At 68.0% G+C, this 111,838-nt stretch carries 115 protein-coding genes and 1 pseudogene (2 of these 116 cut by a window edge); 85 read left to right on the top strand and 31 right to left on the bottom strand.

What is annotated here, in order from left to right:
- Positions 1-1,243 carry the 5' portion of a malate synthase G gene (locus LKO27_RS08065; protein ID WP_227736820.1) on the bottom strand. 998 nt of this gene lie to the left of the window's left edge, so only the first 1,243 of its 2,241 coding nucleotides appear in the window; the start codon lies at positions 1,241-1,243; its stop codon lies beyond the left edge, outside the window.
- On the bottom strand, positions 1,240-2,550 hold the full coding sequence (aceA, locus tag LKO27_RS08060; RefSeq protein ID WP_370629988.1) for an isocitrate lyase: 1,311 nt from the start codon (positions 2,548-2,550) through the stop codon (positions 1,240-1,242). The genes LKO27_RS08065 and aceA overlap by 4 nt, the downstream gene beginning before the upstream one ends.
- A 131-nt stretch (positions 2,551-2,681) precedes the next feature.
- Between aceA and LKO27_RS08055 the strand changes: the two genes are divergently transcribed.
- The 12 genes from LKO27_RS08055 to LKO27_RS08000 all read left to right on the top strand — a co-directional run bounded on the left by LKO27_RS08055 (position 2,682) and on the right by LKO27_RS08000 (position 12,982).
- Positions 2,682-4,148, top strand: a complete 1,467-nt coding sequence (locus tag LKO27_RS08055) for a helix-turn-helix transcriptional regulator (RefSeq protein WP_227736818.1) — start codon at positions 2,682-2,684, stop codon at positions 4,146-4,148.
- Between the two features lie 69 nt (positions 4,149-4,217).
- Complete coding sequence (locus LKO27_RS08050; protein WP_227736816.1) at positions 4,218-4,814, top strand: biotin transporter BioY; 597 nt, start codon at positions 4,218-4,220, stop codon at positions 4,812-4,814.
- Entirely contained in the window at positions 4,811-5,515 is a 705-nt protein-coding gene (locus tag LKO27_RS08045) for an energy-coupling factor ABC transporter ATP-binding protein (protein ID WP_227736814.1), read from the top strand. The genes LKO27_RS08050 and LKO27_RS08045 overlap by 4 nt, the downstream gene beginning before the upstream one ends.
- Positions 5,512-6,135 carry an energy-coupling factor transporter transmembrane protein EcfT gene (locus tag LKO27_RS08040; RefSeq protein WP_227736812.1) on the top strand — a complete coding sequence of 208 codons (624 nt, stop codon included), beginning with the start codon at positions 5,512-5,514 and terminating at the stop codon, positions 6,133-6,135. Before LKO27_RS08045 ends, LKO27_RS08040 begins: the two co-directional genes overlap by 4 nt.
- A 20-nt stretch (positions 6,136-6,155) precedes the next feature.
- On the top strand, positions 6,156-7,031 hold the full coding sequence (gene rapZ / locus LKO27_RS08035) for an RNase adapter RapZ (RefSeq protein ID WP_227736810.1): 876 nt from the start codon (positions 6,156-6,158) through the stop codon (positions 7,029-7,031).
- Positions 7,028-8,035 (top strand): uridine diphosphate-N-acetylglucosamine-binding protein YvcK, encoded by a 1,008-nt coding sequence (yvcK, locus tag LKO27_RS08030; protein ID WP_227736807.1) that lies wholly within the window; start codon positions 7,028-7,030, stop codon positions 8,033-8,035. Before rapZ ends, yvcK begins: the two co-directional genes overlap by 4 nt.
- Position 8,036: 1 nt before the next feature.
- Positions 8,037-9,020: a DNA-binding protein WhiA gene (whiA, locus tag LKO27_RS08025; RefSeq protein WP_227736805.1), complete on the top strand. Its 984-nt coding sequence runs from the start codon at positions 8,037-8,039 to the stop codon at positions 9,018-9,020.
- A gap of 150 nt (positions 9,021-9,170) precedes the next feature.
- Entirely contained in the window at positions 9,171-10,166 is a 996-nt protein-coding gene (gene gap / locus LKO27_RS08020) for a type I glyceraldehyde-3-phosphate dehydrogenase (RefSeq protein WP_227736804.1), read from the top strand.
- 33 nt (positions 10,167-10,199) lie between these two features.
- Positions 10,200-11,417, top strand: a complete 1,218-nt coding sequence (pgk, locus tag LKO27_RS08015; RefSeq protein ID WP_227737251.1) for a phosphoglycerate kinase — start codon at positions 10,200-10,202, stop codon at positions 11,415-11,417.
- The gene (tpiA, locus tag LKO27_RS08010) at positions 11,414-12,199 is read left to right on the top strand and encodes a triose-phosphate isomerase (RefSeq protein WP_227736803.1); all 786 of its coding nucleotides are present in this window, start codon (positions 11,414-11,416) and stop codon (positions 12,197-12,199) included. Before pgk ends, tpiA begins: the two co-directional genes overlap by 4 nt.
- Before the next feature lie 115 nt (positions 12,200-12,314).
- Complete coding sequence (gene secG / locus LKO27_RS08005) at positions 12,315-12,575, top strand: preprotein translocase subunit SecG (RefSeq protein WP_370629960.1); 261 nt, start codon at positions 12,315-12,317, stop codon at positions 12,573-12,575.
- A 50-nt stretch (positions 12,576-12,625) separates the two neighbouring features.
- Positions 12,626-12,982 carry an RNA polymerase-binding protein RbpA gene (locus LKO27_RS08000; RefSeq protein ID WP_227736801.1) on the top strand — a complete coding sequence of 119 codons (357 nt, stop codon included), beginning with the start codon at positions 12,626-12,628 and terminating at the stop codon, positions 12,980-12,982.
- Positions 12,983-13,046: 64 nt separating this feature from the next.
- Here the strand turns inward: LKO27_RS08000 and pgl are convergent, their stop codons facing one another.
- Genes pgl through zwf form a run of 3 tightly spaced genes read right to left on the bottom strand, consistent with a single transcriptional unit; the run spans position 13,047 to position 16,232 of the window.
- Complete coding sequence (gene pgl, locus LKO27_RS07995) at positions 13,047-13,781, bottom strand: 6-phosphogluconolactonase (protein ID WP_227736800.1); 735 nt, start codon at positions 13,779-13,781, stop codon at positions 13,047-13,049.
- Positions 13,778-14,686: a glucose-6-phosphate dehydrogenase assembly protein OpcA gene (locus LKO27_RS07990; protein WP_227736799.1), complete on the bottom strand. Its 909-nt coding sequence runs from the start codon at positions 14,684-14,686 to the stop codon at positions 13,778-13,780. The genes pgl and LKO27_RS07990 overlap by 4 nt, the downstream gene beginning before the upstream one ends.
- 13 nt (positions 14,687-14,699) lie before the next feature.
- Positions 14,700-16,232 (bottom strand): glucose-6-phosphate dehydrogenase, encoded by a 1,533-nt coding sequence (zwf, locus tag LKO27_RS07985; protein ID WP_255621880.1) that lies wholly within the window; start codon positions 16,230-16,232, stop codon positions 14,700-14,702.
- A 139-nt stretch (positions 16,233-16,371) separates the two neighbouring features.
- Here zwf and LKO27_RS07980 point away from each other — a divergent pair, with 139 nt between their 5' ends.
- Positions 16,372-17,295, top strand: a complete 924-nt coding sequence (locus LKO27_RS07980; protein ID WP_370629987.1) for a heme o synthase — start codon at positions 16,372-16,374, stop codon at positions 17,293-17,295.
- On the opposite strand, the gene LKO27_RS07975 is transcribed toward LKO27_RS07980, so the two are convergent.
- Genes LKO27_RS07975 through LKO27_RS07965 form a run of 3 tightly spaced genes read right to left on the bottom strand, consistent with a single transcriptional unit; the run spans position 17,244 to position 19,629 of the window.
- On the bottom strand, positions 17,244-18,191 hold the full coding sequence (locus LKO27_RS07975) for a heme A synthase (RefSeq protein ID WP_227736796.1): 948 nt from the start codon (positions 18,189-18,191) through the stop codon (positions 17,244-17,246). The two genes, LKO27_RS07980 and LKO27_RS07975, sit on opposite strands and share 52 nt — an antisense overlap.
- Entirely contained in the window at positions 18,179-18,922 is a 744-nt protein-coding gene (locus tag LKO27_RS07970; RefSeq protein ID WP_227736793.1) for an ABC transporter permease, read from the bottom strand. Before LKO27_RS07970 ends, LKO27_RS07975 begins: the two co-directional genes overlap by 13 nt.
- Positions 18,919-19,629 carry an ABC transporter ATP-binding protein gene (locus LKO27_RS07965; protein WP_227736792.1) on the bottom strand — a complete coding sequence of 237 codons (711 nt, stop codon included), beginning with the start codon at positions 19,627-19,629 and terminating at the stop codon, positions 18,919-18,921. The genes LKO27_RS07970 and LKO27_RS07965 overlap by 4 nt, the downstream gene beginning before the upstream one ends.
- Before the next feature lie 137 nt (positions 19,630-19,766).
- On the opposite strand from LKO27_RS07965, the gene LKO27_RS07960 reads away from it, so the two are divergent.
- The 12 genes from LKO27_RS07960 (at position 19,767) to LKO27_RS07905 (ending at position 31,010) form a co-directional block, all read left to right on the top strand.
- Positions 19,767-20,456: an ArsR family transcriptional regulator gene (locus tag LKO27_RS07960; protein ID WP_227736791.1), complete on the top strand. Its 690-nt coding sequence runs from the start codon at positions 19,767-19,769 to the stop codon at positions 20,454-20,456.
- 5 nt (positions 20,457-20,461) lie between these two features.
- On the top strand, positions 20,462-21,907 hold the full coding sequence (gene sufB, locus LKO27_RS07955; protein WP_227736789.1) for a Fe-S cluster assembly protein SufB: 1,446 nt from the start codon (positions 20,462-20,464) through the stop codon (positions 21,905-21,907).
- 41 nt (positions 21,908-21,948) lie between these two features.
- Positions 21,949-23,145, top strand: a complete 1,197-nt coding sequence (gene sufD / locus LKO27_RS07950) for a Fe-S cluster assembly protein SufD (protein WP_227736786.1) — start codon at positions 21,949-21,951, stop codon at positions 23,143-23,145.
- Positions 23,146-23,156: 11 nt separating this feature from the next.
- Positions 23,157-23,507, top strand: a complete 351-nt coding sequence (locus LKO27_RS07945; RefSeq protein WP_370629959.1) for a non-heme iron oxygenase ferredoxin subunit — start codon at positions 23,157-23,159, stop codon at positions 23,505-23,507.
- Between the two features lie 4 nt (positions 23,508-23,511).
- Positions 23,512-24,276, top strand: a complete 765-nt coding sequence (gene sufC, locus LKO27_RS07940; protein WP_227736783.1) for a Fe-S cluster assembly ATPase SufC — start codon at positions 23,512-23,514, stop codon at positions 24,274-24,276.
- 31 nt (positions 24,277-24,307) lie between these two features.
- Complete coding sequence (locus tag LKO27_RS07935; RefSeq protein ID WP_227736781.1) at positions 24,308-25,558, top strand: cysteine desulfurase; 1,251 nt, start codon at positions 24,308-24,310, stop codon at positions 25,556-25,558.
- Positions 25,555-26,001: a Fe-S cluster assembly sulfur transfer protein SufU gene (sufU, locus tag LKO27_RS07930; protein WP_227736779.1), complete on the top strand. Its 447-nt coding sequence runs from the start codon at positions 25,555-25,557 to the stop codon at positions 25,999-26,001. Before LKO27_RS07935 ends, sufU begins: the two co-directional genes overlap by 4 nt.
- The gene (locus tag LKO27_RS07925) at positions 26,001-26,381 is read left to right on the top strand and encodes a metal-sulfur cluster assembly factor (protein ID WP_227736777.1); all 381 of its coding nucleotides are present in this window, start codon (positions 26,001-26,003) and stop codon (positions 26,379-26,381) included. Before sufU ends, LKO27_RS07925 begins: the two co-directional genes overlap by 1 nt.
- 106 nt (positions 26,382-26,487) lie before the next feature.
- The gene (locus LKO27_RS07920; RefSeq protein ID WP_227736775.1) at positions 26,488-27,318 is read left to right on the top strand and encodes an alpha/beta fold hydrolase; all 831 of its coding nucleotides are present in this window, start codon (positions 26,488-26,490) and stop codon (positions 27,316-27,318) included.
- Positions 27,319-27,338: 20 nt separating this feature from the next.
- The gene (locus tag LKO27_RS07915) at positions 27,339-27,830 is read left to right on the top strand and encodes a DUF456 domain-containing protein (protein WP_227736774.1); all 492 of its coding nucleotides are present in this window, start codon (positions 27,339-27,341) and stop codon (positions 27,828-27,830) included.
- A 53-nt stretch (positions 27,831-27,883) separates the two neighbouring features.
- Positions 27,884-29,482, top strand: coding sequence for an ABC-F family ATP-binding cassette domain-containing protein (locus LKO27_RS07910; RefSeq protein WP_227736772.1), 1,599 nt, complete (start codon positions 27,884-27,886; stop codon positions 29,480-29,482).
- A gap of 100 nt (positions 29,483-29,582) precedes the next feature.
- A complete protein-coding gene (locus LKO27_RS07905) occupies positions 29,583-31,010 on the top strand; it encodes a phosphoglucomutase/phosphomannomutase family protein (RefSeq protein ID WP_227736770.1) in 1,428 nt (475 codons plus the stop codon).
- Between the two features lie 11 nt (positions 31,011-31,021).
- On the opposite strand, the gene LKO27_RS07900 is transcribed toward LKO27_RS07905, so the two are convergent.
- From LKO27_RS07900 to LKO27_RS07885, 4 genes are all read right to left on the bottom strand, one after another.
- Complete coding sequence (locus LKO27_RS07900) at positions 31,022-32,944, bottom strand: acyltransferase family protein (RefSeq protein ID WP_227736767.1); 1,923 nt, start codon at positions 32,942-32,944, stop codon at positions 31,022-31,024.
- 152 nt (positions 32,945-33,096) lie between these two features.
- A complete protein-coding gene (locus tag LKO27_RS07895) occupies positions 33,097-33,915 on the bottom strand; it encodes a putative RNA methyltransferase (protein WP_227736766.1) in 819 nt (272 codons plus the stop codon).
- The gene (locus LKO27_RS07890; protein ID WP_227736765.1) at positions 33,902-34,699 is read right to left on the bottom strand and encodes an SURF1 family protein; all 798 of its coding nucleotides are present in this window, start codon (positions 34,697-34,699) and stop codon (positions 33,902-33,904) included. The genes LKO27_RS07895 and LKO27_RS07890 overlap by 14 nt, the downstream gene beginning before the upstream one ends.
- Entirely contained in the window at positions 34,696-35,016 is a 321-nt protein-coding gene (locus tag LKO27_RS07885; protein ID WP_227736764.1) for a DUF3099 domain-containing protein, read from the bottom strand. Before LKO27_RS07885 ends, LKO27_RS07890 begins: the two co-directional genes overlap by 4 nt.
- Before the next feature lie 39 nt (positions 35,017-35,055).
- Between LKO27_RS07885 and LKO27_RS07880 the strand changes: the two genes are divergently transcribed.
- The 5 genes from LKO27_RS07880 to LKO27_RS07860 are packed head-to-tail and all read left to right on the top strand — an operon-like array spanning position 35,056 to position 39,085.
- Positions 35,056-35,766 (top strand): beta-ketoacyl-ACP reductase, encoded by a 711-nt coding sequence (locus tag LKO27_RS07880; protein ID WP_227736763.1) that lies wholly within the window; start codon positions 35,056-35,058, stop codon positions 35,764-35,766.
- 28 nt (positions 35,767-35,794) lie between these two features.
- Complete coding sequence (fabI, locus tag LKO27_RS07875; protein ID WP_227736761.1) at positions 35,795-36,568, top strand: enoyl-ACP reductase FabI; 774 nt, start codon at positions 35,795-35,797, stop codon at positions 36,566-36,568.
- A 35-nt stretch (positions 36,569-36,603) separates the two neighbouring features.
- On the top strand, positions 36,604-37,398 hold the full coding sequence (locus LKO27_RS07870; RefSeq protein ID WP_227736759.1) for an ABC transporter ATP-binding protein: 795 nt from the start codon (positions 36,604-36,606) through the stop codon (positions 37,396-37,398).
- Positions 37,391-37,876, top strand: coding sequence for an NfeD family protein (locus LKO27_RS07865; protein ID WP_227736757.1), 486 nt, complete (start codon positions 37,391-37,393; stop codon positions 37,874-37,876). The genes LKO27_RS07870 and LKO27_RS07865 overlap by 8 nt, the downstream gene beginning before the upstream one ends.
- A gap of 15 nt (positions 37,877-37,891) precedes the next feature.
- Complete coding sequence (locus LKO27_RS07860; protein ID WP_227736756.1) at positions 37,892-39,085, top strand: SPFH domain-containing protein; 1,194 nt, start codon at positions 37,892-37,894, stop codon at positions 39,083-39,085.
- 19 nt (positions 39,086-39,104) lie between these two features.
- Here the strand turns inward: LKO27_RS07860 and LKO27_RS07855 are convergent, their stop codons facing one another.
- The 3 genes from LKO27_RS07855 to LKO27_RS07845 form a co-directional block, all read right to left on the bottom strand.
- Positions 39,105-40,718: a cation acetate symporter gene (locus tag LKO27_RS07855; RefSeq protein ID WP_227737248.1), complete on the bottom strand. Its 1,614-nt coding sequence runs from the start codon at positions 40,716-40,718 to the stop codon at positions 39,105-39,107.
- A complete protein-coding gene (locus tag LKO27_RS07850; RefSeq protein WP_227736755.1) occupies positions 40,718-41,155 on the bottom strand; it encodes a DUF485 domain-containing protein in 438 nt (145 codons plus the stop codon). Before LKO27_RS07850 ends, LKO27_RS07855 begins: the two co-directional genes overlap by 1 nt.
- 112 nt (positions 41,156-41,267) lie before the next feature.
- Complete coding sequence (locus LKO27_RS07845) at positions 41,268-42,263, bottom strand: bile acid:sodium symporter family protein (protein ID WP_227736754.1); 996 nt, start codon at positions 42,261-42,263, stop codon at positions 41,268-41,270.
- Between the two features lie 73 nt (positions 42,264-42,336).
- Between LKO27_RS07845 and LKO27_RS07840 the strand changes: the two genes are divergently transcribed.
- Positions 42,337-43,128, top strand: coding sequence for an RNA methyltransferase (locus LKO27_RS07840; RefSeq protein ID WP_227736753.1), 792 nt, complete (start codon positions 42,337-42,339; stop codon positions 43,126-43,128).
- A 66-nt stretch (positions 43,129-43,194) separates the two neighbouring features.
- Here the strand turns inward: LKO27_RS07840 and LKO27_RS07835 are convergent, their stop codons facing one another.
- Together LKO27_RS07835 and def are read right to left on the bottom strand one after the other, a co-directional pair.
- On the bottom strand, positions 43,195-45,906 hold the full coding sequence (locus LKO27_RS07835) for an ExeM/NucH family extracellular endonuclease (protein ID WP_304650889.1): 2,712 nt from the start codon (positions 45,904-45,906) through the stop codon (positions 43,195-43,197).
- A gap of 101 nt (positions 45,907-46,007) precedes the next feature.
- On the bottom strand, positions 46,008-46,616 hold the full coding sequence (gene def, locus LKO27_RS07820; protein WP_227736752.1) for a peptide deformylase: 609 nt from the start codon (positions 46,614-46,616) through the stop codon (positions 46,008-46,010).
- A gap of 68 nt (positions 46,617-46,684) precedes the next feature.
- On the opposite strand from def, the gene LKO27_RS07815 reads away from it, so the two are divergent.
- Entirely contained in the window at positions 46,685-47,590 is a 906-nt protein-coding gene (locus LKO27_RS07815) for a tyrosine recombinase XerC (protein WP_227736751.1), read from the top strand.
- On the opposite strand, the gene LKO27_RS07810 is transcribed toward LKO27_RS07815, so the two are convergent.
- A complete protein-coding gene (locus tag LKO27_RS07810; protein WP_227736749.1) occupies positions 47,591-48,493 on the bottom strand; it encodes a peptidoglycan DD-metalloendopeptidase family protein in 903 nt (300 codons plus the stop codon).
- A gap of 69 nt (positions 48,494-48,562) precedes the next feature.
- Here LKO27_RS07810 and LKO27_RS07805 point away from each other — a divergent pair, with 69 nt between their 5' ends.
- From LKO27_RS07805 to rlmN, 7 genes are all read left to right on the top strand, one after another.
- Positions 48,563-49,180, top strand: a complete 618-nt coding sequence (locus tag LKO27_RS07805) for an alpha/beta family hydrolase (RefSeq protein ID WP_227736748.1) — start codon at positions 48,563-48,565, stop codon at positions 49,178-49,180.
- Between the two features lie 235 nt (positions 49,181-49,415).
- Complete coding sequence (gene rpsB / locus LKO27_RS07800; RefSeq protein WP_227736747.1) at positions 49,416-50,375, top strand: 30S ribosomal protein S2; 960 nt, start codon at positions 49,416-49,418, stop codon at positions 50,373-50,375.
- Positions 50,376-50,404: 29 nt separating this feature from the next.
- Positions 50,405-51,217 carry a translation elongation factor Ts gene (gene tsf, locus LKO27_RS07795; RefSeq protein ID WP_227736746.1) on the top strand — a complete coding sequence of 271 codons (813 nt, stop codon included), beginning with the start codon at positions 50,405-50,407 and terminating at the stop codon, positions 51,215-51,217.
- Positions 51,218-51,343: 126 nt separating this feature from the next.
- Positions 51,344-52,057 (top strand): UMP kinase, encoded by a 714-nt coding sequence (gene pyrH, locus LKO27_RS07790; RefSeq protein WP_227736745.1) that lies wholly within the window; start codon positions 51,344-51,346, stop codon positions 52,055-52,057.
- Between the two features lie 23 nt (positions 52,058-52,080).
- Positions 52,081-52,638: a ribosome recycling factor gene (frr, locus tag LKO27_RS07785; protein WP_227736743.1), complete on the top strand. Its 558-nt coding sequence runs from the start codon at positions 52,081-52,083 to the stop codon at positions 52,636-52,638.
- A complete protein-coding gene (locus LKO27_RS07780) occupies positions 52,638-53,501 on the top strand; it encodes a phosphatidate cytidylyltransferase (RefSeq protein WP_227736742.1) in 864 nt (287 codons plus the stop codon). Before frr ends, LKO27_RS07780 begins: the two co-directional genes overlap by 1 nt.
- Entirely contained in the window at positions 53,501-54,631 is a 1,131-nt protein-coding gene (gene rlmN, locus LKO27_RS07775) for a 23S rRNA (adenine(2503)-C(2))-methyltransferase RlmN (protein ID WP_227737246.1), read from the top strand. The genes LKO27_RS07780 and rlmN overlap by 1 nt, the downstream gene beginning before the upstream one ends.
- Before the next feature lie 281 nt (positions 54,632-54,912).
- Here the strand turns inward: rlmN and LKO27_RS07770 are convergent, their stop codons facing one another.
- On the bottom strand, positions 54,913-55,095 hold the full coding sequence (locus LKO27_RS07770) for a hypothetical protein (RefSeq protein WP_227736741.1): 183 nt from the start codon (positions 55,093-55,095) through the stop codon (positions 54,913-54,915).
- Complete coding sequence (locus LKO27_RS07765) at positions 55,092-55,394, bottom strand: hypothetical protein (protein ID WP_227736740.1); 303 nt, start codon at positions 55,392-55,394, stop codon at positions 55,092-55,094. Before LKO27_RS07765 ends, LKO27_RS07770 begins: the two co-directional genes overlap by 4 nt.
- 120 nt (positions 55,395-55,514) lie before the next feature.
- Here LKO27_RS07765 and gdhA point away from each other — a divergent pair, with 120 nt between their 5' ends.
- From gdhA to LKO27_RS07715, 10 genes are all read left to right on the top strand, one after another.
- Positions 55,515-56,852 carry an NADP-specific glutamate dehydrogenase gene (gene gdhA / locus LKO27_RS07760; protein WP_227736739.1) on the top strand — a complete coding sequence of 446 codons (1,338 nt, stop codon included), beginning with the start codon at positions 55,515-55,517 and terminating at the stop codon, positions 56,850-56,852.
- A gap of 382 nt (positions 56,853-57,234) precedes the next feature.
- Positions 57,235-57,798 carry a hypothetical protein gene (locus LKO27_RS07755; RefSeq protein WP_227736738.1) on the top strand — a complete coding sequence of 188 codons (564 nt, stop codon included), beginning with the start codon at positions 57,235-57,237 and terminating at the stop codon, positions 57,796-57,798.
- 20 nt (positions 57,799-57,818) lie between these two features.
- Positions 57,819-58,460 carry a response regulator transcription factor gene (locus LKO27_RS07750; protein ID WP_227736737.1) on the top strand — a complete coding sequence of 214 codons (642 nt, stop codon included), beginning with the start codon at positions 57,819-57,821 and terminating at the stop codon, positions 58,458-58,460.
- Positions 58,461-58,617: 157 nt separating this feature from the next.
- Positions 58,618-59,055 carry a hypothetical protein gene (locus LKO27_RS07745; RefSeq protein WP_227736736.1) on the top strand — a complete coding sequence of 146 codons (438 nt, stop codon included), beginning with the start codon at positions 58,618-58,620 and terminating at the stop codon, positions 59,053-59,055.
- A gap of 181 nt (positions 59,056-59,236) precedes the next feature.
- Entirely contained in the window at positions 59,237-60,106 is an 870-nt protein-coding gene (locus LKO27_RS07740; RefSeq protein WP_227736735.1) for a hypothetical protein, read from the top strand.
- A gap of 60 nt (positions 60,107-60,166) precedes the next feature.
- On the top strand, positions 60,167-61,369 hold the full coding sequence (dxr, locus tag LKO27_RS07735) for a 1-deoxy-D-xylulose-5-phosphate reductoisomerase (RefSeq protein ID WP_227736734.1): 1,203 nt from the start codon (positions 60,167-60,169) through the stop codon (positions 61,367-61,369).
- Positions 61,366-62,652: an RIP metalloprotease gene (locus LKO27_RS07730; protein ID WP_227736733.1), complete on the top strand. Its 1,287-nt coding sequence runs from the start codon at positions 61,366-61,368 to the stop codon at positions 62,650-62,652. Before dxr ends, LKO27_RS07730 begins: the two co-directional genes overlap by 4 nt.
- 36 nt (positions 62,653-62,688) lie before the next feature.
- Complete coding sequence (gene ispG, locus LKO27_RS07725) at positions 62,689-63,831, top strand: flavodoxin-dependent (E)-4-hydroxy-3-methylbut-2-enyl-diphosphate synthase (RefSeq protein ID WP_227736732.1); 1,143 nt, start codon at positions 62,689-62,691, stop codon at positions 63,829-63,831.
- Between the two features lies 1 nt (position 63,832).
- Positions 63,833-64,666 carry a GNAT family N-acetyltransferase gene (locus LKO27_RS07720; RefSeq protein WP_227736731.1) on the top strand — a complete coding sequence of 278 codons (834 nt, stop codon included), beginning with the start codon at positions 63,833-63,835 and terminating at the stop codon, positions 64,664-64,666.
- A 37-nt stretch (positions 64,667-64,703) separates the two neighbouring features.
- A complete protein-coding gene (locus LKO27_RS07715; protein ID WP_227736730.1) occupies positions 64,704-66,482 on the top strand; it encodes a proline--tRNA ligase in 1,779 nt (592 codons plus the stop codon).
- 7 nt (positions 66,483-66,489) lie between these two features.
- Here LKO27_RS07715 and LKO27_RS07710 read toward each other — a convergent pair whose 3' ends face one another.
- Entirely contained in the window at positions 66,490-67,422 is a 933-nt protein-coding gene (locus LKO27_RS07710) for a ferritin-like domain-containing protein (protein WP_227736729.1), read from the bottom strand.
- Between the two features lie 75 nt (positions 67,423-67,497).
- On the opposite strand from LKO27_RS07710, the gene rimP reads away from it, so the two are divergent.
- From rimP to LKO27_RS15565, 3 genes and pseudogenes are all read left to right on the top strand, one after another.
- Positions 67,498-67,998 carry a ribosome maturation factor RimP gene (gene rimP, locus LKO27_RS07705; RefSeq protein WP_227736728.1) on the top strand — a complete coding sequence of 167 codons (501 nt, stop codon included), beginning with the start codon at positions 67,498-67,500 and terminating at the stop codon, positions 67,996-67,998.
- 3 nt (positions 67,999-68,001) lie between these two features.
- Positions 68,002-68,976 carry a transcription termination factor NusA gene (gene nusA / locus LKO27_RS07700; RefSeq protein WP_227736726.1) on the top strand — a complete coding sequence of 325 codons (975 nt, stop codon included), beginning with the start codon at positions 68,002-68,004 and terminating at the stop codon, positions 68,974-68,976.
- Positions 68,977-69,019: 43 nt separating this feature from the next.
- A pseudogene (locus LKO27_RS15565) lies at positions 69,020-69,352 on the top strand (Gfo/Idh/MocA family oxidoreductase); the annotation flags it as partial.
- Here the strand turns inward: LKO27_RS15565 and LKO27_RS15215 are convergent.
- Positions 69,301-69,426, bottom strand: coding sequence for a hypothetical protein (locus LKO27_RS15215; RefSeq protein ID WP_255621866.1), 126 nt, complete (start codon positions 69,424-69,426; stop codon positions 69,301-69,303). The pseudogene LKO27_RS15565 and the gene LKO27_RS15215 sit on opposite strands and share 52 nt — an antisense overlap.
- Positions 69,427-69,474: 48 nt before the next feature.
- On the opposite strand from LKO27_RS15215, the gene LKO27_RS07690 reads away from it, so the two are divergent.
- Entirely contained in the window at positions 69,475-69,897 is a 423-nt protein-coding gene (locus tag LKO27_RS07690) for a hypothetical protein (RefSeq protein WP_227737281.1), read from the top strand.
- 33 nt (positions 69,898-69,930) lie between these two features.
- Complete coding sequence (locus tag LKO27_RS07685) at positions 69,931-70,611, top strand: NAD(P)-dependent oxidoreductase (RefSeq protein ID WP_227736725.1); 681 nt, start codon at positions 69,931-69,933, stop codon at positions 70,609-70,611.
- Between the two features lie 7 nt (positions 70,612-70,618).
- On the opposite strand, the gene LKO27_RS07680 is transcribed toward LKO27_RS07685, so the two are convergent.
- From LKO27_RS07680 to LKO27_RS07670, 3 genes are read right to left on the bottom strand one after another with little or no spacing between them, the layout of a single operon-like run.
- Entirely contained in the window at positions 70,619-71,404 is a 786-nt protein-coding gene (locus tag LKO27_RS07680) for an amidohydrolase family protein (RefSeq protein ID WP_227736723.1), read from the bottom strand.
- Positions 71,405-71,407: 3 nt separating this feature from the next.
- Positions 71,408-72,616, bottom strand: a complete 1,209-nt coding sequence (locus LKO27_RS07675; protein ID WP_227736722.1) for a DegT/DnrJ/EryC1/StrS aminotransferase family protein — start codon at positions 72,614-72,616, stop codon at positions 71,408-71,410.
- A gap of 1 nt (position 72,617) precedes the next feature.
- Complete coding sequence (locus tag LKO27_RS07670) at positions 72,618-73,364, bottom strand: hypothetical protein (protein ID WP_227736720.1); 747 nt, start codon at positions 73,362-73,364, stop codon at positions 72,618-72,620.
- A gap of 130 nt (positions 73,365-73,494) precedes the next feature.
- Here LKO27_RS07670 and LKO27_RS07665 point away from each other — a divergent pair, with 130 nt between their 5' ends.
- The 9 genes from LKO27_RS07665 to LKO27_RS07625 all read left to right on the top strand — a co-directional run bounded on the left by LKO27_RS07665 (position 73,495) and on the right by LKO27_RS07625 (position 82,231).
- Positions 73,495-74,247, top strand: coding sequence for an amino acid ABC transporter ATP-binding protein (locus LKO27_RS07665; RefSeq protein WP_227736719.1), 753 nt, complete (start codon positions 73,495-73,497; stop codon positions 74,245-74,247).
- A gap of 33 nt (positions 74,248-74,280) precedes the next feature.
- Complete coding sequence (locus LKO27_RS07660; protein WP_227736716.1) at positions 74,281-75,117, top strand: glutamate ABC transporter substrate-binding protein; 837 nt, start codon at positions 74,281-74,283, stop codon at positions 75,115-75,117.
- A gap of 18 nt (positions 75,118-75,135) precedes the next feature.
- Entirely contained in the window at positions 75,136-75,783 is a 648-nt protein-coding gene (locus tag LKO27_RS07655; RefSeq protein WP_227736714.1) for an amino acid ABC transporter permease, read from the top strand.
- A complete protein-coding gene (locus LKO27_RS07650) occupies positions 75,780-76,634 on the top strand; it encodes an amino acid ABC transporter permease (RefSeq protein WP_227736712.1) in 855 nt (284 codons plus the stop codon). The genes LKO27_RS07655 and LKO27_RS07650 overlap by 4 nt, the downstream gene beginning before the upstream one ends.
- Positions 76,627-76,908 (top strand): YlxR family protein, encoded by a 282-nt coding sequence (locus LKO27_RS15560; protein ID WP_227736710.1) that lies wholly within the window; start codon positions 76,627-76,629, stop codon positions 76,906-76,908. Before LKO27_RS07650 ends, LKO27_RS15560 begins: the two co-directional genes overlap by 8 nt.
- 176 nt (positions 76,909-77,084) lie before the next feature.
- Entirely contained in the window at positions 77,085-80,003 is a 2,919-nt protein-coding gene (infB, locus tag LKO27_RS07640; protein WP_227736707.1) for a translation initiation factor IF-2, read from the top strand.
- A 31-nt stretch (positions 80,004-80,034) separates the two neighbouring features.
- Positions 80,035-80,472 (top strand): 30S ribosome-binding factor RbfA, encoded by a 438-nt coding sequence (rbfA, locus tag LKO27_RS07635; RefSeq protein WP_227736705.1) that lies wholly within the window; start codon positions 80,035-80,037, stop codon positions 80,470-80,472.
- On the top strand, positions 80,469-81,332 hold the full coding sequence (gene truB / locus LKO27_RS07630) for a tRNA pseudouridine(55) synthase TruB (RefSeq protein ID WP_227736704.1): 864 nt from the start codon (positions 80,469-80,471) through the stop codon (positions 81,330-81,332). The genes rbfA and truB overlap by 4 nt, the downstream gene beginning before the upstream one ends.
- Before the next feature lie 14 nt (positions 81,333-81,346).
- Positions 81,347-82,231, top strand: coding sequence for a bifunctional riboflavin kinase/FAD synthetase (locus LKO27_RS07625; RefSeq protein ID WP_227736702.1), 885 nt, complete (start codon positions 81,347-81,349; stop codon positions 82,229-82,231).
- Positions 82,232-82,241: 10 nt separating this feature from the next.
- Here the strand turns inward: LKO27_RS07625 and LKO27_RS07620 are convergent, their stop codons facing one another.
- A complete protein-coding gene (locus tag LKO27_RS07620; protein ID WP_227736700.1) occupies positions 82,242-82,721 on the bottom strand; it encodes a GNAT family N-acetyltransferase in 480 nt (159 codons plus the stop codon).
- 204 nt (positions 82,722-82,925) lie between these two features.
- Here LKO27_RS07620 and rpsO point away from each other — a divergent pair, with 204 nt between their 5' ends.
- Both rpsO and LKO27_RS07610 read left to right on the top strand, forming a co-directional pair.
- The gene (gene rpsO, locus LKO27_RS07615) at positions 82,926-83,189 is read left to right on the top strand and encodes a 30S ribosomal protein S15 (RefSeq protein WP_227736698.1); all 264 of its coding nucleotides are present in this window, start codon (positions 82,926-82,928) and stop codon (positions 83,187-83,189) included.
- Positions 83,190-83,451: 262 nt separating this feature from the next.
- Entirely contained in the window at positions 83,452-85,662 is a 2,211-nt protein-coding gene (locus tag LKO27_RS07610; protein WP_227736697.1) for a polyribonucleotide nucleotidyltransferase, read from the top strand.
- 68 nt (positions 85,663-85,730) lie between these two features.
- Here the strand turns inward: LKO27_RS07610 and LKO27_RS07605 are convergent, their stop codons facing one another.
- The 4 genes from LKO27_RS07605 to LKO27_RS07590 are packed head-to-tail and all read right to left on the bottom strand — an operon-like array spanning position 85,731 to position 89,856.
- The gene (locus tag LKO27_RS07605; protein WP_227736695.1) at positions 85,731-86,888 is read right to left on the bottom strand and encodes a hypothetical protein; all 1,158 of its coding nucleotides are present in this window, start codon (positions 86,886-86,888) and stop codon (positions 85,731-85,733) included.
- On the bottom strand, positions 86,885-87,883 hold the full coding sequence (locus LKO27_RS07600; protein WP_227736693.1) for a class I mannose-6-phosphate isomerase: 999 nt from the start codon (positions 87,881-87,883) through the stop codon (positions 86,885-86,887). The genes LKO27_RS07605 and LKO27_RS07600 overlap by 4 nt, the downstream gene beginning before the upstream one ends.
- Before the next feature lie 12 nt (positions 87,884-87,895).
- Entirely contained in the window at positions 87,896-88,882 is a 987-nt protein-coding gene (locus LKO27_RS07595) for a LacI family DNA-binding transcriptional regulator (protein ID WP_227736691.1), read from the bottom strand.
- On the bottom strand, positions 88,879-89,856 hold the full coding sequence (locus LKO27_RS07590) for a carbohydrate kinase family protein (protein ID WP_227736688.1): 978 nt from the start codon (positions 89,854-89,856) through the stop codon (positions 88,879-88,881). The genes LKO27_RS07595 and LKO27_RS07590 overlap by 4 nt, the downstream gene beginning before the upstream one ends.
- A gap of 171 nt (positions 89,857-90,027) precedes the next feature.
- Here LKO27_RS07590 and LKO27_RS07585 point away from each other — a divergent pair, with 171 nt between their 5' ends.
- Genes LKO27_RS07585 through dapB form a run of 5 tightly spaced genes read left to right on the top strand, consistent with a single transcriptional unit; the run spans position 90,028 to position 95,750 of the window.
- A complete protein-coding gene (locus tag LKO27_RS07585; protein ID WP_227736686.1) occupies positions 90,028-90,993 on the top strand; it encodes a substrate-binding domain-containing protein in 966 nt (321 codons plus the stop codon).
- A 27-nt stretch (positions 90,994-91,020) separates the two neighbouring features.
- Positions 91,021-92,568: a sugar ABC transporter ATP-binding protein gene (locus LKO27_RS07580; protein ID WP_227736684.1), complete on the top strand. Its 1,548-nt coding sequence runs from the start codon at positions 91,021-91,023 to the stop codon at positions 92,566-92,568.
- Positions 92,565-93,557, top strand: a complete 993-nt coding sequence (locus tag LKO27_RS07575) for an ABC transporter permease (RefSeq protein ID WP_227736682.1) — start codon at positions 92,565-92,567, stop codon at positions 93,555-93,557. The genes LKO27_RS07580 and LKO27_RS07575 overlap by 4 nt, the downstream gene beginning before the upstream one ends.
- A gap of 9 nt (positions 93,558-93,566) precedes the next feature.
- Complete coding sequence (gene xylB, locus LKO27_RS07570; protein WP_227736681.1) at positions 93,567-94,985, top strand: xylulokinase; 1,419 nt, start codon at positions 93,567-93,569, stop codon at positions 94,983-94,985.
- A 24-nt stretch (positions 94,986-95,009) separates the two neighbouring features.
- Positions 95,010-95,750: a 4-hydroxy-tetrahydrodipicolinate reductase gene (gene dapB, locus LKO27_RS07565; RefSeq protein WP_227736679.1), complete on the top strand. Its 741-nt coding sequence runs from the start codon at positions 95,010-95,012 to the stop codon at positions 95,748-95,750.
- On the opposite strand, the gene LKO27_RS07560 is transcribed toward dapB, so the two are convergent.
- On the bottom strand, positions 95,747-96,277 hold the full coding sequence (locus LKO27_RS07560) for a GNAT family N-acetyltransferase (protein WP_227736676.1): 531 nt from the start codon (positions 96,275-96,277) through the stop codon (positions 95,747-95,749). The two genes, dapB and LKO27_RS07560, sit on opposite strands and share 4 nt — an antisense overlap.
- Before the next feature lie 52 nt (positions 96,278-96,329).
- Between LKO27_RS07560 and LKO27_RS07555 the strand changes: the two genes are divergently transcribed.
- The 15 genes from LKO27_RS07555 to LKO27_RS07485 form a co-directional block, all read left to right on the top strand.
- The gene (locus tag LKO27_RS07555) at positions 96,330-98,006 is read left to right on the top strand and encodes a ribonuclease J (protein ID WP_227736675.1); all 1,677 of its coding nucleotides are present in this window, start codon (positions 96,330-96,332) and stop codon (positions 98,004-98,006) included.
- 132 nt (positions 98,007-98,138) lie between these two features.
- Positions 98,139-98,324, top strand: coding sequence for a 50S ribosomal protein L28 (gene rpmB / locus LKO27_RS07550; RefSeq protein WP_227737245.1), 186 nt, complete (start codon positions 98,139-98,141; stop codon positions 98,322-98,324).
- 145 nt (positions 98,325-98,469) lie between these two features.
- Positions 98,470-100,674, top strand: a complete 2,205-nt coding sequence (locus LKO27_RS07545; RefSeq protein ID WP_227736673.1) for an ATP-dependent DNA helicase RecG — start codon at positions 98,470-98,472, stop codon at positions 100,672-100,674.
- Positions 100,674-101,264, top strand: a complete 591-nt coding sequence (locus tag LKO27_RS07540) for an RsmD family RNA methyltransferase (protein ID WP_227736671.1) — start codon at positions 100,674-100,676, stop codon at positions 101,262-101,264. Before LKO27_RS07545 ends, LKO27_RS07540 begins: the two co-directional genes overlap by 1 nt.
- Complete coding sequence (gene coaD, locus LKO27_RS07535; RefSeq protein WP_227736669.1) at positions 101,261-101,740, top strand: pantetheine-phosphate adenylyltransferase; 480 nt, start codon at positions 101,261-101,263, stop codon at positions 101,738-101,740. Before LKO27_RS07540 ends, coaD begins: the two co-directional genes overlap by 4 nt.
- A gap of 91 nt (positions 101,741-101,831) precedes the next feature.
- Positions 101,832-102,380, top strand: a complete 549-nt coding sequence (locus tag LKO27_RS07530) for a DUF177 domain-containing protein (RefSeq protein WP_227736667.1) — start codon at positions 101,832-101,834, stop codon at positions 102,378-102,380.
- A gap of 32 nt (positions 102,381-102,412) precedes the next feature.
- Entirely contained in the window at positions 102,413-102,604 is a 192-nt protein-coding gene (rpmF, locus tag LKO27_RS07525; RefSeq protein ID WP_227736666.1) for a 50S ribosomal protein L32, read from the top strand.
- Positions 102,605-102,630: 26 nt separating this feature from the next.
- Entirely contained in the window at positions 102,631-103,317 is a 687-nt protein-coding gene (gene rnc, locus LKO27_RS07520) for a ribonuclease III (protein ID WP_227736663.1), read from the top strand.
- Positions 103,310-104,152: a bifunctional DNA-formamidopyrimidine glycosylase/DNA-(apurinic or apyrimidinic site) lyase gene (mutM, locus tag LKO27_RS07515; RefSeq protein ID WP_227736661.1), complete on the top strand. Its 843-nt coding sequence runs from the start codon at positions 103,310-103,312 to the stop codon at positions 104,150-104,152. The genes rnc and mutM overlap by 8 nt, the downstream gene beginning before the upstream one ends.
- A complete protein-coding gene (locus LKO27_RS07510; protein WP_227736658.1) occupies positions 104,152-104,751 on the top strand; it encodes a GtrA family protein in 600 nt (199 codons plus the stop codon). Before mutM ends, LKO27_RS07510 begins: the two co-directional genes overlap by 1 nt.
- 1 nt (position 104,752) lies before the next feature.
- Complete coding sequence (gene smc / locus LKO27_RS07505) at positions 104,753-108,277, top strand: chromosome segregation protein SMC (protein ID WP_227736656.1); 3,525 nt, start codon at positions 104,753-104,755, stop codon at positions 108,275-108,277.
- Positions 108,278-108,313: 36 nt separating this feature from the next.
- On the top strand, positions 108,314-108,517 hold the full coding sequence (locus LKO27_RS07500; protein WP_227736654.1) for a hypothetical protein: 204 nt from the start codon (positions 108,314-108,316) through the stop codon (positions 108,515-108,517).
- A gap of 30 nt (positions 108,518-108,547) precedes the next feature.
- Positions 108,548-109,684 (top strand): signal recognition particle-docking protein FtsY, encoded by a 1,137-nt coding sequence (gene ftsY, locus LKO27_RS07495; RefSeq protein WP_227736652.1) that lies wholly within the window; start codon positions 108,548-108,550, stop codon positions 109,682-109,684.
- Between the two features lie 84 nt (positions 109,685-109,768).
- Positions 109,769-111,325, top strand: a complete 1,557-nt coding sequence (gene ffh, locus LKO27_RS07490) for a signal recognition particle protein (protein ID WP_227736650.1) — start codon at positions 109,769-109,771, stop codon at positions 111,323-111,325.
- Positions 111,326-111,347: 22 nt separating this feature from the next.
- A protein-coding gene (locus LKO27_RS07485; protein WP_227736648.1) for an amidohydrolase family protein crosses the window boundary here: on the top strand, positions 111,348-111,838 show its beginning. Its footprint extends 619 nt past the window's final position; 491 of the gene's 1,110 nt are visible here — the first part of the coding sequence; it begins with the start codon at positions 111,348-111,350; its stop codon lies beyond the right edge, outside the window.

The raw sequence follows: 111,838 nt of genomic DNA, 5'->3' as shown, positions 1-111,838 counted from the left end.
CCTCCGCCGGGCCGTGCTGCTTGGGCTTGACGATGTAGATGGACCCGGCCCGGGAGTTGCGCCGCTGGTTGGCCGAGAAGAGGCCCGGCATCGCGCACAGGCTCGTGACCAGTGCGTCCAGGATCCCCTCGGGCAGCTCGTTCCCGTCGGCGTCCTGGACCGCCGGTGTGGTCATCAGGTGGCCGACGTTGCGGCACAGCATCAGGGCCCGCCCCGGCAGGCGAACCTCGCCCCCGTCGGGAGCGGTGAAGAACCGGTCGTGGGCCAGCGTGCGGGTGTGGGCGCGGCGGCTACCGGTCCTCATCACCTGCGCGGCTGTGCCGTCGTTGAGTCGCAGCCAGTTTCGGTAGCCGACGACCTTGTCAGGACCGTCGACGGCCGCCACAGAGTCCTCGAAGTCCATGATCGCCGTGACCGCTGACTCGATGACGACGTCCTGGATGCCGGCCTCGTCGCCGGATCCGATCACACCCTGCGGGTCGATGCGGAGCTCGATGTGGAGTCCGTTGTGGCGCAGCAGGATGCACTCCGGTGAACCCGGTTCGCCCCGGAAGCCGACGTAGCAGTTCTCGTCCGCCAGGGCGACGACCTCCCCGGTGGTGAGCTTGGCGCGCAGCCGGGGGCCCGCCTCGTAGAGCAGGACGTCGGAGTGCGATCCCGTCGCCAGGGGCACCGCGGCGTCCAGGAACTCCCTGACCCAGGCGATCACCCGCTCGCCACGAACCGGGTTGTAGCCATCGCCCCGGGCGGCCCCGTCCTCCTCGCCGACGGCGTCGGTGCCGTAGAGCGCGTCATAGAGGGACCCCCAGCGCGCGTTGGCGGCGTTGATGGCGAAGCGCCGGTTGGTGACCGGAACGACGAGTTGCGGGCCGGCGACCTGCGCGATCTCGGCATCGACGTTGCGGGTCCGGGCCACGACGTGTGCCGGCTCGTCGGCCAGGTAGCCGATGCCGCGCAGGAACCGCTGGTATTCCGCCGGGTCCGGGACGCCCGGGTTCGCCCGGTGGTACTCGTCGATTGTGAGCTGCAGGCGGTCGCGCTCCTGGAGGAGCTCGCGGTTGCGAGGGGTGAACTCGTTGAAGACACGCACGAAACCGGACCAGAACTGGTCGTGGTCGACGCCGGCCCTCACGAGCGCGTCGTGGTCGAGGAACTCGACGAGGGCGCGGTCCACCTGCAGGCCGCCGATGGTGGTGTGGGTGGCTTCGCTCTCGCGCTCGGGCGCATCAAGTGTGATGGTCATGCCGGTGTCCCTCCCGGGTGGAGGCTCTGGAACTGCTCCGCTTCGGTGGAATCGTCGAGGGCAGTGGTGGAGCTCTCCGGGTTGATGATGGTGCTGATCTGGTCGAAGTAGCCGGTACCGACCTCGCGCTGGTGCCGGGTGGCGGTGTAGCCGCGGTCCTGCGAGGCGAACTCCCTCTCCTGCAACTCGACGTAGGCCGTCATGTGGTTGCGGGCGTAGCCGTGGGCCAGGTCGAACATGGAGTGGTTGAGAGCGTGGAAGCCGGCCAGCGTGATGAACTGGAACTTGTAGCCCATCGCCCCAAGTTCCCGCTGGAACCTTGCGATCGTGGCGTCGTCGAGGTGCGCGCGCCAGTTGAACGACGGCGAGCAGTTGTAGGCCAGCAGCTGGTCCGGGTGCTCGGCCTTGATGCCTTCGGCGAACTTCCGCGCCAGTTCCAGGTCGGGGGTGCCGGTCTCCATCCAGAGCAGGTCGGCGTAGCGGGCGTAGGCGTTGCCCCGCGTGATGCAGGACTCCACGCCACCGCGCACCTTGTAGAAGCCCTCGCCGGTCCGTTCGCCGGTGAGGAAGCGCTGGTCGCGTTCGTCGACGTCAGAGGTGATCATCGTGGCGGACTCGGCGTCGGTCCGGGCGATGATGACCGTGGGGACGCCGGCGACGTCGGCGGCCAACCGGGCAGCGTTCAGGGTGCGTTCGTGCTGCTTGGTGGGGATCAGGACCTTTCCGCCCAGGTGGCCGCACTTCTTCTCGGAGGCCAACTGGTCCTCCCAGTGGACGCCGGCCGCTCCGGCGGTGATCATCGACTTCATCAGTTCGTAGGCGTTGAGCGGGCCCCCGAAACCGGCCTCCGCGTCCGCGACGATCGGGACCAGCCAGTCCTCGACGGTGTGGATGCCCTCGGCGTGCTCGATCTGGTCGGCGCGGAGCAGGGCGTTGTTGATGCGCCGCACCACCTGGGGGACCGAGTTGGCCGGGTACAGGGACTGGTCCGGGTAGGTGTGGCCGGACAGGTTGGCGTCGGCGGCGACCTGCCAGCCGGAGAGGTAGATCGCCTGCAGGCCGGCCTTGACCTGCTGCACGGCCTGGTTGCCGGTGAGCGCGCCGAGGGCATTGATGAAGTCCTCGCTGTGGAGCTTGCCCCAGAGCCGCTCGGCGCCGCGCCGGGCGAGGGTGTGCTCCTCCTGCACCCTGCCGCGCAGGCGGACGACGTCGTCCGCGCTGTAGTCACGCTTCACGTGCGCCCAACGGGGGTTGGTCCGCCAGTCGTGCTGGATCAGTTCTGCCGAGATGGGTCCCAACATCGCAATCACTTCTCTCTTCTCGTGAGCCAGCTTCACTGCTGGCTGCTCGTCCGTGGAACCAACTCTCCGGTCAGCCGCTGGAAATTCGCATCCTTTTCCCGGGAAAAAAGCGCAGAAATTCCGATATCCTCAATTTCATGGCCGTCAACGAAGACCGCACCCCGACATCCGCACCCGAGCCAAGCGCTTTCGACCCGTTTTCACTCGGTCGCCGGTTGCGCCACCTCCGCAAGGAACGGGGGCTCACCCTCGCGCAGGTCGCGGCGAGTTCAGGCATGGCCGCCTCCCAGCTGTCGCTCCTGGAGAACGGCAAGCGGGACGCCAAGCTCTCCAGTCTGCAGGCACTCGCGCAGTTGTACGGAGCGAGTCTCGATGACCTGACCGCACCGGTGCCGACGCGCCGGGCGCAACTCGAGATCGAACTCGAGCGGCTGATGCACTCCGGGCTCGCCCGGTCCAAGGGCCTGCCGGCCGTTCGCATCTCCCCGCGGATGCCGATGGACGTGCTGGAAGCCTTGGTCGCCCTGCACCGGGAACTGGCGCACGACGCCGCCGAGCGGATCGCCACGCCGGAGGAAGCCCGCCGGGCCAACGCCAAGCTCCGCGAGGAGATGCGCGCCCAGGACAACTACTTCCCGGATCTGGAGGCCGAGGCGGCCAAGCTGCTGAAGCGAGTGGGGTATGACTCGGGACCGCTCTCCCAGCACTTCATCGGCGAGATCGCCGAGCACCTCGGCTTCACGCTGCACCACGTGGGGGACCTGCCGCACTCCACCCGGTCGGTCACGGACCTCAAGAGCAGGCGGATCTACCTGCCCGCCGCCAGTTCCACGGACCACGAGCCCCGCTCCGTGCTGTTGCAGGCCCTTGGCCACTTCGTGCTCGAGCACTCACCGCCCACCAGCTATGGAGACTTCCTCCGACAACGGATCGAGACCAACTACTTCGCGGCCGCACTGCTCCTCCCTGAGACCCCCGCCGTCGGTTTCCTGCAGCAGGCCAAGCAGCGGCGGGCGCTGGCCGTGGAGGACCTGCGCGACGCGTTCGCCGTCAGCTACGAGGCCGCCTCCCACCGCTTCACCAACCTGGCGACGCGGCACCTGGACATCCCGGTCCATTTCCAGCGCGTCCACGAGTCGGGGATCATCTACAAGGCCTATGAGAACGACGGCGTCACGTTCCCCAAGGACAACCTCGGTGCCATCGAGGGCCAGCCGGTGTGCCGGTTCTGGACTTCGCGCCAGGTCTTCGAGGTCCCGGACAAGTTCAACGCGTTCAACCAGTTCACCGACACCCCCGGCGGGACCTACTGGTGCACCGCCAGGGTCGAGCGCGCCTCGGCCGGGTACTTCTCCACGTGCATCGGGGTGCGCTACCGGGACTCCAAGTGGTTCCGCGGCCGCGACACCAGGGAGCGATCGGTCTCCAGGTGCCCGGACTTCACCTGCTGCCGGAGGGCCCCGGAGGATCTGACGGAGCGCTGGGCCGGCTACGCCTGGCCCAGCGCCCGTGCCCATGCCCACCTGCTCGCGGCGCTCCCGCCGGGCACCTTTCCCGGGGTGGATGACACCGAGGTGTTCCAGTTCCTTGATTCGCATGCCTGACAGGCGGCTGGCGCCCGCGAAGGCAGCCCGACTTGAACACTGTTCAAGGACTGGTGTTCAATGTCTCCCATGACCTCCAGCACTGCCACCGCCCCACGCGTCCGATCCTTCAGCGCATCGGACCTCGCCTACGTCGCAGTCTTCGCCGCACTGCTCGCGGCCCTGTCCCTGGCGCCAGCGATCCCCGTCGGGGCCATCGGTGTGCCGATCACCCTCCAGACGCTCGGGGTGGCCCTGTGCGGCCTTTGCCTCGGCCCGTGGCGCGGCTTCGCCGCCGCCGGGCTCTACGTGGTCGCCGGGCTCGCGGGCCTGCCGATCTTCGCCGGCGGCAAGGCGGGCCTCGGCGTGCTGGCGGGACCCAGCCTCGGCTACCTGATCGCCTTCCCCTTGGCCGCCCTCTTCTGCGGATTCGTTGCCCGGTGGGCCGTGCGGCGGGGTCTGAGCTCGGTGACCCCGCTGCTCCTGCTCGCGGCCGTGCTGGCCTCCCGTTACCTGGTCACCCTCCCGCTGGCCGTCGTCGGGTTCATGCTGACCCTGGGTCTGGACCTCCGGGCCGCCGTCGTAGCGGACATGCCGTTCTGGATCGGGGACTTCGTGAAGGCCGTGGTTGCGGCGCTGCTCGCCTTTGCCGTCCACAAGGCGTTCCCGAGGCTGCTCGGCCGATGATCGAACTCCGGTCGGTGAGCGTGGTGGTGCCCGGGAGCCGGCGCGGCCTGCCCGATCGCACCCTGCTCGACGACATCTCGCTGGACCTCCCGGAGCACCGGATCTGCGTCATCGGGGCGAATGGATCGGGCAAGTCCACGTTGCTGCGGTTGCTCAACGGACTGCGGGCTCCCACCTCCGGCACAGTGCTGGTGGACGGGCTCGACGTCGCCAGCCAGGCCCGGAAGGTCCGCGCGCACGTCGGTTTCATCTTCACCGACCCGCTCGCGCAACTGCTGATGTCAACCCCTGCCGAGGACATTGAGCTCAGCCTGAAGTCCACGGTTCGAAAGCGGGCCGAACGCAGCGCCCGAGCCCGGGAACTGCTCGACGGCAGGGGGATCGGTCACCTGGCCCACCAGAGCGTCTACGACCTCTCCGGCGGTGAGCGCCAGTTGGTGGCCCTCATCAGCGTGCTGGCCGTTGAACCGCGGATCATCGTCGCCGATGAACCGACCACACTGCTCGACCTGCGCAACAAGCACCTGCTGCGCGAGACCTTCGCGACCCTGCCCCAGCAATTGGTCTACTCCACCCACGACATGGAGGTCGCCGCCGACGCCGACCGGGTGATCGTCGTCGACGAAAGCCGGGTGGTGGCCGACGGCCCACCGGCCGAGTCCATCGCGCACTACACGCGCGCCATGGGTGCCCTGCAATGAATGCGCACGCCAGCCTGCTGGGGGTCTTCGAGCCGGGCGACGCCTGGCTGTTCAGGCTGCCCGTCGGCTGGAAGTACCTCCTGGTCCTGACGCTCAGCATTCCGCCACTGGTCATCGGCCAGTGGTGGGCCACCTGCGGATTCCTCGTCGCCGTGTTGGTCATTTCGGCCTCGACCGGGATCGAGCCGCGCAGGATGCTGGGCCTGGGTTGGCTGCTGTGGGTGTTGCTGGCGGTGCTCGCGGGTTACCAACTCCTGACCCTGAACCCCGCTGCCGCCATCGTGCGTCCGGGAAACATCCTGGTGGCCGTGCTGGCGGCGCGCCTCCTGACGCTGACGACGTCGACCCCGGTTCTCATGGACGCCCTCGCCACGGCGCTCGTCCCGTTGCGGCTGGTGCGCGTCGACCCGGAACAGGCGGCCCTGGCGGTCGCTCTCATGATCAGGTCGATCCCGTTCCTCATCGGGTCCGTCGACGACGCCCGCGACTCCGCCCGCGCGCGGGGGCTGGAGCGCAACCCGGCACGGCTGCTTACCCCGGTGATCCTGGGGGCGGTCAGCTACGCCGAGCGCACCGGGGAGGCCCTCCACGCCCGAGGGATCGGGGATGCCGACCGCTGAGCCCCACTAGGCTGGGGGGCATGCCAGCAGACCCCGTCGAAGACGTGCAGCGATTCGTCATCATCACCGGCATGTCCGGTGCCGGGCGACGCACCGCGGCGCACACGATGGAGGACCTCGGCTGGTACGTCGTGGACAACCTGCCACCCCTGATGCTGCCCGCCCTTGGGGACCAGCTGCGCACGGTGGGGGAACTCCGCGTCGCGGTCGTCGTCGACGTGCGTTCCCGCGTCCAGTTCGAGCAGGTTCCGGTGGCCCTGGGCGAACTGAGGGCACGGGGCGCGGAGGTTACGGTCCTCTACCTGGAGGCCACCGACGACATCATCGTCCAGCGCCAGGAGTCCAGCCGGCGGCCCCTCCCGCTGCAGGGCGACGACCGGCTCGTGGACGGCATCGTGCGCGAGCGCCGGCTGATGGCCGACCTGCGGGCCAACGCCGACATCGTCGTCGACACCTCCCGCCTCAGCGCTCGCCAGCTCGCCCAGCGGATCTCCAACCACTTCGGCAGCGAGGAGACCGACAGGCTCAAGATCTCGCTGATCTCCTTCGGGTTCAAGAACGGCTCGCCCGTGGACGCCGACATCGTGTTCGACGTGCGCTTCCTGCCCAATCCCTACTGGGTCCCGGAACTGCGGCCCAAGACCGGACTGTCCCCGGAGGTGGCGGACTACGTGCTGGGGCAGGAAGCCGCGCAGGAGTTCCAGAAGGACATGGTCAAACTCATTGAGACCATCGCGCCCGGCTACATGGTGGAGGGCAAGCGCCAGGTCACGGTGGCCATCGGCTGCACCGGCGGCAAGCACCGGTCGACCAGCATGAGCGAGTCCCTGGCAGACAAGCTCCGGGAACGGGGGTTCGCCGTGAGCGTGCTCCACAGGGATCTGGGGAAGGAATGACCCACCACGGGCCCCGCGCCGGGGACGGGTTGGTCCGGGCTCCGAAGGTCGTCGCCTTCGGGGGAGGGCACGGTCTGTCGGTCTCCCTCACCGCGCTCCGCCGGGTGACGGACCACCTGACGGCGGTGGTCACCGTCGCCGACGACGGCGGTTCGTCCGGACGGCTCCGTCAGGAACTCGGATGCCTGCCACCCGGTGACCTGCGGATGGCGCTGGCCGCTCTCTGCAGCGACGACCACGTCGGGCGAACCTGGGCGAGGGTCCTGCAGTCCCGCTTCGGGGGCGACGGCGTCCTCGCGGGCCATGCGATCGGAAACCTCCTGATCGCTGGCCTGTGGCAGCAGCTCGATGACCCGGTGGCCGGGCTGGACATGGTGGGAGACCTGTTGCGGACCCGCGGTCGGGTCCTGCCGATGTCCGGGGTGCCGCTCGACATCGAGGCCGATGTCATCGGACTCGACCCGGTCGCGCCCGACGAGGTGGCCACCCTCCGCGGCCAGGCCACGGTGGCAAAGACCCGTTCCACCGTGCAGTCGGTGCGCCTCATCCCGGAGTCACCGCCCGCGCGCCCGGAGGCGGTGCAGGCAGTCATGGAGGCCGACAGCCTGGTGCTGGGCCCCGGATCCTGGTTCACCTCGGTGATTCCCCACCTGCTCGTGCCGGACCTGGCCGAGGCGATCGTGTCGACGAGGGCACAGCGCGTCCTGGTCCTGAACGTCGCGCCCGCCGACGAGACCGACGGGTTCTCGGCGTCCCGGCACATCGAACTGCTCTCCGAGCATGCGCCCCGGCTGCGGTTGGACGTGGTGATCGCCGACGCCGGCTTCGCCGGCTCGGACCCGCATCTGGAGTCCTGGGTGGCCTCGCTCGGTGCCAGACTGCTGAGCGCAGACGTCGCCATGAGGGACGGGACGCCCCGACATGACCCCAACCGGTTGGCCGCCGTCTTCTCCGAGATCCTCGAGCCGATCGATCCCCCAACGACTCAATGGCAGGATGAGTGAAATGGCCCTGACGCAGAAGGTGAAATCAGAACTTGCCGCCGTGGTGACGCCGCATCCCAATGCGAGGCGCGCCGAGGTGGCCACGATGCTGCGCTTCGGCGGAGGGCTGCACCTGGTGGGTGGGCGCATCGTCGTCGAAGCCGAACTCGACACCAGCGCGGCGGCCAGGAGGTTGCGCTCCTTCATCGCGGAGCTGTACTCGCTGGAGAGTGAACTGCTGGTCATCAACTCCTCCGGCCTGCGTCGCACCACGCGCTACACCGTCCGGGTGGTGCGCGACGGCGAGGCGCTGGCCCGGTTGAGCGGCCTGGTCGACCAGCAGCGCAGGCCGGTGCGCGGATTGCCCCCCTCGGTCGTCGGGGGCTCGATGGCGGACGCGGTAGCGGTCTGGCGGGGCGCCTTCCTGGCGCGCGGCTCGCTCACCGAGCCCGGGCGGTCCATGTCGCTGGAGATCACCTGCCCCGGTTCCGAAGCGGCGCTGGCGCTCATCGGCGCCGCACGCCGCCTCGGGATCCACGTGAAGTCCCGCGAGGTCCGGGGCGTCGAACGCGTCGTGCTGCGCGACGGCGAGGCCATCGCCGACCTCCTCACCCGCATGGGCGCCCAGGAGGCACGCCTGGTCTGGGAGGAGCGCCGGATGCGGCGCGAAGTCAGGGCCCAGGCCAACCGCCTGGCGAACTTCGACGACGCCAACCTGCGCCGGTCCGCCAGGGCTGCAGTGGCCGCCAGCGCCAGGGTGGAGCGGGCGCTGGAGATCCTCGGGCCCGACGTGCCGGAACACCTGCGCGCGGCGGGCACCTTGCGCCTGGAACACAAGCAGGCGAGCCTTGAGGAGTTGGGCCGGCTTCACGAGCCGCCGCTGACCAAGGACGCCATCGCAGGGCGCATCCGGAGGCTGTTGTCCACCGCTGACAAGGCCGCGGAGGCAGCCGGGATCCCGGGCACCGAGGCCAGCCTGCCTGCCGACCTGCGCGACGAGGTCTGAGCGGCGCCCGCGTGGTGGCCATGTTTGCCCCCCGACTCGTTGCTTGATTCCCGAGTAGATAGGATGGTCCACGTCCGATTGGCGCGCGTGTCTCGCTGGATCAAGCCGTGGGGCGTCGCGCCAGGTATCTGTTGAAGGGGATCTATCCATATGACCGTCAAGGTTGGAATCAACGGCTTCGGCCGCATTGGCCGCAACTACTTCCGCGCCCTGGTCGCCTCGGGTGCTGACCTCGAGGTGGTTGCCGTCAACGACCTCACCGAGAACAAGACGCTCGCACACCTGCTCAAGTACGACTCGATCCTCGGCCGTTTCGACCAGGAGGTCTCCTACAACGACGACGCGATCATCGTCGGCGGGCAGGAGATCAAGGCGTTCGCGGAGAAGGATCCCGCAAACCTCCCCTGGGGTGACCTGGGCGTCGACATCGTGATCGAGTCCACCGGCTTCTTCACCGACGCCAGCAAGGCCAAGGCCCACATCGACGCCGGCGCGAAGAAGGTCCTGATCTCGGCTCCCGCCAAGAACGAGGACATCACCATCGTCATGGGCGTCAACGACGACCTGTACGACCCTGCGCAGCACCACATCATCTCCAACGCCTCGTGCACCACCAACTGCCTCGCCCCGATGGCGAAGGCGTTGAACGACGGCATCGGCATCGTCAAGGGCCTGATGACCACCATCCACGCCTACACCGCTGACCAGAACCTGCAGGACGGCCCGCACAAGGACCTGCGTCGCGCCCGCGCGGCCAACCTGAGCATCGTCCCCACCACCACCGGTGCCGCCAAGGCCGTCTCCCTGGTCCTGCCCGAGCTCAAGGGCAAGCTGGACGGCTACGCCATGCGCGTGCCCGTTCCCACCGGCTCCGCGACGGACCTGACCTTCGAGACCCCGCGGGAGACCACGGTCGAGGAGATCAACGAGATCATGAAGAAGGCCGCCGACGGCAAGGTGCTGGTCTACACCGAGGACGAGATCGTGTCCAAGGACATCGAGACCGACCCGGCCTCCTGCATCTTCGATGCCAAGCTCACCAAGGTGATCGGCAACCAGGTCAAGGTGCTCGGCTGGTACGACAACGAGTGGGGCTACTCCAACCGCCTGGTGGACATCACCGCGCTCGTCGCCAGCAAGCTCTGACAACCAACTGAACAAGGAAAGGGGAGGCCCATGGTGCAGTCCATTGACGATCTCGGCGATCTGTCGGGCAAGCGGGTACTGATCCGCTGCGACTTCAACGTCCCGCTCGACGGGGACACCATCACCGACGACGGGCGCATCCGTGCCGCGTTGCCGACGCTGTCCAAACTGCGTGAGCAGGGCGCCAGGATCATCATCATGGCTCACCTGGGCCGACCCAAGGGTTCGGTGAACCCGAAGTACTCGCTGTCCCCGGTGGCCGTGCGGCTCTCCGAGCTGCTCGGCACCGAGGTCAAGCTCGCCGGCGACGTGGTGGGGGAGTCCGCCACCGCCACCGTCGAAGCCCTCGCCGACGGCGAAGTCGCCCTTCTCGAGAACGTGCGCTACGAGCCGGCCGAGGAGTCCAAGGACGAGGCCGAGCGGGTCGAGCTTGCCAAGAAGTACGCCGCTTTCGGTGACCTGTTCGTCTCCGACGGCTTCGGCGTGGTCCACCGCAAGCAGGCTTCCGTCTACGACGTGGCGCGGCTCCTGCCGAACGCCGCCGGCTACCTCGTGGCGAAGGAGGTCGAGGTCCTGAACCGGTTGGTGAAGGATCCCGAGCGCCCCTTCGTCGTGGTGCTGGGCGGCGCCAAGGTCGCCGACAAGCTGTCGGTCATCGACAACCTGCTGAAGATCGCCGACACCCTGGTGATCGGTGGCGGGATGCTGTTCACCTTCCTTAAGGCACAGGGGCACGACATCGGCAGCTCGCTGGTGGACGAGGCCAACATCGAGACCTGCAAGTCCTACCTCGAGCAGGCGGCGGCGGAGGGCAAGCAGATCATCCTGCCCACCGACATCCGCGTGGCCGACGGCGCCAACTTCGACGAGCGCACGGTCATCGGCGAGGTGGAGGTGGTTCCGGCCGACGCCATCCCGGAAGGCAAGCAGGGCCTGGACATCGGACCCGAATCGGAGAAGCTGTTCGCCGACGCCATTCGTGGCGCCCGCACCGTGTTCTGGAACGGGCCGATGGGCGTGTTCGAGATCGAGGAACTGGCCAAGGGCACCGCCGCGGTGGCCAAGGCCCTCACCGAGGTCGACGGGCTGTCGGTCGTCGGCGGTGGCGACTCCGCCGCCGCGGTTCGCGTGCTGGGCCACGCCGACGATGAGTTCGGTCACATCTCCACCGGCGGCGGCGCCTCGCTGGAGTTCCTCGAGGGCAAGGAACTGCCCGGCATCGCAGTACTGGAAGAAGGAGTCAACCGATGACCCGCAAGCCGATCATGGCCGGCAACTGGAAGATGAACCTCAACCACGTCGAGGCCACCGGCATGGTCCAGAAGCTCGCGTGGACGCTGGCCGACAAGGAGTACGACGGCACCAAGTCCGAGTGCGTCGTGGTGCCCCCGTTCACGGACCTGCGCACCGTCCAGACGCTGATCGACGGCGAACGGATGCCCATCGTCCTGGGTGCCCAGAACGTCTCCGAGCATGACGCCGGTGCCTACACCGGCGAGATCTCGGCGGACATGCTGGCCAAGCTGCAGGTCTCCTACGTCGTCATCGGCCACTCGGAGCGTCGCCAGTACTTCGGTGAGACCGACGAGGTGATCAACGCCAAGGCGAAGAAGACACTGGCTGCCGGCATGACCCCGATCATCTGCGTCGGGGAGGGCCTGGACATCCGCAAGGAGGGCACCCACGTCGAGTTCACCCTGAACCAGCTCCGGGGCACACTGGCCGACCTCACCGCGGAGCAGGTGGCGGGTCTGGTCGTCGCGTACGAACCCGTTTGGGCGATCGGCACCGGCGAGGTGGCCACCCCGCAGGACGCGCAGGAGGTCTGCGGCGCCATCCGCGCGGAGATCGCGGCCCTGTACGACCAGGGCACCGCAGATGCCGTTCGGATCCAGTACGGCGGCTCGGTGAAGTCCAGCAACGTTGCCCAGATCATGGCGCAGCCCGACGTGGACGGTGCGCTGGTCGGTGGAGCGAGCCTCCAGCCCGACGAGTTCGCCGCCATCGTGCGGTTCTACGACCTGCCCGCCTGAGGCAACTCCACGCGTTGCGGCGCCCCGACGACACCGTCGGGGCGCCGCTTCTTTCGTGCCCGGGCAAGGGCGGGCCGATGTGGAGAAAATGAATCACTCGGGTAGACTCGAAAACGTGATTGTCCCCCTCCTGAGCTGGCCCATTACGACGCTTTCGATCATCCTGGTGATCCTCAGTGCCCTGCTGGCCGCCTCCGTTCTGCTTCACAAGGGCAGTGGCGGCGGAATGTCGGATCTCTTCGGTGGTGGCATGTCCACATCGATGGGTGGCGCCTCCACCGCTGAGCGCAGGCTTGACCGGTTGACGGTCATCCTGACGAGCGTGTGGGTGCTCACGATTGTCGCGTTGCTGGTGCTCTACCGCATCACCGCGTAGCAGGCCAGAGTACAAAGCCAAGTTGAACACGAAGTAGTGGAGGAGTAGCTGTGGCAGGTGGTAGCGCCATCCGCGGTAGCCGTGTGGGCGCCGGTCCAATGGGTGAGGCTGAACGCGGGGACTCCGCGCCGAGGCTACATGTTTCATATTTCTGCGCGAGTGGGCACGAGACCCGCCCCGCCTTCGCCGTGGACGCGGCCATCCCGGAATCCTGGGATTGCCCCCGGTGTGGACTCCCGGCGAACACCGACGCTGAGAACCCGCCGCCGCCGCCGAAGATCGTCCCCTACAAGACGCACCTTGCCTATGTGAAGGAGCGTCGCACGGAGGCCGAGGCCAAGGAGATCCTGGAGGAGGCCATCTCCGCGCTGCGGGCTCGCCGCGCCGCAGGAGAAGTCATCTACTGAGATTCCAACAACGCAAAGGCCGGACCCCTGCGGGTCCGGCCTTTTGCGTGCCTTTCCAGCTGGGTCAGAACTCGCAGCGGTAGGGTTCCGGCAGGTCTGCGGCCGCCTCCTCGTCGATGAACCAGAAAGTGGACTGGCGGCCCTTGGGGTGGGCAGCGGGCAGGCTTCGGTCGTCGCGCACGGCCCGCGCCACGGCGTCGGCCTTCCCCGTGCCGTTGACGATGAACCAGAGTTGATCGGTGCGGTTGAGTGCGGGGATGGTCAGTGTGATGCGCTCGGCTGGCGCCTTCGGGGCCTCCGTGACGCCGATCACCGTCTTCGTGGTGGCCTCGAAGCTCTGGTGGTTGGGGAAGATGGAACCGATGTGGCCGTCGGCCCCGACGCCCAGCAGGGCGATGTCGAAGTGGGTGTCGCCCAGTTCCGCCGCATACTCCGCCGCGCACTGGTGCGCGTCGAGGCGCCCGTCCGCCGCGGGCATCATGTGCGTGGAAGCGGACTTGATGTCCACGGTCCGGGCCAGCCGCGTCAGGGCCTGCAATGAGTTGCGGTCCGGGTCGGTGGCGGGGATGAACCGCTCGTCGCTCCACCACAGCTGCAGCAGGCCGGAGTCGAGGCCCGACTCGGGCGCCAGTTCGGCGAAGCGCTCGTACATGAGGTTGGCGGTGTTGCCCCCGGTCAGGCAGACGTGGACCATGCCCTGGGCGCGCTGCAGCGCGACGATGCTGTCCAGGAAACGGCGGGCGACGACGTCGGCGACCTCGTCGGCGTCGGTGAGGCGGACGACTCGGGTGTAGGTCACGGACCCACCTTCTCGAGCAGCCGCCCGACCGCAGCCTCGAAGATGTCGTCGGCGTCCATCCGCTGCAACTCCTCGGTTATCAGGTCCGTCAGCGGGCGACGCTTGAGCGCCACCTTGCGCTCCGGCTCCCCGGGAACGTTGTAGAGGGCGATCGAGTCCGACCCGCCGCGGTTGATGACGACGTCGCCGTCGGCCGTCTCCAGCCGGACCTCGCTGACACCGGGGCGTTCGTGGTCCTCCATCCGGACCTCGATCCCCAGCCGGTTCTCCAGCCAGGCGGCGAGCAGCATGGCCGGCGCATTGTCCGGCGCGGCCTTCACAACGGCCCCGGTCACTGGACGCGGGTACTGGTCGAGGGCGGCGGCGAGCAGCGCCCGCCAGCGGGTGAGCCTGGTCCAGGTGAGGTCGGTGTCGCCAGGGGTGTGGTTGCGGGCACGCGTGGTCAGCGCGTTCTTGGGGTCCTCGCTGCCGGCGGCGTCGGTGATCCTGCGGTTCGCGAGCGCCCCGACGGGGTCCGCGGCGGGATTTTCGGGGGCCTCGTTGGGCCACCACACTATGGTGGGGGAGTCCGGCAGGAGCAGCGGGAGCAGGACCGAGCCGGCGTGCTCGCGGATCTCGTCCCCATGGATGCGCAGCGCCAGCAGGTCGCCGGGGCTGTCCTCTCCGACCTGGATCTCGGCGTCCAGCCTTGGCTGGTCGCCGTCGGCGTAGACCACCACGATCACGCGCGAGGGATGGGCCCTCGCGGACGCCTGCGCCGCCGCGAACACCTCGTCGCGGCGCTTGTCCTCGGCCACCACCACCAGGGTGAGGACCATCCCGCCGGTCCCGCCGACGGCCTGGCGGGCGCGCAGCAACTCGGCCGCGATCTCCTTGGTGGAGGTGTCGTTGAGTTCGATGATCATGTCCAGGTCTCCTTTACGGCCGTCGCCAGATGAAACCGTCGGCGGCGAGCATGTCCCGTCCGCACTGCGGACCCCAACTGCCGGCGACGTAGGGTTGGGGCTGGTCGGGCCGGTTGTGCCAGTGCTCGATCACCGGGTCCAGGATCTTCCAGCTCAACTCGACCTCCTCCTGCTGCGGGAACAGCGGCGGGTCGCCGAGGAGCACGTCGAGGATGAGCCGTTCGTAGGCCTCGGGCGAGGTGGAGGTGAAGGATCCGCCGTAGCCGAAGTCCATCGAGACCTCACGGATCTCCATCTGGGTTCCGGGTACTTTCGCACCGAAGCGCAACGTCACGCCCTCGTCCGGCTGGATCCGCATCACCAGGGCGTTGGTCCCTAGTTCCTCGGTGTCGGTCGTGGTGAACGGCAGGTGCGGGGCGCGTTTGAAGCTGAGCGCAACCTCGGTGACCCTGCGTGGCATCCGCTTGGCGGCCCGCAGGTAGAACGGCACACCCGCCCAGCGACGGTTGTCGACGTCGACCCGCAGCGCAGCGTAGGTCTCGGTCTTGGATCGCGGGTCCACCCCGTCCTCCTCCAGGTAACCCTTCACGTGCCGGCCGCCCTGCCAGCCGGCGGCGTACTGGCCGCGGGCGGTGTGGAGGTCCAGGTTGTCTGGCACCCTGGCCGCGGCGAGCACCTTCTGCTTCTCGGTGCGCAGCTGGGAGGCCTCGAACGAGGTGGGTTCCTCCATCGCCGTCAGCGCTAGCAGCTGCAGGAGGTGGTTCTGGATGACGTCCCGGGCGGCGCCGATGCCGTCGTAGTAGCCCGCGCGGCCACCGATGCCGATGTCCTCGGCCATCGTGATCTGGACGTGGCTGACGTAGTGGTTGTTCCAGATGGGCTCGAACATCTGGTTGGCGAACCGCAGGGCCATCATGTTCTGGACCGTTTCCTTGCCCAGGTAGTGGTCGATCCGGAACACCTCGTGCGGCTCGAACAGCGCGGAGACGACGTCGTTGAGTTCGCGGGCCGACTGCAGGTCCTGCCCGAAGGGCTTCTCGATGACCACCCGGTTCCAGTTCCCCTCGGAGCGATCCGTGAGGCCGTGCCGCTTCAACTGGCTGACGACGATCTCGAAGCTGGAGGGTGGGATGGACAGGTAGAAGGCGTGGTTCCCGCCGGTGCCGCGTGCGGTGTCCAGCTCTCGGATGGTGTCCCGCAGGCTAAGGAAGGCCTCGTCGGAGTCGAAGGTGCCGGAGACGAACCGGATGCCTTCCAGCAACTGCTCCCACACCTCCTCCCGGAACTCGGTACGGGCGTTCTCCTTGACGGCGTCATGGACCACCTGGGCGAAGTCCTGGTCGGCCCAGTCCCGGCGGGCGAACCCGACGAGTCCGAAGCCGGGAGGCAGCATTCCGCGGTTGGCCAGGTCGTAGACCGCGGGCATGAGCTTCTTGCGCGACAGGTCGCCCGTCACGCCGAAGATGACCAGGACGCAGGGACCGGCGATCCGGGGCAGGCGGCGGTCCTGCGGGTCGCGCAGCGGGTTGGTGATCTCGGTCGTCATCGTGCTCCTTGACCAGTTCGAGGGGACAGCGGAATCAACACTAGTGCGCAAAAGAGGCTGTGGCTTCCCATATCTGCCTACCGGGCGGCGCGGGGTAGACTCACCGCGACGGTTACCGGTTGGAGGGACTTAGAACGTGGTGGCAGGAACTGTGGACCAGACGGTGGACGTCCCGGCGAGACTTCTGGACGTGGTGAAGGCCTACGTCGCGCTCACAAAGCCGCGGATCATCGAACTCCTGCTCGTCACCACCCTCCCCGCGATGTTCCTGGCGGCCGGGGGACTGCCGCCGTGGGACCTTGTGCTGTGGACGCTCCTGGGCGGCCTGTTCGCCGCCGCCAGCGCCAACACGTTCAACTGCATCCTGGACCGTGACATCGATGAGGTGATGCGCCGCACGCGGCGTCGACCGATGCCACGCCACCAGGTCGGCACGGTATCGGCGACGGTCTTCGGCGCCGTGCTCGCGGTGCTTGCCACCGTCGTCCTGGGCTTCGGGGCCAACTGGCTCTCGGCCGCTCTCGCGCTGGCCGCGAATGCCTTCTACATCTTCGTCTACACCATGTGGCTCAAGCGCCGGACCTCCCAGAACATTGTCTGGGGCGGGATCGCAGGCTGCTTCCCACCCCTCATCGGCTGGACCGCCGTGACCGGGGAACTGGCCTGGGCGCCGTTCGTCCTGTTCGCGATCGTTTTCCTGTGGACGCCGCCCCACACCTGGGCGCTGGCGTTCCGCTACAAGGACGACTACGCCGCGGCTGGCGTGCCGATGCTGCCGGTCGTCCGGACCGCTCCGCAGGTGGCCACCCAGATGCTCGCCTACACCGTGGCGACGGTGGCGGTGTCGCTGCTGCTGTGGCCGGTCGCTCCCACCGGCTTGCTCTACCCGGTCGTGGCAGCGGTGCTCGGTGCCGTGTTCATCGTCGAGGCCGTCCGGCTGTGGTTGCGGGCCCGCGCCGGTGCCGAGGGTCCCCAATTGAAGGCGATGCGCCTGTTCCACTGGTCCAACAGCTACCTGGCGCTGCTCTTCCTCGCGATGGCGGTCGATCCGTTGCTGTTCTGAGGCTCGCCTCCCCTGGTGACGAACAACAGCCAGGCAGCCGCAGCGGTGACGAGGGTGAGCCCCACCAGGTGCGCGATCACCACACCGATCGGAAGCCCGAGGAAGTACTGGACGTAGCCGATCACTCCCTGTACCAGCACGCTCGCCAGGAGCGCCCACGCCGCGCGGGTCGCTCGGGGATGGTGGCCCCGCCGCACCCAGACCAGCGACAGCACGATGCCGCCGGTCAGCGCCCAGGCCGACAGGCTGTGGACGCGGGCCACTGACGTGATGTCCAGACCGTTGCGAACCGCGTCGATGTCCCCGGCGTGGGGGCCGGCGCCCGTGACGATCGTGCCCAGCCAGATGCACAGCATCGCGACGGCGAACGTCGCCACCACGAGCGCCCGCCCACGGCCACCGATGGCCTCGGGCGGAGTGCCTCTGGCCATCAGGAGAGCCCACACGCACAACACGATCAGCGCGACTGACAGCAGCAGGTGCAACGCGACCACCCACGGGTTCAGCTGGGTGAGGACGGTGATGCCTCCGATGACACCCTGGAACGGGATGCCGATCCCGATCCCGAGCGTGAGCCACCACAGCCGACTGCGAGCCCCACGGTTTCGCCAGGCTGCGATGAACGCGCCGAGCGCCGCGATGATGAGCACGAAGGTCAGCAGCCGGTTCCCGAACTCGATTGCGCCGTGGATGCCGGCCTCGGCGTGCGGGACGTAGGTGCCCTCGAAGCACTGCGGCCACGTGGGGCAGCCGAGCCCCGAGCCAGTGAGCCGCACCACGGCTCCGGTGACGATGATGCCCATGTTGCAGATGAGTGAGGCGATCAGCCAGCTGCGCAGGGCGCGTTCGCCGTCGAAGAGCCACGCGAGGCCTTTGCGGCTGGTCACGAGGTCCATGAGAACACCTTCCGGGAGACCAGCAGGCCAACGACGCACCAGGCGAGCAGGATGGGGATGGACAGCACCGAGCCGGAGCGCATCGCCTCGCCGAGGGCCCCGGTCGGCAGCCCGGCGACGATTGGCTGCAGCCATCCCGGGTAGCGGGCCACCGGCAGCAGCAGGCCCGCGGCCATGCCGATCAGGTAGACGAGGTTCGCGACGGCGAGCGTCACCTCGGGGCGAGCCGTGCCCGACAGGGACAGGGCGAGTCCGGCGAAGGCGGCCATGGCGAGGACGGCGCTCAGGAGCGCGACCAGGAGGTGCGCCGGTGCCAGTCCGGGCCGCCACCCCAGGGCCAGCGCGATCGCGGCGAGCACCGCCACCTGGCCAGCGGTGATCATGGCGATGCCCAGGGACTTGCCCAGCAGGATCCCGGTCTTGCCGAGGGGAGTGGCCGCGAGCCGCTCGAGCACGTTGTAGCGCCGCTCGAACCCCGTCGAGATCGCCAGTGACGTGAAGCAGGACGACCAGATGGCCAGCGCCAGGACTGACGGGACCGTGGCCGCGAACTCGAGGCCGAGTGCACCCGCGAACCAGCGGCCCGCGATGAGGATGGCCACCGGGATCACCAGGGCCAGGATCGCCTGCTCGCCGTTGCGCATGATCAGGCTCGCCTCGGTCCGCGCGTGGGCCAGCACCTGGTCCTTCCTGGGCGCGGCGAAGCCGGTGGGGCTGAAGTCGAGTGTCATTCCCGATCTCCTGTGGTGTTGGCGAGGAACACGTCCTCGAGGGTTGCGCTGCGGGTGAGGTCGCCGACGGTGCCCTGCGCGGTGACCGCGCCGCGGTCGATTATGCTCACTTCATCCGCCAGCTCGGCCGCCTCCCGCATGTCATGGGTGGTCAGGATGACTGCCACGCCGGCGTCCCGAACCTGCCGCACCAGTTCCCAGGTGTCGCGCTTGGCGCGGACGTCCAGGCCGGCGGTCGGCTCGTCGAGGAACACCAGGCCAGGCCGTCCCACGAGGGCCCCGGCGAGGTTCACGGCCTGCTGCTGACCGCCTGAGAGGTGCCGGTACGGAGTGTTTTCGAAACCCCGGATCCCGAGCCTGTCCATCAGCGTGTCAACCGGCTGCGGGGATCCGTAGAGGCTGGCGAGGTAGCGCAGCAGCTGCCCCGGTGCGATCGCTGACCAGGCGCCGGTGGTCTGGGGCATGAGGCCGACGCGTGCCCTCGCCGTCGCGGAGCCGGGCGGGGCGCCGAACACCTCCAGCGTCCCGGAATCCGGCACCACCAGACCCGTGCAGCAGCGGATGAAGGTGGTCTTGCCGGCCCCGTTGGGACCCAGCAGGGCGGTGACCGCCCCGGGGGTGGCGGTCAGGTCGAGTCCCGAGAGCGCGGGACGTCCGGCGAACGCGACGTGGATGTCACGCGCCACGAGGGCGGGGGAGTGCTGCACCCAGACAGCCTAACCACCGTGGGCGTGGGAGTGCGGGTCAGGCCGCGTCCAAGGCGTGGGACGCGGGTCTGGAATTTGAAAACAGAACTTGTTTAGGAAACACTGGAGTAGCAAATTTCGGAAAGGAGGGGAGCTGTGTGACTGACGAGGTTCAGCTCGAGCACGAGACCGAGATCTCAACCAGGCAGCGGGTGGTCCGGAGCATCCTGGACGAAGGCCCCTCCACGGCACGACAACTCGCCGAGCGGCTGCGACTCACACCGGCGGCGATCCGCCGCCACCTCGGAGCGCTCCTGGCAGACGGCACCGTCGACTCCCACGAGCAGCGCGTCTACGGCCATCGCGGTCGGGGCCGTCCCTCCAAGGTCTATGCGCTCACCGACACCGGTCGCTCCGAGTTCAGGCAGGCCTACGACGACATGGCGATCGCGGCGATGCGCAAGCTGGCAGCCATCGCAGGTCCAGAGGCGGTGCAGGAACTCGCCACGGAGCGGGTGGCCGGCTTCGAGTCGCGATTCCGCGAGTTGAGGCAGTTGCACCCCGAACGGCGCGCCATGGAGTTGCTCGTGGAAGCGCTGGGCGAGGACGGCTACGCGCCGTCGATCCGCCCGGTGCGCTCCGGTGACCAACTCCTGCAGCACCACTGCCCGGTGGCCCACGTGGCCGCTGAGTTCCCGGTGCTGTGCGAGGTGGAGACCCGCCTGTTCGGCACTCTCCTGAACAGTCACGTCCAGCGACTGGCCACCATCGCCCACGGCGACGGCGTCTGCACCACGCACGTACCCAAGCCCATTCCCACCCCGATCACGCTCTCAACCAGGAAGTGACTGATATGACCCAGACAGCACCGCAGCAGGCCCCCGGCCTCGGCGCGACGCAGGATGAGCACCTCGAGGCCCTCGGCAGCTACCGGTTCGGCTGGCACGACTCCGACGTGGCCGGCGCCAGCGCCCGCCGTGGCCTCAGCGAGGACACCGTCCACTACATCTCGGACATGAAGGACGAATCCCAGTGGATGCGTGACCTGCGGCTGAAGGGCCTGAAGCTCTTCGAGCGCAAGCCCATGCCGCAGTGGGGCGCAGACCTGAGCGGGATCGACTTCGACCAGATCAAGTACTTCGTGCGCTCCACGGAGAAGCAGGCGCAAACCTGGGACGACCTGCCCGACGACATCAAGAACACCTACGACCGGCTGGGCATCCCCGAGGCGGAGAAGGCCCGTCTGGTCTCCGGTGTCGCCGCCCAGTACGAGTCCGAGGTGGTCTACCACAAGATCAACGAGGAACTGGAGCGCCAGGGCGTCATCTTCCTGGACACCGACACCGCGCTGAAGGAGCACCCCGAGCTCTTCCAGGAGTACTACGGAACGGTGATCCCGCCCGGCGACAACAAGTTCGCCGCTCTGAACACGGCGGTGTGGTCCGGCGGATCGTTCATCTACGTCCCCAAGGGCGTCCACGTCGAGATCCCGCTGCAGGCCTACTTCCGCATCAACACGGAGAACATGGGCCAGTTCGAGCGCACGCTGATCATCGTCGACGAGGGTGCCTACGTGCACTACGTCGAGGGCTGCACGGCCCCGATCTACTCCTCGGACTCGCTGCACTCCGCCGTCGTGGAGATCATCGTGAAGAAGGGCGCCCGCTGCCGCTACACGACCATCCAGAACTGGTCCAACAACGTCTACAACCTCGTCACCAAGCGCGCCACCTGCGAGGAGGGCGCGACGATGGAGTGGATCGACGGCAACATCGGCTCCAAGGTCACCATGAAGTACCCGGCCGTCTACCTGATGGGCGAGCACGCCCGCGGAGAGACGCTGTCGATCGCGTTCGCCGGCGAGGGCCAGCACCAGGACGCCGGCTCCAAGATGGTTCACTGCGCACCGCACACCTCCAGCTCGATCGTGAGCAAGTCCGTCGCCCGTGGTGGCGGTCGCTCCTCCTACCGCGGCCTGGTCCAGGTGGACCCGGGGGCGCACCACTCGGCTTCGTCGGTGATGTGCGACGCACTGCTGGTGGACCAGATCTCGCGCTCGGACACCTACCCCTACGTCGACGTCCGCGAGGACGACGTGGCGATGCAGCACGAGGCGACGGTCTCCAAGGTCTCGGCTGACCAGCTGTTCTACCTCATGAGCCGTGGCATGGGTGAGATGGAGGCCATGGCCATGATCGTGCGCGGCTTCGTGGAGCCCATCGCGCGGGAGCTGCCGATGGAGTACGCCCTGGAGCTCAACCGCCTGATCGAACTGCAGATGGAGGGTGCGGTCGGCTGACCCGCCACCCACCCGACATCCCTACACGAGAAAGCAAGAGATTGACCACCACCACTGAAGCACCCAACGTGGCCTCTGCCATCGAGAGCCGGACTGCGCCCGCAGCAGGATCGGTCGAGTCCCACCTCCACCCCGTTCCGTCCTGGGACCTCGCGGACCACCCGGTCCCGAGCGGTCGCGAGGAGATCTGGCGGTTCACCCCCGTGAAGCGGCTGGCGACGCTGTTCAAGTCCGAGGCCTCCGGTGCCCACCTCGAATGGGACGCCCGGCTGCCGGACGGCGTCACTTCCCGCGCCATCAGCCAGGCGGAGGCGCGCGAGTTGTCCGTGGAGGCGCCCGTGGACCGAATCTCCGCGCTCGCCCACACCAACAGCCCCGAGGGGGCCGTCCTCGTCGAGATCCCCGACGAGTTCATCGGCGCCGAACCGATCATCATCACCCTGAAGGGCAACGGCCACACCGTCTTCGGACACGTCATCTTCTCGATCGGCAAGTTCGCCGAACTCACGCTCGTGGTCCGCTTCGAGGGCGAGGGCACATTCGCCGAGAAGACCGACGTCATCGTCGGCGACGGCGCGAAGCTGAACTTGGTCACGGTTCAGGACTGGGCCGACGGCGCGGTGCACGGTGGCCAGCGCTCGGTCCGCGTCGGGCGGGACGCCCACGTCAAGACCGTGACCGCATCGCTGGGCGGCGAGGTCGTGCGGCTGCAGGAGAACTCGCACTTCCAGGGACCCGGTGGCCAGATCGAGTCCTACGGCCTCTACTTCGTGGACGCCGGGCAGCACATCGAGCACAGGCTCTTCGTGGACCACAACGAGCCGCACACCAAGTCCGACGTGGACTACCGCGGCGCGCTGCAGGGTGAGGGTGCGCACTCGGTCTGGATCGGCGACGTGCTGATCCGCAAGGTGGCCGAGGGCATCGAGACCTATGAGGCGAACAAGAACCTCGTCCTCACTGACGGCTGCCGGGCGGATTCAGTGCCCAACCTGGAGATCGAGACCGGTGAGATCGCCGGCGCCGGACACTCCTCCACGACTGGACGCTTCGACGACCTGCAGCTGTTCTACCTGCGCAGCCGCGGCATCACCGAGGACGAGGCCCGTCGCCTCGTCGTCCACGGCTTCTTCTGGGACATCATCCGTCGCATCGACGTCCCCTTCATCGAGGAGCGGATGATGGCGCAGGTCGAGAAGGAACTCGAGGTTTTCAAGGCCGTCGAGGCCGAGAAGTGAGCTTCAGGCCGGTGGCGGATGTCTCTGAGGTGGCGGCGGACCGGCCGCTGGCCGTGGACATCCCCGCGACAGACCCGGGGCAGGACGACCTGCGCGTCGCCGTCGTCCTGCACCAGGGCGAGTACTTCGCGATCGAGGACGAGTGCTCCCACGGGGCCGTGCCCCTCAGCGACGGCGACGTGGTGAACGGGACGGTGGAGTGCTACCTCCACGGCTCCGTGTTCGACCTCCGCACCGGCCGCGCACTGAACCTCCCAGCCACCGAACCCGTTCGAGTGTTCCCCTGCCGCGTCGACGGCACGTCCATCGCGGTGGACGTCGAAAACCCCATCACAGCCCAAACAGCAAATCAGGAGTCCTGAAAAAATGTCCAAGCTCGTCATCACCGACCTGCACGCGAACGTCCTCACCGAGGAGGGTCCCAAGCAGATCCTCAAGGGCGTCAACCTCACCGCCAACCCCGGCGAGATCCACGCCATCATGGGCCCCAACGGCTCCGGCAAGTCCACGCTGGCCTACGCGATCGCCGGGCACCCGAAGTATGAGATCACCAGTGGATCCGTGACGCTGGACGGCGTCGAGCTCACCGAGCTGACCGTCGACGAGCGCGCCCGGCAGGGCCTGTTCCTCGCCATGCAGTACCCGGTCGAGGTGCCTGGCGTCTCGGTCTCCAACTTCCTGCGCACGGCCAAGACCGCCATCGACGGCCAGGCGCCCAAGGTGCGTACCTGGGTCAAGGACGTCGAGGCCGCGCTCGGCCGGATGCAGATGGACAAGTCCTTCTCCGCGCGTTCGGTGAACGAGGGCTTCTCCGGTGGTGAGAAGAAGCGCCACGAGATCGCCCAGCTGGAACTGCTGAACCCGAAGGCTGCCATCCTCGACGAGACCGACTCCGGTCTCGACATCGACGCGCTGCGGATCGTCGCCGACGGCGTGAACGCCTACACCGCCCAAGGTGACCGTGCGCTCCTGCTGATCACCCACTACACCCGCATCCTGCGCTACATCGAGCCGACGTTCGTGCACGTGTTCGTCGACGGCCGCATCGTCGACGAGGGTGGCAGGGAACTGGCCGACAAGCTCGAGGTCTCCGGTTACGAGGCCTACGTGCGCGCGGCCGCGAACGCCTGATCGAGCTCTACCGAACCAGAAGGTGACCCCCTTGAACCTCGACGTCGACGCGATCCGCGCGGACTTCCCGATCCTCGGGCGTACCCAGGGGGAGCACCCCTTGGTGTACCTCGACTCGGGCAACACGTCGCAGAAACCCCAGGTGGTCATCGACGCGATCGCCGAGCACTACTCGCAGCACAACGCCAACGTGGCACGCGCCATGCACCTGCTTGGCGCCGAGGCGACGGAGGCCTACGAGGACTCCCGGGCCGCGGTGGCGCGCTTCATCAACGCCCCGCGGGCGGAGGAAGTGGTGTTCACCAAGAACGCCTCCGAGGCCCTCAACCTCGCCGCGCACTCGCTGGGTGCGGCCCTGGGGCCCGGGGACGAGGTGGTGATCTCCGTCATGGAGCACCACTCCAACATCGTTCCCTGGCAGTTGATGTGCGAGCGGACCGGCGCCACGTTGCGCTGGTTCGACATCACCGAGGACGGCCGACTGGACCTGGACGCCGCTGAACGGGACAACCTGATCAACGAGCGCACGAAGATCGTCTCGCTGGTCTGGGTCTCCAACGTGGTGGGCACCCGCAACCCGATCAGCGAGATCGCGGCGCGGGCGCACGCCGTCGGCGCCACCATGGTGGTCGACGGTTCCCAGGCCGTGCCACACCAGCCGACGGACGTCTCCACCCTCGGTGCGGACCTGCTGGCCTTCACGGGCCACAAGATGTGTGGTCCGACGGGGATCGGCGTGCTGTGGGGACGCTACGACCTGCTCGCCTCCATGCCACCGTTCCTGGGTGGCGGCGAGATGATCGAGATCGTCGAGATGGAACGCTCGACCTTCGCCCAGCCGCCCTACCGGTTCGAGGCCGGTACCCCGCCGATCGCGCAGGCCGTCGGCCTCGGGGCTGCCGTCAGGTACCTCGAAGGCATCGGGATGGAGGCCATCGAGGCGCACGACCACGAGGTCACCGCCTACGCGCTGGACAAGCTGACGGCCATCGAGGGCCTGACCATCCTCGGGCCGAGCGAGGCGGTGGAGCGGGGGAGCGCCATCTCGTTCAACCTGGAGGGCGTGCACCCGCACGACGTGATGCAGGTACTCGACTCGCGTGGCGTGGCGATCCGGGGCGGTCACCACTGTGCGCGTCCACTTCACAAGCGGCTCGGCCACCAGTCGTCGACCCGGGCATCCTCTTACCTCTACACCACCACCGGTGAGATCGACGCCCTCGCCGACGCCCTCGTGCACACCCGCAACTACTTCGCACCGCGATTCGGGGGAGGCTCATGAACATCGACGAGCTCTACCAGACCATCATCCTCGACCACTACCGCGAGAAGCACCACAGCGGACTGCGGGACCCCCATGACGCCGAGGTGCACCACGTGAACCCATCCTGCGGCGATGAGCTCACCCTTCGGGTGAAGCTCGACGGCGAGGAGATCGTCGACGTCTCCTACGACGGGGTGGGCTGCTCCATCTCGCAGGCCTCAACCTCTGTGATGACCGACCTGGTCATCGGCACCGATTTCGAACATGCCATGGCCCTGTATGATGAATTCCTCGAGATGATGCAGTCCAAGGGCCAGATCGAACCGGACGAGGACCGCTTCGGTGACGCCATCGCGTTCGCCGGGGTCTCCAAGTTCCCCGCTCGCGTCAAGTGCGCGCTGCTCGCCTGGGCCGCGCTGCGGGACGCGGTAGGCCAAGCCACTTCCAAGGAGGCATCCTGATGTATGAGACCAACACCCGTCCCAGCGACCTCGTGAAGGACGAGCTGCCGGACACCAACGCAGCCCCGTCCGTGCCCACCGAGGACGAGATCCTCGAGGCAATGAAGGACGTCGTCGACCCCGAACTCATGGTCAACGTGGTGGACCTGGGCCTCGTCTACGGGGCCGCGGTCGACGACCAGGGCAACGTCACGCTGGACATGACGCTGACGTCGCCCACTTGCCCCCTCACGGACAAGATCGAGTACGACACCAAGTACGTCCTCGAAGGACTGGTCAACTCGGTGACGATCAACTGGGTCTGGCTGCCGCCGTGGAGCCTGGAGATGATCACCGACGACGGTCGCGAGCAGTTGCGCGCCGTCGGCTACAACCTCTGAGGCCAGCCCTCGGCCAGGACCAGGACCCCCGCACACGCGGGGGGTCTTGTCCGTTTCCTCCGACGCCGATAACGTCGCTGCCAAGCGCGCCGACAAGGAGGCAACGATGCCAAGGCTGACCACTTCAGGGGACGCACCCGTTGAGCTGAACTACACCGACTCCGGCGGTGATGGCCGTCCGATGGTGCTGGTGCATGGCTGGCCGCTGTCCGGGGAGTCGTTCGCGGACAACCAGCCCGCGCTGACTGCCGCCGGGCTGCGCGTCATCACCTACGACCGACGCGGCTTCGGCCACTCCGACAAACCCGCCACCGGCTACCACTACGACAGGCTCGCCTCCGACCTGCACGATCTCATCAGTGGGCTGGACCTGCGAGACGCGGTCCTGCTTGGGTTCTCCATGGGCGGCGGAGAGGTGGCGCGCTACTGCTCCACCTACGGTACGGATCGACTCGCGGGGGTGGTGCTCTCCGGCTCCATCTGTCCCGCGCTCGCCCAGGCGGACGACAATCCCGACGGCGCGATGCCCTTCTCGGAGTTCCAGAAGATGTCCGAGGCCTGCGCCGCCGACCACCCGGGGTTCGTGGACCAGTTCGTGACCAACTTCTTCAGCAATGCCGAAGGCCTCACCGTGGCCGAGGACGTGCGCTCAAAGGCGGTCGGGATCGGACTTCAGAGCGACCCACAGGCGGCTGCGGAGTGCATCCTGATCTGGGCGACCGACCTGCGGGAGGACTGCAGGCGCATCGACGTGCCGACGCTGCTGATCCACGGCGACGGCGACCAGAACGTCCCGCTTGCGGCATCCAGCGCCCGCGCCGTCGACATCATCCCGAACGCCCGACTGCACGTCGTGGCTGGCGGACCGCACGGGATCAACGTCTCGCACCGCGACGAGTGGGAGCGAGCACTGCTGGACTTCGTGGGCTCGCTCTGAGCAGGCCCTAGGCTGGGCGAGTGAACCCCGACGTCATCGCCTCCCTCATCACCGGACTCCTGCTGCTCGTCGGGCTCGCCGGCATCGTCTTCCCGGTGCTGCCCGGAGGCGGCACCATCATCGTCGGCCTGCTGGTGTGGGCCGTGGTGGTGGGCGGGCCCGTCGGCTGGACGGTGTTCGCCGTCGGAGGCGCCCTGTGCCTGGCCGGGATGATCGCCACCTACGTGCTCACCGGCAGGGTCCTGCGGCGGGAGCAGATCCCGAACCACTCGGTCCTGGTCGGGATGCTGTGCGGCGTGGTCGGGATGTTTCTGATTCCTGTGGTCGGACTCCCGATCGGATTCGCGGCCGGCCTGTTCTTAGTGGAGTTTCTCCGCGTCCAGGACGCGGGGACCGCCCTGCGAACCTCCTGGGAGGCGGTCAAGGCATCTGCGCGGGGCATTCTGGTGGAGTTTGGCTGCGCCTGCCTCGCGGTCGTGACCTTCGCCGTCGGAATGCTGGTCCACTTCTAGCCGCGACCCGCCGATGCCCGTCGCCTTGGGGGTGTTGGGTAGAGTGGCACGTTGTGTTGCAGGTCAAGGATCTTGAGGTGCGGGCCGGGGCCCGCCTGTTGTTGTCCCCGGTGTCCTTCCAGGTGATCGACGGCGACCGCGTCGGCCTGGTGGGCCGCAACGGCGCAGGCAAGACCACCCTGACTCGAATCCTCGCGGGGGAGGGCCAGCCCGCAGCCGGCTCGGTCACCCGTTCCGGGCAGCTCGGATACCTGCCGCAGGACCCGCGCTCGGGCGACCCCGAACAGATCGCGCGCGACCGCATCCTGGGCGCCCGGGGCCTGGACCACGTCATCCGCCGCCTCCGCAAGGCGGAGGAGGACATGGCGCTGACCGACGGCCAGGAGCGCGAGGAGGCGATGGCCGCCTACACCCGCGCCGACGATGCCCTCCAGGCGGCCGGAGGCTATGGAGCCGAGGCGGAGGCCGCCCGGATCGCCGCCAACCTTGGGCTTCCGGACCGGGTGCTGTCGCAGCCGTTGAAGACACTCTCGGGTGGCCAGCGACGTCGCATCGAACTCGCCCGCATCCTGTTCTCCGACGCCGACACCCTGCTGCTGGACGAGCCGACCAACCACCTGGACGCGGATTCGATCGTCTGGCTCCGCAGTTACCTGCAGTCCTTCCCGGGCGGACTGATCATCATCAGCCACGACACCGAGCTGCTGGCCGCCGTCGTCAACAAGGTGTTCCACCTCGACGCCAACCGCGCTGAGATCGACGTGTACGCCATGAACTGGAAGCGCTACCTCCTCCAGCGTGACACCGACGAGAAACGACGCAAGCGCGAACTGGCCAACGCCGAGAAGAAGGCCACGCAGCTGATGGCGCAGGCCGACAAGATGCGGGCCAAGGCCACCAAGGCCGTCGCCGCACAGAACATGGCCAAGCGGGCCGAACGACTGCTTGCCGGTGTCGAGGGCGAGCGGCAGGCCGACCAGGTGGCCAAGATCCGCTTCCCCGAGCCGGCGCCCTGCGGGAAGACTCCATTGCGGGGTGACGGCCTGTCCAAGGCCTACGGCTCCCTCGAGGTGTTCACCGCCGTTGACCTCGCGATCGACAAGGGGTCCAAAGTGGTCATCCTCGGGCTCAACGGAGCCGGCAAGACGACGATGCTGCGCATCCTCGCGGGCATCGAGGAGGCGGACACGGGCAAGCGGGTGCTGGGTCACGGCGCGAAGCTCGGCTACTACGCGCAGGAGCACGAGACCCTCGACGTCAACCGCAGCGTCCTGGACAACATGGTGTCTGCGTCCCCCAACCTCAACGACACCGAGGTGCGCAAGGTGCTCGGCTCGTTCCTGTTCACCGGCGACGACGTCGCCAAGCCCGCGAAGGTGCTCTCGGGTGGCGAGAAGACCAGGCTCGCGCTGGCGATGCTGGTGGTCTCCGCCGCCAACGTGCTCCTGCTGGACGAGCCCACCAACAACCTCGACCCGGCATCCCGGGCCGAGGTGCTCAGCGCCCTGCGGACCTACGCGGGCGCCGTCGTGCTCGTCACCCACGACCCGGGTGCGGTCGAGGCGCTCGAGCCGGACCGGGTCCTGGTGCTCCCCGACGGTGTGGAGGACCTGTGGAGCGACGAGTACCAGGAGCTGGTGGACCTCGCCTGAGCCCGGCCCTTGCCCGGGATCGCTCATGCGCAATGTCCACGGGGTCAACCAGCAAGCTCCGTTTCACTAGGCTGGAATCTCCACCCGATGAGGAGAGACGATGGCGCGAATCAAGTTCGGTACCGGCGGCTGGCGAGCGATCATCGGGGATGAGTTCACGCGGGCCAACGTGCGGCTGCTGGCCGGGGCCCTGGCGCAGCGGATGACCGACGAAGGGGTCGCCGACCGCGGGATCGTCATCGGCTACGACCGTCGCTTCCTCTCCGACGTCGCAGCCGGCTGGGCCGCGGAGGTCTTCGCAGGTGCGGGCATCCCCTGCAGTGTGATCAAGGTCGCGCAGGCGCCCACGCCGCTGATCATGTGGACGGTCAAGGACCGCGGGCTGCCCTACGGGATGGCCATCACCGCCTCCCACAACCCCGCCCTCTACAACGGGATCAAGGTGTTCACGGCCGGTGGCAAGGACGCCGACGAGGCCGTCACCACGGACATCGAGGCTCGCATGGGTGCACTCGAGGGGGAGGCGGAGCAGCGGCTCCCGGCCGTCGACTACGCCAAGGCCGTGGCCAGCGGCGCCGTCGAGGAGATCAACCCTTTCAACGGCTACATCGACTCGATCATCTCCCAGGTGGACATGGAGGCCATCCGCAAGGCGCAGCTCAAGATCGCCCTCGACCCCATGTACGGCGTCTCCCGGACGTCGCTGCAGACAATCCTGCTGACGGCGCGCTGCGAGGTGGACGTGATCAACGACCGGCACGACACCCTCTTCGGTGGCAAGCTCCCCTCGCCCACCAGCGCGGGTCTCGGGGCGTTGAAGCGGTTCGTGCTGGACCACCACTGCGACCTGGGAATCGCCACCGACGGCGACGCCGACCGGATCGGCGTGATCGATGACTTGGGCAACTTCCTGCACCCGAACCAGCTGCTGGTGATCCTTTACTACTACCTGCTCAAGTACAAGGGCTGGAAGGGGCCGGTGGTTCGCAACGTCGCCACCACTTCGTTGCTGGACGACGTGGCCGAGCGCTTCGGTGAGAAGTGCTACGAGGTGCCCGTCGGCTTCAAGTGGATCTCGGGCAAGATGCTCGAGACCGACGCGATCATCGGCGGCGAGTCCTCCGGCGGCCTGACGGTGCGTGGCCACATCGCGGGCAAGGACGGCATCTACGCCGCGGCGCTCCTGGTGGAGATGCTGGCTGTGGTGGGCAAGTCGATGAGCGAGATCTACGACGAGATCACCGGTCAGTTCGAGCCGCACTACATGGCCGAGACGGACTTCGCCTTCGATCCCGAGCGCAAGCCGGAGATCCTGAACACGTTGATGGTCGAGAAGAAGCTGCCGAAGTTCACCGCCGAGGTGACGGGCACCTCCTACGCCGACGGCTGCAAGGTCTATTTCACCCAGGGCTGGATCATCGCCCGCTTCTCGGGTACGGAGCCGCTGCTGCGGATTTTCTGCGAGATGCCGGACCAGGAGCAGGCCGAGCAGGCGTGCGAGGAGTTCCGGGAGTTCCTCGGCCTCTGAGGCGGCCGGTTTCAGGTGATGTCGGCGGCCTCGAGGATGCGTTCGAGGACGCCTCGGGCGATCTCGTCCTGCACCGCCGGGTCCGTGAAGTGGCTGCCGTCGGCGCGGGCGGGGACACCGTCGGTGACATCCGAGCAGGGGACCGCGTCGTCGGTGCAGTAGAGGTCGTCCACGACTACCGTGCGAGCCAACTCGTGCTCGGCGGCATAGTCGCGGACCATCTGGTTCCAGCGCTGGCGGTACTGGTCCTGGTGGGCGAGGCGGTCCAGGAACGGATGGCAGTCCTCGGGGGTGCACTGGGCATAGACGCCGGTGCCGATGCGGTCGGTCTCCACGAACACCAGGACAGCACCGTCGGCCATGAGCCTGGCGGCGGTCTCCTCCAGGTTCTGCTGCTGGGCCTCCCAGAAGCGTTCCTCCTCAGGGCCGACGACCTCACCGTCGATCCTCATGTCGGCGAGCTCGTAGCGGCTCCACCACACGATCGTCGCGGGCTCGAACTGGGCCATCGCGGAGCGCTGATTCTCCAGCGCGGCGCCGCACTCCACGTCTGGTTTTCCGACGTAGAGGGGCACGTCCACGCCGGTCGGGGCGCAGCCGCCGACGGTGGCGCTGGCCACCTCGAGGCGCAGTGCCCCGGCCTCCTCGTCAAGGACGGGGTTGAATCTTTGGGGAACCGAGTCCCCGACCGTGAGGATGACGCTCTTGTTCAAGGTGCTGACGGGCGTGGACCCCTGGAGCAGCGGGCTCAGGGGGGTGCCGCCGCCGAAGGACACCGCCACCAGCATCGCGGCCAAGGAAGCCACTGCCACCGCCGCGGAGCGCTTGGCCGTGAACCACTTGCCGGTCCGCACGGGCATCTCCACCAAGTGGTAGGAGAGGGCAGCGGCCACGACGGTGAGACCCACTACGGCCATGGCCCGCAACCAGCGGAATCCCTCGAGGTCGCCGATGATCCACACCGCCAACGGCCAGTGCCACAAGTAGAGACCGTAGGAGATGCGCCCGAGGTAGGCCACCGGCTCCCACCCGAGCACCCTGGCCCAGAAGCCAGCCTCGCCGGCGAGGACGAGCGCGATGATCAGCGCCAGCGCCCCGAGGCAGAACGTCAAGGCCCCCCACGTGTAGTAGAAGTCGGAGGGGCCGTCCAGGAACGGGAACAGGGACACCATCAGCACGACCCCAGCCCAGCCGAGCAGGACGTGGTGTCGCGCGAGGAAGTCCTTGATGGCCGGGCGAGTCAGCAGCGCAGCGGCCAGCGCGCCCAACAGCGGCTCGAAGGCCTTGGTGTCGGTGCCCATGTAGGCGCGGTCCGGGCTGGCCGGGTCGTACAGCGTGGCCAGCAGCACCACCGAGATTCCGATGAGGGCCGCCGCCAGCACCGCGGTGGCGGTGGCCAGGGTCCTCGCCGTCGAGGCCGGGTGGACGCGCCGTGCTTCAGTGGCGCGATGTTTGACCATGAGCCCGACGATGACGAGGGCGCCGGCCAGCAGGAGTGGCCACCCGACGTAGAACTGTTCCTCCACGGCCAGGGACCACATGTGCAGAAGCGGACTCTCCGCCCCGGTGGCCGCGAAGTAGGAGTTGGCGTTCATGAGGTGCCAGTTGGCCAGGTAGAGCAGGGTCCACCACAGATCCGTGCTGACGCTGCGCTGCTGGAACAGGGGGGAGAAGAACAGCATCCACAGCGTGACGGCCAGCAGCGTGAGCAGCGCTGCGGGCATCAACCGCTTGAAGCGCCGCAGCCAGAAATTGCCGAGGCTTATCCTTCCCGACTTCTCCACCTCACGCAGTAGCCCTGCGGTGATGAGGTATCCCGACAGCACGAAGAAGATGTCGACACCGATGAAGCCTGCGGCGGAACGCGGTGCCGAGACGTGGAAAGCGATGACCAGGAAGACCGCGATGGTTCGGACGCCATCCAGCGCGGCCATGCGGGGGCGCCCTGGGTGCGCGGTGGCTGGTCGCGCGGTGTCGGGGGCGCTGGCAGTCGTCAAGTCAATCCAATCTCGGGAGCCCGCAACACCCTACAACAGGACCCCGCCGCCAGCTGAAGCGCTGCGCTGCATGGGGCGTGCGAGTGCTCTCAGTTAGGCGCGCGGGTGAATCGTGCGACGGTGACGTCGAGGGTGACCGCACCCCCGGTGACCCCGACGGGTATTGAGTGGAACGCATTGGGCCCCATCGCCACGAGGTCGACGGCCTCGTCGTCGGGGAGCGTCAGGATTCCCCTGACGCGATGGATCTCAGGCGCTCCGAAGTGACCTGCGAGAGCGTCGGACACCGTTTCGAGCTTGTCGGAGCCCACGCCCAGCAGGCCGTGGGCGCTGCGAAGCTCGTGCAAGTGGTCCGCTCCCGGGACCGCCAGCGCCAGGACGCCGCCGGGGGCCAGCACACGGGCGAACTCGTCGGCGTTCCGGGGGGCGAACACGCACAGCAGACCATCGACGACGGCGTCGGCGACGGGCAGGCCGGCCCAGGTGTCAGCGACGACCGCAGCCATCCGCGGGTGCGCTCGGGCGGCACGGCGAGCCGCCGCGGGTGACACGTCGGTCGCCAGCCCCAGAGCCTGAGGCGTTCGCTCCAACGCCGCCGCGAGGTAGTGGCCGGTCCCGGCGCCCACCTCCAGTAGCCGGGCACAGCCCGCCACCGCGGTTGCGACGGCGTCGCTGACGGGGGAGTAGTGCCCGGCGGCGAGGAACCGGGCGCGCGCGGCGAGCATGTCCGCGCTGTCGGCGTTGGGCGGCGCGGACCTGCCGAGCAGGTTCACATAGCCCTGCCTAGCGACGTCGAACCGGTGGCCGTTCGCGCACGCGAGCCCCGCGTCGGCGATGGCCATGCCCGCCCGGCACACCGGGCAGGCCAGCCAGCCGGCGACGCGGCGCAGGGCTTCAGTCGGCGGCACTGGCCAGTGTCTCGTCGGCGTCCTCGCGGGCAGCGGTCAGGCGGGCCCGGCGCTCGGCCCTGGCTTGAGCCTTCCTGCGATCCTTGAGGTCGGCGCGGATGAGGACGACGATGCCCACGAGGGCGATGACGCTGAAGGCGAACCACTGCAAGGCGTAGGAGTAGTGGTTGCCCTCGTCCAGGATGGGGGGTGCCATGGGTTCCAGGGCCTCGCCGTTGTCCGGGTCGGACTCGATCAGGACGAGGTACCCGGGAAGCAGCTCACGCCCGAGTGACTCGCCGATGGCCCCCGCGTTGATCAGTCTCACCTTGAAGTCGTGGGGCACGACGGCGGTGTCGTCGCCCCGCTCATCGCGGTGCAGGTAGCCGGTGAGCTGCACGTCTCCGACTGGTGGGGCGGGCAGGTCCTCGGTGTCGGGCTGTCCCGTCTGGCGTGCGATGAACCCCCGGTTGATGAGCACCTCGTCGCCCTCCACCGTCTCCAGGACCGCGACCACCTCGATCCCGGGAGCATCGGCGTAGGTGCGGTACCGAACCTGGTACTGCTCGCCCGTGTAGGTGCCCCGGAGTTCCACCCGCTGCCACTGCATGCCGTCGCTGATGGGACCCCCCATGACCTCGCGGTAACCGACGGACGGCTTGTCCCGGTTCGCCTCGACGACGGCGTTCGCCTCGCGCCGCTCCTCGAGGCGGCTCAACTGCCATTCGCCCAGTTTCACGAAGAGGAACGCCATCAGGCTCAGGAACACCGCCAGGGCCACCCAGCGCAGGATCAGCTTCTTCACTCGTCGTCCTCCACGACGCCCACGATGACATCGGATGCCGGCAGGGCGGGCCGGCTCTCGTCAGGTTCAGCTGCCAACGGCGGCGGCCGGTGGTCTGAGTTGTTGGCCAGCACCACGGCGACCAGCGGCAGGAACGCGGCCGCGCACAGCGCCACCACCTTCCACCAGCCCGGCACCACCAGGAACGCCAGGAAACAGGCGGTCCGGATGCTCATGGTGATGACGTAGCGCCGCTCGCGCTCGTCCACATCGAGGGTGCGGCTGCGGGCCGCGCTCGTGATGAGCGGCGGGTCCGTACTGTTGCGAGCGCCTGCCATGGTCAGCCAAGCATATGCCGCTTGCGGTAGGTTGACGCCGTGCAAGAATCTCGCGTTGTCCTGGTGACCGGCGGTTCCAAGGGGATCGGCCGCGTCATCGCCGAACGGTTCCGCGATGCCGGCTACCGCGTCGCGGCCACCTATCGCTCCGGTGGGGTCCCGGACGGTGTGCTGGGCGTGCAGTGCGACATCACCGACCAGTCCCAGGTGGACGCTGCCTTCGATGCCGTGGAGGCCGAGCTCGGCCCCGTCGAGGTGCTCGTTGCCAACGCCGGCGTCACCAAGGACACCCTGATCCTGCGCATGAGCGACGAGGACTGGGACCAGGTGATCGACACCAACCTGACCGGCGCGTTCCGAGTCGTGCGCCGCGCCGCCCGGCCAATGACCCGGGCCCGGTTCGGCCGCATCATCCTGATCTCGTCGGTGGTCGGTTTCATCGGCTCGCCCGGGCAGTTGAACTACGCCGCCTCGAAGTCCGGCCTCGTCGGGATGGCCCGCAGCCTCACGCGGGAACTCGGGAGCCGCAACGTCACCGCCAACGTGATCGCACCCGGCTTCATCGAGACCGACATGACAGCCGTCCTGCCGGAGGACACCATCAAGGGCTACCAGTCCCGGATCCCCGCCGGGCGGCTGGGCAGCGGCGACGACGTCGCGGCCGCCGCGGTGTTCCTCGCGGGGGACGGCGCAGGGTACATCTCCGGGGCGGTGCTGCCGGTGGACGGTGGCCTCGGCATGGGCCACTGACCGGAGAAGTTTCTACAGGAAGAAGCAAATGGGAATCCTCGAAGGCAAGAACATCCTGGTCACCGGTGTGACCTTGAACACCTCCATCGCCTACGCGGTGGCCGAGATCGCGCAGCGGGAGGGGGCCAACGTCGTCGTCTCCGCCGCTGGCCGGGCGGTCAGCCTCGCGCGGCGAGTCGTGGCGCGGATGGAGCAGCAGCCGCCGCTGGTGGAGATCGACGTGACAGACCCGCATCACCTCGCCGGTCTGCCCGACCTGCTCTCGCAGCACCTGTCCGGCGGCCTGGACGGGATCGTCCACTCGATCGCGTACGCGGACCCGGAGAAGGCCCTCGGTGGCGCCTTCCTGACCACCGACTGGGAATCGGTCTCGAAGGCCCTGGAGATCTCCGCCTACTCCCTGCAGAGCCTGACGATGGCCGCCAAGCCCATGATGAACCGCGGTTCCAGCGTCGTCGGGCTCACGTTCGACGCCACCGTCTCCTGGCCCACCTACGACTGGATGGGCGTGGCCAAGGCTGCCCTGGAGTCCACCTCGCGCTACCTCGCTCGCTACCTGGGACCAGACGGCATCCGCTCCAACCTGGTCGCCGCCGGCCCCCTCGACACGGTCGCGAAGAAGGCCATCCCCGGAGCGTCGTCGTTCAACGACATCTGGTCCCAGCGCTCGCCCCTGACCTGGGACGCCACCGACGCCGTGCCCGCGGCCAAGGCCGTGGTCGCGCTGCTGTCCGACTGGTTCCCGGCCACCACCGGCGAGATCATCCACGTCGACGGTGGACTGCATTCCACCGGGGCCTGACCACGCCCTACCGCCTGCCCCGGTAGGGTTGGGGCATGGCAGCGGTGGCGGAACTTGCAGGCGTGACGGTCAAGCGTGGGAACGCGGTGCTGCTGGACTCGGTGGACCTGACCGTCATGGAGCAGGATCGCTGGGTCGTCATCGGACCCAACGGCGCCGGCAAGACCACGATGCTGCAGGTGCTCGCGGCCCAGCTCTACCCGACCGACGGTGTGGTCGGGCTGCTGGGTGATGTGGTGGGCACCATCGACGTGTTCGAACTGCGGCCCCGGATCGGTCTCACCTCCGCAGCACTGGCGGAGAAGTTGCCCCGCGGGGAGCGCGTGCTCGACGTCGTGCTGTCGGCCGCGTACGCGGTCCTGGGGCGGTGGCGCGAGGAGTACGAGGACGCCGACCACGCGCAGGCGATGCGGTTGATGGAGCAATTGCGGATCGACCACCTGGCGGACCGCACGTTCGGCACCCTCAGCGAGGGGGAGCGCAAGCGCGCGCAGATCGCCCGTGCCCTGATGACGGATCCCGAGCTGCTCCTTCTGGACGAGCCGGCCGGGGGACTCGATCTCGCAGGGCGGGAGGCGCTGGTTGACACCCTCTCCGACCTCTTCCTCGACGAGTACGCGCCCGCCTCGATGCTGGTCACCCACCACGTCGAGGAGATCCCGTTCGGCGTGACGCACTGCCTGCTGATGGCCGGAGGGCGGGTCACCGCCGCCGGGCCCATAGACCAAACCCTCACCGACGAGAACCTGAGCGAGGCCTTCGGCATGGCCTTGCGCGTCGAATCCTCCGACGGTCGCTGGAGTGCCAGATCGGTGGCCCGACATGGATGACTTCGTCCAATGGCTCCGTGACTTCTCCTGGGCCGGCTGGGGGATCCTCGCGGTGGGGCTCGCCGCGCTCGAGTTGCTCACCATGGACCTCACGCTCCTGATGCTGGCCGCCGGTGCCCTCGCCGGGGGTGTCACGGCGTTGATCGTCCCCGGACTGTGGTGGCTGCAGATCATGGTCGCGCTGGTCGTGGCTGTCCTGACGTTGTTCCTGTTGCGTCCGACGCTGCTCAACAAGGTCCGCAACGCACCCGGCTACCGGTCCTCCCTGGAATCCCTCGTCGGTTCCCCGGGCAGGGCGACTGCGGAGATCACCCGCACCGGCGGCGAGGTGAAGGTGTCCGGCCAGATCTGGGACGCCCGCTCCTTCGATCCGGCCATCACCATCGAAGAGGGTGATGACGTCGAGGTGTATGGCATCGACGGCGTAACCCTGATCGTCTACCCCGTGCAGTCGCAAGGCGAACTCGGGCACAGCTGAGCCAAGGAGGAGACAATGGAGTTCATCGCTATTGGCATCGCAATCGTGGTGGTGCTGTTCCTGCTCATGATGCTGAAGATCGTGCGCCAGCAGCACGTGGGCATCGTCGAGCGACTCGGCAAGTTCCGGCGCCGCCTGGATCCGGGGCCGCACCTGGTGATTCCCGTGTTCGACCGCGTCGCCTACACCATGGACATGCGCGAGGAGGTCGTCCCGTTCCCGCCCCAGGGCGTGATCACCGAGGACAACCTGATGGTCTCCATCGACTCGGTCATCTACTTCCAGATCGTTGATCCGGTACGGGCCGCCTACGAGGCCCAGAACTACCACGACGCCATCGAACAGCTCACCATGACGACGCTGCGCAACATCATCGGTGGGATGGATCTCGAGGCGGCACTCACCTCGCGCGAGGAGATCAACCAGAAGCTGCGCATGGTCCTCGACGAGGCCACCGGCAAGTGGGGGATCAAGGTCAACCGGGTGGAGTTGCGGGCGATCGACCCGCCGCCCACCATCCGCGACGCAATGGAGAAGGGCGCCCGGGCCGAGCGCGACAAACGAGCGCAGATCCTCCTGGCCGAGGGCCAGCGACAGTCGCAGATCCTGCAGGCGGGCGGTGACAGGGAGTCCTCCATTCTCCGGGCCCAGGGTGAACGGGAGGCCGCCGTGCTGCGCGCACAGGCGGACCGCCAGTCCGCGATGCTGCGCGCGGAGGGCGAGGCTCAGGCCATCACCACCGTCTTCGGCGCCATCCACGCGGGTCAGCCGGACCAAGGGCTGCTGGCCTACCAGTACATGCAGATGCTGCCACGGTTGGCCTCCGGGGACTCGAACAAGATGTGGATCATCCCCAGCGAACTCAACGACGCACTGAAGGGTCTCGGGCAGGTGTCGGGCGCGGAGAATGTCCGCGACTACATCTCCAAGGTGGGTGACAACTTCCAGGCCCCGGAGCGGATAGACGTGCAGGCAGAGATCGCCGCGCAGCGGGACCAGGACCGGGAACGCTCGGACGAGACGATGCAGCAGGCGATCGCGGAAGCGCAGGCGATGGAGCAGAACGCGGTCCTGCGGCACACCCGGCGAGGTTCCAAGCCGGCAGAGCTCGACAGCCCCCGTCAGGAGACGCCGTCGGCCCCGCCCGTCAGCGGCGTGCCCGATCCCGAACCCTCCCGCGCGCAGGCGCCCAGGCCCGAGGAGGGCTGAGGCGCCCGCGGAGGGGGTTTCAGTGGGCCACTGCGTCGCCTGCTCCGGCGCCAGTCATGGAACGGACCTCCATCTCGATCGCCAGGTCCTCGTCTGCCTTGTGCGACGCGGTGAGCGTGCCGACGCAGCCGGCGAGGAACGCCAGGGGCACGGAGACCAGCGCCGGGTTGGTGAGCGGGAACCACGCGAAGTCGACTCCCTCACCCAGCATCGACGTCGCCGATCCGGATACCGAAGGCGAGAAGACGATCAGCACCACTGAGCTGACCAGACCCGTGTAGATGCTCCACACGGAACCGCGGGTGTTGAACCGGCGCCAGTACAGGGTGTACAGGATCGAGGGCAGGTTCGCCGAGGCCGCGACCGCGAAGGCGAGCGAAATCAGGAACGCGATGTTTTGTCCATTGGCGAGGATGCCACCGAGGATCGCGAGGACGCCGATGACCACGGATGTGATGCGAGCCACCCTCACCTCCTCGACCGGGTCGACCGAGCCGTTATTGATGACGTTGTTGTAGACGTCGTGCGCGAATGAGGCCGATGCGGTGATTGTCAGCCCTGCCACGACGGCGAGGATGGTGGCGAACGCAATCCCGGAGATGACCCCCATGAACACCTCGCCGCCGATCACGAGCGCCAGCATCGGTGCCGCGGAGTTGACGCCGCCGGGGGCGTCGAGGATGGTCTGCTGCCCGACCAGCATCGCGGCGCCCATGCCGAGGATGAGCGTGAGCAGGTAGAAGCCCCCGATCAGGATGATGGCCCACACCGCCGAACGGCGGGCCTCCTTCGCCGTCGGCACCGTGTAGAAGCGCATCAGCACGTGCGGCAGGCCGGAAGGCCCGAGCACCAGGGCGAGCGCCAGCGAGAGGAAGGAGAGCTTGGTGATGGCAGAGCCGCCGTACTGCTGCATGGGCTGCAGCAGGTCGCGTCCGGCGCCGGTGGTGCTGTCGAGGCCGGCGCTCTGGGCGCCTGCCAGCAGCTCGGAGAGGTTGAACCCGTTGCCGAGCATCACGATCACCGCCATGATCGCCGCCCCTGCGACGAGGAGTACGGCCTTGATCATCTGCACCCACGTGGTGCCCTTCATGCCGCCGACCAGCACGTAGACCACCATCAAGGCCCCCACCAGCGCGATGACCCAGCCCTGGGTGGTCTTGTCGGACACACCGAGCAGTAGGGCCACGAGGCCACCTGCGCCGGCCATCTGCGCGAGCAGGTAGACGAACGACACCACCAGGGTGGACGTCGCCGCTGCGGTCCGCACCGGCTTCTGCCTCATCCGGAAGCTGAGGACGTCGGCCATCGTGTACTTGCCGGTGTTGCGCAGCGGCTCGGCCACGAGGAACAGGGCGACGATCCAGGCCACGAAGAACCCGACCGCATAGAGCAGCCCGTCGTAGCCGTAGATGGCGATCGCGCCCGTGACGCCGAGGAAGGAGGCTGCCGAGAGGTAGTCACCGGTGATGGCGAGGCCGTTCTGCCGGCCCGAGAATGCCGCACCTCCGGTGTAGAAGTCCGACGCCTTTGCCTTCTGGCGGGTCACGACGATGACGATCCCCATCGTCAGCGCCACGAACACGGCGAAGACGCCGATGTTGATCGCTGGGTTGCCATAGGTCTCGAGGAGCATCACGCCACCATCCCGCCCTCGAGTTGGGCCTTCAGGTCGGACGCGGCCGGGTCGAGGCGACGCTGCGCGTAGCGGACGTAGATTGCGGTCCAGATCCACGTGATGGCGAACTGGGTGAGTCCGAGCGCCATGCCCACGTTGAGGGCGCCGAGCAGGGGCTGGGCCATGAAGCCCTCAGCGTAGATGGACAGGAGCACGTAGGTGAAGTACGACACCAGCGAAGCCATCGTCATCGGAAAGGCGAACCTGCGGAAGGTTCCGCGCAGGGACTGGTACTGCTCGCCGGCGGCCGCCACCAGGAACGCCGCGTTGTCCGGCGACGCGTGGCCGGGCTGGGTGTGCAGCAGTTCCGGAAGGGGCCAGTGTTCTTCCGGCAGGTGGAACTCGGGTTCATCTTCGTTGCGGAGGGGGCGCGAATCCTCTTGCTGTTGCGTCACTGCAATGCTCCTTCGAGGCTGGGCGGGGCCAACGCTGGTCCCGGAAGCTGAAGCTAGAGCACGCGCGAAGAAATCTCAACATCAAGATTGTTTCCCCTTGCCGCAGTGCGGGTCAGGTTCCCGGGGGACGAGCACCGGCGGTTTCGCCTGTGCCGCGGGCGAGGCGCCCGGCGATGACCGTGCAGGCCATCAACTGCAACTGGTGGAAGACCATGAGCGGCAGCACCACCAGACCGACGGACTGGTCCGCGAACAGAACGCTCGCCATCGGGACACCAGTGGCGAGCGACTTCTTGGTGCCACAGAACATGATCGCGATCCGGTCCGGGTGGGTGAAATTCAGCCAGCCACCGAGGTGCCACGTGAACCAGAGCATCGCTGCGAGCAGGGCAAGGCAGAGCGCCACCATGACCAGCAGGTCCCAGGGCTCCACCTGACGCCACATTCCCTGGGCGAAGAAGTCCGAGAAGGCCCCGTACACGACCAGGCAGATCACCCCCTGATCCCAGTACTTGATCCTGCGCGAGTGGGTGCTCATGAAACCGGCAGTCCAGCGCCGCGACAGCTGCCCGAGCACGAACGGCAGCAACAGCTGGACCACGACACCGAGGAACTGGTCGAGGCCGATGCCCGAGCCACCGTTGGCGGGGAGCATCAGCAGCGCCAGCATTGGGGTGACGAGGACGCCGAGCAGGTTGGACGCCGTTGCCGACACCATGGCTCCGGGGACGTTGCCCCCAGCCAGCGAGGTGAAGGTGATCGAGGACTGCACCGTGGAGGGCACCAGGCACAGGAACGCCAGGCCGAGCCTCGTGGTGACGCCGATGACGCCGTCGGGGATTGCGAGGAACCCCGCGCCGACCAGCGGGAACACCACGAAGGTGCACGCCAGGATCACCAGATGTAGACGCCAGTGTCTGAGGCCGGCGACGGCCTCATGGACCGAGAGCTTGGCGCCGTACCCGAAGAAGAGGATGAAGACGGCGACCCTGGTGGCCCAGTCGACGGCGACCGCTGCGCCCCCGGTGGCCGGCAGCAGGAAGGCGAGTCCGGCCGCCGCCAGGATCATGAGCACAAACGGGTCGATCCTGGACGGGGGGCGCGGCATGCCACCAAAGGTATCCGTTCCCGTCCCCGCTAGGCTTTCGGCATGGAGTCGTCCTGGTCCGCGTCGAGTGAGCGTGCCCGTGCTCGTTGAGGTAGCCGACCCGTCGGATCCCCGCCTGGCGGACTACGTGTCCTTGCGGGATTCACGACTGCGTCGCCATCTCGAGCAGGCCGAGGGCCTGTTCATCGCGGAGGGCGAGAAGATCATCCGACGGGCCGCCGAGGCAGGAGCCAGACCGCGATCCTTCCTGTTGCAGGAGCGCTGGCTGCCAGGACTCCACGACGTGATCGCGGCCTGGCCGGAAGTCCCCTGCTACGTCGCCTCCGCGGCCATGGTCGAGGCCGTGAGCGGGTTCCACATCCACCGCGGCGCGCTCGCCTCGTTCCTGCGACCCGTTGAGGCGTCCTGGGAAGTGCTCCTGTCCGGACGGCGGCTGATCGTGTGCGAGGACATCGTCGATCACGCCAACATCGGTTCGATTCTGCGCGTCGCGGCCGCACTGGGGTGGGACGGCGTCGTGGTTTCGGCCACCAGTGCCGACCCGCTCTACCGGCGTGCGATCAAGGCCTCCATGGGTGCCTCCCTGCAACTGCCGTGGCGCAGGATGTCCTCCGACGGTGACCTCGGCCGCGTGAGCGGTGCCGGCTTCACGTTGGTGGCGGCGACCTTGGCCGAGGACGCCGTCGCGCTGGATGACTACCGGACCGACGACAAGGTCGCGCTGCTGCTGGGAAATGAGGGCCACGGACTGTCCCAGGGTTGGCTGGAGGCCGCAGACGTCGCTGTCACGATCCCCATGGCCGACGGCATCGACTCGTTGAACGTCGCGACTGCTGCGGCGGTGCTGGCCTACGTCCTGCGCTGAGCCGCTGGTGAACCGAACGGGGACCGGTCCGCGAAGGACCGGTCCCCGTTTCTGGTACCAGGGTGCTCAGCTGAGCGTCCACCAGATCGGGCCGAGGTGGGCACGCGATCCAGGTCGGTGCTGCGGACCCTTGCCCGGCTTCGGACCGCGACCGGGCTTCGCGGTGACCGTCTCGGTCACTGTCGCCGTGGTCGTCGCCGTCGCCGTGGTCGTGGCCGTCACCGTCGCGGTGGCGGTCACCGTGGCGGTTGCGGTGGCGGTCACCGTTGCGGTGGCGGTCACCGTGGCGGTGGCGGTCACGGTTGCCGTGGCGGTCACGGTGGGGGTCGCCGTGGGCTCGGCGGTCACGGTGACCGTGGGCGTGGGCGTCGCTGAGGGCTCGGGAGTGGGGCTCTGGGTGGAACCGCCTCCAAGTTGCAGACCGATGATCACGGGGTCGTGGTCGGAGGAGCGGTAGGGGTCAGCCGCGAACAGGGCGTCCTCGTTGTCGGCCTTGAACCGCATGGTGTAGTCGAACAGGTCCGACTCGTCGGCGTTGATGTGCCACGTCGCGGCCCCCACGACGTCGGCAACCGCACCAGCGTTGGCGAGGCCGTAGTCCAGGTATCCGAGCTGCCCGTCGAACACGTAGGAGTAGGCGTGCTCACCGTTGAACTTCTTCTCCAGGTCGGTGTACCCGGACTCGACGAAGACGTCGATCGGGTCCTCGTGGTCGTAGGAGTTCAGGTCACCCAGCACGATGGTGCGGGTGGCGCCCTGCCCCGTCGGGTCCGTCGCCAGCCACTTCACGATGTCCTGTGCGGCGGCCACTCGGGTGAGGTTGCAGTTGCCCTGGCCATCGCCCAGGTCCGGGTCCCCGGTGCACGCGGACCCCTTCGACTTCAGGTGGTTCACGTTGACGGTGACAAGTTCACCGGAGGTGCGGTGACGGAAGGTCTGCGACAGGCTGGGCCGGTTGCGGCCGTCGTTGAAGTCCAGCACCGCGAAATCCCCGACGGGCTGGGCGGTGGCTGTCTTGTAGATGATGGCCTGGAAGATCTCGTCGGTGCCCTGCACGCCGGTGTCGATGTAGGCGTAGGTACCTTCCCCGACCGCGGCGTTGAGTCCGGCGACGAGGTGCGCGACCGCGGTCGGCGCGTTGTTCTGGATCTCCATGAGTCCCACGACGTCGGCGTCGATCTCCGCCAGCGCCGCGACGATCTTGGCCTGCTGGCGCTGGAGTTCCTCCGGCGTCGTGGCTCCACGCATGTTCAGCGTCGTGAAGTAGTTGAGGACGTTGAACGATGCCACCTTGAAGTCGCCGCCGACCGCGGGGGCCTCCGGGCGCGGGTTGGCGGCCGTGTAGTCGGCGCCCTGGGTGGGCTGCAGCTTGAAAGTGCTGTTGCGGAAGCTCATCACACCCGTGAGGTTGGCGACCCTGTCGCCGCCGCGGAAGTAGTTGTCCCTGGCGAACGGCTCACCGTTGGGGTGGATGGCGGGGGAGACGTTCTGGGAGTTGAAGCCGTCATCGACGACGATCCGGCTCGCTGCATTGTGGGCGGCGAGCGTCTGAGCGGTTGCACCCGGTTCCGTCACGGCGGTGGGAGTCCACTGGCGCTCGAGGCCGTAGACGATCTCGCCGAAGCGGTCGAAGTTGAAGAACTCAAGGATGGTCAGTTGCTGCGGGAACGTCACGTACATCCCCTCGAAGCGCTCGTAGTCGGAGACAGGCACTGTCAGCTCCGTGGCGGGGATCGCGGCCGTGTCTGAGGTGGAGAGGACGGTGACCTCGGTGGGGTTGAGCTGGGTCTGGCCGAAGGCCTCCACGATGGTGCCCGTGATGCGAATCTCCTCACCGACCCTGCGGGCAGGGCCGTTGGGGGCGTAGACGAACAGGCCGTCGCTGGTGGCGGCGTCACCGTCACCGGCGTCCTGGATGTAGTAGCCACTGAACTGGGCACGGCCCGATTCGGTGCCCTGGAAGGTGGCGGTCACGAACGCGTCCAGCGTCACCGTCTGGTTCACATAGGGGCTGGTGTTCGTCGTGCCCTGGACGGCACCGATGCTCAGTCCCGACGGGTCCTGCGTCGGGGTGGGTGAGACGGTCGGCGTCACGGTGGGGTCCGGTGTCTGCGTCGGGTCGACGGTGGGCTCCGGTGTCTGCGTCGGGTCGACGGTGGGGGTCTGCGACGGCTCGGTGCCTGTGCAGTCGACGGATCCGAGCGTGGAGAAGTCGTTCTGGGCCGTGGCCGCGAAGTCGACTGAGGGGTCGTAGGCATCGGAGGGCGACGCGTCGACGGTGCAGGCCTTCTTGGTCAGGGTCATGTCGAGCATGTTCACCCCGTTGGCGGACCAGGAGGTCCCCGGGTCGAAGCCGACCTGTCCCATGGAATCGATGACGGCGGTGCCCTTCCTGAGGACCAGCGCGTCGTCACCGTTGTAGTTGGTCACGGCGCTGGTCACGTCGCTGTGAGCGGCAAGCTCGGCCGAGGCGAGCGAGTTCGTGATGGTGTAGTGACCTCCGGGTTCGAGCGACCCCTGGAGACCCAGGCTGTTGGTGGCCGTCGCCGCTCCGTTGGAGTAGAGCTCGACGGTGTAGCCGGCCAGGTCGATGGCCACATCGGTGGGGTTGTGAAGCTCGATGGCCTTGTTGCTGCCGCTGCCCTCGACGTAGACGCTGATCATCAGGTCCGTGGCCGGGGCGGCCTGCGCGAAGGGGAACGGGCTGAGGGCTCCGAAGCCCGTCAGCGTCACTGCGGCCGCCGCGGACACTGCGGCGATGCGACTGCGAAGTTTCATGGATCACCTTCTGTTAGGGGTCATCAGCGACCCTAGGTAGCCACGGTTAATTCGGGGCCCGGGAGACATGAACGCTACATGTCCAGAAGGTGCACTCAGGGTTAAGCCTCGGAGATTTCCGCCTGCTCCGGGGTGGCCACCCGCTTGGGGGAGACCGGCCAGTCCTCGGGGTAGCGGTAGGCGAGTTCCTGGGCCTGCTCGTCCAGCTTGCGGCGGGCGCGGACGGAGAGCCGGTCCCCGAAGACCGTGCCGTTGAGGTGATCGGTCTCGTGCTGGAAACAGCGGGCCAGTAGTCCGGTGCCGACCAGGTCGACGTCGTTGCCCTCGGCATCCTGACCGGTACAACGCGCGGTGTCCGGTCGCGCCACGCTCTGGTAGCCGCCCGGATATGAGAGGCAGCCCTCCTCGCTGCCGTCCAGGTTCCGGTCCTTGCCGGTGGGAAGCTCGATCACCGGGTTGCACACCACCCCCCGACGCACGATGTCATCGGCGTCCGGGCAGTCGTAGACGAACACGGCCAGGTCAACGCCCACCTGGGTGGCCGCCAGCCCGACGCCCTCGGCTGCCCGCATGGTTGCGAACATGTCGCGGACCAGCTCGTGCAGTTCCTCGCCGAACTCGGTGACCGGCCTGGTCCGGGAGTGCATGACCGGGGTTCCCCATCGGGTGATCGGACGGATCTTGCCGCCTGTGGTCAGGTCCAGGGCCATGTGGGTCTCTCCTCGGTGCACGCGTGTTCGCAGTCAACCAGTATGCCGCCTCGGCGATACTGGTTGCCATGACGCAGGCGAGCCAGGCGTGGCAAGCGGTGCTCGACGAGTACCGCAGACACCTTGAGACTGACCAGGGGCTGTCCGCGCACACCGTCCGGGCCTACCTGTCAGACCTGCGCGCCCTTGCCGGGTATGCGCAGCGGCCCCCCGCGCAAGTGACCCTTCAGACGTTGCGCGCGTGGCTCGCGGACATGTCCGAGGCCGGGGCGGCGCCGGCGACGGTGCAGCGCCGTGTCGCATGCGTGCGGGGCTTCTTCTCCTGGGCGGTGAAGGTGGAGGGGCTGCTGGCGGTGGATCCCGCGAGTCGGCTCCGGGCGCCGAAGCGCCAGCGCAGGCTGCCGAAGGTCCCGTCCGCCTCGGCAGTTGGCGACAGCCTCGAATCCACCCGAACCCGAGTGGCGGAGGGGGAGGGACCGATCGCGGCACGGGACCTCGCGCTGGTGGAACTGCTCTATGCCAGCGGCCTGCGGGTGTCCGAGCTGTGCGGCATCGGGCTGCGTGACGTCGACACCGAGCGCGGGACCGTCCGGGTGATGGGCAAGGGTGGAAAGGAACGCAGCGTCCCCATGGGTGCGCCAGCGCGCAGGGCCCTCGAGGAGTGGCTGGCGGTGCGCGATCTGGTTGCCGTGACGGCCAGCCCAGATCTGGTCTTCCTCGGTGCCCGCGGGGGAAGGCTCGACCCGCGGGTGGCCCGTCGGGTGGTTCATGAGGCGACCCGCGCCGGCGGTGCCGAGGTCGGCCCCCACGGGCTGCGACACGCCATGGCCACCCACCTCCTCGAGGGCGGTGCAGACCTGCGTTCCGTACAGGAACTGCTGGGGCACTCGTCGGTGGCGACGACCCAGATCTACACGCACGTCACCTCCCAGCGCCTGAGGGATGCCTTCCGGCAGGCCCACCCGCGAGCTTGATCACCGCGAACCGACGAGTGTAAGCGGATCCACCAGCCGCCCCCCGGTCCAGGCCATCCAGTGGAGGTGACAACCGGTCGACAAACCCGTGGAACCGACGGTGCCCACGGGCGTCCCTGCCTGGAGGCGCTGTCCCTTGCGCACAGACATCTTCTGCAGGTGCGCGTAGGCGCTGAGGCCGTCCGCGTGTTCGATGATCACCCTGTTCCCGTAGGCGGGATGGTGCTGGACCGTCGTGACCGTTCCCGTCCATGGCGTCACGACGGGTTGCCCGCAGCCGGTGGCGATGTCCACGCCATCGTGCAACTTGTGGACCCCAGTGACCGGGTGCGTCCGCATTCCGAACCGGGAGCTTATCCGCCCCTTGACCGGCAGGTTGCCGGCGCTCATCTTCGTGGTTGCCGCCCTGAACTGCGGGCTCGGCCGCGCGGCGCTGCCGACGGGGAGGAGCCGGACCTGACGCACCCCGGTGTAGGCCAGCGGGTCGAAATGGTCCGTTCCGTCGGTCAGTCCCCAGTGGAGGCAGGCGGATGCGCAGTGGCCCGGGGCGAGCGTGCCGACGACGTCACCCGCGGCCACGACGTCGCCCTTGGCCACAGATCCCCGTACCGGCGTGTAGGTGGTGCGCAGTCCGTTGCCGTGGTCCACCGACACCGATGGTCTGCCGGCGACGCTGCCGGCGAAGAACACAACCCCCACCGCCGCGGCCCGCACCTCCTCGCCCGCCCGGCCGGCAAGATCCACGCCACGGTGCCCCGGCGACCAGCGCTCCGGCCCGGTACTGAAGGACTTCAGGACCGCCCCCGGGACCGGCGGATCCAGTTCGAGGCCACCGTCGGCGTGTGCGGCCCGGGGGAACAACAGCAGCAGGAGGAGTGGGACGAGGGTCAGGAATGGACGCATGTCCAACACTGTGGGTGCGCCGCTGTCCGCGCCGTCACTGTCCACAGGTGGGGAAGTAGCATTCGGGGAATGGAGCCGGAGATCTCGGAGGTGGCGACGCCCCACGGCCCCGCGCGCGTCCACCTGATGCGGCCGGCCGGCTCGGTGCCGACTGGGCTGCTGATGCTCGGCCACGGCGCCGGTGGGGGCGTCGGCGCGGGCGACCTGCGGATCGCTGCCGACTCCGCCCTGGGTCTCGGCTGCGCGGTCGCACTCGTGGAACAGCCCTACCGCGTGGCGGGAAGGAGGGCCCCGGCCCCAGCCGCCCAGGCGGACCTGGCCTGGACCACGGTCGCCCGACACCTGTCGGCAGGGTCCTTCGCGGGGGTGCCGTTGGTGACCGGTGGCCGCTCGTTCGGGGCCAGGGTGGCGTGCCGGACCTGGGAGGCAACAGGTTGCGCGGGTGTACTGTGCCTCGCGTTCCCACTGCATCCCCCCGGTCGCCCGGAAAAGTCCCGGCAGGACGAACTCACCGGCGTCGGCGTTCCGGTCCTGGTGGTCCAGGGCAAGCGCGACCCCTTCGGACGCCCCGAGGGATCGCGGACGTGCCGGGTGGTGCTGGTGGAAGGCGACCACGCACTCAAGAAGGACCTGCCGGGCATCGCCTCGGTGGTGTCCGCGTGGCTCCGCGTCGTGCTTGAACGGTAGCGCCCGGTTGGCACCCGAGCGCGTGGGAGTCTAGAATGACCATCGCGACCGGTCTGTCCGGTTGACATCGCATGCGCTGCGCGGGGAACCGCCGGTGGTCGCGTGGTCCCGCCAGCGGGTGCCATCACCGGGCGCATCAGGAAGGCCTCTCAAGAGGGGTCACGAAACCACCGTGGGCCACCGCGCCCACCCGAGCAGTGGCGGACACATCGTGTCCGCAGTGAAAGGAACGGCCATGGCCGTCGTCACCACCCGCCAGTTGTTGGAGTCCGGCGTCCACTTCGGGCACCAGACCCGTCGTTGGAACCCCAAGATGAAGCGGTTCATCTTCGCCGAGCGCAACGGCATCTACATCATCGACCTCCAGCTCTCCCTGAGCTACATCGACAAGGCCTACGCCTTCGTCAAGTCCACGGTTTCCCGCGGCGGCCAGGTCCTCTTCGTGGGGACCAAGAAGCAGGCCCAGGAAGCCATCGCCGAGCAGGCCACCCGTGTCGGGATGCCATATGTCAACCAGCGCTGGCTGGGTGGCATGCTCACCAACTTCGGGACCGTCTCCAAGCGCATCCAGCGCCTCAAGGAGCTTGAGGTCATGGACTTCACCGACGTGGCGGCAAGCGGCCTCACCAAGAAGGAACTGCTGCAGCTCGAGCGGGAGAAGATCAAGCTCGACAAGACCCTCGGCGGCATCCGCGACATGTCGAGGACCCCGCAGGCGGTCTGGATCGTCGACACCAAGAAGGAGCACCTCGCCGTCGACGAGGCCCGCAAGCTGCACATCCCCGTCGTGGGCATCCTCGACACCAACTGCGACCCGGACGAGGTCGACTTCGCCGTCCCCGGCAATGACGACGCGATTCGCTCTGTTGCACTGCTCACCCGGATCGTCGCCGACGCCGTCGCGGCAGGCCTGATCGAGCGTTCGTCCGGGAAGTCGGGAGACGAGGCCGTCGCTGAGCCCATGCCCGACTGGGAGCTCGAACTCCTCGCCAAGTCCGAGGCGGAGACTGCTGCGGCCGAGGCCGAAGCCACCGCCCCGGAGGTCGCTGAGGCTCCTGCCGCTGAGGCTCCTGCCGCTGAGGCTGAGGTCGCTGAGGCTGAGGTCGCTGAGGCTCCTGCTGCTGAGGCTGAGGTCGCTGAGGCTCCTGCCCAGGCCGATGAGGACACCGTCGACGAGACCACCGAAACCAAGTAATCCTCCTACCCAGACGGGAAATGTGACTGATGGCAATCACCGCCGCAGACGTTAAGAAGCTCCGCGACGCCACTGGCGCCGGCATGATGGACGCCAAGAATGCCCTGGTCGAGGCCGAGGGTGATTTCGAGAAGGCCGTTGAGGTGCTTCGCGTGCACGGTCTCGCCAAGGCTGCCAAGCGGGCTGACCGCGAGGCCGCCAACGGGATCGTCGCGGGCAAGCAGGGCGTCCTGATCCAGTTCGCAGCCGAGACCGACTTCGTTGCGAAGAACGCCGAGTTCGTCGGGCTGGGAGACCAGATCGTCGACGCAGTGCTGGCCAGCGGCGCCACCGACGTGGAGTCGACCAACGCTGCCACGCTCGCCTCCGGTGAGACGGTGGAGCAGGCGGTCAAGGAACTCGGCGTGAAGATCGGCGAGAACATCTCGGTGGTCAACGCTGCGAACTTCGACGGCACCACCCACCTGTACCTCCACCGCCGGGCCGCAGACCTGCCTCCGCAGGTCGGCGTACTCGTGGAGTACACCGGTGGGGACGAGACCCTCGCCCACCAGGTCGCGATGCAGATCGCGTCCATGAGCCCCACCTACGTCTCGCGGGACCAGGTCCCGGCCGACATCGTGGAGAACGAGCGTCGCATCGCAGAAGCGACCGCCCGCGAGGAGGGCAAGCCCGAGGGTGCCATCACGCGCATCGTCGAGGGCCGTCTCGGTGGCTACTACAAGGACGTTGCACTCCTTGACCAGCCGGCAGTCTGGGAGGACAAGAAGTCCGTCGGTGACCTGCTGAAGGCCGCCGGCGCCGAGGTGACGCGCTTCGCGCGCTTCGCCATCACAGCCTGACAAGTCATCAAACGGTGGCGTGTGCCGCGAGTACTCGCGGCACACGCCACCGTCTGTGTCCGGGGTCCGCCCGGGGACGATAGGCTTTCACCGAACCGACCGCAACCACCAACCCCGAGGGGAACCATGACGAAGCGATACAGGCGGGTGCTGCTCAAGCTGTCCGGCGAGGTCTTCGGTGGCGGAAAGCTCGGTGTGGATCCTGACACCGTCAGGAGCATCGCCAAGGAGATCGCCGACGTCGTCAATGACGGTGTGCAGGTGGCCGTGGTCGTGGGCGGCGGCAACTACTTCCGTGGTGCCGAGTTGAGCCAGAGCGGCATGGACCGTGACCGGGCCGACTACATGGGCATGCTGGGCACGGTCATGAACAGCATCGCGCTGCAGGACTTCTGCGAGAAGGAAGGCATCAACACCCGGGTGCAGTCCGCCATCACGATGGGGCAGGTCGCAGAGCCCTACATCCCACGCCGCGCGGAACGCCACCTGGAGAAGGGGCGCCTGGTGATCTTCGGTGCTGGCTCGGGCATGCCGTACTTCTCCACCGACACGGTGGCTGCGCAGCGTGCACTCGAGATTGGCGCCGAGGTCCTGTTGATGGGAAAGCAGGGAGTCGATGGCGTCTACACCGCGGACCCCAGCACCGATCCGGACGCCACGAAGTTCGACCGACTGACGTTCGACCAGTTCCTTTCCGAGGACCTGAAGGTGGCGGATGCCACCGCGATCGCGTTGGCGCGCGACAACAACCTGAACATCGTGTTCTTCAACCTGTCGAAGCCCGGCAACATCGCTCGCGTCGTCAATGGCGAGCACATCGGGACGCTTGTCACCCGCTGACCCACCACGAAAGGAGGGCGGTCATGATCGCCGAAACCCAGAAGGAAGCCCAGACCAAGATGCAGCAGGCGGTGGACTTCGCACGCGAGGACCTCGCCAGCATCCGGACGGGAAGGGCGCACCCCGCGATGTTCGCCGGGATCAACGCTGACTACTACGGTGCCCCCACGCCGCTGCAGCAGCTGGCCTCGTTCACCTCCACGGATCCGCGTTCACTGCTCATCACCCCCTTCGATCGCAGTGCCATCGCCGCAATCGAGAAGGCCATCCGCGACGCCGACCTCGGGGTCAATCCTGGCAATGACGGCAACTCCATCCGCGTGGTGATGCCCGAGCTCACACAGGAGCGCCGCAAGGAGTACGTCAAGATGGCCAAGGGCAAGGCTGAAGATGCCCGGGTGGCGGTGCGCAACGTCCGTCGCCACGCCATGGATCAGCTCAAGAAGCTGCAGAAGGACGGCGAGATCAGCGAGGACGAGCTCGCCCGCGCGGAGAAGGCGCTGGACGCCTCTACCAAGAAGTTCGTGGACAGCATTGATGACCTGCTGAAGGCCAAGGAAGCCGAGCTCAGCGAGATCTGATGCCGACCACTGCTGCGAGCGAGCCCGCCTCGACGCCGACGAGTGGCCGCAACCTTCCGGTCGCCATCGGCGTCGGGGTGGGGCTGTTCGTGGCTGTGGCGGTCGGGCTCCTCTGGGCGCACTGGTTCTTTGTGCTACTGGTCGCCGCAGCCCTGTGCCTGGCCTCCATTGAGGTGCACAACGCCTTGGAGCGCAAGGGAATGCACGCTGCCATCGTCCCAATCGTCGTGGGCACGGCCGTCAGTATCGTCGGTGGCTGGCTCGTGGCGGTGTTCGACGTCATCCAACCCTCTACCTTCATCGTCACCTGCCTGGGCGCCACCGTGCTGGCCAGCTTCACCGCCAGGCTCCGGCATGGCCCCGAGGGTTTCCTCCGCGACGCCGCCGGATCGGCCTTCATCGTCGCCTACATCCCACTCATGGGCGTGTTCGTCTCGCTGCTGATGGGGGAGTCCAACGGCGAGTTCCGCATCCTGACCATCGTGTTCTGCGTGGTGGCCGCCGACACCGGCGCCTACGCCGTCGGCTCCCAGCTTGGCAAGCACAAGCTCGCGCCTCTCATCAGTCCCAGCAAGACGTGGGAAGGCGTGCTTGGGTCCGTGGTGTTCAGCGTCCTGGTGGGGGTGGCCTGTGCGCTGCTCCTGCTGCGGACCAGCTGGTGGGTGGGAGTCCTGTTCGGGATCGCCGTTGCGCTTGCGGCTACTCTGGGAGACCTTGTCGAGTCGCTCATCAAGCGTGACGCCGGGATCAAGGACATGTCCAACTTCCTGCCCGGCCATGGCGGGGTGATGGACAGGCTCGATTCGATGCTGGTCGCGTTCCCGGTGGGCTGGCTCGTCCTTAACCTTGCTCTGGGGGCATGATGACCACTGTTCTTCCGCTCGTCTTCGAGGCGCCGCGGCGCGGCAAGCCACCGCGCCACTGGCTGGACCTCACGAATCAGGAGCGCCGGGAGACCACGGAGAAGCTCGGGCTGCCGAAGTACCGTGCGGAGCAGATCTCCCGCCACGTCTTCGACCATCTCTCCGACGATCCTGCCGCCTGGACCGACGTTCCTGCGTCAATTCGGGAGGAACTGGCCGAGCAGCTCTTCCCGCGTCTGCTCGAGCAGGTCACCAGCCGAACGGCGGACAAGGGCGCCACCGTCAAGACCCTCTGGAAGCTCCACGACGGCTCGCTGCTGGAGTCCGTCCTGATGCGCTACCCCAACCGCTCCACGCTGTGCATCTCGTCGCAGGCCGGCTGCGGCATGGCCTGTCCGTTCTGCGCCACGGGACAGGGCGGCCTGAAGCGCAACCTGTCGCAGGCCGAGATCACCATCCAGGCGTTCGCGGCCAACCGGATGCTCGCCGCGGGCGAGGTGCCCGGGGCCACGGGCAGGCTCAACAACATCGTCTTCATGGGGATGGGGGAGCCGCTGGCCAACTACAAGGCTGTGATGGGTGCCATCCGCACCTTGCTCGAACCCTCACCGGGTGGCTTCGGCATGAGCGCGCGCGGCATCACGGTCTCCACCGTCGGCCTCGTCCCGCAGATCCACCAGCTCACGGAGGAGGGCCTTCCGCTCACCCTGGCGGTCTCCCTGCACGCCCCGGATGACGAGCTCAGGGACGAGATCGTCCCGATCAACAACCGCTGGAAGGTCGACGAGGTGGTCGACGCTGCGTGGGGCTACGCCCAGCGCACCAAGCGCCGCGTGTCGATCGAGTACGCCATGATGCGCGACATCAACGACTCGGTGGCACGCGCGAACCTCCTCGCCGACGTACTGAAGCGGCGCGGGGACTGGGGCTGGGTCCACGTGAACCTGATCCCGCTGAATCCCACGCCCGGATCCAAGTGGACCGCTTCACGCAAGGAGGACGAACGCGCCTTCATCCACACCCTGGAGCGACGGGGCGTCCCCGTCACCCTACGTGACACCCGGGGGAGCGAGATCGACGGCGCCTGCGGCCAGCTCGCCGCCTCCCAGCAGGACGTGACTTCCGGCTGAGACGGACCACCAGCATGGGGGTTGACCAGCGCTCCCAAGGGTTGACCAGCGTTGTCGCTCGTCACCAGCGCTGTACGGCTGGTGGCCGTCAACAACGCTGGTGAATCGAGCCGGCTGCCGCGCGTCGAGCGTTCCCACGGTTGACCAGCGTTGTTGGTCGTTCACCAGCGCTTCCGCCGGTTGGCCAGCGTTGTCGCTCGTCACCAGCGCTCTACGGCTGGTGGCCGTGAACAACGCTGGTGAATCGAGCCGGCTGCCGCGCGTCGAAGCGTTCCCACGGTTCACCAGCGCTCCCACGGGTTCACCAGCGCTTCCACCAGTTGACCAGCGTTGTCGCTCGTCACCAGCGCTCTACGGCTGGTGGCCGTGAACAACGCTGGTAAATCGAGCCGGCTGCTGGTCAGATCGAGGCCGACCGACCCGTCACAACAGCCCTCGGCGGTGCCGACCAGGGCCGGCGTCAAGCCTTCTGTTCGGGGGACGGTGCGAGGAAGTCGGTGGGGCGCCGGGAGTGTGACTTGCTGCGACGGTTGCGTCGACGCTCGTAGCGACCCACCCGCGCAACACCGTCGGGGTGCGTGAAATCGGGACCACGCCTGCCCTTGCCGGGCCTGAGCCCCTCGATCCGCGCGCGCAGCTTCTCCAGCAGGGTGGGAGGCGGGTTCTCGGGCAACTCGGGGCGGGGCGAGGGTTCATACGGTCCGATCACGACGCGCTGGTCCTGAGCTCGCCTGAAGGTCGGACCACGGTGCCGTTTCGCCATAGGGGCAACAGTAGTGACGCTGAGTCCCGTCTCGCGAATGCAGGCTCGGATGAAGGGATCCAGCCCTCGGCAGTTAAGATCAGCCTGTTTGCGGAAAAGTCGAGCAACTTGAGGAGCAGCATGGAAGAGCGCTTGGAGGGCATCTACGAGGCAGTCGTGGCCCGGAACCCCGGAGAGGTCGAGTTCCATCAGGCAGTCCGTGAGGTGTTCGACAGCCTGAAGCCGGTTTGCCGGAAGCACCCCGAGATCCTCGATGACAAGATCCTCGAGCGACTCTGCGAGCCGGAACGACAGATCATCTTCCGTGTGCCGTGGATGGACGACGCGGGCCAGGTCCAGGTGAACCGCGGTTTCCGGGTCGAGTTCAACTCCGCACTCGGCCCCTACAAGGGTGGTCTGCGTTTCCACCCCAGCGTCTACCTCGGCATCATCAAGTTCCTCGGCTTCGAGCAGATCTTCAAGAACTCCCTCACGGGCCTCCCGATCGGCGGCGGCAAGGGTGGTTCCGACTTCGACCCCCGCGGCAGGTCTGAGAACGAAGTGATGCGTTTTTGTCAGTCGTTCATGACCGAGCTGTACCGCCACCTGGGCGAGTACACCGACGTCCCCGCCGGCGACATCGGCGTCGGCGGCCGCGAGATCGGCTTCATGTTCGGCCAGTACAAGCGGATCACCAACCGTTACGAGTCCGGCGTGCTGACCGGCAAGGGCCTCGACTGGGGCGGTTCGCTCGTGCGCAAGGAGGCCACCGGCTACGGCACGGTCGTGTTCGCAGATCAGATGCTCAAGACCAAGGGCGAGAGCTTCGAGGGCAAGCGCGTCTCCGTCTCCGGATCCGGCAACGTGGCGATCTACGCCATCGAGAAGGTCCACCAGTTGGGCGGCAAGGTCATCGCGTTCTCCGATTCCACCGGCTACGTGGTCGACGAGAACGGCGTCGATCTCGAACTGCTGCAGCAGATCAAGGAGGTCGAACGCGGGAGGGTCTCCGACTACGCCGACCGCCGCGACGGTGCTCAACTGGCCGGCAACGGCAGCATCTGGGACCTCCCGGTCGACGTCGCCCTGCCGTGTGCCACGCAGAACGAACTCGACGGCTCCAACGCCGCGAGGCTCATTCGCAATGGCGTCCTGGCAGTGGCGGAGGGCGCCAACATGCCGACCACCCCAGAGGGCATCGGCCACTTCCAGGAGGCAGGCGTCCTGTTCGGCCCCGGCAAGGCTGCCAACGCAGGTGGTGTGGCCACCTCCGCGCTCGAGATGCAGCAGAACGCCATGCGCGACTCATGGGACTTCGAGTACACCGAGGAGCGCCTGACCCGCATCATGGAGCGCATCCATGACGACTGTGCCGAGACCGCGGAGGAGTACGGCGAGCCGGGCAACTACGTCTTGGGCGCCAACATCAGCGGTTTCCGCAAGGTCGCCACAGCCATGCAGGCTTTCGGTCTGGTCTGAGTCAACGACCCGGGCGCTCGCCCCGCAGTGCTTCGGCGCCGCGGGGCGGGCGCTTTTTGCGCTCAAATTGAACAATTCAATCCGCCAGAACCCGGGTCGAAAAGTCGGGAAAGGACCCCTCGGAGTGCCCGGAGCGCTAGCTATGGTTACCGGCATGACGCGCGCAGTAGGGCTTCAGCCGGAGTCGTCCAAGCGACGGTGGCTCGGGCGAAGTCTCGTGGCGCTGGCAGCAATTTCGTTGGTCGTTGGGGCCCGGGTGACTCACCGTGTGGCGCTTTCGGTCAGGCGCTCGGATCGGGCGTTGGCGGACCTTGATGGGCGACCTCAGTTGCGCGACGTCATGCAGGTCCTGCACGATTCGGGGTCGGGAAGACTGGCTCAGGTGCTGATGATCGCTCGCGATCTGCGACGTCGCCCTGACCTCCCCGTATGGCTCAGCGGGCACCTGGATGCGCTCATAGAGGTCGGTGAGGCTGGGGTGAGCGAGCTGCGCGAGGTCATGGGCTGCCCGACCGCCCTCGGGCGAGTGCAGAAGTCGCGAAGCCGTCTGGAGAGGGAATGGGCTCGCTCCATCCAGACCCTGCGCTCGGCCGGCTTCGACGTCCTGCAAACGGGCTCCGCACGCCTGAACCTACCGGAGTCGATCGAGGCTGAAGCGTCGCGGGTTGCGTGTGAATCAGTGTCCAACATATGCAGGCACGCCGTCGCCCGTAGCAGGGTGTTCCTGACGCTTTACGCTGACTGTGACCAGCTGGTGCTGAGCTGGCAGAACGACGCACTTCCCCGGGCACAGGTGGACCACCGGATATCCACAGGGCTGGGACTTCTTGAGATGCGACGGCGCGTGCGCCGGCTGGGCGGAGAGGTGGACCATCGCGTCGCTGCGGGCGTTTTCAGCCTGAGGGTGGTCCTGCCGCTGGGTTCCGGTCTTGCAGACGAAGTGTGACAGAGGGTTGCTCGGATCCCATGCCTGAGGTTGTCACGGTGGGCCTTGTCGACGACGACGTCCTGATGCTCAGGCTCCTCTCCCTGCAACTGGAACAGCGGGGACTGGAGGTCAGGTGGGCGGGGGATTCCCGAGAGGCGCTCGCCCAACTGCGGAGGGAAGCGTCGCATCCCCATGTCGTTGCCGTGGACGTGCGAATGCCCGGTGTTGACGGATTCGAGCTGACGCGTCGCATGTTGGATGCCTTCGGGCCGTTGAACGTGGTGATGTTCACGTCCATGGATGATTCCGATTCACTACGCTCTGCGCTGTCCGCGGGGGCGGTCGGGTACCTGCTCAAGACGGACCCGGTGGAGCGGATCATTGCCGGCCTGATCGCGGCCGCGCACGGTCTCCATCCCTACTCGCCGTCAGTGGGGGGCCACCACTCACGGCGGGTTGTGGTTCCCCAGGATCCGTTGCCCGCACCGCTCACGGTGCGTGAGGAAGAGGTACTGAAACTCGTGGCGCAATCGCTTACGAATGACCAGATAGCCAGACGCCTGAGCATCGCGCCCGACACAGTCAAGCGGCACGTGGCGGCGGTCATGAACAAGACGGGTACCCCCGACCGCTTGGGGGCCGTCATGTGGGCAGTGCGTTCCGGCCTGATTCAGAGTTGACTGGCGTCGCCCAGTTTGGCCGCCGGCGCGCGCATTGCGTGACCCGATGTGGTCATCCGCGCCCCCCACCCCCTACCTGAACGGGCGATGCGCGGCCACGCGTGGATTGGTTGAGTTCGTCATGGGCGCAGAGAGTGCCCGCAGCGAGAGGAAACACATGAAGAAATCGATCCGCAGGATCCTCACCGGCGTCGTCGCGGCGCTGGCGGTGGGTGCCACCGCCATTGCCCCTACCCAGGCAGAGGCCTCGCCCAACAACGACTGGCACATCAGCTTCAATGGAGGTTATGTGCGTTGGGCCACCTTCACGGAGCATTCGAACGGCACAGGAAACGTCCTCACCGTCAGCGGTGGCAGGGACTGCACCTCCTACAAGGAGGGCTGGACGGGCGCTGAGTGGCGGGAGCCGCGTCTGGGTGAATGGGACAACAGCATCTCCTGGGGCATCACGTACGGCAACTGCAAGGTCGCGCTGCATTCCTTCGAGAACTACCAGGGGTATCAGACCAACTGGTTCAGGATGGCGGGCGCCGTGGACAACCACCCCGATGCGCGCGGCTGGAACGACTGGACTTCTTCCTTCAGGCTCTCCTGAGTCCGGTTCGCCAGTCCACGACCGTTGGGCTTCGTTGCCAGGAGGAGCCGAGGAGCGGTAGCGCTCGTCAGCCATGCCCCGACGGGGCATGGCTGACGCCCGGCCGGGACGGGTGGCGACCTCGCGATGGTGGCGGGCCGGCACCGTGAGCGAAGCCAATGACTCACAAGGAGAATGCATGTTGAACATCGGTGTCAGGTCAGTCCGTTCCGCGATGGCTGTCATCCTGCTGGGGCTCGGCGCCGCAGCCTGTTCCGCGCAGGGCGAGGAGGTGCCCACCGTGATGGTCACGGCCAGCAGCCAGGTGGACCTTCCTCTCATGGAGTACCTCCCCTCGGACGAGGAAATGGAACTGATGATTCTGGCTGCGTTCAAGCTCCAGTCAGAGTGTGCTGCCAGATTCGGGTTGGAGCTTCCCCCCGACCGACCTGGGGAGGAGGACGTCAGCGACTACTTCAACCTCCGTCGCCGGTATGGCTTACTCAACCGGGAAGAGGTCGTCCGGTACGGATACGACAGTCCTCCGCTGCCGACCGACAGCGACGACGAGGCCCACCCCGACCTGTCGGAGGAGGTGATGACTGGCCGGACCGCAACCGGGGACGCCAGCACCATGAAGGACAGTGAGGGCCAGCTGATCCCTCCAGGAGGCTGCGAGCAGGAGTCGTGGGATTCTCTCAGGGGAGACATTCCACTCGGGTACTTCACGCCGTCGCTCGGCCTGCTGGAGGAGGCACGGATCCGGATGCAGGAGGATCCCGGGTACAAGGCCGCCGAAGCAGACTGGGCGGACTGCATGACTGCGGCGGGGCACGACTTCAGGCAACTCCATGAGGCGGGCGCATCCGTAAAGGCTGCCCCTCCCGAGGAGAAGAAGCAGATGGCCCTTCAGGAACTGGAATGCTCCCTCAATGTCAACTTCCCCGGCAGGGCCATGACCGTGGACGTCGAGATCCAGAACGAGCTCGTCGCGAGGAATGGGGAACTGCTCGCGGGAGTGCTCGATCAACACCGACGGATGCTGGAAAAGGCCGGGGAAGCCTTGAACTGACGCGTTGTGGCCGGGGGCGCCAGGTCTCCCCCGCCTTGTCATGCGTGAGAGACTTGTGCGGTGCGAAGAATCGTCCTGCTCGGCAGTACCGGCTCAATCGGAACCCAGACCCTTGACGTGGTCTCCGGTCGACGTGGCGAGTTCGACGTCGTCGGTCTGGCCGCCTCCGGAGGAAACATCGAAGTGCTGGCAGCACAGGTCGTCGAGTTCGCGCCGCGCGTGGTCGCTCTCGCGAAGGCCAGCAAGGCCCGTGACCTCCAGCAGGCGCTCTACGCCGAGGCCGCTCGCCGCGGCTGGGCAACCGGGGACTTTGAACTTCCCAGGCTGATCCTGGGCCCCGACGCCGCGACCGAACTTGCCGGCAGCGAGTGTGATCTGGTTCTCAACGCCATCACCGGTGCCGCGGGACTGCGCCCGACGCTGGCCTGCCTGGCCGCCGGAACTCGGCTGGCGCTCGCAAACAAGGAGTCCCTCGTCATCGGCGGCAAACTGGTTACAGGAGCAGCTGCGCCGGGCCAGATCATCGCGGTGGACTCGGAGCACTCCGCCTTCGCGCAGGCGCTGCGCAGCGGTCGCGCCGACGAGGTCCGTCGCCTCATCCTCACCGCCTCGGGCGGCCCCTTCCGCGGACGCACCCGCGAGGAACTCGCGGACGTCAAACCGGCCGACGCCATGGCGCACCCGACCTGGAACATGGGCCGGGTCATCACCATCAACTCCGCCACCCTGGTCAACAAGGGCCTTGAGTTGCTGGAGGCCGCGCTGCTCTACGACGTGGACCTGGATGACGTGGTCGTCACCGTCCATCCGCAGTCGATCGTCCACTCGATGGTTGAGTTCTGCGACGGTTCCACCATCGCCCAGGCCTCTCCGCCGGACATGCGGCTGCCGATCGGCCTCGCGCTGACCTGGCCCGACCGCCTCGCCGACGTCGCCAGCCCCTGCGACTGGACCACCGCCGCCACTTGGACCTTCGAGCCGCTCGACTCCGAGACCTTCCCCGCCGTGGAGCTGGCTCGGCGCGCGGGCAAGGCCTCGGGCACCGCTCCTGCGGTCTACAACGCCGCCAATGAGGCCTGTGTCGACGCCTTCTGCGACGGTCGGCTCGCGTTCCCGGAGATCGTCGACGTCATCGCCGAGTGCCTCGATGAGCACCTGGCCGGCGGTCTCGTCGGCGACGACGCACTCACCGTCGACGACGTCCTCGCCGCTGATGCGTGGGGCCGGACCCGCGCCGCCGAACTGGTGGAGGCCCGCGCATGACCGCCGTGGCCACCATCGGGCTCGCCGTTCTGTTCTTCGCGCTGATCATGGCGTCGATCGCACTGCACGAGGTCGGGCACCTGGTCCCGGCCAAGATCTTCGGGGTGAAGGTCACCCAGTACTTCGTCGGCTTCGGCCGGACGCTGTGGTCGCGCAGGTCGGGGGAGACAGAGTACGGCGTCAAGGCCATTCCGCTTGGCGGCTACGTGAGGCTGATCGGGATGTACCCACCCGAAAGGCACAGCGACAGGCCCAAGGGTTGGCTCACCCGGCTCGCGGACCAGGCCCGCAGCTACGAGTACGAGGAGATCACCCCCGCCGACGACGGCCGGTTGCTCTACCAGAAGCCGGTCTGGCAGCGCCTGATCGTGATGTTCGGCGGCCCGGCGATGAACGTCGTCCTCGCCTTCGGAATCTTCTTCGGGATCAACGCACTGCACGGCACCTACCAGCCCACCCTTGAGGTGGCCGCCGTCAGTGACTGTGTCATCCCAAGGGATCGGGAACCGGCCGAGTGCCTCGAGTCCGACCCGCCCACACCCGCTGCGGAAGCGGGCGTCGAAGTGGGAGACACCCTGGTCTCGTTCAACGGCCACCCGCTGACGAACTGGCGGCAGATGGGCGACCTGATCCGAGCCAACCGCGACGGCGAGGCCACCGTGGTGGTGGAGCGGGACGGGCAGCAGCTCACGCTCCCCACGGTGCGTACCGTCCTGCACCATGTGCCGGACCGGCTCGACCCGACCAAGTATGTGGAAGCGGGGTTCCTGGGGGTGTCGCCGGGCAACGAGTTGACGCGCACCGGTCCCGTCGAGACCGTCGCCCAGATGTGGGACATGACCAAGATGTCCGCGGTCGCCCTCGCCAGTTTCCCGGTGCGGGTCTACAACGTCGCCGCCGATCTCGTCACCGGGCAACCGCGCGACATCAACAGCCCGATCTCGGTCGTCGGCGCGAGCCGCGTGGCCGGTGAGATCGGAACCGCCGCCGACATCCCGGTTGCAGACCGCGCCGCGAGCTGGTTCTCGCTGCTTGGCAGCGTCAACCTCTTCGTCGCACTGCTCAACCTGGTTCCCCTGCCGCCGCTGGACGGCGGACACATCGCCGCCGCGCTCTACGACGGTGTGCGGCGTGCCTGGGCAAACCTCAGGCGCAAGCCGACGCCACCGCCGGCCGATACGGCGAAGCTGCTCCCGGTGGTCTACGCCGTGGGCGGGTTCCTCCTGCTGGGCGGAGTCGTCCTCATCCTGGCCGACATCATCAGCCCCATCCAGCTGTTCTGAGTCGGTGAGGTTCGCAAGCATGGGTATTCTGGGCCCATGACCGTGAGTCTTGGAATGCCCGCTGCCCCCGCCCCCACCCTTGCCCCCCGTCGCAAGACCCGCAAGATCAAGGTCGGTAGCACCTACGTCGGGGGCGACGCGCCAATCAGCGTCCAGTCCATGACCACCACCAAGACCACCGACATCAACGCGACCTTGCAGCAGATCGCAGAGCTCACCGCCACCGGCTGTGACATCGTCCGGGTGGCAGTCCCCAGCCAGGACGACGCCGACGTGCTGCACATCATCGCCAAGAAGTCCCAGATTCCCGTCATCGCGGACATCCACTTCCAGCCCCGCTACGTCTTCGCCGCCATCGACGCCGGCTGCGCGGCGGTGCGTGTCAACCCCGGCAACATCAAGCAGTTCGATGACAAGGTCAGCGAGATCGCCAAGGCCGCCACCGCCGCCGGAGTGTCGCTGCGGATCGGCGTGAACGCCGGCTCCCTGGACAAGCGCATCCTCGCCAAGTACGGCGCCCCCACGGCAGAGGCCCTCGCGGAATCTGCACTGTGGGAGGCGTCACTGTTCGAGGACGTCGGCTTCGGTGACTTCAAGATCTCCGTGAAGCACAACGACCCCGTCGTCATGGTCCGGGCCTACGAACTGCTCAGCGAGAAGTGCGACTACCCCCTCCACCTCGGGGTGACCGAGGCCGGGCCGGCCTTCCAGGGGACCATCAAGTCCTCGGTGGCCTTCGGGGCGTTGCTCAGCCAGGGAATCGGGGACACCATCCGCGTGTCCCTCTCCGCGCCGCCCGTGGAGGAGGTCAAGGTCGGCATCAAGATCCTGGAGTCGCTCAACCTGCGGCCCCGGAAACTGGACATCGTGTCCTGTCCCTCCTGCGGTCGCGCCCAGGTGGACGTGTACAAGCTCGCCGAGGAGGTCACCGCCGGCCTCGAGGGCATGGAGGCGCCCCTGCGGGTGGCAGTCATGGGTTGTGTGGTCAATGGTCCGGGAGAGGCGCGGGAGGCCGACCTCGGCGTCGCCTCCGGCAACGGCAAGGGCCAGATCTTCGTCCGTGGCGAGGTCATCAAGACCGTCCCCGAGTCCGAGATCGTGGAGACGTTGCTGTTCGAGGCCCGGCGCCTCGCGGCGGAGATGGGTGAGGTCGGTGCGCCAGAGGTCTCGGTCGTCTGAGATGACAACTGGCCTGAGGCCGCTCGGGCCGGACGACCAGCAGGAAGTGGAGGCTCTCCTGGCCCAGCGGCCGGTGGAGAACCTCTTCCTGGCCGCCAAGATCGCCCAGTTCGGCATGGACCGCCGGCGGGTGGGCAAGATTCACGGCTTCGAGCGCAACGGGGAGTTGACGGCTGTGTGCCTCGACGGCGGCACGATCTTCCCCGCCGGTTTCGACCCCGACGCCGTCCCCGCCTTCGTCAAGGCGATGGGACCGTCGCGCACGGCCGCCTCGATCCTCGGGCCGGCCATGACCGCGCTGGGACTCTACGTGGGCCTGGTGGAGCGCTGGCCGGGAGCCTGGGGGAAGGTCTCCAACGTCCGACGGCGCCAGCCGCTGATGGTCCTCGACCAGCAGCCGGCCGTCGACGCCGACGAACGCGTCCGGGTGCTCACCACCAAGGAGTTCGAGTCCTACCTGGCCGCGTCTGTCCACATGTACACCGAGGAGATCGGCAGTTCCCCGTTCAAGTACGGCGGCGGATACGAACGCTACGTGAAGGAGCGCCTGCAGCAGGGCGACGCCTTCGGCATCGTCGAGGACGGCGAGGTGATCTTCAAGGCCGACCTAGGGCCGAGGCTCGGCGACCAGGTCCAGTTGCAGGGGGTGTGGGTCCATCCCCACCGCCGCGGAGAGGGGCTCTCGGTTCCCGCCCTGTCGTCGATGCTGCGCCAGGTGATGGTGACCCATCCCGTCGTCTCGCTCTACGTCAACGACTTCAACACCCCGGCCATCCGCGCCTACGAGCGGCTCGGGTTCAGGACCGTCGGCGCCCTGGCCACCGTCCATTACTGAGGCGACGTCACCCCCGGGGCCTGAGTACAGTTGCCCCGTGATCGCAAAACTCTCCAGACTCTTCGTCCGCACCCTCCGCGACGACCCGGCCGACGCCGAGGTCCCCAGCCATCGCTGGCTGGTCAGGGCCGGCTACATCCGACGCGTCGCTCCCGGCATCTACTCGTGGCTGCCCCTCGGGCTGAAGGTGCTGCAGAAGGTGGAGGCCATCGTTCGCGAGGAGATGGAGGCGATCGGCGCACAGGAAGTCCACTTCCCGGCCCTCCTTCCGCGTGAGCCCTACGAGGCGACCAACCGCTGGACCGATTACGGTGACAACCTCTTCCGGCTGCAGGACCGCAAGGGCGCGGACATGCTCCTGGGGCCCACTCACGAGGAGATGTTCACCCTGCTTGTGAAGGACCTCTACAACTCCTACAAGGACCTCCCGCTGTCGTTGTTCCAGATCCAGACGAAGTACCGCGACGAGGCCCGTCCACGCGCCGGGCTGCTGCGCGGCCGCGAGTTCGTCATGAAGGACTCCTACTCCTTCGACATCGACGACGCCGGCCTGGAGGCCAGCTACCAGATGCACCGCGAGGCCTACGTCCGCATCTTCGAACGGCTGGGCCTGGACTACGTCGTGGTCTCGGCCATGGCCGGGGCCATGGGCGGATCCCGTTCCGAGGAGTTCCTTGCCGTGGCGCCCAACGGCGAGGACACCTTCGTCCGCTCCGAGGGTGGCTACGCCGCCAACGTCGAAGCCGTGCGGATCGCTGCACCGGAACCGCGGCCGATCAGTGACGCTCCCGCGATCCAGGTGGTCGCCACCCCCGACGCCGGCACCATCGAGGCCGTCGTCGGCGTTCTCAACTCCGGTGTGGCCCGGCCCGGCGGGGGAGAGTGGACCCGTTCCGACACCCTGAAGAACCTGCTGTTCAAGGTGACCAACCCCGACGGCACCAGCTACCCCCTCGCCGTGGCGCTGCCAGGAGACCGCGAGGTTGACGCGAAGCGTCTGGAAGCGGCCCTGGAGCCGGCGGAGGCGATCCCGTTCTCTGCCGAGGACTTCCAGCGGTACCCGGCGCTGAAGCTCGGCTTCATCGGACCCGTCGACGTCTCCGGCACGGCGGTGCTGGGGGAGGAGTCGGTGACGCGCATCCGGTACGTGGCCGATCCCCGCATCGTCGCGGGGACCCACTGGGTGACGGGGGCGAATGCCGCCGATGAACACCTCAGCGGAGTCACGGCCGGGCGCGATTTCACGCCCGACGGCGTCCTCGACGTGGCCGAGGTCCGGGAGGGCGACCCTGCCCCCGACGGTTCGGGCCCTCTCACGCTCGCCCGCGGCATCGAGATGGGTCACATCTTCCAGCTGGGCCGCCGGTACGCCGAGGCCATGGGGCTGAAAGTGCTTGACCACAACGGGAAGCTCGTGACCGTGACCATGGGTTCCTACGGGGTCGGCGTCTCTCGTGCGGTCGCTGCCGTGGCCGAGGCAACCTCCGACGAGAAAGGCCTTTCGTGGCCCCTTGAACTGGCGCCCTTCCAGGTCCAGATCCTGGCCACCGGCAAGGACCAGTTGGTCTTCGAGGAGGCCGACCGGATCGCAGCCGCCCTGTCGGCGGCCGGGCTGGACGTCCTGGTGGACGATCGCAAGGCCAGCCCGGGCGTCAAGTTCGCCGACGCCGAGATCATGGGAATGCCCATCATCGTGGTCGTGGGGCGAGGCCTGGCCGACGGCGTCGTCGAGGTCCGCAACCGGGCCACGGGTGAGCGGATGGACGTCGCTGTGGGCGATGCAGTCGAGGCCATCGCGGCACTCGCCGGGAGCTGAGGCCGGACTACTCCAGCCCGGCCCAGCCGGGCCAGTACGGGAGCCGGCCTCCCCAGCCCTGCACGTGGCCGACCTGGTCCAGCAGGGGGTCCAGCCAGTCCTCGGCATCCGCCTCCGATGCCACCAGGCGGGCCAAGGCGTCGAGCACGCCCAGTTCCAGCACGGCCAGACCCGCCCTCACCTCCTGGTTGGTGGACATCGGGTTGGGCAGTTCGTAGGAGATCTCCTGGGCAGGCGGCTCCCCGGTGATGGCCGCCCGCAACCGGTTCCGCAGCAGACGCGCCTCGTCGAGTCTCCCCCCGGCCCGCTCGCGGTTCTCCCCGGCGGAGAGCCGGCCGATTGAGACCTCCAGGCCGTTGATCAGGGCCCAGACGTGGGTCAGGGCCACGCCGAGCGAGCGTTCGGTGGTGGTCTCCGGGAATCGGATCGGGCTCGCGTCCCCGCGAACCGGGGGATAGGCCTTCGCGGGCAGGCCCGCCGTCGCCGCCGCGAGAGAGGCTTGGAGCAGCCGCTCCGGCTGTGTCGGGGCCTCGGCCAACAGGGAACTGAACAGCGCAACACCTTCGGTCACGTGGCCGGCGAGTTCGTCATCGAAGGATGTCGGTCGGGGGGACGGGACGGTTGAGGGGGTGAAGACCGGCTCGGTGTCCGCCACGAGGGGGTCGAGGGCGTTTAGGCGCGACAGGTGCTCCTGCGTCTGCGCCGCCACCGCCAGTGCCCACTCCCCGTCGGTCTCCGGAGCCTGGCCGACGAGCGCCAGGAGCCGGTTGCACCAGTCCGCGCCTCGGGCGGCCGCCCGGCCCTGCTCCGGCTCGGTCGGGACAGGTGACATGGGTTCCGACGGACCCCCGGTGACCACCGGACTCGGGGCGCAGGCCGTCACTGATGCCCCGGCGAGCGCGGCGGCGAGGCCGAGCATGGCTCGACGGGTGGGAGGCATGGGTAGAACCCTACCGGGGACGTATGCTTGGGGGTCACCACAATCGAGTCACACAACCGAATCGGAGAACCAGCAATGCAAGAAAGCCAGCTCACAGAACTGGTCGAGCCCATCCTGGCTGAGCACGGCCTCGAACTCGACAGCCTGGACGTCACGCCCGTGGGCAAGCGGAAACTGCTCCGCATCACCGTCGACGGTGATGGGCCGGCAGGCCGCGGCCCGCTGCTGGACGACATCTCCGCAGCCTCGGCGCGCATCTCCGCGGCACTGGATTCGAGCACCGCCGTCGGCCAGGCTCCGTTCACCCTGGAGGTCACCAGCCGCGGCGTCGGCAAGCCCCTCACCGAGGCCAAGCACTACCGCCGCAACACCGGCCGACTGGTCCGGCTGTGGCTCGGCGGCGCCGAGGTGACCGGCCGGATCGTGGGGGTCGACGGCGAAGTCGTGACCCTGGACGTCGAGGGGCGCGAGGAGTCGTTGCCGCTCACGGAGATCTCGAAGGCCGTGGTGCAGGTGGAGATGAACCCGCCGAAGGAGTTCCGCTTCGATTCCGACGACACGCCGAAGGAGGCCTGAGCCATGGACGTGGATCTCGCTGCCCTGCGCGCCATCGAGCGCGACAAGGAAGTCTCGATGGACTACCTGATCAGGACGCTTGAGGACGCGCTCCTCAACGCCTACAACAAGACCGAACACCCGCTGCGTGGGGTGAAGGTGGAGGTCGACCGCAAGACCGGCAAGGTTTCGGTGCTCGCTCCCGAATTCGATGACGACGACCAGATCGTCGGGTACTACGACGACACCCCGGAGGACTTCGGGCGGGTCGCGGCGTCGACGGCGCGTCAGGTCATCTTCCAGCGCCTGCGCGAAGCCGAGGATGACCAGAAGTTCGGACACTTCTCCGGCTCCGAGGGGGACATCCTCGTGGGTGTGGTCCAGGCTGACCGGGACTCCCGAGCCGTCCGGGTGGACCTGGGGTCGCTGGAAGCGATCATGCCGCAGGCCGAGCAGGTGCCCGGCGAGGACTACTCGCACGGCCGTCGCATCCGCGTCTACGTGGTCGCCGTCCGTCGGGAACTGCGTGGCCCCCAGGTGGTCGTGTCGCGCACGCACCCCAACCTGGTGCGCAAGCTGTTCGCGATGGAGGTGCCCGAGATCGGCTCCGGAGTCGTGGAGATCAAGGAGATCGCGCGCGAGGCCGGACACCGGACGAAGATCGCCGTGGTCAGCCATGACCCGAACGTGTCGGCCAAGGGAGCGTGTATCGGCCCGATGGGGCAGCGGGTGCGTGCCGTCACCAACGAACTGGGCGAGGAGAAGATCGACATCGTCGACTGGTCGGAGGACCCGACGAAGTTCGTGGCCGCGGCGTTGTCACCGGCGAAGGTGATCTCGGTGCAGGTGGTGGACGCCGCAGCGCGCGCCTGCCGCGCGATCGTGCCGGACTACCAGTTGTCGCTGGCCATCGGGCGAGAGGGCCAGAACGCCAGGCTCGCCGCGAGGCTCACGGGCTGGCGGATCGACATCCAGCCCGACACCGCCGCCGGCCACTGACCCGCCGCCGCGAGCAAGCGATTTCTGGATAGGCTCTCCCTGGATGGGAGGAGGGCCAGTGACGGTACCGGGTGTGCGTGGCGCGAGGATCGGAGTGCTGGGTTCCGAGTCGACCCATGTGGACGCGTTCCTGCGGCATTTCAACGTCGAGTCCAGGTATCCGGGGTTGCGCATCACGTCGGCCCTGACCGCCAGCCCGGATCGGGACGAGGAACTCACGGACCTGGGGGTCGACGTGGCCCCCTCGACGGAGGCCCTGCTGGCTGGTTGCGACGGTGTCATCGTCGCGCACCGCGACGGGCGCACCCACGCCTCCTTCGCCGGTCACGCCATCTCGGCCGGCAGGCCCACCTTCGTGGACAAGCCGCTCGCGACGACCCTTTCTGACGCCACGCGCCTGGTGCGGACTGCGAGCCGGATGTCGGTGCCGCTGGGCACTGGCTCGGTCATGCAGTGGCACCCGGAGGTGCTGGCCAGCCGGGGAGGGGAACGTCCCGGGTGGTCGTCGTCGGGCCTGCCCAGTTGGACTGCCGGCACGGTGGGTTGTTCTTCTACGGCATCCACGCGGCGGAGGCGGCTTGCGCCGTGGCGCTCGCCGGGGCCACGGGGCCGCTGCCGGAGGACGTCACGGCTGAGCTCAAGGGGGACGAAGTGGTGGTTCGGGCCCGGCTCGCCGGCTGCCGCATCGAACTGCGCCTGCTGGACGCCCCACCGGGTGAGGGGGATTTTCAGATGGACCTCGGCGACGGTGAGCGCGTCCTCGGCCTGCCTGAGGACTACCTCGCGCCCGTCAGCAGCGTCATCGCAGGCGTGATGGCGGGGACGCCGGAGACCGGTCTGGGAGCCGCAGTCGCGGCCACCGCCCTGCTGGAGGCAGTCTCACGTAGTTCCGAAGAGACTGATAGAATCCCTTTTCTATGAGGTTGTCCGCGAAGGCGGAACCAAGGAGGATCGATGAGGATCGCGCTGTTGGGTGGTTCAGGGAGGATCGGCGGCTGGATTGCACCCCGGCTGGCGACTGCACATGAGGTGACGATCATCGACCGCATGGGCCCCGTTGTCGTGGAGGCAACCGACCGTCAGGGACTCGCCGAGGTGCTCGAGAACCATGACGCACTGGTGCACCTATGTGCGCGCGTGCCCCGAGGTGACGAGGCCACGGACCCCCGGGTGGTGGGGGAGGCCTGGGCGGTCAACGTCGGATCGGTGGCCCAGGCCATGCTCGCCTGCGCCGACGCCGGTGTCGCGCGGTTCCTACACATGAGCTCTCTGTCGGTGTTCGCCTATGCGGGCGTTCGCAGGCTCGGCGCCGACGAGGCGCCGGACAGCCTTCACCCCTACGGACTCAGCAAGCGGATGGCCGAAGCCACGGCCGCTGAGCTGGCACCCGTGCTCGGTATCGCCGCAGTCAGCATCCGCATCGGGTGGCCGACGCCTGATGCGACGGCGCCCCTGTGGCTGAACCCGTCGACCGGCCAGCCGGAGCAGGTTCGCCTGGCCGATGGTTCCGCGGTACCGGCCATCGCAGGCTCCGACGTGGCCCGGTGGATCGCGACGGAGCTGGCCGGCCACCGGGAGCCCGGCCACCGGATCCTGAACCTGGTCGCCGACGAGTCGGCCGTCTTCGCGCGCTGAAGCGTCGTCACACCGGACGCAGGGCGCTCCCGAGCCGCTCCCCGAACAGCCGGTGGGCATTGCGCCACATCACGTCCTCGAGCTCGTCAGCCGTCAGGTCCGCGGCAGCCACCTGGCCGAAGGCCACCGACGGGTCGAGCAGCGTCGCGTCGGTCCCGAAGAGCACCTGCTGCCGGGGAGCGTGGCGCATCACGTGCGCCATCTGGCCACCGAGGGCCACCGAGCACGAAGGTTCCAGGTAGAGCCGCTCCTGGTGCGTCGCCGCTTCGGCGGCGAGGTCCCAGCGGTCGGCGCCCATGTGGCCCGCGATGGCGCGCAGCGTCCTCAGTGGCTCCAGCAGGCGAGCAAGCTCCAGCACGTCCGCTCCCCAGGTGTGGATCAGCAGCACCGTGTCGAAGTCGTCGAGCAACTGGAGGGCGTCCCTGACCTGCGGCGAGGAGATCGGAGCGTTCGCATAGTGGGTGTGCATCTTGACCCCGACGAACGGACTTCCGGGCTGTAGCCAGCGTTCCAGCTCCGACGAAGCGGTCACCAGGTCCCGGGCATTGATCACGACGTAGCCCCGCAGCAGGTCGGATCCTTCCAGGACCCTTGCCAGCTCCGCGTTCCCGGCGGCGGCGTCGTGGAAGACGCCGCGGGAGTGCGAGACCAACTGCAGGTCGATGCCCCACCGTGCGCACAGGCGGTGGTTGGCGTTCACGTCGTCCTGGCCCATGTGGAAGAAGTACGGTCCGACGTGCGCATGGGTGTCGACGACGTGCCGGGTGCGCGCGACGGGGTGCAACTGGGTCATGGATCAGTCCTTCCTCAGGGCGAGCTCGTCCAGCGCGCTGCCCAGTGCGGCAGCCGCCGCAGCGGCGTCGTCGGGGGTGAAGTTCTCGTTGATGCCGACGGTGACCAGGGACGATCGCACCAGGTCTTCGGCCACGGGGCACTCGGGGGCCGGCCGGCTGGCCAGCGACAGCGGCCAGCCGGACGACCCGAACGTGCGCCGCTCCGTCAGGACGGGGTTGCGGTACAGGACCCGTTGCAGGTACCCGGCAGAGGCGCTCAGGCCGGTGTCGGCAAGGAGTTCGACGAGATCCCGGTTGGTCCCGCCGACGACGGCGGGCTCGAGGACCAGCGGGTAGAGCCAGAAACTGTGCCGCTCGGCATCCGGGACACTCACGCCGGGGCGACGCAGGGCCGTCGACCAGCCCTCGGCGATCCTGCGACGGTCCGCCACCACTTCGGAGACCTTGCCGAGCTGCGCTCTCGCGACCGCGGCGACCAGGTCGGTCATCCGGTAGTTGAGGCCGAGGAACAGGTGGGTTCGCTCGCCGGTGTCCCTCGGCCAGCCCTTGTCTGCGAAGAGCGCCGCCCGGCGGGCGAGCCCGGCGTCGGCGGTGACCAGGAGGCCACCGTCACCGGTGGTGATGTGTTTGCTCTGCTGGAGGCTGAAGCACCCGATGTCTCCCACGGTCCCGACGAGGGCGCCGGACGGGGTGGTGGCGAGGTAGGCCTGCGCGCAGTCCTCGATGACCCGGATGCCGCGACGGTGGCACAGCTCGGTGATCGCCTCGACGTCGGCCGCACCCCCGAACAGGTGGACCACGACGACCACGCGGGTGCGCTCGGTGATCGCGGCGGCGACGGACTCCGCCGTCAGACAACCTGTCTTCGGGTCCACGTCCGCGAACACCGGGACCAAGCCCTGGGCCAGGGCCCCGATCATGCTGCCGGCATCGGTGATCGGGGGAACGATGATCTCGTCGCCCGGCTCCAGGTCCAGGGCCGCGACGGCGCAGTGGATCGCCGCCGAACCCGTGGCGGAGGCCACCGCATGCGGCATTCCCATCAGTTGGGCGAACTCGGACTCGAGCGCGATGGTTTCCGTGCCGCCGACGCGGGACAGGTGGCCACTGCGGATGACGCGCAGCACCGCCGCCTCCTCCTCCTGCCCGAAGCGGCGGCCGTCGGCGGTCTCGTAGGTCGGGTAGTTGCGGTACGGGGAGGTGGTGCCCATGTCAGTTCTCCAGCAGTGCGGTCAGGGTGCCACCGGCGATGGCGTCGAAGTCCTCGGTGCCCAGGCGGGCGTCCCGGAGCCGCCACACCGTCGGCTCCAAGTCCTGCAAGGGGCTGCCCGAACCGAAGGCGATGTGCCGGGCGCCAACCTCGGAGCAGACGATCTCCAGCGTGTCGGGTCCTAGGAGCCGCCTGGTGCTGGCGACGAAACCGGGCTCGGCCCGAGCCGCGATGAGGAAGTCCGCGGTCTCGTAGTAGCCCATGTCCAGGAACACCACCTTCGCGTCGATCCCACGGAAGGCGTGCTGGACCGCTGTGAAGTTGCCCTCGGCGAGCATGACCAGCCCATGGCGGGCTGCCTCTGCGACGACGAGCTGGTAGCCCGGCGCGGTGACCGGGACCATCTGGGTGACCCCGGGCAAGCGGATGGCGCGCACCCCCAGTTCGATCCACTCGACCACCCGCTCCGTGAAGTCACTCGCGTCGCGAAGGTTGACCACGTGGCACGGCAGCCAGTCGCGCTCGGCGGCCCAGGTGCGCGCCTCGGCGTTCCCGGCTTCCTCGTCGAACATCACGGCTTGTCCGCTGGCCACGAGCGCGCCGTCGATACCGGCGCGCGTCAGGACGGTGGCCACTGCGTCGGGGGACAGGTCAAGGTCCGCCCGCTGCGGCCAGTGGCCCAGCATCACGTCGCAGTCCAGCGCCACCCGGCGTCGGTCCGCTGCGAGCTCCTCGAAGAACGTCGGCATCGATGCTCCTGTAGATAAGGTTTTCTCAAACCTATCAGCAGGACCGTTCGTGGCCAACCGGTGGTAGGGGTTGTGTAACGATGCGGTAAAGCGCCCCGACTTTGGCCGCACGCGGGCCTAATGTGGCGCCATGCCAGACACGAGCACGCCATCCCCGCTCGTCCAGTTGCGCGGCGTGAACAAGTTCTTCGGCCAGCACCAGGTACTCAAGGACATCGACCTGGAAGTCGCCAAGGGCGAGGTGGTCATCGTCATCGGACCGTCGGGATCCGGCAAGTCGACGCTGTGCCGCTCCATCAACCGGTTGGAGCCCATCGACTCGGGGGAGATCTACATCGACGGGCAGCGCCTGCCCGAGGAGGGCAAGGAACTGGCGAAGCTGCGCAGCGAGGTCGGCATGGTGTTCCAGGCCTTCAACCTGTTCGCCCACAAGACCGTCCTCGAGAATGTGACCCTGGCACCCATCAAGGTGCGCAGGATTCCCAAGAAGGACGCCGACAAGCGGGCCATGGAACTGCTCACCCGCGTCGGGGTGCAGGACCACGCCAACAAGCTCCCGTCCCAGCTTTCCGGCGGGCAACAGCAACGCGTGGCCATCGCACGCTCGCTCGCCATGGACCCGAAGGTGATCCTCCTGGACGAGCCGACGAGCGCACTGGACCCCGAGATGATCAACGAAGTCCTCGACGTCATGGTCGCCCTCGCGCAGTCCGGGATGACGATGATCGTTGTGACCCACGAGATGGGGTTCGCCCGGAAGGCGGCGGACCGCGTCGTGTTCATGTCCGAAGGGGCCATCGTGGAGGAGGCCCCGCCCGAGGTGTTCTTCACGGATCCGAGCAGTGATCGCGCCAAGGACTTCCTGTCCAAGATCCTCCACTGACCGCCTTTTCCAAACCCCACCAAGGAGCAGCAAATGAAGCACAACCTACGGGCCGCCATCATCACGGTGGCCGTCATTCCCGCCCTGGCCGCCTGTGGTGGCGACACCGTCGAGTCCGACTTCGAGGAGGGCACCACGATGGCGCGCCTTGCCTCGGAGCAGTCCATCACCATCGGAACCAAGTTCGACCAGCCCCTGTTCGGTCTGGCCGGCCCCGACGGCACCCCGGTCGGCTTCGACGTCGAGATCGGCAAGCTGGTTGCCGAGGCTCTCGGCATCCCCGAGGAGAAAATCGAGTGGAAGGAAACGGTCTCCCAGAACCGGGAGCCCTTCATCGAGAGCGGTCAGGTGGACATCGTCGTGGCCACCTACACGATCAACGACACGCGCAAGGAAGTCATCGACTTCGCCGGCCCCTACTACATCGCCGGGCAGACGTTCCTCGTCCCCGCCGGCAACCCCGACGGCATCGACGGGCCGGAGAGCCTGGGTGACAACACGGTGTGCACCGTGACCGGTTCCACCTCGGAGAAGAACGTGGCCGAGTACACCGACAACATCATCACCGTCGACAAGTACTCCGACTGCCTGGAGCCGATCCGCACCGGGCAGGCCCAGGCCCTCACCACCGACAACGTCATCCTCGCTGGACTCGTGGACCAGAACGAAGGCGAGTTCGAGCTGGCCGGAGAGCCCTTCACCGAGGAGCCCTACGGCATCGGGCTGAAGAAGGGCGACGACGAGTTCCGCGACTTCATCAACGACGTCCTTGAGCAGTCCTACGAGGACGGGTCCTGGGCAGAGGCCTGGGAGAGCACGGCGGGCAAGGTGCTCGAGACCCCCGAGCCCCCTGCCGTCGACCGCTACTGACGCAGAAGGCACGCACCCATGGAAGCCGTCCTCAGCAACCTGCCCAGCTACTGGGCCGGTTTCCGGGTGACGCTCGAACTGCTCGCCGTCGGCGGGCTGGGTGCACTGCTGATCGGGACGGTCGTCGCGTTCCTCCGGATCTCGCCGATCGCGAGTCTCCGCTGGGTCGCGACGACCTACACCGAGGTCATGCGCAACACCCCGCTCACGCTGGTGTTCTTCTTCATCATGGTGGTGCTGCCCGCGCTGCAACTCGGCTTCCAGTCGAAGACCGGCGCCTACATCGCCTTGTCGCTGTACACCTCCGCGTTCGTGGCCGAGGCCCTCCGCTCCGGCATCAACGGAGTGCCCGTCGGACAGGCCGAGGCAGCTCGCTCGGTCGGGCTGAACTTCATGCAGATCGTCACACTCGTCGTCATGCCCCAGGCGGTGCGGATGGTGATCCCGCCCCTGATCAACGTGATCATCGCGCTCACCAAGAACACGTCAGTGGCCGCCGGCTTCGTCGTGGTGGAGCTGATCGCTGTCTCCAAGACCCTCACGAACGCCCACGGTGACTCTGTCATCCCCATCCTGCTCGGCATCGCCGTCTGCTACCTGGTGATCACCATTCCCCTCGGTCGCTTCGCCGCCCGGATCGAGCGGAAGGTGGCGGTGCTGCGATGAGCGCAGAGGTGCAGGTCCTCTACGAGACCCCCGGCCCACGGGCGAGGGCGCTGTCACGGACCTTCTCGGTGGTCATTGGCGTCCTGGTGGTGGGCGGTCTGGCATGGCTGATCTACGCCCTCGGCCAGCCCCGGGTCACGGTGAACGGGGCGGTCCTGACCGGGCTGTGGAGCCCCGAGCGGTGGGACATCTTCGGTGACGACGAGGTCTGGCGCGGACTGCTGCAGCGGGGCCTCCTCATGGGCACCCTGCGAGCGGCCGGTCTGGCGGCCGTGCTGGCGATCATCTTCGGCGTGCTGCTGTGCTTCGCGCGGCTGGCGCCGTCGCCTCTCGTGCGCGTACCGACGGCGATCGTGCTGGAGTTCTTCCGCGGCATGCCCGTGCTGCTCATGATGCTGTTCATCCTCCTGGCGCTTGCCACCAGCGGCTACTGGGCCGTGGTGTGGGCGCTCGCGATCTACAACGGTGCCATCATCGGCGAGGCCCTGCGCGCGGGGATCCAGTCGCTGCCGCGCGGGCAGCGGGAGGCCGGTCTCTCGCTGGGGCTGACCTCGTTCGCGACGCGCGTGCTCGTCGAGTTCCCACAGGCCTTCCGGCAGATGCTGCCGATCATCGTGGCGCAACTGGTGGTCCTGCTGAAGGACACCTCGCTGGCCTACATCGTCGCGTACCCCGAAATCCTTCGGGTCAGCAACCAACTCAAGGACTTCTATGGCTCCACGCAGTACTCCTTCTCCATCTTCCTCGTGACGCTGGCCATCTACCTGGCGGTGAACTTCTCCGTGTCTGCGCTGGCCCGGTGGATCGCGCGCCGCAGGGGTCCCAAGGCGGGCGTGGTCGAACATGGCTGAGCCCCTGCGCACCTGCCTCGGCTGTCGTCAAAGGGCTGGCCAGGACACCTTGATCCGCCTCGTGCGGGTCGGCCAGGAGGTCGTCGAGGCGACCAGTCCCCGGCTTCCGGGGCGGGGAGCCTACCTGCACCCGGAACGCTCCTGTCTGGAACAGGCGACGCGGCGCCGGGCACTGCAACGCGCTTTCGGGCATGGGGCCCAACCGGCCCCCGCGCTGGCGGAACGACTGGACCAGATCGCATCCGGGTGGAATCAGGCGCCTTCGGCGGGGTAACATGGTCGATGGCCCTGCGTCTGTTCGCTGTGGCCGCATCGCTGAATGCCGACGATCCGCGTCGGCACGAACCAGAAAGTGGGCTAACGCTCATGACCACTCGATGAGTATCCAACGATGAGCAAGCAACAAAACTAACTGGTCCGGACATGGGGTCTGGGCCGTGAAGGAGAGTAGTGGCCAAGCCTCGCGTCCACGAGATCGCAAAAGAGATCGGGATCACAAGCAAGGAGCTTTTGAACAAGCTCAACGAGATGGGCGAATATGTTCGCGGCCCGTCGTCCACGCTGGAAGCGCCGGTCGTGCGCCGTCTGCGGGAATCACTGAGCGGACCCTCTGAAACACCCAAGCCCGAGTCGCCGAAGCAGGCTGCTCCGAGCACCCCCAAGCCGTCGGCGGAGAAGACCGCGCCGGTCGCTCCCGCGGCCCGCGCCCCCGAGGCGCCCGCTCCCAAGCCCGTCGGTCCCCGCGCCACCCCTGGCGCCCCCGTGAGCTCGGAGGAGGGTGTCTCGACCTCCCCCAAGCCCGGTGGACCACGTCCCGGCGTCAAGCCCGCGTCCAAGGCGCCGGCACCCGCTCCGGCTCCGGCTCCGACCACGGCTCCCGCCCCGCAGCCCGCTGCGAAGCGGCCCGACGCCGACGGCCCGGCGCCGTCGTCGAACGCCCCCGCTCCGCGGCCCGGTGCCCGTCCCGCGGCTCGCCCGGGTGGTCCCACGCCGGGTACCGTCGGGCGGAAGCCCGGCTCGCCCCGTCCCGGCAACAACCCGTTCGCACCCGCCCAGGGCATGGGCACCCAGCGTCCTAGCCGCCGTCCGGAGGCTGGCGCCCGTCCCGAGGGACGCGACCAGCGCCCGGGCGCCCCGCGTCCCGGGGGCGCAGGTGTTCCGGGAACCGGTGAGCGCATGCCACGGCCCGGTGGCACCGGCGGTCTGCCGCGCCCCAACCCGGCCATGATGCCCAAGCAGCAGTCGGCCCAACTGGGCTCCTCAGCCCCCGCACGTGGCCGTGGTGGCCCCGGTGCGGGCGGTCGTGGGCGTCCGGGTGGTCCCGGTGGCGGCGGTGGTGGTCGTCCCGGTGGCGGTGGCGGTCCTGGTGGTCCCGGCGGCGGCGGCTTTGGTGGCCCGCCCATGGGCGGACCCAGCGGCGGCCGTGGTCGTGGTCGCACAGGCGGCACCCAGGGCGCCTTCGGTAGAGGTGGCGCAGGCGGCAAGAGGGGTCGCAAGTCCAAGAAGCAGCGTCGGCAAGAGTTCGACCAGATGGAGGCTCCTGCGATCGGTGGCGTGCGCCTGCGCAAGGGCGACGGCCAGACGGTCCGCGTCCGCCGTGGGGCATCGCTGACGGACCTCGCTGAGAAGATCGGTGTGGACGCGGCGTCGCTGGTGCAGGTGCTGTTCCACCTCGGTGAGATGGTCACGGCCACCCAGTCGGTCGCCGACGACACCCTTGAGGTGCTGGGTGCTGAACTGGACTACAACATCGAGGTCGTCTCGCCCGAGGACGAGGACCGCGAGTTGCTCGAGTCCTTCGACCTGGAGTTCGGGGAGGACATCGGTGACGACACCGACCTCGAGTCCCGGCCCCCAGTGGTCACGGTCATGGGTCACGTCGACCACGGCAAGACCAGGCTCCTGGACACGCTGCGCAAGTCCAACGTGGCGGGCAAGGAGGCCGGTGGCATCACCCAGGCCATCGGTGCCTACCAGGTGCAAACCGTCGTGGACGACCAGGATCGAGCCATCACCTTCATCGACACCCCGGGCCACGAGGCGTTCACCGCCATGCGTGCCCGTGGTGCGAAGTCCACCGACATCGCGGTGCTGGTCGTGGCCGCGGATGACGGCGTGATGCCCCAGACAATCGAGGCGCTCAACCACGCCAAGGCTGCGGACGTTCCCGTCGTGGTGGCGGTCAACAAGATCGACAAGGAGTCTGCGGATCCCACGCGCGTTCGTGGACAGCTCTCCGAGTTCGGTCTGGTGCCCGAGGAGTACGGCGGTGACACCCAGTTCATCGACGTGTCCGCTGCCACCGGCCAGGGGCTCGACGAACTGCTCGAGGCCATCGTGCTGACCGCCGACGCTGCGCTGGACCTGCGTGCCAACCCGGACATGCCTGCCCAGGGCGTCGCGATCGAGGCGCACCTCGACAAGGGCCGCGGCCCCGTCGCCACCGTCCTCATCCATCGAGGCACCCTGCGCATCGGTGACTCGATCGTAGCCGGATCGGCCCATGGACGAGTCCGGGCGCTGCTCGCCGACACCGGGGAGAACCTGGATGAGGCACCGCCCTCGCGTCCCGTGCAGGTCCTTGGCCTCACGTCGGTCCCCGGCGCGGGCGACAACTTCCTGGTCGTCGAGGACGACAGGATGGCCCGCCAGATCGCCGACCAGCGTGCCGCCCGCATGCGGGCCGCCGCCCAGGCAGCCGGTTCCCGTCGCAAGACCCTCGACCAGCTCTTCGAGCAGTTGGAGAAGGGCGAGGCCCAGGAGCTGTTGCTCATCCTCAAGGGCGACGGAGCAGGCTCCGTCGAGGCCCTCGAGGACGCCCTCAGCAAGATCGATGTGGGCGAAGAGGTCTCGCTGCGGGTCATCGACCGCGGAGTCGGTGCCATCACCGAGTCCAACGTCACCCTCGCGGCGGCATCGAAGGCGGTCATCATCGGCTTCAACGTCCGGCCCACGCAGCACGCTGCCAAGCTGGCCGACGCCGAGAACGTCGACATGCGCTTCTACTCGGTCATCTACGCCGCCATCGACGAGATCGAGGCAGCCCTCAAGGGCATGCTCAAGCCGATCTTCGCCGAGGAGGTCCGTGGCCAGGCAGAGATCCGCGACATCTTCCGCAGCTCCAAGTTCGGCAACATCGCGGGCTGCATGGTCACCGACGGGACCATCAAGCGCAACCAGAAGGCCCGTCTCCTGCGGGAAGGGGTTGTCATCGCCCAGACAGCGATCGCGTCCCTGCGTCGCGAGAAGGACGATGCCTCCGAGGTCCGCGAGGGCTTCGAATGCGGTCTGACGCTGTCGAACTACAACGACATCCGCATCGGTGACGTCGTCGAGACCTACGAGGTGGTGGAGCGCGAGCGGTCCTGACCGGCCGTCGCACCCATCCGAAGGAGGAACCATGCCCAGCCCACGAAACGCGAAACTCGCCGACCAGATAAAGGTGATCCTGGCCTCGACCATCGAGCGTCGGGTCAAGGATCCCCGTCTGGGTTTCGTGACCATCACGGAGGTGCGTCTCACGGGTGACAACCGTGAGGCGACGGCCTTCTACACGGTCCTTGGTGACGACGAGGAGCGGGCCGGGACGGCCGCTGCACTGGAGTCGGCCAAGGGGATGCTGCGCACCACTGTGGGGCAGCAGCTCGGACTGAAGTTCACTCCGAGCCTGGAGTTCGTCCTCGATGCCACCTCCGAGGTGGCCAAGAACATCGAGGACCTCCTGGCGCGAGTGCAGGCCAGTGATGCGGAGGTGGCGGCGGAGGCGGCCGGCAAGCAGTACGCCGGCGAGCCCAATCCCTACCGCGAGCCCCGCGCCGACGCCGGCGACGAGGAGTGACCCAGCTCTCGGGGCTGGTGGTCCTCGACAAGCCGTCCGGGGCCACCTCGCACCAGGTGGTCGCCCGGCTCCGGCGCCTGCTGGGGACGAAGAAGATCGGGCACGCCGGCACGCTGGACCCCATGGCCACCGGCGTGCTCATCCTGGGTGTCAACCGAGCCACGCGGATGTTGGGTCACCTCGCGCTCCACGACAAGCGCTATCTCGCGACGGTGCGTCTGGGGGAGCGCTCAAGTACCGATGACGCCGACGGTGAGGTGACACCCGGCGCGCCCGCAGCGGACATCACCGAGGCGCAGCTGGAGGCTGCCCTGACCCCCATGCGCGGGCGCATCAGCCAGGTACCGAGTTCGGTCTCGGCCATCAAGGTCGGGGGCGAGCGCGCCTACAAGCTGGCCCGCGAGGGCAGGAGCGTGGCACTGGCACCGCGTGAGGTCGAGGTCAGCCGGCTCGACATCGTGGGCGTGCGCCCGGGGGCCAGGACCCTCGACGTCGACCTCGACGTCGAGTGTTCCAGTGGCACCTACATCCGGGCGATCGCCCGGGACCTGGGGGAGGCCCTCGGCGTCGGCGGCCACCTCACGAGCCTGCGCAGAACCCGCATCGGGGCCTACGACCTCACGCAGGCCGTCGAACTCGGTGACGAGGCACCCGTACTGATGTCGATGGCCGAGGCTGCCAGGCTGAGTTTTCCCTGCCTTGAGGTGGACGCGGCCACCGAAGCCGACATCCGTTACGGCCGTCCGCTCGCCCTGCAGGTGCCGGCGGCGGTCACGGGCATGATCTCGCCGACGGGGGAGTTGCTCGCCCTGTATCGTCCTGACGGTGACGGGGCCAGACCCGTTGCCGTGCTCGTGTGATTCGTGGAGGACCTGTGAACCAGTGTGTCGTGGCCATCGGCAACTTCGACGGTGTCCATCGCGGGCATCGGAAGGTGCTGACCGAAGCCGTCGGTGACGGGTCCCTCCCCCTTGTCGTCATCACGTTCTGGCCGCACCCGGTCAGTGTGGTCCGGCCGGAGGCGACTCCGCGGATGCTCAGCGACCTCCACACCCGCATCGAGCTCCTCAAGGAGGCCGGGGCGCACGAGGTGCGGGTCATCCGCTTCACTCCGGCGGTGGCTGCGCTGAGCCCGGAGGAGTTCGTCGAGACCTACGTGGTGCCCCTGCACCCGGCCAGGGTCGTCGTGGGTGAGAACTTCCGCTTCGGCAAGGCGGCCAGCGGCGACGTCGCACGGCTCACCGAACTCGGCCAGCGCTACGGCTTCGAGGTGAGGCCGCTGTCCCTGGAATCGGTGGGCGAGGCGATCACCTGTTCCAGCCTGATCCGCTCGTCGCTGGCGGAGGGTGACGTAACGGAAGCGCTGCAGCACCTTGGACGCCCCTTCAGTTTCCGTGGGGTGGTGGTGATGGGCGACCAGCGCGGGCGCGAACTCGGCTTTCCGACGGCGAACCTCAGCGTGGGCGAGCAGATGGCCGTCCCCGCCGACGGCGTGTACGCGGGCTGGCTGACGGCCGAGGACGGGATCCGCCGCCCGGCGGCCATCTCCGTCGGGTCCAATCCAACTTTCAACGGCGTCGATCGCCGGGTGGAGAGCCACGTCATCGATGAGACCGACCTCGAACTCTACGGCGTGGAGGTCGTGGTCGACTTCGTGGAGCGCCTGAGGGGCCAGGTGAAGTACGAGGGCATCGAGGCGCTCGTCGATCAGATGGGCCGCGACGTGGCGCGAGCCCGCGAGATCCTGGCTGCCGGCTGAGCAGGGGCGCTCAGCGCGCGGTCAGCGACTTCTTGTAGATGGCGTAGTACTGGCTGGCCTCCGACTCGTCGGCGACCTGCGGGATGTCGGGGTTCTCCACGAACCGGTGCTCGCCAGTGGGGTGGTACTCGAGCGATACGTACAGCGGCACGGCCTTCTCGTTGTTGGGGTCCACGGCAAGGTAGACGGCCGTGTGGCCGGCAGCCCTCGCCTGGTCCTCGATCCAGCGGGACAGCGCCCGGCCGGCGCCGCGGCGCCGGAACTTCTGCGGCACGTACATGTTGCGCAGTTCGGGCGTCATGCCGTCGGCGTCGAAGTCCAGCAGGGCGGTGCCGACCGGCTCCGCCCCGTCGAACGCGACGGCGAAGATCAGGGTTCCGGCCTTCTGCGCCTCGAAGTACTTGTCCACAAGCTCGGCGTCCGGGTTGGGCTGGATCTCCCGGAGGGCAGGCAGGTCGGATTCCTCGGCACGACGGACGACGATGGCCATGACTGCTCCTGGTCTGTTTGCTTGCAAGGTCGCAACCACCCTAGCGCCAAAGTGGCGCCCACTGTAGGCCGCTGGCGTCGGTTGGGACTTCAGAGGCCCCGAGTGCTAGTGTTGTCAGGTTGCCGTAGATCGGCCACGGCCCCGTAAGAGCTCCGACCGCACCTCGCGACTGGGGCGCCGTGCAGCGACCGAGAGGATCCCGATATGGATGCTGACCTGAAGAAGAAGATCATCGAAGAGTACGCGACCAGCCCGGGTGACACCGGATCGCCGGACGTGCAGATCGCCCTCCTGAGCTCGAGGATCGCTCACCTCACCGAGCACCTGAAGGAGCACAAGGGGGACCACCACAGCCGTCGTGGCCTGATGCTGATGGTCGGCCAGCGCCGCCGTCTGCTCAACTACGTCGCAAAGGCTGACATCGAGCACTACCGTGCGTTGATCGCTCGCCTGGGCCTGCGTCGCTGACGCGCATCGAAGATCTTTCTCCCGAGGCCAGTCCCCGCTCGTCGGGGACTGGCCTTCGGCGCGCTTGACGCTAGGCTGAGCGACGTAGATCGACACAACTGAACAAGTCACCAACCAGAGCTGCCAGCCCGCAGTCTCATCTGGTCCTCGGTAGTGGTCTTCGGGTGCAATTCGCCCCCGCGGACCTCGATCGAAGACCGGTGGACGCGGCGGTGAATCCACTGCCCAAGGGCTCAGCCACACCACCGAAAGGAGCCTGTCCATGGAAGGACCGGGTCTCGAATTCTCAGAAGCCGTTATCGACAACGGCTCACACGGCAAGCACACCATCCGCTTCGAAGCCGGATTGCTCGCCCAGCAGGCCGACGGGTCGGCCGCTGTCTACCTCGACGACGACACCATGCTGTTGTCTGCCACCACCGCCGCGAAGACCCCTCGCGACGCGATCGACTTCTTCCCCCTCACCGTCGACATCGAAGAGCGCATGTACGCCGCCGGCAAGATCCCCGGCTCGTTCTTCCGGCGCGAGGGACGTCCCGGAGAGGGCGCCATCCTGGCCGCCCGCCTGATCGACCGCCCGCTGCGCCCTGCCTTCGTGAAGGGCCTGCGCAACGAGGTCCAGGTCGTCGTCAACGTCCTGTCGCTCAACCCGTCGGTCTTCTACGACGTCGTGGCCATCAACGCCGCGTCCATGTCCACCCAGCTGGCCGGACTGCCGTTCTCCGGCCCCATCGGTGGCGTCCGGGTCGCCCTCATCGACGACCAGTGGGTCGGCTTCCCCACCGTCGAGCAGGCGGCCAAGTCCACCTTCCAGATGGTTGTTGCAGGCCGTGTCCTGGAAGACGGCGACGTCGCGATCATGATGGTCGAGGCAGGCGGCACCGAGGCGACCTGGGAGAACGTCCGCGGCGGCAGCACCGCGCCGACCGAGGAGGTCGTGGGCCAGGGCCTCGAAGCGTCCAAGCCCTTCATCAAGATCCTGTGTGACGCCCAGTCCGAACTCGCGGCCAAGCTGCCGCGTGAGACCTTCGACTTCCCGGTCTTCCGGGACTACGAGGACGACGTCTTCGCCGCAGTCGAGGAACTCGCTGCAGCCCGCGTCGCCGAGGCCATGAAGATCGCCGGCAAGCAGGAGCGCGACGAGGCCACGCACGGCATCCGTCAGGAAGTCACCGAGCAGCTCGCCGACAAGTTCCAGGGCCGGGAGAACGAGATCTCCGCTGCGCTGAAGGCGCTCACCAAGAAGATCGTCAGGCACCGCACCCTCACCGAGGGTGTCCGCATCGACGGTCGCGGGCCCCGCGACATCCGCACCCTGTCCGCTGAGGTGGCCGTGATCCCGCGCGTGCACGGCTCTGCCCTCTTCCAGCGTGGCGAGACCCAGATCCTGGGCGTCTCCACGCTGAACATGCTCGACATGGAGCAGAAGATAGACACGCTGTCGCCGGAGTCCACCAAGCGCTACATGCACAACTACAACTTCCCGCCGTACTCGACAGGCGAGACCGGTCGCGTGGGCTCACCCAAGCGTCGCGAGATCGGACACGGTGCTCTCGCGGAGCGGGCCATCTTCCCGGTCCTGCCGAGGCGTGAGGAGTTCCCCTACGCCATCCGTCAGGTCTCCGAGGCCCTCGGCTCCAACGGCTCGACGTCGATGGGCTCGGTCTGCGCGTCCACGCTCTCCCTGCTGAACGCCGGGGTGCCCCTGAAGTCCCCCGTGGCCGGCATCGCCATGGGTCTCATGAGCGAGGAGGTCGACGGCGAGACCAAGTACATCGCCCTCACCGACATCCTGGGCGCCGAGGACGCGCTCGGCGACATGGACTTCAAGGTCGCCGGCACGAAGGACTTCGTCACGGCCCTGCAGCTGGACACCAAGCTGAACGGCATCCCCGCCGAGGAGCTGTCGAAGGCTCTTCTCCAGGCCCGCGAGGCTCGCCACACCCTCCTCGAGGTGATGAACGAGGCCATCGACGTCCCCGACGAGATGAGCCAGTACGCACCCCGCATCATTTCGGTGCGGATCCCGGTTGACAAGATCGGCGAGGTCATCGGCCCCAAGGGCAAGGTCATCAACCAGATCCAGGACGACACCGGCGCCAACATCTCCATCGAGGACGACGGCACCATCTACGTCGGCGCCACCTCCGGTGAGGCCGCCGACGCCGCCCTGGCGATGATCAACGCCATCGCCAACCCGCACCTGCCTGAGAAGGGCGAGCGCTACCTGGGCACCGTGGTGAAGATCACGACCTTCGGCGCCTTCGTCTCGCTCATGCCGGGCAAGGACGGGCTGCTGCACATCTCCAAGCTGCGCGACCTCGCCGGTGGCAAGCGTGTGGAGAACGTCGAGGACGTCGTCAGCGTCGGCCAGAAGCTGCAGGTCGAGATCTCAGAGATCGACGACCGTGGCAAGCTCTCGCTCACCCCCGTGGTCGAGGGTGGCGACGAGGAGTCCTCCGAGGACGAGTAAGTCGGCAAGATGCGAGCGGCGGGCCATCCCTCTTGAGGGGTGGCCCGCCGCCGTTTGTCCGGTATCGGTCAGGCCCGGTCGTCGAGTACTCCGGCGAGGAGTTCGTCGAAGCGGCCGACGAGTCCGGGAGCCACCCGCGCCACCTCGGAGCGGACCGCTTCGATGGTCTCGTCAGGAGCGGTGGCGGGTCGCGAGAGCACCAGCTGGCGGGTCGCCAGGGCGATGCCGGGCAGGATTGGCTCGGGCTCGCCCCAGTCCGAGGTCAGTTCCAAGGCGCCGAGGAACCGCTCGCCCATCTGCAACTTGCGTTCCGGGTCCCGGCCCACCCGTTCCACAGTGTCATGCAGGGCGGTGTTGCCGAACCGCTGCAGCAGGTCATCGGCATGGGCAAGGAGTTCGGACTCAGGCTGGGAGTACTTGGCGGCCAGCGCACGGGCGGCGGCGTGCATCGCGGCAGCGGCCGACGCACGCACGTCCGGGTCGGCGATGGCGGTCGCGATCTCCCTGTGGCCCTTCAACTCACCGAGGTAGGCGGTGAGCGAGTGGCCCTGGTTGTGTACGTAGAGCTTGCGGTCGGTGTAGAAGCCGAAGTCCACGTCGGCGTTTCCCAACAGGTCCGGGATGTCCGGGACCGCCGCCCGGCATGCCGCGCGGTCGAAGGGGAGCTGACGGTAAGGCTCCACGGCCACCAGTGCCGGGTGCTCGCGTCGCTGTTCCGCGGTGGGGACGGGGATCATCCGCCCGATGGAGGTCTCCACGAGACCCACCCGATCCAGTACCGCCCTGGGGTCGACGCCGAACCCATCGAGCTCGGACTCGAGAAGCGCGCGCATCACGCCCGCTCCGTCGTGCAGGTTCTCGGCGAGGAACACGTCGATGGCACGGGACCCGGCGCGGTGGCGGTCGGCCAGCCCGGCTGCCAGGGAGTCAGCGATGTGCGGGAGGTTGCGAGCCCCCACGCTGGTGAACACGACGTCGGAGGAGGCGACGGCGGCGCGCACGGCGTCGCGGTCCTGGGCGGCGATGGCGGTGCAGCCCTTCACCATCTTACGTACCGTCCCGGCACTGGAGACGGTGTCGTGCGGGTACTCTCCCTGCTGCAGCGCCGCCACCAGTTCGGGGGAGGCGTCGACGAAGACCACGCGCCAGCCAGCGTCTGAGAGGATCTCGCCGACGAAGCCCCTCCCGACGGCCCCGGCCCCGAAAACCAGTCCCTGGCGGCTCACATCGCCTCCGGCGCCGTCGCTGCAGGGGGACGGCACCATACGGCGCGCAGCGACCCCGTGAGGGTGCAGGGCGTCGAGTGCGGGACCACTATGGTGTTCCCCTTCCTCACGGGCAGGGAACCTCCCGGCCATTCCAGCGCACCCTCGCCGTCCAGGACGACCAGCACGCCGAATCCAGCATTCAGTGGACCTTCGGCCACCCAGTCGGCACGGAAGTAGGGATCCGCTTCCTCCGGCAGCGCGGGGCCAGTCGCACGTCGGGCCACCAGGGACTCGATCTCCGCCAGGCTGCGGGGCCGCAGATCAGTGGCCTGCAGGGCGAGGCCCATTCCCAGACCCAGGTCCTTCGGCGCGTCCGGGTCGAGGGCGAAGCCCTCCCATTCGAGGAGGATCGACAAGTCCTCCGGCTCCTGCACCTCGACGAGCAGAATGCCGTCCCCGATGGCGTGCGGGAAGCCTGCGGGGACCAGCACGGCGTCGCCGGGCTCGACCTTCACGGCGTGCAGGGCGTCCAGCATGACCGCGGTCTCCTGGCGGTCCACGAGGTCGGCCAGCTCGTCGGGGCTGACCTCGCGCCGGAAGCCGAGGTGGACCGTGCCTGCGCGCAGCACCAGCCAGGCCTCCGTCTTGCCGTGGGCGTGGCCGAGGTGCTCGCGGGCGAACGCTCCGTCCGGATGCACGTGGACGGGCAGTCGCTGGCCGGCGTCCAGGAGCTTGGTCAGCAGCTTCGTGTCGGAACCCCAACGCTCAACGTGGTCGCGTCCCAGCCAGGAGCCGGGGTCGGCGGCGATGACATCGGCCAGGAAGTCCCCGGACGGCAGCCGGGTCAGTCCGAGGCTCGTTTCCCCGAACAGGCAGGTGGTGGAAGCCACCCAGTCCTCCGGGGTGTTTCCCCCCGGGTAGTCCGTGCCGCGCAGTTCCGCTATTCGCGCCCCGCCGGCGTAGAAGCGGTCGGCGGGCTGGTTGGCGGGCAGGATGATGGGTTCGGCTTGCATCTTCGTTGCTCCTCAGTGGGTTCGCAGGGTGGTGGTGACGGTCAGGTGTTGCAGAGGGCGCTCGGGTGAAGAGATCCGCTCGAAGAGCAGACGCGCTGCTGCCCGCCCCATCTCGCGGTCGTCGTGGTCCACGGCGATGACGGGGAACGGGAGGGTGCGGCTCAGGGGAAATTCGTCGAACACGACCAGTGCCACGTCCAGCCCGCGGCTGTGGATCTCCGCCGCCGCACCAATGGCGGAGACGTTGTTGGCGCAGAAGATCGCGTCGGGGAGTTCGGCACCCCCCAGCACCCGGGCCGCGGCGGCCCTGGCCTGTGACTCGGTGTGCAGGTCCTTGAACATCAGCTCTGGGTGGAACTCGAGCCCGCCTGCAGCGAGCGCCTCGCGGGCTCCCTGGACGCGGACCGGCATGTTCGACAAGCTGTCGGCATCGCTGAGCGAGGCGAACCTCCTGCGCCCCATGGCCACCGCTGCCGCCACTGCCTCCCGGGCGGCGCCACGGTTGTCGAATGTGACCGAGTCGACTTCGATCCCGTCCAGCGTCTCGTCGACCGCCACCACCGGCGTCCCCAGCGCCAGTTCCGTGGCGATGATGTCGCTGTGGCCGCGCGTCGGCGTGATGAGCAGCCCCCGTGGCCGTTGGTCGAAGACCGCCTCGGCCAACTGCTCCTGCCGCTCGCCCGAGCCCTCGGAACTGCAGGTGATCAGCAGACAGGAGTGTTCCTCCGCCTCGTCTGCCGCGCCCGCGGCCACAGTGGAGTAGAACGGGTTGGTCATGTCGCGGATGATCATCCCCACCATGTCGGAGCGACCGGAACGCATCATCGCGGCACCGCGGTGGGGGCGGTACCCGAGTCGCTTGGCGGCGCCCAGAACCTGGTCGCGCATGGTCGGTGCGACGGTGGGTACTCCGTTCATCACCCGGGACGCCGTCTTGAGGCTGACCCCCGCCTCTCGTGCGACGTCGGTTATGGTGGCGCGCTTCGAGGAGACACTCACGCGAGTGGTTCCCGCCGCAGGTGGCGGCCGACGATGGTCCTTGCGTGATTCCCGGCCTCGGCAGGGGCAAGGCCCTGGGTGATGGCATGGATCAGGCCGCCGGTGAGGGCGTCCCCGGCCCCCACGGTCGTGGCGGGATTGGCCACGTGGTCGGCCGGGAACCACAGCCGCTGGTCGGCCCAGGCCTCCGCTACGCACCTGAGGACGCCGCCGCCGTCCCGGATCCGCTCGATCGGGGCGGTCCTGATGACGAACCCGAGGCTGCCGGCGGACAGGCTGACGACTGCCGCCCCCCAGTCCAGGAGCCGGTCCGCCATGGCTTCGAGAGCGCCGCGGGTGGCCTCCGCGTGCGTTCCGAGCGCGCTGGAGACGTCGTCCCAACTGGGGGAGCAGATGTCGACGTGCGGCAGGGTCCTGGCGAACCAGGCCGGCCAGTCCACCCGGGAGGCCACGGAGCCGTCACCGACATGGGCCAGATCCAGGGACGTGGTGATGCCCAGCAGCTTGGCCGTCTGGAACGCCTCTGCCATCGCCGTGGGCTCGGTGCACGTCAGCGGCAGCAGGGACGGATAGCCGAGGTGGAGCAGATCGGGGGAGAGCCCATCCAAGTCCAGCAGGCGTGGATCGAAGGTGGCGTTGGATCCCTCGTGCTGCCAGAACGTGCGGTCGTGACGGCCGTGCTCGACGACGATGCTGTACGAGGAGGAAAGAGGCGACGCGATGGCGTGCAGTCTGCCGGGGCGCTGCTCCAGTTGTTCCCGGCAGATCTGACCCAGCTCGTCGTCCCCGATCGCAACGGCCACGTCGACGTCGGCGCCGAGCCCCATCAGGGTGCCGGACGTGTTGGGCGCAGAGCCTCCGACCTTGAAACGCAGGGGACCCACCGGGTAGAGCAGGCCGGGCTCCATACCCGGCGTGTCCGGCAGCTCAGGTGTTATGTCAACGCAGCAGTGACCAGCCACCAGGACCTTCATCTTCGTTGTTCCTCCTTGCTTCCTTGCAACGAATAACGGAACCATCTCACTTTCGGACCAGTGTAGACAACGTTGTCTCGTTTGTCCTACTGTTGGTTCTGCTCAACGACGAGACCCGTTCGGACTCGTCAGCAACAAATCACGGGTAGACCCCTGACACGGAGGAAAACAATGAAGTTCACCGCTCGCAAGGCCCTGGTGGCTGCTGCTGCAGCCACTCTGCTGGCCACCGCTTGCACCACTGGCGACGAGACCACAACCACCAACTCCCCGGGCGAGGGAGGCGACGGCAACGTCGAGAAGGTCGGCCTGATGCTCCAGGACATCTCCAACCCGTTCTTCGCCGCGATGCAGACCTCGATGACCGAGCTCTCGGAGCAGGAGGGCTTTGAGATCAACGTGCAGGACGGTCGTCAGGACCTCGCCGCGCAGAACGACCAGATCGATGCCTACATCCAGCAGGGCATGGACCTGATCCTGCTCAACGCCGTGGACAGCGAGGGCATCGGCTCCGCCGTCGCTCGCGCGCAGGCCGCCGGCATCGTGGTCGTGGCCGTCGACGTCGACGCCGCAGGCGCTGACGCAGCCGTCACCACCGACAACGTCGAGGCCGGGCGCCAGTCCTGCCAGTCGCTGATCGACAAGATCGGAGGCTCCGGCAACATCCTCATCATCGAGGGCACCCCCACCACCGCCCCGCAGGAGCGGGTCCAGGGCTGCGAGGAGATCCTCGAGGAGAACCCCGAGGTCACCGTGGTCGGTCGCCAGGCGGGCAAGAACGACCGCGCCAGCGGCCTCGCCCTCGGCACCGACATGCTCACCGCCAACGCCGAGGTCGACGGCATCTTCGCCATCAACGACCCGATGGCGCTCGGTGCGGACCTGGCCGTCCAGCAGGCCGGTCGCGACGGCATCGTCATCACGGGTGTCGATGGCTCTCCCGAAGCGGTCACCGCGCTGAACGACGAGAACTCCAACCTCTGGGCCACCCCCGCCCAGGATCCGGGCGGCATGGCGCTGAAGGCCTACGAGGTGGGCGTCGAGATCGTCGGCGGCAACGAGCCGGCCGAGCGCATCACGCTGCTCAACCCCAGCATCGTCGACCGCGACAACGTCGGCGAGTACGCCGGCTGGTGATCTGAGAGTCCGGAGCAGAGGATCAACATGAGCGAAGTCGCCACGAAGGCGCCCCTCCTCGAGGTCAGGGGTGTCAGCAAGCGGTTCGGGGCAACCCAGGCACTCAGTGATGTGAGTTTCGACCTGATGCCTGGTGAGGTCCATGCCCTGATGGGCGAGAACGGTGCCGGGAAGTCGACACTCATGAAGATCATCTCCGGCAACTACACCCCCGACGCCGGAACGATCCAAATGCTCGGCGAGCAGGTGGTCATGGCGTCCCCCAGGGACGCCATGACCGCCGGGGTCGGGATCATCCACCAGGAACTGAACACCTTCCCCGACATGACGGTGGCGGAGAACCTGGCCATCGGCAACGAGCCGTCGAGGGCCGGGCTGCTTGACCGTCGCAAGATGATCGAGGACGCCCGGCGAAAGCTCGACCATGTCGGCGCCACGGGTATCAACCCCAAGATGCCGATCGGCCGCCTGAGTGTCGGTATGCAGCAGATGGTGGAGATCGCGCGAGCGGTCGCCGAGGACGTCAAGGTCCTTGTGCTCGACGAGCCCACCGCCGCACTGTCCACCAGCGAATCCCACCAGCTCTTCGCGCTCATCCGTGAGATGCGGGAGCGTGGCATGGGCCTCATCTACATCTCCCACCGCATGGAGGAAGTCTGGGACCTCGCGGACCGGGTCACTGTCTTCCGCGACGGCAAGCTGGTCGGCACCAGGAACATGAGGGGCACCGGGGCCGAGGCAGTCACGCCCAACGACATCGTCAGGATGATGGTGGGACGCGACGTCGACGACCTCTACGGACACGATCGTCAAGAGCCCGGTGACACGCGCCTTGAGGTGCGTGACCTCACAGATGGTGAAGGGATCGGGCCCGTCTCCTTCGACGTGCGAGGGGGCGAGATCGTCTCGATGGTCGGCCTGATCGGTGCCGGCCGGACCGAGGTGGGCCGGTTGCTCTACGGGGCGGACAAGCCCGCCGGGGGCACCGTGCGGCTCGACGGCCATGAACTGCAGGTGAAGAGCCCACGCGATGCCATCTCCAAGGGCATCGGAATGCTCCCCGAGAGCCGCAAGGACCAGGCACTCTTCCTGGAGATGTCCGTCCAGGACAACACGGCGATGTCCACCCTCGATGACTACTCGTCGTTCGGGGTGGTCTCCTTGCGCAAGATCCGCACGAAGGTCGCCAGGATCTTCGAGGCCCTGAGCGTCAGGGCAGCCTCCCAGAACGTCGAGGCGCGCAGCCTCTCGGGCGGGAACCAGCAGAAGCTCGTCCTCGGACGGCTGATGCTTGAGGAGCCATCGCTCCTGATCCTCGACGAACCCACGCGCGGCGTGGACATCGGGGCAAAGAGCGAGATCTACCGAATCATCAAGGAGATCGCGGAGACCGGGACTGCCGTGCTGGTGATCTCCTCCGATCTTCCCGAAGCGCTGGGTATCAGCGACCGGCTCCTGGTCATGCGCCAAGGGCGGATCGTCGCAGAACTCGACGCCCCCTCGGCCACCGAGGAGATCGTGATGGAACACGCAACCGGCGTCTACGCCGATGAACACCCAAGGAACGACGCATGAGCACCGACACCGTATCCGCAACCCAGGTCTCACCCGGGACCCGAAACGTCCTCGCCAAGGTCGGCTACTGGTGGGACAAGGTCGGCATCTTCGCCGTCCTCATCCTGCTTTGTGCCTTCATGGCAATCATGGCGCCGGCCTTCCTGAGCGTTGACAACGGGCTCAACGTCGCACGCTCGGTCTCGATCAACGCCATCCTCGCCGCTGGCATGACCATGATCATCATCACCGGGGGCATCGACCTTTCGGTGGGATCCATCCTGGCCGTCTCAGGTGTGGCGGGCGTGCTGCTGTTCGTCACCGGCACCCCCTCGGTCCTCGCGGTCCTGGGCGGGATCCTGGTCGGCGCCATCGCAGGCTTTGTGAACGGGGCCTTCGTGGCATGGCTCGCGTTGCCGGCGTTCATCGTGACGCTGGGTTCGATGACCTATCTGCGCGGTGCGGCGTACTCCCTGCTGGAGGGGCAGCCCCTGATCGCCTCGGACCTTGGCTACCGGGCCATCGGGAACGGGGCGGTGGCGGGCATCCCCACGCCCGTCGTGGTCATGGTGCTCGTCTACGTGCTGTTCTGGTTCATCCTGGAGCGCACCAAGTTCGGTCGCCACGTCTACGCCGTCGGCGGCAACATCGAGGCCGCCCGACTCGCGGGTATCAACGTCAAGCGGACGCTGCTTTCGGTCTACACGATCGCCGGTGCCGCCGCTGGCCTCGCAGGCATCATCTTCTCCGCGCGTGTGCTCTCCGCCCAGCCGACTGCCGGGCAGAGCTACGAACTGGACGCGATCGCCGCTGTCGTCCTCGGCGGCACGTCCCTGGCCGGTGGCAGGGGACGCATCCTCGGCACGCTGGTGGGTGCGCTGATCATCGGAGTGCTGTCCAACGGGCTCGTGCTCATGAACGTCCCGTTCTTCTACCAGCTCATCGTCAAGGGCATCGTCATCGTCGTGGCCGTCACGATCGACAGCCTGCGGCGCCTGAGCAAGTCCTGAGAGCCGGACATGTCGCTCGTAGCGGGAATCGACTCCTCGACGCAGTCCAGCAAGGTGGTGGTAGCCGACGCCGCGACGGGAGCAATCGTCCGTGAGGGCAGGGCCCGCCACCCGGAGGGCACCTCGGTTGCCCCCGGCGCATGGTGGAGTGCCCTGCAGGAGGCCATCGAGCAAGCCGGGGGCCTGGGCGACGTCGAGGCCATCAGCGTGTCGGGCCAGCAGCACGGCATGGTCTGCCTGGACGCCGACGGCGAGGTCGTCCGGGACGCCCTGCTCTGGAACGACACCAGGTCCGGGCAGGCCGCCAGCGACCTCGTCGCCGAGCTGGGGGATGGGTCGGTGGAATCCGGGCGCAGGGCCTGGGCGCAACGCGTCGGCAGCGTGCCGGTGGCTTCCCTCACGGTGACCAAGCTGCGGTGGCTGGCCGATGCCGAGCCCGACAACATGGACCGCGTGGCCGCGGTCTGCCTCCCGCACGACTGGCTCACCTGGAAGCTGTCCGGCTCCTCGGACGTCGCGGACCTGGTCACAGACCGTTCCGACGCCTCCGGAACCGGCTACTTCGACTCCACCAACAACACCTACCTGCCCGAACTGCTGGAACTGGCCACCCGCCGTGACCCGGCCGGTATCAGGCTGCCGCGGGTGGCCGGCCCCAGCGAGGTCGTAGGCAGGTACGGCGGCGACGGCGCGGCGCTCGGCCCCGGCTGCGGCGACAACGCCGGTGGCGCCCTCGGTCTGGGGCTGGCCGCGGGCATGACGTCGGTCTCGCTGGGGACCTCCGGCGTCGTCGGCGTCGTCAGCGACACGCCGGTCAACGATCCGAGCGGTCTGGTCGCCGGCTTCGCCGACGCCACCGGCCGCTACCTCCCGCTGGCCGTCACGCTCAACGGAGCGCAGATCCTGGATGCCGCGGCCAAGCTGCTCGACGTCGACCACGACGAGCTCAGCAGGCTGGCGCTCGCCGCGGCAGCCGACGCCGGCGGAGCGGTGCTGGTGCCCTACTTCGGGGGCGAGCGCACCCCGAACCTGCCGACGGCGCAGGCCAGTCTCCACGGTCTCACCCATGCCTCCTTCACCCGCCAGAACCTGGCCAGGGCGGCCTTCAACGGCCTGCTCTGTCTGCTTGCCGAGGGCATGGAGGCCATCAAGGTCCACGGGGTGCAGATCAACGAGGTCGTGCTGACCGGCGGGGCCGCCCGATCCCGAGCGGTCCAGGAACTGGCGCCGAGGATCTTCGGAACCGACGTCGTGGTTCCCACCCCGGGTGAGTACGTGGCGCTTGGTGCGGCCAGGCAGGCGGCCTGGGTCCTGGCCGGTGGCGACACTCCGCCGCAGTGGCAGGCCGAGGGGGCAAGGCGTCTCACCGGCGAACATGACCCTGCCATCCTGGCGCGGTACCGTGAGTTCCGGCAGTGGTCCGAGTAGGACACCACACGGGAGGCGGCGCACATGGGTGAGATCCGGGTCGGGGTTTTCGGCGTCGGCGGCAAGATGGGCAGCGAGGTGGCTCGCGCCGTCGAGGCGGCCGAAGGCATGGTCGGAATCGGCGGAGTGGATGTCGACGGCTCCCGCGATGACCTGCGCGAGGCGCAGGTGGTGGTGGACTTCACCCACCCCGATGCCGTCATGGACAACATCGAGTGGGCCTTCGCCAATGGCATCCACCAGGTGATAGGTACCACGGGCTTCAACGCCGAGCGCCTGGAACGCGTCCGCGAGCTGTGCTCGCAGCACCCGGACGTCGGAATCCTGATCGCGTCCAACTTCTCCATCGGCGCGGTACTCATGATGAAGTTCGCCGCCCTTGCCGCCCCGTTCTTCCCGAGCGTGGAGATCGTCGAACTGCACCACCCCGGCAAGGCCGAGGCGCCCTCGGGCACCGCGACGACGACGGCGCTCAAGGTGGCCGAAGCCCGGGCGGCGGCCAACATGGGTCCGGTCCCCGACGCCACGGTGCTCGACGGTGGTGCCCGCGGAGCGGTCGTGGAGGGAATCCACATCCACGGTGTCCGGCTGCAGGGGTTGGTGGCGCACCAGGAGGTGCTGCTCGGTGCGGCGGGGGAGACCCTCACCATCCGTCACGACAGCTTCGAGCGCACCAGTTTCATGCCCGGGGTCGTGGCGGGGATCCGGCACGTCGTGGACCACCCGGGCTTCACCGACGGCATCGAGGATGTGCTCGGGATCTAGCCCGTGGTGATGTCGCTGTGCAGGCGCACCAGTTTGATCGAGACGTCGCCCTCCTCCGGGCCCACCTCGCGGTGGGCGCCGTCGGTGGCCCACCCGCACTCCTCGAGGAATCGGCGCATGCCGTCGGCGTCGCTCGGGACCCACATCGTGGCCACCTCGTAGCCGTCGGCTCGCAGGGTGTCGACGGCGGCGTTGATCAGCCTGGAGCTGTGCCCCGCCTCGACCGAGTCCTCGTCGACGATGAACTCCGCGATGAGGCCGTCTGTCGGAGCCGCATCCGGGTCATTGCTGGGCCCGGTCACGGCGAATCCGACGATCATTCCCGAGGCCTGTGCGACGAGCACTCTCAGGTGCGCCAGCGGTGGCCGGGCAATCGCCTCGTGCCAGGCGCGCGCGGTCTCGTCGGCGGTGACCTCGGTGAGCGCGCGGGCCAGCACCGGGTTGGCCCCCCAGGCCTTCCGCTGGAGCCGTGCGACGTCAACGGCCTCCGCGGGCAGTGCGAGACGGACCGAGTCTGGAACGGGCATGCGCGCCAGTCTATGCGTTCTTCCGAAGAGGCCTTTGGACTAGGCTGACGGGGTGAATGATCTGAAGACCCTGCCCAAGCTGAAGCCAGGCGCCCTGCGCGTCATCCCCCTCGGCGGGCTCGGTGACGTGGGCCGCAACATGGCGGCCTTCGAGATCGACGGCCAGATAGCCCTGGTGGACTGCGGCGTCCTGTTCCCCGAGGACCAGCACCCCGGAGTGGACCTGATCCTGCCCGCCCTGAACTACCTCGACGACCGGCTCGACGACATCGTGGCCCTGGTGCTCACCCACGGTCACGAGGACCACATCGGCGCCGTCCCCTACCTGCTGCGCAAGCGTTCCGACATCCCCATCTACGGCTCCCGGCTGACGCTGGCCTTCCTGGGCAACAAGCTCAAGGAGCACCGGATCCGCGGCACCCAGCTCAACGAGGTGCACGAGGGCCAACGGCTGCGGCAGGGTGCCTACGACTTCGAGTTCATCGCCGTCAACCACTCCATCCCCGACGCGCTCGCCGTCGCCATCCGCACCGCGGCGGGCACGGTCCTGCACACCGGCGACTTCAAGCTGGACCAGTTGCCGCTGGACGGTCGCATCACAGACCTGCGAGCGTTCGCACGCCTCGCGGAGGAGGGCATCGACCTGTTCATGGTCGACTCCACCAACTCCGAGGTCCCTGGTTTCACCACTCCGGAGAAGGACGTAGAGCCCGCGCTGGCGCGGGTGTTCGACCAGGCCCGCCAGAAGCTGATCGTGGCCTGTTTCGCGAGCCACGTGCACCGCGTGCAGCAGGTCCTGAACCTGGCGGTCCGGCATGGCCGCAAGGTGGTCTACGTCGGACGCTCGATGGTACGCAACATGGCCACCGCCCGGGACATGGGTTACCTCAAGGTGCCGGCCGACACCCTCATCGAACTCAAGGACATCGACAAGTACCCCGAGGACCGGGTGGTCATCGTCTCCACCGGCTCCCAGGGAGAACCCCTCGCGGCCCTCAGCCGGATCGCCAACAAGGAGCACCCGGTCATCGAGGTGGCGCCGGGCGACATCGTGCTGCTGGCCTCCTCCCTGATCCCGGGCAACGAGAACTCGGTGTACCGGGTCATCAACGGGTTGTCGAAGCTCGGCGCCCAGGTGGTCCACAAGGGCAACGCGCTCGTCCACGTCTCCGGACACGCCTCGGCCGGGGAACTGCTGTACTGCTACAACATCCTCACCCCGAAGAACGTCATGCCCGTGCACGGGGAGATCCGGCACCTGATAGCCAATGCGAAGCTGGCGATCTCGACTGGCGTCCCGGCGGAGCGCGTGATCGTGGCCGAGGACGGCGACGCCGTCGACCTCGTGAACGGCCGTGCCCGGAAGGTCGGACGGATCGACGCCTCCTACATCTTCGTGGACGGTTCCACGGTGGGTGACATCTCCGAATCCCTCACCGACCGCATGATCCTCGGCGAGGAGGGCTTCATCTCGATCGTCGCAGTGGTCAGCCTGCACAACCTGGAACTGATCAGCGGACCCGAGATCAACGCCCGCGGCTTCGCCGAGGAGCCCTCGGTCTTCGACGACGTCCGAAAGCAGGTCGCTGAAGCGCTGGTCAAGGCCCTCGACGAGGGTGTCGACGACACCTATCGCCTGCAGCAGGTCATCCGCAGGATCATGGGCGCCTGGGTCTCCAAGCGCCTGCGCCGCCGCCCGATGATCGTTCCCGTGGTGGTCAGCACCTGACCGAAGGGCCGGACTTTGTGAATCGATGGGCCCTCGGTTATGATCTACAGGTTGCCCACGGCCATCGTCGTCGGGCAGTTCACGATCATCCGGACGCAACCGCGTCCCGGGCAAGCAACAAGGGAGATTCCAGTGGCCGCCGTATGTGATGTTTGCGCCAAGGGACCCGGCTTCGGTCACAACGTGCCCTGGTCCAAGAAGAAGACCAACCGCCGCTGGAACCCGAACATCCAGCGCGTTCGTGCCATCGTCGCCGGCACCCCCAAGCGTGTCAACGTGTGCACCTCCTGCCTCAAGGCAGGCAAGGTCTCACGCTGACCTCGCTGTAGACCAAGAGATCTGAAGATGACCCGTGGCCGCCGGCCACGGGTCATCTGCGTTCCTCTGGCTGCCAGCAGAGGGTTCTCCACAGCCACGGCCAGTGGCCGGACGCGCGTCAGTGGCGCCTTGTAGGCTTCCCGGCATGGTCAGATGGCGCACCGAGATCCACCGTGAGTTGAATCGCGGATTACGCGACGTGGTGGGCGCCAAGACCGCCGAGCAGTTCGTCAAGCTCGGGATCGAGACCGTGGGTGACCTGGTTCGTCACACCCCCCGTCGCTACCTCCCGGGTACGGAGATGAGTGACTTCGAGTCGCTTCGAGTCGGTGACGAGGTGGCGCTCGTTGCGAAGGTCCACCGCACCGACATCAAGTACGGCAGCAAGCAGCGCGTGGAGTCCATCCTCACCGACGGCAGCCGGTACCTGCGGATCACGCTGTTCGCTCCCAAGGACCACCTCGCCAAGTGGTGGGCGAAGCTCCTGTCGCCGGGCAGCCGGGGGATCTTCATCGGCAAGGTGGGGGTCTTTCAGGACGAGTTCCAACTGTCGCACCCGGACTTCGTCATCATCGACGGCGCCGGGCAGGTCACGGCCAAGAAGTCTGACTCGCGGGCCGCCATGGCACGCGCCGTGCAACGCTCGACGATGGTGGGCCTCTATCCCGCCACCGGCAAGCTCCCCACCTGGACCATCGCCGAGTCCATCCAGCTCGTGCTTCCCGGAGTGAGAGCACTGGGTGACACGCTTCCGGACTGGGTGGTCGAGGAGGCCGGCGTCCTCCCGTTCAACCAGGCCCTGACGGAGGTCCATGAGCCCGTCGACAAGGCAGACGCGGAGAAGGGAATCGCCCGCCTGCGGTTCGACGAGGCCTTCGGCATGCAACTCGCGATGATGCATCGTCGCGCCCAACTCGCGGGACAGGCTGCAACGCCCCGCGTGCGCCGCGCCGGTGGTCTGCTGAGCGCCTTCGACGAGAGGCTGCCGTTCACGCTCACGAAGGGCCAGCGCGACGTCGGCGACCAGATCTTCTCCGATCTTGCCGCCGGCCACCCGATGCACCGGCTCCTGCAGGGAGAGGTCGGCTCCGGGAAGACGATCGTCGCGCTGCGGGCGATGCTCGCCGTCGTCGACGCCGGTGGGCAGGCCGCCATGCTCGCGCCCACGGAGGTGCTCGCCAAGCAGCACCATGACACGATCACCAGGCTCCTGGGTGACCTCGGGGCGGGACAGCAGCTGGGCGCCCATCCGGAGGCGACGGCGGTGGCACTGCTCACCGGGGCGAGGACGGCCGCGGCCAAGCGCGAGGTGCTGGCCGACGTCGAGCGGGGCGAGGCGGGCATCGTCATCGGCACCCACGCCCTGCTGAGTGATCCGGTGACCTTTCGGGACCTTGGCCTGGTCGTCATCGACGAGCAGCACCGCTTCGGCGTCGAACAGCGGGCCGCGCTGGCGGCCAAGGCGCAACGCCAGCCGCACACCCTCGTCATGACGGCCACTCCGATTCCTCGCTCGCTGGCCATGACCGTCTTCGGTGACCTCGCGGTGTCCGAACTCCGGGAATTGCCCGCGGGCCGGTCTCCGGTCCAGACGGTGGCGGTGGACACGCGCTCGCAGCCCACCTGGGTGGAGCGGGCCTGGGAGCGCATCCGGGAGGAGGTCGCTTCTGGCAGGCAGGCCTTCATCGTGTGTCCCGCCATCACCGGCAAGCAGACCGACGCCGACCTGGAGGCGGGTGAGGGGCTCACCGCCGTCACCGAGCTGCTGCCCCAGTTGGCGGAGGGACCGCTCAGGGGGCTCGAACTGGGAATGGTCCACGGCAAGCAGCCGGCGGCGGAACGCGACGCCGCAATGGCGGACTTCGTCGCCGGACGCACCGATGTCCTCGTCGCCACCACCGTCATCGAGGTGGGTGTGGACGTCCCGAACGCCTCTGTCATGGTCGTGATGGACGCGGACAGGTTCGGCATCTCCCAGCTGCACCAGTTGCGCGGACGAATCGGCAGAGGCTCCCATCCCGGGCTGTGCCTCCTGCTGGCGTCCCCGGGAGAGGACAACCTCACCGCCGTCGAGCGCCTGGATGCGGTGGTGGCGAGCACCGACGGGTTCCAGCTGGCGGAGCGCGACCTTGAGCTGCGGCGCGAGGGTGACGTGCTGGGAGCCGCCCAATCAGGGCAGTCCTCACTGAAGCTGTTGCGGGTGTTGACGGACCAGGAGCTCATCCAGCAGGCCCGGGAGCTGGCGGGTCGCGTCCTGTCCGACACGCGCGCGGAATCCGACCCGAAACTGGCGGACCTGATCACCGCCGCAGAACTCGTCGCGGCCGGCGACTGGCTGGAGAAGCACTGATGTCCAGGATCATCGCCGGACGGGCCAAGGGGATGCGGCTGGCCTCGCCGAAGGGGGACAGCACGCGGCCGACCACGGACCGTGTCAAGGAAGCGCTGTTCTCCTCCCTCGCCACCTGGTTCGGCACGGTGGACTCGGACCCGGCCCGACAACTGGCGGACGTCGCGGTGCTGGACCTGTTCTCCGGCAGCGGGGGGCTCGGGCTGGAGGCGGCCAGCAGGGGTGCTGCGCGCGTGGTCTGCGTGGACAACCGCACATCCGCCGTGATCAGGGACAACGCCGCCCGTACCGGCCTTCCGGTGGAGGTCAACGGAGGCTCCGTCGACGCCGCCCTCAAGTCGCCACCCGGCCGGTTCGACCTGGTACTCCTCGACCCGCCCTACGACCTTGCGGGGGAGACGGTGGACCGGATCCTGGGGAGGCTCCTGGCAGCGGAAGTCCTCCTGGCGGACGCACTGGTGGTGCTGGAACGATCGTCCCGCTCGGCCCCGCCCGTCTGGCCTGCGCAGTTCACCGACGTGTGGGATCGCCGCTACGGTGAGAGCACGCTCCACTTCGGGGCGTTCCGCGACGCTGAGGAGCCGCAATGAACACCACCAGGGTGCTCTGCCCGGGGTCCTTCGACCCGATCACGCTGGGTCACCTCGACATCATCGAACGCGCCCGGGACCTGTTCGGGTCCGTGCTCGTGGGCGTCGGGAAGAACGACACGAAGAAGTACCTGTTCGGGGAACAGCGGATCGACCTCGTGCGAGGTGCGGTCGCGGGTATCAAGGGCGTCGAGGTGGAGGAGATCGACGGACTGCTGGTGGACTTCTGTGCGCAACGCGGCATCACCGCGGTCGTCAAGGGCCTCAGGTTCGGTGCCGACTTCGACTTCGAGCTCCAGATGGCCCACATGAACCACGGCCTCACGGGCCTGGAGACCGTGCTGCTCCCCGCCGCCCGGCAGCACGTCACCCTCTCCAGCACCATCCTGCGGACCGTGATGAAGCTGCGGGGCGACGTCACGGCCTACGTGCCGCCCAACGTCGCGGCCGCCATCGCCGAGCGGGATTGGCGCTGACCCGGGGATTTTGGGAACCCTCGGGGCCTCAGGTATCGTTGTGAGTCGGTCATGTTCGAGATCATGGTCGACGTACGAAGGGATTGTTCGCATGACGTCCGTACATCGCAAACCCGATCGTCGCTCACCTCTGGTAATTGACATCCTGGAGTTGGGCCGCGGCGCGGGATCGATGCGCGAGGTCAGCAGGACCGTCCCTGCGCCCGCCGACCTTGGTATCGAGGTGATCGGAGTGCCCGAGGGCTCCGACATCGAACTGGACCTCCGTCTGGAGTCCGTCGTCGAAGGAGTCCTGGTCTCGGGAACGGCCACAGTGCAGCTGCACGGTGACTGCGCCCGGTGCCTTCGGGAAATCGAGGACACGGAGACTTACCGCCTGCAGGAACTCTTCTTCTACCCCGGACACGAGGTGGAGGAGGACGACAGGGCGATCGTCGACGAGTCGATCGATCTCGAAGGGGTACTGCGCGACGCCGTGGTGCTGGAACTGCCGTTCACGCCCCTGTGCGAAGAGGATTGTCTGGGACTGTGCCCCGAATGCGGGTTCAACCTCAACGACGATCCGGCTCACGGACATGAGCCGGTCATCGACGCCCGTTGGGCGGCCTTGACCGAACTCGACGTCGAGCCGAACAACTAGAAGCCTTCAAGCCTTAGTAGTAGGAGAAGATCGTGGCCGTTCCGAAGCGGAAGATGTCGCGCAGCAACACCCGGTCGCGCCGGGCACAGTGGAAGACGAGCGTCGTCCCCACCGTCGAGTGCGTGAACCCGGCCTGCCGCGAGCGTCACCTGTCGCACACCGCCTGCCCCTCTTGCGGCCAGTACGGCCCCAAGGGCGCGCGTCGCCAGGTCCTCGAGGCCTGAGTCCTGCTTCCGGCCCGCCCGCGCGGGTGAGCAGACTCGAAGGCCAGCTTGCCGAGCTGGGCGTCCAGGTGGACGCCCAGCTTTTCGAGTTGGCATGCACCCACCGCAGCTACGCCTACGAGCACGGTGGCATCCCCAGCAACGAGCGGCTTGAGTTCCTGGGGGACGCCGTGCTGCAGATCGTGGTCACCGAGCACATCTTCAACGCCTACCCGGACCTCGCGGAGGGGGAACTCGCAAAGCTGCGGGCCTCCGTCGTCAGCACCTACGCCCTCGCAGACGTGGCCCGCGGACTGGAGTTGGGGCCCCTCATCCTCCTGGGCAAGGGGGAGATCGCAACCGGGGGCAGTGACAAGTCCTCCATCCTCGCCGACACCACCGAGGCCATCATCGGGGCGGTTCACCTCTCCGGCGGGCCGGAAGCCTCCGCACGCTTCGTCCATGCGCTGCTCGACGAGCGCATCGCGGATTCCCAGGCGGAGGGGGAGTACGCGGACTTCAAGACCACACTCCAGGAACTGAGTGCACGCAACGGCTGGGGTCTGCCCGTCTACGAGGTCGAGGGCTCCGGGCCGGACCACCAGCGCACCTACACGGCCACCGTCGTGGTGGGCGGGCAGGCGCGCGGCACGGGTACAGCCCCCAGCAAGAAGCTGGCCGAGCAGCGCGCCGCCACCGTCGCCTTCCGGGCGCTGGGTGGCGGGGATGCCTGAGCTGCCGGAGGTCGAGGTCGTCCGACGCGGCCTCGCCTCTCACGTCACCTCGCGCCGGATCGAGAAGTTGACGGTGCTGCACCCGCGTCCGGTCCGCTCCCACCCCTCCGGCGCGGACGGGATGCGCGCAGCCCTGGAGGGCCGCACCATCGATGCGGTCCGGCGCCGGGGCAAGTTCCTCTGGTTCGCCCTCGACGAGGATGCGTTGGTGCTCCACCTCGGGATGAGCGGGCAGTTCCGCGTCAACGCGCCTGCCGACGACCTCGTCCGCAACACCCGTGTCCTGTTCGACCTGGACGACGGCAGGCAACTGCGATTCGTCGACCAGCGCATGTTCGGTGGGCTCACACTCGCCACCGGAGGGGCCATCAATCCCGTCCCCCACATCGCGCTGGACCCCTTCGACCACGACTTCGACGTCGTCGACGTGGCGGACCGGATGCGACGCCGCAACACCACCGTCAAGCGGGCGCTGCTGGACCAGCGGTTCGTCTCGGGGATCGGCAACATCTACGCCGACGAGTCCCTCTGGCGCGCCAGGATGCACTTCGAGCACCCGACCACGGCGCTCACCCGCAAGCGCGCGGTAGAGGTCCTCCAGCACGCCAGGGAGGTGATGGCCGAGGCGCTCGAGCAGGGCGGGACGTCCTTCGATTCCCTGTACGTGAACATCAACGGCGAGTCGGGGTACTTCGCGAGGTCGTTGGACGCCTATGGTCGGGAGGGTCAGCCGTGCCGACGGTGCTCCTCACCGATGGTCCGGCGCCAGTTCGCGAACCGCAGCAGCTTCCTGTGCCCAAAATGTCAGCGGTTGCCCAGAGGAGGTAAACGCTGATGGAGTGGTTCAGGGGCAGGTACCGGCGCTACGAGACCACCATCTGGCAGTTCTTCCGCTTCGGCGTTGTCGGGGGTCTTGGAGTCTTTGTGAACTTCACCGTCTTCATCCTGGCGGGCAAGTTGTTGGCGCTGAAATGGGCCGGCGCGGACGCAGGCGAGGGTGCCGTCTGGTGGGACCTGCCGTTCACCGATTTCAACGTGCGCTGGTACCACGTGAAGTCCACGATCGCCTTCTTCGTCGCCAACGTGTTCAACTTCCAACTGAACCGACGGTGGACGTTCCGCTCGCACCACTCGGCCAACTGGGCGCGGGAGTACTTCCCGTTCCTCACAGTCGGTCTCATCGCCCAGGGCGTCGGCCTGCTCATCATGACCGCCCTCATGATGGAGGGCTCCCCGGTCGCGCTGCCGAGGTCCATCCTGGATGACTCCACAGGCCTGCGGACGCGGGAGTACTGGGCGCAGCTGATCATGATCCTGTGCACCATCCCCATCACCTTCCTGGTCAACAAGTTCTGGACCTTCAAGGCGATCCGGACGATCGAGGAGACCGAAGAGGTCGAGCACCCCGAGGACATCCAGGTGGAGGACGTCTGAGATGTACCTGAAGCAGCTGACCCTTCGCGGATTCAAGTCCTTCGCCTCCGCGACGACCCTCGCCTTCGAGCCGGGCATCACGTGCGTGGTGGGCCCCAACGGGTCCGGCAAGTCCAACGTCGTCGACGCTCTCAGCTGGGTGATGGGGGAGCAGGGGGCCAAGACGCTGCGCGGCGGCAAGATGGAGGACGTCATCTTCGCCGGCACCGCCAAGCGGGCACCGTTGGGGCGCGCGGAGGTGGAACTGACCATCGACAATTCCGACGGCGCACTCCCCATCGAGTACGCCGAGGTGACCATCACCCGGACGATGTTCCGCAGCGGGGGTTCCGAGTACGCCATCAACGGCGCACCCGCCCGCCTGCTCGACGTGCAGGAACTGCTGAGCGACTCCGGCATCGGCCGGGAGATGCACGTCATCGTCGGGCAGGGCCAACTCGACGCGATCCTGCAGGCCACGCCCGAGAGCAGGCGCGGCTTCATCGAGGAGGCTGCCGGGGTCCTGAAGCACCGCAAGCGCAAGGAGAAGGCGCTCCGGAAGCTGGAGGGGACCAAGGCCAACCTCGAGCGCCTCTCGGACCTCATCGGTGAACTGCAGCGCCAGCTCAAGCCCCTCGGCAGGCAGGCGGAGGCTGCCCGGAAGGCCGCCGTCATCCAGGCCGAGCTGCGCGACGCGAAGGCCCGGCTGCTCGCCGACGAACTGTCGGCGGCGCAGAAGGCCCTGGCCGAGGAACTGGCCGACGAGGCCGCCGTCGCGGCAGCCCGGGACAAGGCCGAACTGGAGGTCAAACGGGCGGCCGAGGCCGAGGACGCGGCGGAACAGGCACTGAGGGAGGCCGGCGCGGCCTACGACTCCGCCCAGGAGACGTGGTACGCGCTGGCCAGCCTCCGGGAGCGGGTCTCCACCACCATCTCGATCTCCGCCGAGCGGATGCGCTCGGGCGCTGCCCAGCCGGCGCTCGACGTCGGCGGCCGCGACCCTGAGGCCCTGGAGCGGGACGCCGCCGAGGTCCGGGCCCGCGAGGCCGAGCTGGCCAAGCAGGTGGAGTCAGCGCATGCGGCCCTGACCGACGCGACCCTGCGCCGCAACGCCGCGGAGAAGGAGCACGCCACCGCGGAGCAGGCCTACTCGACCGCGCTCCGGGCCATCGCGGACCGGCGCGAGGGCCTGGCGCGGCTGAACGGGCAGGTGAACTCCATCAAGTCCAGACTCGAGGCCTCGCAGGAGGAGGTGGAACGGCTGGCCCGTCGGCGGGACGAGGCGCGGGTTCGCGCGGCGGATGCTGAGCGCAAGTACCACGCCACCGAGTCCTCACTGGCAGGACTCGGCTCCAACGAGTCTGATCTCGACGCCCAGTTCGAGGAGGCAGCAGAGGCCGCGGCCGCGCTCGAAGCCCGACTGGCGGACCTCAGGTCCAGGGAGACGGCAGCGGCTCGCGAGAAGGCCGCGCTCGAGGCCCGCGTCGAGGCGCTCCGTCTGACGACCGAGCGCAAGGACGGCTCCGCCGACCTGCTCTCGTCGGGTCGTGACGGCATCCGGGGCAGGCTCAGCGATCTCATCACGGTGGAGGCCGGCTGGGAGAACGCCGTGGCGGTCGCCCTGCGTGCGGCAGCGGAGGCCGTCGTCACAGACGGGCTCGGCCCGGCCGTCGACGCCGTCGAGCACCTGGCCGCCTCCGACCTCGGTCGTGCACCGCTGGTGGTGGCGGGAACCATCGCGGAGGTGCCTGCGGCGGCGAATGCGCTGATCGAACGGATCGAGGCGCCTGACGAGCTGCGCGGCGCCGTCTCGCGTCTCCTGCAGGGGGTCGTCGGTGCCGAGTCGCTGCCAGAGGCCAGGGCCGCCGTCGAGGCCGACGGTTCACTCACGGCCGTCACGCGGGAGGGCGACCTGGTCTCGCTGTGGCTTGTGGAGGGCGGGTCCGCGGCCACCCCCTCGCTGCTGGAGCTGTCGGCGCGGCTGGCCTCCGCGGAGGAGGCGCTGGTGGAGCAGGGGCATGTCCTCGACCGTCTCAGGTTCGAGGCGGCGGAGGTGACCGGGAATCTGGAACAGGCGCGCGTCGCGGAAGCCGACGCCCTCACCCAGCTGCATGCCTCGGACGCGGAGCTCGCGGCAGTGGCCGACCAGCTCGGCCAGCTCAAGCAGACCCAGGCCTCAGCGCTCCGTGAGAGCGAACGGCTGGCAGAGGCGATCGACGCGGCGACCGCCGCGCGGGCGAGTGACTCGGAGAAGCTGGAGGCCCTGGAGGCCCGGCTGGCAGCGGCGGCCGACGAGGAGATCACCGAGCCGGATCCGGGCGAACGCGACGACAAGTCCGTCGAGGCCCGCAGGGCACGGCAGGTAGAGATGGAGGCACGGCTGGCGCTGCGGACGGCGGAGGAGCAGGCCAAGGCTCTCGCCGGGCGCGCGGAGGGGTTGTTGCGGGCGGCCCAGAGCGAGCGGGCCTCCCGGGCCAAGGCCAGGGCCAGGGCGGAGCAGCTCCGTCGGGAGGCCGAGGTCGCCGAGACGGTGAACGAAGCCGCCACGCGGCTGTCGGAACTCGTGGAACTGGCGCGGCACCGGGCCGCCGGTGAGCGGGACGTCTGCGAGCAGGGCAGGCGCGAGGCCGAGGCCGCCGTCGTGCGGGCCAGGCATGAGTCGCGCGCCTCAGCGGCGAAGCTTGAGGAACTCGTCCGGGGCGCCCACCGCGACGAGATGGTGCGCATCGAGCACCGGATGAAGATCGAGCAACTCGCGGAGCGCGCCCTGTCCGAGCTCGGCCTCGAACCGGACACCCTGGTGGCCGAGTACGGACCCGGCCAGCTCATCCCCGTGATCACACGTCCCGACGGTTCGGCGCTCACCGAGGACGACGAGACGCCCGAGCCGATCGGCTATGACCGCGAGGAGCAGACCGTCCGGCTCCGCAGGGCGGAGCGCAACCTCGCGGTGCTGGGGCGGGTCAACCCGCTCGCACTCGAGGAGTACGACGCGATGCTGGCCAGGCACGCCTTCCTGGCCGAGCAGCTGGATGACCTCAAACGGACACGAGCGGACCTCATAGACATCATCGACGAGGTCGACCGGCGCGTCCAGGAGGTCTTCGAGACCGCCTACCGGGACGTGGAGGCGACCTTCAACGACGTGTTCCCGAGGCTGTTCCCCGGCGGTGAGGGAAAACTCGTCCTCACCGAGCCCGGCGACTGGCTGAACACCGGCGTCGACGTCGAGGCCCGTCCAGCGGGCAAGCAAGTCAAGCGGCTCTCGCTGCTCTCCGGCGGGGAGCGCTCCTTGGTGGCGGTGGCCTTCCTCGTCAGCCTCTTCATCGCCCGCCCCAGCCCGTTCTACATTCTCGATGAGGTGGAGGCGGCCCTCGACGACGCCAACCTCGGACGCCTGCTGGGGATCTACGAGGAACTGCGCGAGAACTCGCAGCTGATCGTCATCACCCACCAGAAGCGCACGATGGAGATCGCCGACTCCCTCTACGGCGTCACGATGCGCGGCGACGGCATCTCGACAGTGGTCAGTCAGCGGTTGGCCTGACGGGATCCTGGCCCGCGACCAACTAGACTCGGTCCCATGCCGTGGATCGCTGTAGTCGCCATCATCCTGACCGTTGCCGTCGCGCTCGGTCTGCTGGCTGTTGTGGCCATCTCCGCCGGCCGGCTGACCGGCCCCCGCGCAGCCAGGTGGGAGAGGGTGGCCGAGACCACCACCCGCCACCTCAACGGGGATGGCACCCCCCCGAGGGTGCTTGAGAAGCTCGACCTCCGCGAGAACTGAGCACTCCGCCCCACTCGCTAGGATGACCGCGTGGACTGGATCTTCTGGGTAATCCTTGCGCTCATCGGCCTCTGCCTCCTCGGGGCAGGCATCCTCGCCTACCGGGGGAGCCGGCGCGGGATCGAGCCACCGCCGGAGCAGGAGGCCATCACTCCCGCGCCGGAGCCCTCCGTCCCGGCCGAGCCCGCGGTTGTGGAGGCGCCTGCGGACGTGGAACCCGTCGCGTCGCCGATCGAAGGGATCGAGGCACCCACCTCGCGGCTCACGCGGCTGCGCCGTCGGCTCTCCTCCAGCAACAACGTGCTGGCCAAGGCGCTGGCCGACCTGCTCAGCGTCGACAAGATCGACGCCGAGACCTGGGACGATTTCGAGGCGACGCTCATCGCTTCCGACCTGGGCGTCGGTCCCACCACCGAACTGACCGACGCCCTGCGCAAGCAGCTGGCCGTCGAGGGGGTCGCAGACCCTGCCCGGGCCAGGAGCGTGCTGCGCGCTGAACTCCTGAAGCTCGTGGATCCCACCCTGGACCGGTCCCTCAACCTGGAGGCGGCCGACGGTGATCCTGCCGTCGTGCTTGTCGTAGGGGTGAACGGGACCGGCAAGACCACCACGGTCGGGAAGCTTGCCCGGGTCCTCGTCGCCGAGGGGAACTCCGTCGTCCTGGCCGCCGCGGACACCTTCCGGGCGGCCGCGGCAGAGCAGCTGTCCACCTGGGGGAAACGCGTCGGCGTCGAGACGGTCCGTGGGCCGGAGGGCGCGGACCCGGCCTCGGTCGCCTACGACGCCGTCAGCCTGGGCGCCGAGGAAGGCGTCGACGTCGTGCTGATCGACACGGCCGGACGCCTCCACACCAAGGTCGGACTCATGGATGAGCTGGGGAAGGTGAAGCGGGTGGTTGAGAAGCGCGCCGCCGTCGGCGAGGTGCTGCTCGTGCTCGACGCCACCACTGGCCAGAACGGAATGACGCAGGCGCGGATCTTCTCCGAGGTGGTCGACGTCACCGGGATCGTGCTCACCAAGCTCGACGGCTCCGCCAAGGGCGGCATCGTGGTGCAGGTCCAGAGGGAGCTCGGCGTCCCGGTGAAGCTGATCGGACTGGGGGAGGGCGTCGACGACCTCGCCCCCTTTGACCCGGAGGGATTCGTGGCCGGGATCCTCGGCGAATGAGTCCGCGGGCCACCTGAAGTATCCTTGGGTGGATTCCGGCCGCATCCGGCCGAGCGCACGCCGACTGACGAAGGATTCACCCACGTGTTCGACACCCTGCAAGACCGCCTTGCCGACGTCTTCAAGGGACTGCGCTCCAAGGGGCGCCTGACCGCAGCAGACATCGACTCCTCCATGCGCGAGATCCGCATCGCACTCCTGGAGGCCGACGTCAACCTCGGGGTGGTCAAGGAGTTCATCGCCGCGGTGAAGGAGCGCAGCCTCGGCGTAGAGGTCTCGAAGGCTCTGAACCCCTCGCAGCAGATCATCAAGATCGTCAACGAGGAACTGGTCACCATCCTCGGCGGGGAGGCCCGCAGGATCCGCTTCGCCAAGCGCCCGCCGACGGTGATCATGCTCGCGGGCCTGCAGGGTGCAGGCAAGACCACGCTGGCGGGCAAGCTGGCCAAGTGGCTGCGCGCCGAGAAGCATGCGCCGCTGCTCGTGGCGGCGGACCTCCAGCGCCCCAACGCGGTGAACCAGCTCCAGATCGTCGGGCAGCGGGCCGGGGTGCACGTCTTCGCACCCGAGCCGGGCAACGGCGTCGGTGACCCGGTGCAGGTCGCCAGGGACGCCATCGCCCACGCCGAGCGTCGGCTCTACGACGTCGTCATCGTGGACACCGCCGGGCGCCTGGGCATCGACGAGGTCCTGATGCAGCAGGCCGCCGACATCAAGGCCGCCGTCAATCCTGACGAGGTCCTGTTCGTCGTCGACGCCATGATAGGCCAGGACGCCGTCAACACCGCCAAGGCCTTCGAGGAGGGCATCGGCTTCGACGGCGTCGTCCTCACCAAGCTCGACGGCGACGCCCGTGGCGGCGCGGCCCTGTCCATCGCCAAGGTCGTGGGCAAGCCCATCATGTTCGCCTCCAACGGTGAGGGACTGGGGGACTTCGACGTCTTCCACCCGGACCGGATGGCCAGCCGCATCCTGGGCATGGGCGACGTCCTGACGCTCATCGAACAGGCCGAGAAGACCTTCGACGCCGAACAGTCACGTGCCGCCGCCGAGAAGCTGATGGGCGGCAAGAACAAGTTCGGACTCCAGGACTTCCTGGGCCAGATGCAGCAGCTGCGCAAGATGGGCCCGCTGTCGAAGATCTTCGGCATGCTGCCCGGCGCCGGGCAGTTCAAGGACGCCATCAACGAGATCGACGAGAAGGAGGTGGACCGGATAGAGGCGATCATCCAGTCGATGACCCCTGCGGAGCGTGACGACGTGTCCATCCTCAACGGCTCGCGGCGCGCGCGGATCGCCAAGGGATCGGGGACGCAGGTCTCCGACGTCAACCAGTTGGTCAACCGGTTCGTCGAGGCCCGCAAGATGATGGAGCGGATGGCGGGCGGAGGAATGCCCGGCATGCCAGGCATGCCAGGAATGCCGGCGGGGATGCCGGGCGCTCCCGGTGGTCGTGCGGCGAAGCGTCAGGGCGGCAAGAAGGCCACGAAGAAGCGTGGCAACAAGGTCTCGGGAAACCCCGCTCGCAGGCAGCAGCAGGCTTTGGGCCTGGATCTGCCGCAGCGCGACCAGGTGCCCCAGACCATCGACGACTTCGAGTTGCCGCCGGAGTTGCAGAAGATGTTCGACCAGAACAAGTAGGACCGCCGTTAGGCTGGCAGCCATGACCTCCGACGCCACCGCCCCACAGGACCCGCCGGCACCGAAGGGAAGTTTTCACCTGTACGGCGTCGTGCTGCCGGAGACGGAGCCGCGGGACCTCTGGATCCGCGACGGTGTCATCTCGGCAGAGCCGGTCCCGGACGCCACCACGATCGCATCCGGTTGCTGGATCGTGCCCGGACTCGTCGACGCGCACTGCCACATCGGCCTGGGGCCGGACGGTGCGGTATCCCGGGAGGTGAGCCTTGCCCAGGCCCGCAGCGACCTGGCGGCGGGCACCATGCTGGTCAGGGACGCGGGGTCGCCGTCGGACACCCGCTGGGTCCAGGAACGGGGTGAACTGCCGCGGCTCCTGCGCAGCGGCCGCCACGTCGCGCGCCCGAAGCGCTACATCCGCAACCTCGCGGTGGAGGTGGAGCCGGAGGACCTGGTGGGGCAGGTGCGCCACGAGGCCCGGTCGGGAGACGGCTGGGTAAAGCTGGTGGGGGACTG

Source organism: Tessaracoccus sp. OS52 (genome assembly GCF_020687685.1).
Taxonomy (GTDB): Bacteria; Actinomycetota; Actinomycetes; order Propionibacteriales; family Propionibacteriaceae; genus Arachnia.
The sequence above is the reverse complement of the archived record's forward strand: the minus strand, read 5'-3'. Positions and strand labels throughout refer to the sequence as shown.

What these genes read in the sequence shown, in the direction of transcription:
- LKO27_RS08055 (WP_227736818.1), top strand. Translation starts at nt 2,682, where the DNA reads ATGGCCGTCAACGAAGACCGCACCCCGACATCCGCACCCGAGCCAAGC.
- LKO27_RS08050 (WP_227736816.1), top strand. Translation starts at nt 4,218, where the DNA reads ATGACCTCCAGCACTGCCACCGCCCCACGCGTCCGATCCTTCAGCGCA.
- LKO27_RS08045 (WP_227736814.1), top strand. Translation starts at nt 4,811, where the DNA reads ATGATCGAACTCCGGTCGGTGAGCGTGGTGGTGCCCGGGAGCCGGCGC.
- LKO27_RS08040 (WP_227736812.1), top strand. Translation starts at nt 5,512, where the DNA reads ATGAATGCGCACGCCAGCCTGCTGGGGGTCTTCGAGCCGGGCGACGCC.
- rapZ (WP_227736810.1), top strand. Translation starts at nt 6,156, where the DNA reads ATGCCAGCAGACCCCGTCGAAGACGTGCAGCGATTCGTCATCATCACC.
- yvcK (WP_227736807.1), top strand. Translation starts at nt 7,028, where the DNA reads ATGACCCACCACGGGCCCCGCGCCGGGGACGGGTTGGTCCGGGCTCCG.
- whiA (WP_227736805.1), top strand. Translation starts at nt 8,037, where the DNA reads ATGGCCCTGACGCAGAAGGTGAAATCAGAACTTGCCGCCGTGGTGACG.
- gap (WP_227736804.1), top strand. Translation starts at nt 9,171, where the DNA reads ATGACCGTCAAGGTTGGAATCAACGGCTTCGGCCGCATTGGCCGCAAC.
- tpiA (WP_227736803.1), top strand. Translation starts at nt 11,414, where the DNA reads ATGACCCGCAAGCCGATCATGGCCGGCAACTGGAAGATGAACCTCAAC.
- LKO27_RS07990 (WP_227736799.1), bottom strand. Translation starts at nt 14,686, where the DNA reads ATGATCATCGAACTCAACGACACCTCCACCAAGGAGATCGCGGCCGAG.
- zwf (WP_255621880.1), bottom strand. Translation starts at nt 16,232, where the DNA reads ATGACGACCGAGATCACCAACCCGCTGCGCGACCCGCAGGACCGCCGC.
- LKO27_RS07975 (WP_227736796.1), bottom strand. Translation starts at nt 18,191, where the DNA reads ATGGACCTCGTGACCAGCCGCAAAGGCCTCGCGTGGCTCTTCGACGGC.
- LKO27_RS07970 (WP_227736793.1), bottom strand. Translation starts at nt 18,922, where the DNA reads ATGACACTCGACTTCAGCCCCACCGGCTTCGCCGCGCCCAGGAAGGAC.
- sufB (WP_227736789.1), top strand. Translation starts at nt 20,462, where the DNA reads ATGACCCAGACAGCACCGCAGCAGGCCCCCGGCCTCGGCGCGACGCAG.
- sufC (WP_227736783.1), top strand. Translation starts at nt 23,512, where the DNA reads ATGTCCAAGCTCGTCATCACCGACCTGCACGCGAACGTCCTCACCGAG.
- sufU (WP_227736779.1), top strand. Translation starts at nt 25,555, where the DNA reads ATGAACATCGACGAGCTCTACCAGACCATCATCCTCGACCACTACCGC.
- LKO27_RS07925 (WP_227736777.1), top strand. Translation starts at nt 26,001, where the DNA reads ATGTATGAGACCAACACCCGTCCCAGCGACCTCGTGAAGGACGAGCTG.
- LKO27_RS07920 (WP_227736775.1), top strand. Translation starts at nt 26,488, where the DNA reads ATGCCAAGGCTGACCACTTCAGGGGACGCACCCGTTGAGCTGAACTAC.
- LKO27_RS07905 (WP_227736770.1), top strand. Translation starts at nt 29,583, where the DNA reads ATGGCGCGAATCAAGTTCGGTACCGGCGGCTGGCGAGCGATCATCGGG.
- LKO27_RS07900 (WP_227736767.1), bottom strand. Translation starts at nt 32,944, where the DNA reads ATGGCCGCGCTGGATGGCGTCCGAACCATCGCGGTCTTCCTGGTCATC.
- LKO27_RS07885 (WP_227736764.1), bottom strand. Translation starts at nt 35,016, where the DNA reads ATGGCAGGCGCTCGCAACAGTACGGACCCGCCGCTCATCACGAGCGCG.
- fabI (WP_227736761.1), top strand. Translation starts at nt 35,795, where the DNA reads ATGGGAATCCTCGAAGGCAAGAACATCCTGGTCACCGGTGTGACCTTG.
- LKO27_RS07870 (WP_227736759.1), top strand. Translation starts at nt 36,604, where the DNA reads ATGGCAGCGGTGGCGGAACTTGCAGGCGTGACGGTCAAGCGTGGGAAC.
- LKO27_RS07865 (WP_227736757.1), top strand. Translation starts at nt 37,391, where the DNA reads ATGGATGACTTCGTCCAATGGCTCCGTGACTTCTCCTGGGCCGGCTGG.
- LKO27_RS07860 (WP_227736756.1), top strand. Translation starts at nt 37,892, where the DNA reads ATGGAGTTCATCGCTATTGGCATCGCAATCGTGGTGGTGCTGTTCCTG.
- LKO27_RS07855 (WP_227737248.1), bottom strand. Translation starts at nt 40,718, where the DNA reads ATGCTCCTCGAGACCTATGGCAACCCAGCGATCAACATCGGCGTCTTC.
- LKO27_RS07845 (WP_227736754.1), bottom strand. Translation starts at nt 42,263, where the DNA reads ATGCCGCGCCCCCCGTCCAGGATCGACCCGTTTGTGCTCATGATCCTG.
- LKO27_RS07835 (WP_304650889.1), bottom strand. Translation starts at nt 45,906, where the DNA reads ATGAAACTTCGCAGTCGCATCGCCGCAGTGTCCGCGGCGGCCGCAGTG.
- def (WP_227736752.1), bottom strand. Translation starts at nt 46,616, where the DNA reads ATGGCCCTGGACCTGACCACAGGCGGCAAGATCCGTCCGATCACCCGA.
- LKO27_RS07815 (WP_227736751.1), top strand. Translation starts at nt 46,685, where the DNA reads ATGACGCAGGCGAGCCAGGCGTGGCAAGCGGTGCTCGACGAGTACCGC.
- LKO27_RS07810 (WP_227736749.1), bottom strand. Translation starts at nt 48,493, where the DNA reads ATGCGTCCATTCCTGACCCTCGTCCCACTCCTCCTGCTGCTGTTGTTC.
- LKO27_RS07805 (WP_227736748.1), top strand. Translation starts at nt 48,563, where the DNA reads ATGGAGCCGGAGATCTCGGAGGTGGCGACGCCCCACGGCCCCGCGCGC.
- rpsB (WP_227736747.1), top strand. Translation starts at nt 49,416, where the DNA reads ATGGCCGTCGTCACCACCCGCCAGTTGTTGGAGTCCGGCGTCCACTTC.
- tsf (WP_227736746.1), top strand. Translation starts at nt 50,405, where the DNA reads ATGGCAATCACCGCCGCAGACGTTAAGAAGCTCCGCGACGCCACTGGC.
- pyrH (WP_227736745.1), top strand. Translation starts at nt 51,344, where the DNA reads ATGACGAAGCGATACAGGCGGGTGCTGCTCAAGCTGTCCGGCGAGGTC.
- frr (WP_227736743.1), top strand. Translation starts at nt 52,081, where the DNA reads ATGATCGCCGAAACCCAGAAGGAAGCCCAGACCAAGATGCAGCAGGCG.
- LKO27_RS07780 (WP_227736742.1), top strand. Translation starts at nt 52,638, where the DNA reads ATGCCGACCACTGCTGCGAGCGAGCCCGCCTCGACGCCGACGAGTGGC.
- rlmN (WP_227737246.1), top strand. Translation starts at nt 53,501, where the DNA reads ATGACCACTGTTCTTCCGCTCGTCTTCGAGGCGCCGCGGCGCGGCAAG.
- LKO27_RS07765 (WP_227736740.1), bottom strand. Translation starts at nt 55,394, where the DNA reads ATGGCGAAACGGCACCGTGGTCCGACCTTCAGGCGAGCTCAGGACCAG.
- gdhA (WP_227736739.1), top strand. Translation starts at nt 55,515, where the DNA reads ATGGAAGAGCGCTTGGAGGGCATCTACGAGGCAGTCGTGGCCCGGAAC.
- LKO27_RS07750 (WP_227736737.1), top strand. Translation starts at nt 57,819, where the DNA reads ATGCCTGAGGTTGTCACGGTGGGCCTTGTCGACGACGACGTCCTGATG.
- LKO27_RS07745 (WP_227736736.1), top strand. Translation starts at nt 58,618, where the DNA reads ATGAAGAAATCGATCCGCAGGATCCTCACCGGCGTCGTCGCGGCGCTG.
- LKO27_RS07730 (WP_227736733.1), top strand. Translation starts at nt 61,366, where the DNA reads ATGACCGCCGTGGCCACCATCGGGCTCGCCGTTCTGTTCTTCGCGCTG.
- ispG (WP_227736732.1), top strand. Translation starts at nt 62,689, where the DNA reads ATGACCGTGAGTCTTGGAATGCCCGCTGCCCCCGCCCCCACCCTTGCC.
- LKO27_RS07720 (WP_227736731.1), top strand. Translation starts at nt 63,833, where the DNA reads ATGACAACTGGCCTGAGGCCGCTCGGGCCGGACGACCAGCAGGAAGTG.
- LKO27_RS07710 (WP_227736729.1), bottom strand. Translation starts at nt 67,422, where the DNA reads ATGCCTCCCACCCGTCGAGCCATGCTCGGCCTCGCCGCCGCGCTCGCC.
- rimP (WP_227736728.1), top strand. Translation starts at nt 67,498, where the DNA reads ATGCAAGAAAGCCAGCTCACAGAACTGGTCGAGCCCATCCTGGCTGAG.
- nusA (WP_227736726.1), top strand. Translation starts at nt 68,002, where the DNA reads ATGGACGTGGATCTCGCTGCCCTGCGCGCCATCGAGCGCGACAAGGAA.
- LKO27_RS15215 (WP_255621866.1), bottom strand. Translation starts at nt 69,426, where the DNA reads ATGACCGAGCCAGTGCCCAGCGGCACCGACATCCGGCTCGCAGTCCGC.
- LKO27_RS07685 (WP_227736725.1), top strand. Translation starts at nt 69,931, where the DNA reads ATGAGGATCGCGCTGTTGGGTGGTTCAGGGAGGATCGGCGGCTGGATT.
- LKO27_RS07680 (WP_227736723.1), bottom strand. Translation starts at nt 71,404, where the DNA reads ATGACCCAGTTGCACCCCGTCGCGCGCACCCGGCACGTCGTCGACACC.
- LKO27_RS07675 (WP_227736722.1), bottom strand. Translation starts at nt 72,616, where the DNA reads ATGGGCACCACCTCCCCGTACCGCAACTACCCGACCTACGAGACCGCC.
- LKO27_RS07670 (WP_227736720.1), bottom strand. Translation starts at nt 73,364, where the DNA reads ATGCCGACGTTCTTCGAGGAGCTCGCAGCGGACCGACGCCGGGTGGCG.
- LKO27_RS07665 (WP_227736719.1), top strand. Translation starts at nt 73,495, where the DNA reads ATGCCAGACACGAGCACGCCATCCCCGCTCGTCCAGTTGCGCGGCGTG.
- LKO27_RS07660 (WP_227736716.1), top strand. Translation starts at nt 74,281, where the DNA reads ATGAAGCACAACCTACGGGCCGCCATCATCACGGTGGCCGTCATTCCC.
- LKO27_RS07655 (WP_227736714.1), top strand. Translation starts at nt 75,136, where the DNA reads ATGGAAGCCGTCCTCAGCAACCTGCCCAGCTACTGGGCCGGTTTCCGG.
- LKO27_RS07650 (WP_227736712.1), top strand. Translation starts at nt 75,780, where the DNA reads ATGAGCGCAGAGGTGCAGGTCCTCTACGAGACCCCCGGCCCACGGGCG.
- LKO27_RS15560 (WP_227736710.1), top strand. Translation starts at nt 76,627, where the DNA reads ATGGCTGAGCCCCTGCGCACCTGCCTCGGCTGTCGTCAAAGGGCTGGC.
- rbfA (WP_227736705.1), top strand. Translation starts at nt 80,035, where the DNA reads ATGCCCAGCCCACGAAACGCGAAACTCGCCGACCAGATAAAGGTGATC.
- LKO27_RS07620 (WP_227736700.1), bottom strand. Translation starts at nt 82,721, where the DNA reads ATGGCCATCGTCGTCCGTCGTGCCGAGGAATCCGACCTGCCTGCCCTC.
- rpsO (WP_227736698.1), top strand. Translation starts at nt 82,926, where the DNA reads ATGGATGCTGACCTGAAGAAGAAGATCATCGAAGAGTACGCGACCAGC.
- LKO27_RS07610 (WP_227736697.1), top strand. Translation starts at nt 83,452, where the DNA reads ATGGAAGGACCGGGTCTCGAATTCTCAGAAGCCGTTATCGACAACGGC.
- LKO27_RS07600 (WP_227736693.1), bottom strand. Translation starts at nt 87,883, where the DNA reads ATGCAAGCCGAACCCATCATCCTGCCCGCCAACCAGCCCGCCGACCGC.
- LKO27_RS07590 (WP_227736688.1), bottom strand. Translation starts at nt 89,856, where the DNA reads ATGAAGGTCCTGGTGGCTGGTCACTGCTGCGTTGACATAACACCTGAG.
- LKO27_RS07585 (WP_227736686.1), top strand. Translation starts at nt 90,028, where the DNA reads ATGAAGTTCACCGCTCGCAAGGCCCTGGTGGCTGCTGCTGCAGCCACT.
- LKO27_RS07580 (WP_227736684.1), top strand. Translation starts at nt 91,021, where the DNA reads ATGAGCGAAGTCGCCACGAAGGCGCCCCTCCTCGAGGTCAGGGGTGTC.
- LKO27_RS07575 (WP_227736682.1), top strand. Translation starts at nt 92,565, where the DNA reads ATGAGCACCGACACCGTATCCGCAACCCAGGTCTCACCCGGGACCCGA.
- xylB (WP_227736681.1), top strand. Translation starts at nt 93,567, where the DNA reads ATGTCGCTCGTAGCGGGAATCGACTCCTCGACGCAGTCCAGCAAGGTG.
- dapB (WP_227736679.1), top strand. Translation starts at nt 95,010, where the DNA reads ATGGGTGAGATCCGGGTCGGGGTTTTCGGCGTCGGCGGCAAGATGGGC.
- LKO27_RS07560 (WP_227736676.1), bottom strand. Translation starts at nt 96,277, where the DNA reads ATGCCCGTTCCAGACTCGGTCCGTCTCGCACTGCCCGCGGAGGCCGTT.
- LKO27_RS07545 (WP_227736673.1), top strand. Translation starts at nt 98,470, where the DNA reads ATGGTCAGATGGCGCACCGAGATCCACCGTGAGTTGAATCGCGGATTA.
- LKO27_RS07540 (WP_227736671.1), top strand. Translation starts at nt 100,674, where the DNA reads ATGTCCAGGATCATCGCCGGACGGGCCAAGGGGATGCGGCTGGCCTCG.
- coaD (WP_227736669.1), top strand. Translation starts at nt 101,261, where the DNA reads ATGAACACCACCAGGGTGCTCTGCCCGGGGTCCTTCGACCCGATCACG.
- LKO27_RS07530 (WP_227736667.1), top strand. Translation starts at nt 101,832, where the DNA reads ATGACGTCCGTACATCGCAAACCCGATCGTCGCTCACCTCTGGTAATT.
- mutM (WP_227736661.1), top strand. Translation starts at nt 103,310, where the DNA reads ATGCCTGAGCTGCCGGAGGTCGAGGTCGTCCGACGCGGCCTCGCCTCT.
- LKO27_RS07510 (WP_227736658.1), top strand. Translation starts at nt 104,152, where the DNA reads ATGGAGTGGTTCAGGGGCAGGTACCGGCGCTACGAGACCACCATCTGG.
- smc (WP_227736656.1), top strand. Translation starts at nt 104,753, where the DNA reads ATGTACCTGAAGCAGCTGACCCTTCGCGGATTCAAGTCCTTCGCCTCC.
- LKO27_RS07500 (WP_227736654.1), top strand. Translation starts at nt 108,314, where the DNA reads ATGCCGTGGATCGCTGTAGTCGCCATCATCCTGACCGTTGCCGTCGCG.